Origin of the sequence: Amycolatopsis balhimycina FH 1894, from assembly GCF_000384295.1 — a bacterium.
Lineage (GTDB): Bacteria > Actinomycetota > Actinomycetes > Mycobacteriales > Pseudonocardiaceae > Amycolatopsis > Amycolatopsis balhimycina.
The window spans coordinates 102,762-218,104 of the sequence record NZ_KB913037.1 but is presented as its reverse complement, the minus strand read 5'-3'; the positions used below and the strand labels follow the sequence as shown (position 1 = coordinate 218,104).

The 115,343-nt window shown below is 74.0% G+C and carries 20 protein-coding genes and 3 pseudogenes (1 of these 23 only partly in view); 10 read left to right on the top strand and 13 right to left on the bottom strand.

Going from position 1 to position 115,343, the window contains the following annotated elements; all coding sequences use genetic code 11:
- From A3CE_RS57735 to A3CE_RS0100260, 3 genes and pseudogenes are all read right to left on the bottom strand, one after another.
- Nucleotides 1–18,024: pseudogene (locus A3CE_RS57735) on the bottom strand (SDR family NAD(P)-dependent oxidoreductase) (its annotated part extends 8,349 nt beyond the left edge of the window); the annotation flags it as partial.
- Between the two features lie 76 nt (nt 18,025–18,100).
- Nucleotides 18,101–19,279: a cytochrome P450 gene (locus A3CE_RS0100265; protein WP_020638051.1), complete on the bottom strand. Its 1,179-nt coding sequence runs from the start codon at nt 19,277–19,279 to the stop codon at nt 18,101–18,103.
- A gap of 25 nt (nt 19,280–19,304) precedes the next feature.
- A complete protein-coding gene (locus tag A3CE_RS0100260) occupies nt 19,305–20,771 on the bottom strand; it encodes an ArnT family glycosyltransferase (protein WP_020638050.1) in 1,467 nt (488 codons plus the stop codon).
- A gap of 412 nt (nt 20,772–21,183) precedes the next feature.
- On the opposite strand from A3CE_RS0100260, the gene A3CE_RS0100255 reads away from it, so the two are divergent.
- Nucleotides 21,184–21,945: a DeoR/GlpR family DNA-binding transcription regulator gene (locus tag A3CE_RS0100255; RefSeq protein ID WP_026468012.1), complete on the top strand. Its 762-nt coding sequence runs from the start codon at nt 21,184–21,186 to the stop codon at nt 21,943–21,945.
- A 19-nt stretch (nt 21,946–21,964) separates the two neighbouring features.
- Here the strand turns inward: A3CE_RS0100255 and A3CE_RS0100250 are convergent, their stop codons facing one another.
- A complete protein-coding gene (locus tag A3CE_RS0100250; protein WP_043791565.1) occupies nt 21,965–22,735 on the bottom strand; it encodes a DeoR/GlpR family DNA-binding transcription regulator in 771 nt (256 codons plus the stop codon).
- A gap of 218 nt (nt 22,736–22,953) precedes the next feature.
- Between A3CE_RS0100250 and A3CE_RS0100245 the strand changes: the two genes are divergently transcribed.
- A complete protein-coding gene (locus A3CE_RS0100245; RefSeq protein WP_020638047.1) occupies nt 22,954–24,144 on the top strand; it encodes a macrolide family glycosyltransferase in 1,191 nt (396 codons plus the stop codon).
- Between the two features lie 261 nt (nt 24,145–24,405).
- Here A3CE_RS0100245 and A3CE_RS0100240 read toward each other — a convergent pair whose 3' ends face one another.
- Complete coding sequence (locus A3CE_RS0100240) at nt 24,406–25,212, bottom strand: PIG-L deacetylase family protein (RefSeq protein ID WP_020638046.1); 807 nt, start codon at nt 25,210–25,212, stop codon at nt 24,406–24,408.
- A 32-nt stretch (nt 25,213–25,244) separates the two neighbouring features.
- The gene (locus tag A3CE_RS49650) at nt 25,245–26,441 is read right to left on the bottom strand and encodes a cytochrome P450 (protein ID WP_020638045.1); all 1,197 of its coding nucleotides are present in this window, start codon (nt 26,439–26,441) and stop codon (nt 25,245–25,247) included.
- Nucleotides 26,442–26,589: 148 nt separating this feature from the next.
- On the opposite strand from A3CE_RS49650, the gene A3CE_RS0100230 reads away from it, so the two are divergent.
- Both A3CE_RS0100230 and A3CE_RS0100225 read left to right on the top strand, forming a co-directional pair.
- Nucleotides 26,590–28,395 (top strand): ABC transporter ATP-binding protein, encoded by a 1,806-nt coding sequence (locus tag A3CE_RS0100230; RefSeq protein ID WP_020638044.1) that lies wholly within the window; start codon nt 26,590–26,592, stop codon nt 28,393–28,395.
- A complete protein-coding gene (locus A3CE_RS0100225; RefSeq protein ID WP_020638043.1) occupies nt 28,392–30,275 on the top strand; it encodes an ABC transporter ATP-binding protein in 1,884 nt (627 codons plus the stop codon). The genes A3CE_RS0100230 and A3CE_RS0100225 overlap by 4 nt, the downstream gene beginning before the upstream one ends.
- 202 nt (nt 30,276–30,477) lie before the next feature.
- Here A3CE_RS0100225 and A3CE_RS57730 read toward each other — a convergent pair whose 3' ends face one another.
- From A3CE_RS57730 to A3CE_RS55875, 5 genes and pseudogenes are all read right to left on the bottom strand, one after another.
- On the bottom strand, nt 30,478–46,041 hold the full coding sequence (locus tag A3CE_RS57730; protein WP_020638042.1) for a type I polyketide synthase: 15,564 nt from the start codon (nt 46,039–46,041) through the stop codon (nt 30,478–30,480).
- 121 nt (nt 46,042–46,162) lie between these two features.
- Nucleotides 46,163–51,598: pseudogene (locus A3CE_RS0100215) on the bottom strand (SDR family NAD(P)-dependent oxidoreductase); the annotation flags it as partial.
- Between the two features lie 53 nt (nt 51,599–51,651).
- Complete coding sequence (locus tag A3CE_RS58245; protein WP_020638040.1) at nt 51,652–78,447, bottom strand: type I polyketide synthase; 26,796 nt, start codon at nt 78,445–78,447, stop codon at nt 51,652–51,654.
- Between the two features lie 31 nt (nt 78,448–78,478).
- Nucleotides 78,479–96,148, bottom strand: a complete 17,670-nt coding sequence (locus A3CE_RS55880; protein ID WP_020638039.1) for a type I polyketide synthase — start codon at nt 96,146–96,148, stop codon at nt 78,479–78,481.
- A complete protein-coding gene (locus A3CE_RS55875) occupies nt 96,061–101,397 on the bottom strand; it encodes a type I polyketide synthase (RefSeq protein ID WP_026468008.1) in 5,337 nt (1,778 codons plus the stop codon). Before A3CE_RS55875 ends, A3CE_RS55880 begins: the two co-directional genes overlap by 88 nt.
- A gap of 257 nt (nt 101,398–101,654) precedes the next feature.
- Between A3CE_RS55875 and A3CE_RS0100195 the strand changes: the two genes are divergently transcribed.
- Genes A3CE_RS0100195 through A3CE_RS0100170 form a run of 6 tightly spaced genes read left to right on the top strand, consistent with a single transcriptional unit; the run spans nt 101,655 to nt 106,994 of the window.
- Nucleotides 101,655–103,034, top strand: a complete 1,380-nt coding sequence (locus tag A3CE_RS0100195; RefSeq protein WP_020638038.1) for a glycosyltransferase — start codon at nt 101,655–101,657, stop codon at nt 103,032–103,034.
- Nucleotides 103,035–103,048: 14 nt separating this feature from the next.
- Entirely contained in the window at nt 103,049–104,104 is a 1,056-nt protein-coding gene (locus tag A3CE_RS0100190; RefSeq protein ID WP_020638037.1) for a DegT/DnrJ/EryC1/StrS family aminotransferase, read from the top strand.
- A gap of 35 nt (nt 104,105–104,139) precedes the next feature.
- Nucleotides 104,140–105,354 (top strand): cytochrome P450, encoded by a 1,215-nt coding sequence (locus A3CE_RS0100185; RefSeq protein WP_020638036.1) that lies wholly within the window; start codon nt 104,140–104,142, stop codon nt 105,352–105,354.
- Complete coding sequence (locus A3CE_RS0100180; protein WP_020638035.1) at nt 105,351–105,569, top strand: hypothetical protein; 219 nt, start codon at nt 105,351–105,353, stop codon at nt 105,567–105,569. Before A3CE_RS0100185 ends, A3CE_RS0100180 begins: the two co-directional genes overlap by 4 nt.
- Before the next feature lie 32 nt (nt 105,570–105,601).
- Nucleotides 105,602–105,790: a ferredoxin gene (locus A3CE_RS0100175; RefSeq protein ID WP_020638034.1), complete on the top strand. Its 189-nt coding sequence runs from the start codon at nt 105,602–105,604 to the stop codon at nt 105,788–105,790.
- A gap of 22 nt (nt 105,791–105,812) precedes the next feature.
- Entirely contained in the window at nt 105,813–106,994 is a 1,182-nt protein-coding gene (locus A3CE_RS0100170) for a cytochrome P450 (protein ID WP_020638033.1), read from the top strand.
- Nucleotides 106,995–107,237: 243 nt separating this feature from the next.
- On the opposite strand, the pseudogene A3CE_RS53155 reads toward A3CE_RS0100170, so the two are convergent.
- Nucleotides 107,238–113,639, bottom strand: a pseudogene (locus A3CE_RS53155) (type I polyketide synthase); the annotation flags it as partial.
- Nucleotides 113,640–113,670: 31 nt separating this feature from the next.
- A partial coding sequence (locus A3CE_RS57195; RefSeq protein ID WP_043790576.1) for an SDR family NAD(P)-dependent oxidoreductase occupies nt 113,671–115,343 on the bottom strand: 1,673 nt, incomplete at its 5' end.

The following is a 115,343-nucleotide window of genomic DNA, read 5'->3' as shown; positions in this document are numbered from 1 at the left end:
ATCGAATCCGGCGTCGCGGAAAGCCCGCCCGCCGGCCACCGCGGCCCCGCCGCCCAGCACGACGGCGGCCTCGGCGGTGACCAGCTCGGTCAGCGCGGTCACCCGGGCCTGATCGTCCAACCGGGACAGCCGGGCGGTCCACGTCCCGGCGCGGGCAGCGGTCCGGGCGGTGCGGCGGCCCCGGCCCGCCAGCTCGCGCAGGAGGGGCGGCACGATCTCGGTGCGGGCTCGTTCGCGCAGGGACGCGTGGTCGAAGACCATCGGCACGGCCGTGACCCGGGGCCCGGCCAGCGCCTCGTCGAACAGCCGCAGCCCCTGCTCCGCGGTCAGCGCGCCAACACCGGCGCGCGCCATCCGGCTCGTGTCGGCGGCGCCGAGGTGGGCGGTCAGTTCGCTCTCGTCGGCCCACCGTCCCCAGGCCAGCGAGACGGCGGGCAGGCCTTCGGCGCGGCGGCGCGCGGCGAGGCCGTCGAGGAACGCGTTGGCGGCCGAGTAGCCGGCCTGCCCGGCCCCGCCGAGCACGCCGGCCGCGGACGAAAAGAGCACGAACGCGGCGAGGTCGTGCGCACGGGTGAGTTCGTCGAGGACGACCGCGGCGTCCGCCTTGGGCCGGAAGACCGTGACCAGCCGTTCCGCGTCCTGCGCGGCGAGGACGCCGTCGGCGAGCGCGCCGGCCGCATGCACGACGGCGGTGAGGCGGACCCCGTCGAGCAGGTCCCGCACCCGGTCGCGGTCGGCGACGTCGCAGGCCACGACCCGGACCTGCGCGCCGGCCGCCGTCAGCTCGGCGACGAGGTCCGCGGCGCCGTCGGCGGCCGGGCCGCGGCGGGAGGCCAGCAGCAGGTCGCGGACGCCGTGGCGGGTGACGAGGTGGCGGGCCACCAGCGCGCCCAGCCGGCCCGTGCCGCCGGTGACGAGGACGGTCCCCGCGGGGTCGAGCGGACGCGGGGTGGTGAGGACGTTCTTGCCGGTGTGCCGCCCCCGCGCCATGAACCGGAAGGCGGCCGGCGCGTGGCGGACGTCCCACGCGGTGACCGGGAGCGGCTCCAGCACGCCGGTCCCGAACAGCGTCAGGACTTCCCGCAGCAGCTCGCCGATCCGTTCCGGGCCGGCGTCGTGCAGGTCGTAGGCGCGGTAGCCGTCGAGCCCGGTGCGCACGTCGGTCTTGCCCAGTTCGAGGAACCGGCCGCCTTCGGCGAGCAGCCCGAGGGACGCGTCGACGAACTCCCCGGTGAGGGAGTTGAGGACGACGTCGACCGGCCCGAACTTCGCGGCGAAGCCGAGCGTCCGGGAGTTCGCGAGGTGGTCGTCGTCGATCCCCAGTTCGCGCAGGAGGTGCTGCTTGCCGGGACTGGCGGTCGCGAAGACCTCGGCCCCGAAGTGGCGGGCCAGCTGGACCGCGGCCAGGCCGACGCCGCCCGCGGCCGCGTGGATCAGGACCCGTTCGCCGGGCCGGAGACCGGCGAGGTCGGCCAGGCCGTAGTAGGCGGTGGTGAACACGATCGGCACCGACGCGGCGGTTTCGAACGACCAGCCGGCCGGCATCGGCACGAGGGTGCGCACGTCGGCCACGGCGAGCTGCTCGAACGCGCGGGTGACCAGGCCGAGCACGCGGTCCCCGACCGCGAAGCCCTCGACGTCGGGACCGGCCTCGACGACCACGCCGGCACCTTCGCCGGCGACGCTCTTGAGGTCCAGCGCGACGCCGAGCCCGGCGAGCACGTCGCGGAAGTTGATCCCGGCCGCGCGGACCGCGACCCGGACCTGACCGGGCCGCAAGGCGTCCGTTGTGGACGGTTCGAGCGCGAGATCGTCGAAGGTACGGCCGGTCCGCAGGATCCACGGTCCGTCCGGGAGGTCCAGTCCGTCGCGCGTGGACCGGACCAGCCGCGGCACCAGGACCCGCCCGTCGCGGACCGCGCACTGGTCCTCGCCGAGGGCGGTGAGCCGGCCGTCCGGCAGGTCGCCGTCGACGAGGACGAGCCGATCCGGGTGTTCGGCCTGGGCGGAGCGCACGAGACCCCACACGGCCGCCGCGGCGGGGTCGGGGTGCGCGGTGGCGACGGCGTCGCGGGTCTGGACCACCAGGCGGGTCCCGGGCCCGGCGACGAACTCCTGGATCCGGCACAGGACGTCGGCGAGCGGGATCCCTTCCACCGGCAGGACTTCGGCGTCGAGGCCGGTCGCTTCGCCCGGGGGCAGCTCGATCCAGTCGACCGCGAACAGGGCCGCCGCGTCGCGCTCGCGGACCGGGAGCCGGTTCACCGGGCGGGTGACCAGACCGGCGACGGACAGCAGCGGCGCGCCGGTTCCGTCGGCGAGCTCGACCGCGGCGCCGGTCCCGGCGGGCCGGATCCGGACGCGGGCGGCGGTGGCACCGGTCGCGTGCAAGGTCACCCCGGTCCAGGCGAACGGCAGCTCGACCGCGTCCCCCGCCACCGGGATCAGCGGGTGCAGCGCGGCGTCGAGGAGGGCCGGGTGGATTCCGAAGCCCCGCGAGTCGGCGCCCACGGGGAGCTCGACCTCGGCGAAGACGTCGTCGTCCCGCCGCCAGGCCCGGGTGACGCCCTGGAACTGCGGGCCGTATTCGTAGCCGCGGTCGGCCAGGCCGGCGTAGAAGCCGCTCAGGTCGGTCTCGACGGCTCCCGGCGGCGGCCAGGCCGACAGGTCCACAGTGGACGTCGCGGTCGACGGGGTGAGAACCCCAGCGGCGTGGCGGACCCAGCCGCCGTCGTCGTGGGAGTGGATGCTGACGGCTCGCTCGTCGTCGTCCGGCGCGCCGAGCACGACCTGGATCGGCACGGTCCCGGTTTCCGGCAGCACCAACGGGGTTTCCACGACCAGCTCGCGCACCACCGGCATGCCCGCGTGGTCACCGGCACGCACGGCCAGCTCGACCAGCGCCGCACCGGGCAGGAGCACGGTCCCGGTCACGGCGTGCGCGGACAGCCACGGCTGGGTTTCCCGGGAGAGCCGGCCGGTGAACACGATTCCGCCGGATGCGGCGTCTTCCACCGCGGCGCCGAGCACGGGGTGGCCGAGGGTGTCCTGGCCGCCGCCCGGGGCGGGGCGCAGCCAGTAGTGCTCGCCGAGGAAGGCGGTGGTCGGCAGGGCGACCGGGACCGCTTCGGGCAGGAACGGCGTCCAGTCGAGGGCGACGCCGCGGGTGAACAGGTCCGCGGCGGCCCGCAGCAGCCGGTCACCCTCCGGCTCGTCGCGGCGCAAGGTGCCGCACACCAGCGCGTCGGCCACGGTTTCCTGGATGGCGGCGGTCACCACCGGGTGCGAGCTCACCTCGAGGAACACCCGGTGCCCGGCGCCGGCCAGCGTCGTGACGGCGTCGGCGAACCGGACCGGCTCGCGCAGGTTGCGGTACCAGTAGCCCGGCGGGACCGCCGCGCTGATCCATTCGTCACCGACGGTGGAGAACCACGGCGTTTCCGGGGCGCTGCTGTCCACATCGGACAAAGCGGCGAGCAGTTCGGCTTCGGCGCGTTCCACGTGGGCCGTGTGCGAGGCGTAGTCGACGGGGATCCGGCGCACCCGCACGTCCCGGGCGCGGTAGGACGCTTCCAGTGCGTCGAGCGCCGCCGGGTCACCGGCCAGCACCACCGACGACGGGGCGTTGACCGCCGCGAGTTCGACCCCGTCCGGCAGGCGGAGCGCGGCCTCGTCCACGGCGACCGAGAGCATGCCGCCGTGGCCCGCGAGCCGGTGCGCGATGATCCGGCTGCGCACGGCGACGATCCGCGCGGCGTCCTGCAGCGACAACGCGCCCGCGACGCACGCGGCCGCGATCTCGCCCTGGGAGTGGCCGAGGACGGCGTCCGGGCGCAACCCGAGCGATTCCCACACCGCGGCCAGGGAGACCATCACCGCGAACGACACGGGCTGCACGACGTCCACCGCGTCCAGCGGCCGGGCTTCCCGGACGACCTCGGACAGCGCCCACCCGACGTGCGGAGCGAGGGCCGCTTCGCATTCGGTCATCCGCGCCGCGAACACCGGGTTCGACGCCCACAGCTCGCGCCCCATCCCGGCCCACTGCGCGCCCTGGCCCGGGAACACCCAGGTCAGACGGCCGGGGGTGGCGGTGCCGGTAACGGCGCCGGTGAGGACGTCCGGCGCGGAAACGCCGTCGGCCAGCGCGGTGAGACCGGCGAGCGCCGCCTCCCGGTCCGCCGCCGTGACGACGGCGCGGTGCTCCCACACCGCCCGGGTGCCGACCAGCGCGACCGCGGTCCCGGCGAGGTCGTCGCCGAGCGCGCCGGCCAGCCGGGCCGCCTGCGCCCGGAGCGCTTCCGGCGTACGCGCGGTCACCACCAGCGGCACCGGCGTGGTCACCGGGACGGCCTCGACCGGAGCCGGCGGCGGGCCCTGTTCGAGGACGAGGTGCGCGTTGGTTCCGCTGACCCCGAACGACGAGACGGCGGCCCGCCGCGGCCGGTTCCCGGTGTCCCACGGCCGGTTCTCGGTGAGCAGTTCGACCGCGCCGGCCGACCAGTCCACCCGCGACGACGGCGGCTCGGCGTGCACGGTGCGCGGGAGGACACCGTGTCGCATGGCCATGATCATCTTGACCACCCCGGCAACCCCGGCCGCGGCCTGGGCGTGGCCGATGTTGGACTTCAGCGATCCCAGCCACAGCGGCGTTTCGCGACCGGCGCCGTAGGTGGCCAGGAGCGCCTGGGCCTCGATCGGATCACCCAGGACCGTGCCGGTGCCGTGCGCCTCGACCGCGTCCACTTCGGACGGTTCGAGGCCGGCGGCGGCCAGTGCCTGCCGGATGACGGCCTGCTGGGCGGGACCGTTCGGGGCGGTCAGGCCGTTGGAGGCGCCGTCGGAGTTCACGGCGCTGCCCCGGATGACGGCGAGCACCTCCCGACTTTCGCGGATGGCGTCGGAAAGCCGTTGCAGCACCAGCACTCCGACGCCTTCGGCCCAGCCCGTTCCGTCGGCTTCATCCGAAAAGGACTTGCAACGCCCGTCGGCGGAGAGCCCCCGCTGCCGGGAGAACTCGACGAACACCTCCGGCGTCGAGAGCACGGTCGCGCCGCCGGCCAGCGCCATCGAGCACTCCCCCGCGCGCAGCGCCTGCGCGGCCAGGTGCAGGGCCACCAGCGACGACGAGCACGCCGTGTCCACCACGACGGCCGGGCCCTGCACGCCGAGCACGTAGGACACCCGGCCCGCCGCGACGCTGCCCGCCGATCCCGTCCCGCGCAGTCCTTCCAGCTCGGGGTCGGCGGGCGCACCGGTGCCGTAGTCGTGGTACATGAGGCCGGTGAAGACCCCGACGCGCTGCCCGCGCAGCGACGTCGGCGCGATGCCCGCCCGTTCGAGGGCCTCCCACGACGTCTGCAGCAGGAGCCGCTGCTGCGGGTCCATGGCCAGCGCCTCGCGCGGCGAGATACCGAAGAACCCGGCGTCGAACACCCCCGCGTCGGGCAGGAATCCGCCGGAGCGCGTGTAGCTGTGGCCGGTGGCCGCCGGATCAGGGTCGTAGAGGGCGGTGAGGTCCCAGCCGCGGTCCTCCGGGAACCCGCCGATGGCGTCGACGCCCTCGCGGACCAGCTCCCAGAGCGCTTCGGGGGTGTCGGCGCCGCCGGGCAGCCGCAGTCCCATGCCGACGACGGCGATCGGCTCGGCGACCGGGGCCGTCGCTTCGGCGGTCGTGGCCGGGGCCCGGCCGGTGAGGACGCCGTGCAGGTGGGCGGCCAGCGCGGCCGGGTCCGGGTGGTCGAAGACGAGCGTGGCGGGCAGCGTCAGCCCGGTCGCGATGGCGAGCCGGTTGCGCAGGTCCACGGCGGTGAGCGAGTCGAAACCGGCGTCGCGGAAGGCGCGTGCCGGGGCGATCTCGACGCCGCCGAGCACGGCCGAGGCTTCGGTGCGCACCAGGTTTTCGACGTCCTCGCGCCGGGCGAAACCGGCGGCGCGGGCTTCCCGCCGGACCGGCCGGACCAGGCCGCGCAGCAGCGGCGGCACCGTGGACCGGCGGCGCAGCGCGGGCAGGTCCAGGCGGACGGGGACGAGCAGGGGCCGGTCGGCGGCGAGGGCGCGGTCGAACAGCTCGAGGCCCTGACCGGTGGTGAGCGCCCCGACGCCGTCCCGGCCCGCGTGCGCCCGGTCGATGCCGGCGGTCAGCCCGCTCTCGTCGGCCCAGAGCCCCCAGGCGAGGGAAACGGCCGGCTCGCCCCGGGCCCGCCGCCGGGCGGCGAGACCGTCGAGGAAGCCGTTGGCAGCGGCGTAGTTCGCCTGGCCGGCGTGGCCGAGCACGCCCGCGGCGGAGGAGAACAGGACGAACATCGTCAGATCGCGGGTGAGCTCGTCGAGGTGGACGGCACCGTCGACCTTGGCGCGGAACACGCTGTCCAGGCGGCTCTCGTCGAGCGCGGTCAGGACGCCGTCGTCGAGGACCCCGGCGGCGTGGACCACGCCGGTGAGGCCGGGGATGCCGTCGAGGAGGGCGCGGACTTCGTCGCGGTCCCCGACGTCACACGCGACGACGCGGACTTCGGCGCCGAGTGCGCGGAGTTCGTCGGCCCGGTCGACGCCCTGGCGCGAGGCGAGGACGAGGCTGCGTACCCCGTGTCCGGTGACGAGCCGGCGGGCGACGAGTGAGCCGAGCAGGCCGGTGCCGCCGGTGATGAGGACGGTCCCGTGTTCTTCGGCGCGGCTTTCGGCCGGGGCGACGCGCCGGAGCCGGGGAACGAGGACCCGGCCGTCGCGCAGGGCGCATTGGGTTTCGCCCTGCGCGGCGAGGCCATCGAGGAGCGCCGGGGTGGGTTCACCGTCGACCAGCAGGAAGCGGCCGGGGTGTTCGAGCTGCGCGGCGCGGACGAGCCCCCACACGGCGGCGCCGGCGGGGTCGTCGTTCAGCGGTCCGGCGGCGCCCTCGGTGACGACGGCGAGCCGGGCGCCGGTGTCCAGGACGGCTTGCAGGACCCGCAGGACCCGGTCGACCGCCGAGCGGGCGGGATGGCCTGGGTGAGGGGGCAGGACGAGCCAGCCGGGAGGCTCGGGCAGCCGCAGCCGCAGCCGCAGCCACGGCTCGTCGCCGTCGAGGCGCACCAGTTCGCCGCCGGCCTGGCCCGGGACCGTGATCTCCGTCCACTCCACGGCGAACAGGGCGTCGCTCGCCGAGGTGGTGAGCCGGCCCGGCGACACCGGGCGGGTCGTCAGCGCCGCCACGGAGGCCAACGGGGCGCCCGTCGGGTCGGTCAGCTCGGCCGAGATCCCGCCCGGCACCGGCCGCAGGACCACGCGGGCCGCCGTCGCGCCGGTCGCGTGGATCGCCACCCCGGACCACGAGAACGGCAGCCGGACCTCGGTGGTCCCGAACATCGCCGCGTGCAGGGCCGTGTCCAGCAGGGCGGGGTGCAGGGTGAAGCCGGCCACGTCCGTACCCGCCCGGAGGGCGACCTCCGCGAAGACTTCCGCACCTCGCCGCCACACCGCGGTCAGGCCCCGGAACGACGGGCCGTACCCGTAGCCGTGGCCGGCCAGGTCGTCGTAGAAGGTGCCGATGTCGACCGCGGCGGCGCCCGCGGGCGGCCATTCCGGCGCCCGCTCGGGGACCGCGGCCGCTTCGGCGAGGACGCCGGTGGCGTGGCGGGTCCAGGGCGCATCGGGGGTGCGGGAATGGATCGTCACCGGGCGGGAACCGTCGGCGGCGGGGGCGCCGGCCGTGACCCGCAGCTCGCGAGCCGTCGGCTCGGACAGCACCAGCGGGGTCTCCCCGACCAGTTCGCGCACCACCGGCAGGCCGAGCCGGTCGCCGGCCTGGACGGCCAGCTCCACGAACACCGTCCCCGGTACCACCACGATCCCGTCGACCGCGTGGTCGGCCAGCCACGGGTGGGTCCGCGGGCCGACGCGCCCGAGCAGCGTGACCCCGCCGGTTTCCGGGTCGTCGAGGGCGCCCGTCAGCAGCGGGTGGCCGACCCGGCCGAGGGCCGGGCCGCGGTCGGGGACGAGCCAGAACCGCTGCGCCTGAAAGGCCGTCGTCGGGACGTCCGCGCCGGGGCCGGGCGGCAGCAGCGCGGCCGGGTCGATCGCCACGCCATGCGCGAACAGCTCCGCGGCCGACCGCAGCAGCCGCTCCCCTTCCGGTTCGTTGCGGCGCAGGGTCCCGCACACCACGGCGTCGGCGACGGTCTCCTGCACGCTCGTGGTCAGCACGGGGTGCGAACTCGTCTCGACGAACACCCGGTGCCCGGCCGCGGCCAGTGCGGTCACGGCGTCGGCGAACCGGACAGTCTCGCGCAGGTTCCGGTACCAGTAGTCTTCCGACAGCATCGAGACCCAGCTGCTGTCCACAGTGGAATACCAGGGCACCGTCGGCGCTTTGTCGTCCACATCGGACAAGGCGGCCACCAGTCCGGCTTCGGCGCGCGCGACGTGTGCGGTGTGGGACGCGTAGTCGACCGGCACCCGCCGCACGCGCACGGCCCGCGCACGGTAGGACTCGGCCAGGGCGTCCAGCGCCGCCGGGTCACCGCCCAGCACCACCGACGACGGCGAGTTCACCGCCGCGATTTCGACACCTTCGGGCAGTTCCAGTTCGTGCTCCGCCACTGCGACGGACAGCATCCCGCCGTGCCCGGCCAGTTCGCGGGCGATGATCCGGCTGCGCACCGCCACCACCCGCGCGGCGTCCTCCAGCGACAACGCACCCGCGACGCACGCGGCCGCGATCTCGCCCTGCGAATGTCCCACCACCGCGTCGGGCCGCAAACCGAAAGACTCCCAGACCGCGGCGAGCGACACCATCACCGCGAACGACACCGGCTGCACCACGTCCACCGCGTCCAGCGAGCCACCACCACGCACCACTTCGGACAGTGACCACGCCACGTGCGGCGACAAAGCCGCTTCACACTCGGCCATCCGCGCGGCGAACACCGGATTCGCCGCCCACAGCTCCCGGCCCATGCCGGCCCACTGCGCGCCTTGCCCCGGGAACACCCAGACCACCCGTCCCGGACCGGCCGGGTCGGCGGTTCCCCGCACCACACCGGCGGCGACCGAGCCCGCGGCCAGGGCCTGCAGGTCCGCCACCGCGCGTTCGCGGTCTCCGGCCAGGACGACCGCCCGGTGCTCCCACCGGGCCCGGGCGTACAGCAGCGTCCGTCCGGCGGCGCTCAGGTCGGCCTCACCGGCGAGGAAGCCGGCGAGCCGGCCGGCCTGCGCCGCCAGCCCGGCGGTGGACCGGCCACTCACGACGAGCGGAACGAGAGCGGGCGGTTCCGGCGAAGAGACCACCGGTGCCGGGCCTTGCTCCAGCACCACGTGAGCGTTCGTCCCGGACACCCCGAACGACGACACGCCGGCCCGCCGCGGCCGGTCGCCGGTGTCCCACGTCCGGGCCTCGGTCAGCAGCTCGACCGCACCCGCCGTCCAGTCCACTTCGGACGAGGGCGCGGTCACGTGCAGCGTCCGCGGCAGCACGCCGTGGCGCATCGCGAGCACCATCTTCAGCACGCCCGCGACCCCGGCCGCCGCCTGCGTGTGCCCGATGTTCGACTTGACCGAACCCAGCCACAACGGCGTCTCCCGGTCCGCGCCGTACGTGGCCAGCAGGGCCTGCGCCTCGATCGGGTCACCGAGGACCGTGCCGGTGCCGTGCGCCTCGACCGCGTCCACTTCGGACGGCGCCAGCCCGGCGTCGGCCAGTGCCTGCCGGATGACCGCCTGCTGCGAAGGTCCGCTCGGCGCGGTCAGGCCGTTGGACGCGCCGTCCTGGTTGACCGCCGTCCCCCGGACCACCGCCAGGACCTCGCGTCCGTCGCGCACCGCGTCGGAAAGCCGTTGCAGCACGAGGACGCCGACGCCTTCGGCCCAGCCCGTGCCGTCCGCGTCGGCCGAGAAGGACTTGCAGCGGCCGTCCGCGGACAGGCCGCGCAGCCGGGAGAACTCGACGAAGAGGTCCGGCGTCGCGAGGATCGTCGCCCCACCCGCCAGCGCGATCGAGCATTCGCCGGACCGCAGCGACCGGGCGGCCAGGTGCAGCGCGACCAGCGACGACGAGCACGCCGTGTCGATCGTGACGGCGGGGCCGCGCGCGCCGAGCACGTAGGCGACCCGCCCGGACAGCACGCTCGCCGACGCCCCGGTCATGACGTAGCCCTCGGTCTCCGCGCCGGCGTCGCGCGCGGTGACCCCGTACGCCTGCGCCGAGGCGCCGAAGAACACGCCGGTGTCCGTGCCCCGCAACGACGTCGGGGCGATACCCGCGCGCTCGAGGGCTTCCCACGACGTCTGCAGCAGCAGGCGTTGCTGCGGGTCCATGGCCAGCGCCTCGCGGGGCGCGATGCCGAAGAAGGCCGGATCGAACAGGCCCGCGTCGTGCACGAACCCGCCCGTGCGGGCGTAGGACCGGCCGGGCGCGTCCGGGTCGGGGTCGTAGAGCGCGTCGACGTCCCAGCCGCGGTCGGCCGGGAACTCCGAGATCGCGTCCACCTCGCCGGCGACGAGGTCCCACAGGGCTTCCGGGGTCGTGACGCCACCGGGCAGGCGCAGGCCCGTGCCCACGATCACGATCGGGTCGTCGTCGTCGGCCGGGCGGGTGGCGACCGGCGCCGCGGGGCGGGCGTGACCGGTCAGGTCGCCGTGCAGGCGCTCGGCGAGCTCGACCGGGCTCGGGTGGTCGAACACCACTGACGCCGGCAGTGCGAGGCCGGTGCGGGCGGCGAGGCGGTTGCGCAGTTCCACGCCCATCAGGGAGTCGAACCCGGCGTCGCGGAACGCCTGCAGCGGACCGACTCCGGCCCCGCCACCGAGGACCACGGCCGCCTCGGCCCGGACCAATTCGGTCAGCTGGGCTTCGTCCGGATCCGCGAGCGCGGAGTCGTCCGAAGGACCGGCGAGGTCGCGCAGCACCGCGGGCACCGGCCCGGAAAGCTCACCGAGCCGCAGCGCGACGGGTACGACGACCGGGTGCGCACTCCCGAGCGCGGCGTCGAGCAGGGCCAAGCCGAGTGCCGGGTCGAGCGGACGGAGCCCGGAGCGGGCCAGCCGCGCCGTGTCCGCCGGGCCGAGCCGGGCCGCCATGCCGGCGCCGTCCCACGGTCCCCAGGCCAGGGACACCGCGGGCAGGCCGGCCGCACGACGGCGGACGGCGAGCGCGTCGAGGTAGGCGTTGGCCGCGGCGTAGTTCGCCTGACCGGCGCCGCCGAGCACGCCCGACACCGACGAAAACAGCACGAAGGCGGTGAGGTCGTGGTCGCGGGTCAGCTCGTCGAGGTGCGCGGCGGCGTCGGCCTTGGGGCCGAACACCTCGGCCAGGCTCTCGTCGTCCTGGGCCGCGATAACCCCGTCGGCCAGTACCCCGGCGGTGTGCACGACGGCGGTGAGCGGCCTGTCCACCAGCGCCCGCACCTGTTCGCGGTCGCTCACGTCGCAGGCCACGACCTCGACGCGGGCGCCCGCCGCCGCCAGTTCGGCCACGAGGTCCGGGGCCTGCCCGCGCCGCGAGGCGAGCACCAGGCTGCGCACCCCGTTCGCGACGAGGTGCCGGGCGATCAGCGCCCCGAGCACCCCGGTACCGCCGGTGACCAGCACGGTGCCCGCGGGATCCCACGGCCGCGGCGCGGGCGGCGGGACGCGGACCAGGCGCGGGACGCGGACCCGTCCGTCGGTCACCTCGGCTTCGGGCTCGCCGATGGCCTCGGCGATCGACGGCAGCTCCGCCGCGTCGAGTCCACTGTGGACGAGAACGATCCGGCCCGGGTGTTCGGCCTGCGCGGCCCGCACCAGCCCGGCGACGGCGGCCGCGGCGGGCTCGCCGGAGTCCCTGGTCCGGACGAGCAGCCGGGCGTCCGCCGGCTCGGCCAGGAACGCCTTCAGCACCGCCAAGACCTCCGGCACCGCGGCGCTCGCCGGGTCGACCGGCAGCACGAACCACGCCGGGCGATGCCCGCCGGCGAGGTCGCCGGGCTTCCGGACCACGCGGCACGACGTCGGGACCGGTTCGGCGGTGACCTCCCGCCATTCGACGATGTGGAAGCAGCTCGCAACGGTGAGCGGCAGCTCCACCGGTCCCGAGGTGACCGAAACGGCCGTCAGCACCAGAACGCCGTCTTCGTCGGTGGCGAGCAGGCCGCCGTCCGGCGACAGTTCGATCCGGGCGGTGCCGGACGCCTCCGCGTGCCGCACCACCTCGGTCCAGTCGAGCGGCGCTTCGGGGCCGAAGGCCGTTTCGAGCGCGCCGAAGAAGTCCGCCGATCCGGCGGGGCCGGGAGCCGCGCCACCACCCAGGGTGCCGCGTGCGAGCCGGACCCATGAGCCGTCCTGCTCCGCGTGGATCGTCACCGTTCGCTCGCCGCCGTCGAGCGCGCCGAGCACCACCCGCACCGGAACGCTCTCGGACTCGACGACCAGCGGCCGTTCCGCCGACAACCGGCGCACCACCGGCACCCCGGCCCGTGAACCGGCCTCCAGCGCGAGGTCGAGCAGCGTCGACAGGGGCGCGATCGCCGTCCCGGCGAGCTCACGGATCGGGTGCGCCGTGGTGTACCTGCCGGTCAGCACCACCCGGCCGGTCTCCGGATCGGTCACTTCCGCGCCCAGCACCGCGTGCTCCAGCGGCGTCTGTCCGACGGCCGCGACGTCGGCGGCGGCGGGCGGGGACGGCTGCCAGTACCGGACGCGCCGGAACGCGGTCGTCGGCAGCGGCACCAGCGGCGCGCGCCCGGGCAGCACCGGCGCCCAGTCGACGTCGACGCCGTGGACGAACAGGCGGGCGAGAGCGCGGAGGAACGTCTCCGGCTCCGGGCGGTCCCGCCGCAGCGGCGCGACCGCGACCGGTTCGTCGAGGGCAGCCTGCGCCAACGCGGTCAGCACGCCGTCCGGCCCGGCCTCGACCACCGCCGCCACCCGGCGTGAACCCAGTTCGGCGAGGACGCCGGCAAACCGGACCGGCCGCCGGATCTGCTCGACCCAGTGCTCGGGGGCCGTCGGGTCCCCGTCGGTCACCAAGGTCAGCACCGGCGGGTGATACTCGATTTCCCTTGCCACGGCGGCGAAGTCGTCGAGCACCGGGTCCATCAGTCCACTGTGGAACGCGTGGCTGACGGTCAGCGCGGTGACCTTGTGCCCGCGCTTCCGCAGCGCCGCGGCGGCCGCGGCCACCGGCTCTCCGGCGCCGGAGAGCACCACCGAAGCGGGCCCGTTGACCGCCGCCAGCCAGACACCGTCGCCGAGCACGTCGGCGACGTCCGCTTCGGAGGCGTCGACCGCGACCATGGCGCCGCCGGCGGGGAGCGCTTGCATGAGCCGGCCGCGGGCGGCGACCAGCTTCGCCGCGTCCGCGAGGGAGAAGACCCCGGCGAGGTGCGCGGCAGTCAGCTCGCCGACGGAGTGCCCGGCGAAGACGGCCGGCCGCACCCCGAACGACTCAAGCAGCCGGACGAGGGCGACTTCGAGCGCGAACAACCCGGCCTGGGCGTACCTCGTCCGGTGCAGTTCGTCCGAGCCGAACACGACGTCGGCGACCGGAGCGCCCGGCAGGTGCCGGTCCAGTTCCGCGCAGGCTTCGTCGAACGCGGCCGCGTAGACCGGGAACGCGGCGTACAGCTCACGTCCCATGCCGACGCGCTGGGAGCCCTGGCCGGTGCACACGACGGCGATCTCGCCCGGCGCACCGGCGACGCCCGTGATCGCGGGACCGTCGAAGCCGAAGAGCACGGCCCGGTGTTCCCAGGTCGCCCGCGTCCGGAGCAGCGCAGCGGCCAGCGCACCCGGATCAGAGGAGTCCACACTGGACTGGAGCCGGGCGAGCTGGTCGTCCAGCGCTTCCGCCGAGCGGGCCGACACCACGAGCGGCACCGGCAGCGCCGTCGGCTCGGGCGCGGGGACGACCTCGGCCGGCGGCGGTTCTTCGAGGACGACGTGCGCGTTGGTGCCGGAAATGCCGAACGCCGAGACGGCGGCCCGCCGCGGCCGGTCCTCCCCCGGCCACGGCACCTCCTCGGTGAGCAGCCGCACCGCCCCGGACGTCCAGTCCACCCGCGTCGACGGCGTCGCGGCGTGCAGTGTCCGCGGCAGCACGCGGTGCCGCATGGCCAGGACCATCTTGATCACCCCGGCCACGCCGGCGGCCGCCTGGGTGTGCCCGAGGTTGGACTTCAGCGACCCCAGCCACAGCGGGGCGCGGCCGGCGCGGTCCCGGCCGTAGGTGGCCAACAGGGCATCGGCTTCGATCGGGTCGCCCAGCGGCGTGCCGGTGCCGTGCGCCTCCACCACGTCGACGTCCGCCGGGGTGAGCCCGGCGGCGACGAGCGCCTGCCGGATCACCGCGCGCTGGGCGGCGCCGCTCGGCGCGGTCAAGCCGTTGGACGCGCCGTCCGAGTTGACGGCGCTGCCGCGCAGCACGGCGAGTACCGGACGACCTTCGCGCTGGGCGTCGGAAAGCCGTTGCAGCACCAGGACTCCGGCGCCTTCGGCCCAGCCGGTGCCGTCGGCTTCGTCCGAAAAGGACCTGCAGCGGCCGGCTGGGGAGAGACCGCCGTGCCGCGCGAACTCGGCGAACACGCCCGGATTGGCCATCACGGTCGCGCCGCCGGCGACGGCCAGCGTGCACTCGCCGCCGCGCAGGGCCTGCGCGGCCAGGTGCAGTGCGACCAGGGACGACGAGCACGCGGTGTCGACGGTGAGCGCCGGGCCGCGGGTGCCGAGCAGGTAGGCGATCCGGCCGGACAGCACGCTCGTGGCCGTTCCGGTGAGCGCGTACCCCTCGCCACGGCCGGTGTTCTCGTGCAGCCGGACGCCGTAGTCCTGGGCCATCGCGCCGAGGAACACGCCGGTGGCGGTCTCGCGCAGCGACGTCGGGTCGATCGCCGCGCGCTCCAGCGCCTCCCAGGTGGTCTCCAGCAGCAGCCGCTGCTGGGGTTCCATCGCGAGGGCTTCCCGCGGGGAAATCCGGAAGAAGGCGGCGTCGAAGTCGCCGGCGTCGTGCAGGAACCCGCCGCCGCGGCCGGTGGCGAGCACGTCGGCGCTCCAGCCGCGGTCGGCCGGCATCGGCGTGATCGCGTCGACGCCGTCGGCCACCACGGACCAGAACGTCTCGGGCGAGTCGATCCCGCCGGGGAACCGGCAGCCGATGCCGACGACGGCGATCGGGTCGTCGCCGGGCTCGACCGGCCGGACCCCGACGGGCTCCGCTTCGACCGAGGAAGTGAGGAACTCGGCCAGGCGCGCGGGAGTCGGGTGGTCGAACACGGTTCCCACCCCGACGGCGGCCGAAGTCGCCGCGCCGAGCCGTCCGGCCAGCTCCACGATCATCGCCGAGTCGAACCCCAGCTCGCTGAACGACGCCGACGGCTCCACCCGCGCTACGTCGTGCGCCCCGAGCACCACCGCGGTTTCCTGGCGCACCAAGGCGTACAGGTCGGCGGGCTTCGCCGCGGCGGCCGCTGGTCCGCCCTCGCCGAGCCAGTACCGCTCCCGCTGGAAAGCGTAGGTCGGCAGCGGCACCCGCCGCGCGCCGGGGAACTGCCGGGGCCAGTCGACCGGCACGCCGCGGACGTGCAGTTCGGCCAGCGACGTCAGGGCCTGGGTCAGCGACCCGGCACCGCGGCGCAAGGTCCCGGTCGCGACCGCGCCGCCGCCCGCCGCCGCGATCGCGTCGCGGACGCTGCCCAGGAGCATCGGGTGCGGGCTGACCTCGACGAACGCGGTGAACCCGGCGGCCAGCAGGGCGCCGGCGGCGCCGTGGAAGTCGACGGTCTCACGCAGGTTCCGGTACCAGTAGCCGCCGTCGAGATCGGCGCCGTCGACCGGCCCGGCGGTCACGGTGGAGTAGAACGGCACGGCCGACGGGCCAGGGCGCAAGCCCGCGAGGCCGGCCTTGAGCCCGGCCTCCATCGGTGCCACCCACGGCGAGTGCGACGCGTAGTCGGCCGCGATCCGCCGGACGCGGGCGTGCTCTTCCCACTCCGCCAGCAGTTCCCCCAGCGCCTCGTCGTCCCCGGCCACGAGCACCCATTCGGGACCGTTGACCACCGACACCGAGAGCCGACCCGCCCAGCGGCCCAGCCGTTCGCGGACGACGTCGGCGGGCAGCCGCACCGACACCATGCCGGTGCCCGCGGGTACCTCGCGGGCGGCGACCTGGGCCCGCACCGCGATGACGCGAGCGCCCTCCTCGAGCGACAGCGCCCCGGAGACGCACGCGGCCGCGATCTCGCCCTGCGAGTGCCCGACCACGGCGGCGGGTTCGACACCCAGGGAGCGCCACAGCGCGGCCAGCGAGACCATGACCGCCCACAGGACGGGCTGGTTGACCTCGGTCCGCGCCATGCTCGGCGAATCTTCGCCCTCGCCGAGTACTTCCAGCAGCGACCAGTCGACGTGCGGGGCGAGCGCGTCCGCACAGGCGTGCATCGCTTCGGCGAACGCCGGTGCGGTGGCCAGGAGTTCGCCGGCCATCCCGGCCCACTGCGAGCCCTGGCCGGGGAAGACGAACACGGCCCCGGACCGGGCGCCTTCGGTGATCTCGGGCGTCGCGGTCCCGCGGACCAGGCCGGGCGCGACGCCGCCGGCCGCCAGGGCCCGGGCGGCGGTGTCGAGGTCCCCGGCGGACGAGCCGACCAGCACCGCGCGAGTAGGCAGGCCCGCGCGGGTCGTGGCGAGCGACCAGCCGACGTCCCGCAGGCCGCCGGGGTGCCCGGCGAGGTTCGCCGCCTGTGCGGCCAGCGCGCCCTCGCCCTGGCCGGAGAGGACCCACGCGACCGGCCCCTCCTGGGGCGCCGGCTCGGGTTCGGGCCCGGCGGGCACTTCGGCGAGCACGACGTGGCAGTTGGTGCCACCCATGCCGAACGACGACACGGCGGCCCGCGCCCGCTCGCCCGCCGGCCACGGCTGTGGCTCGGCCGCGACGCGCAGCCGCCATTCGTCGAACCGGATGCCGGGGTTGGGGCGGCTGAAGTTGAGGCTGGGCGGCACACTCCGGTGCGTCAGGGCCAGGATCGCCTTGAGCAGCCCGGCGATGCCGGCGGCGGCTTCGAGGTGCCCGAGGTTCGTCTTCGCCGAGCCGACCAGCAGCGGTTCGGCGCGGCCCGGGCCGTAGACGGCGCCGAGCGCGGCGGCCTCGACCGGGTCGCCCACCGCGGTGCCGGTGCCGTGCAGCTCGACGTACTGGACGTCGGCCGGGTCGACCGCCGCGCGCCGGCACGCCGAGCGCAGCACTCGCTCCTGCGCGTCGGCGCTGGGGACGGTCAGGCCCGGGCTCGGGCCGTCGTTGTTGACCGCGCTGCCTTCCAGTACGCAGTACACGCGGTCGCCGTCTTCCCGCGCCCGGGACAGCGTCTTGAGCACGAGGACCCCGCCGCCTTCGCCGCGCACGATGCCGTTCGCACGTTCGTCGAAGGTGAAGCAGGTGCGGTCCGGGGACAGCGCGCCCAGTTCGGCCAGCGCGGCCGTGCTCTCTTCGGCCAGGTTCAGCTGCACGCCGCCGGCCAGCGCGAGGTCCGCTTCCCCGGACCGCAGCGCGGCGCACGCGAGGTGCACGGCCACCAGGCTCGAGGACTGCCCGGTGTCGACGGCCATGCTCGGCCCGGACAGTCCCAGCACGTAGGAGACGCGGTTGGCGAGGATCGCCCGGTTCACGCCGGTCATCGTGTGGTGCCCGATCCGGGCGCCCGAGCGCCGGGCGAGCAGCGCGTAGTCGTCGGCGGTCACCCCGACGAAGACGCCGGTTTCGCCGCCGCGCAGGGAGTCGGGCGCGATCCGGGCGTCTTCGAACGCGGCCCAGGCCAGTTCGAGAACCAGCCGCTGCTGCGGGTCCATCTCGCGGGCTTCCCGCGGCGAGATGCCGAACAACGCGGCGTCGAAGCGGTCCGCGTCCGGCAGGTACCCGGCCGGGCCGGCGTCGGGACGCCCGGCGGGCGCGGGCCCGATCGTGGAGACGCCGTCCCGCAGCAGGTCCCAGTAGGCGGCGGGATCGGCGGCCCCGGGCAGGCGGCACGCCATCCCCACCACCGCGACGGGTTCGGGCCGGATGGCAGAGCGGTGCGTGGGCGTCATGCTGCTCCCGGCGACGAGTACGGCGGTCCCGACTCCGCGAGCTAACTCCCGGCACCGCCGGGATTTCCTTAGAGAATCACCAACCCACCGTGTACTGGCTCACACCGCGGACGCTGACCTGCGGCTTCCAGGTGACCTCGCCGGCCACCTCGAGCCCGGGCAACCGCTCCAGCAGCGCGCGCAACGCTTCCTGCAGCTCGACGCGGGCGAGCGCGGCGCCGAAGCAGTGGTGTGCGCCGTGGCTGTAGCCGAGGTGCACGTTGTTCTCCCGGGCGAGGTCGAGCCGGTCCGGTTCGGCGAACCGCCCGGGGTCGCGGTCGGCCGAACCGAGTGACACCAGCACTCCTTCACCGGCGCGGACGAGCGTCCCGCCGACCTCGACGTCCTCGGCGGCGTAGCGCGGGAAAACCGAGCCCGACATCAGCGGTACGAACCGGGTCAGCTCTTCGACGGCGGACGGCACGAGGTCCGGGTCGGCCAGCAGCCGCGACCAGCCCCGCGCGTCGTGCAGGAGGACGTCGACGAAGTTGGTGACCTGCGACGCGGTGGTTTCGTGCCCGGCCAGGAGCAGCGAGTTGGCCAGGTCGACGAGCTCGTCGGAGCTGATCGTGTCTTCGTCGTCCTGGGCGCGGATCAGCGCGGAGAGCAGGTCGTCACGCGGTGCTTCCCGGCGGGCGTCGACGAGGGCGGCCATGTACCCGCGGAAGGCCGCGTGGTTGGCCATGAACTCTTCGGGGCTGATCGGCACGGTCGAAAAGACCCAGTCCGTCCACCCGCGGAACTTCGGGCGGTCCTCCGGAGGCACGCCGAGCAGCTCGCAGATCACCTGCACCGAGAACGGCAGGGCGAACTGCTCCGCGAGGTCCGCGGTGTCGCCTTCGGCCGTCATGTCGGTGATGAGGCGGTGCGCGAGGTCGCGCACCCATGGCCGCAGCCCTTCGATCCGCGCGGCGGTGAACGCCTTCGCCACGAGCCGCCGCAGCCTCGGGTGGTCGGGCGCGTCGAGGCCGAGGATGCCCATTTCGGCGCGCATCGGGATGACGCGGGCCCAGTCGTGCTCGGTGGCGAGCTGGGTGGAGAACCGCCGGTCGCCCAGCACCTGGCGGGCGTCGGCGTAGCGGGTGACCAGCCACGCGGGCTCCCCGAAGGGCATCCGCACCCGGGTCAGGCCGGGCCGCTCGCGTGCTTCGGCGTAGGCGTCGTCCAGCGCCAGTCCGGCGCCGTGGTTGAACGGGTAGGACTCGGTGCCGTCCACTCGGTTCCCTTCGTTTCGTTGGTGTTCAGACGTGGAAGTCCCGCAGCTTCGGCCAAAGCGTCGCCCAGCTTTCGGCCCGGCCGGTGGCCAGCCACAGTGGCAGGCCCTGGCTGGTGTTCGGGATCCCGAGTCCGGAGTCGACGGTGCCGACGCGCTTCACGTCGGCGAAGTGGCCTTGGAGCGGCTGCGGGCCCGGACCGGCGTAGAGGACGTTCACCGCGGAGTCCGGCGGTGTCACCAGGGAGTGGTAGCCGCGGTTCGGGCTGGCCGGCTCGGGCAGGCCGAACGCCGGGCCGTAGTGGTCGACCGCGGCGGCCTGCCAGTACATCCGCGTCACGATCGCGGTGTGCGCCGGGTCCGGCAGCGCGTGGAAGGTCTTCGCGATGGAGCCTGCCACCTCCGGCCAGCCGATCTCTTCGGCGGAGAACACGGCTTTGGGCAGGCCCGGGTGGTCGCGCAGCCACGACTGCGGCCAGACCGGCAACGCGGTCGGCAGCATGACCAGCGCGGTCAGGACGTACACCGGCCAGGAGGCGGCCCACCGCCACCACCGCGCCGGCTGCCCTCGTTCGAACTCGACCGCGGCGGCGGCCCAGCACACGCCGTAGAGCCCGGCGACGTAGTACTGACGCCCGGCGATGACGACGAAGAGCACGGTGAGTCCGGCAGTGGTCCAGCCGAGGAAGCGGTACTCGCGCAACGCCGGGGAGCGCATCAGCCGCCAGCCGCCGTAGCCGAGCAGCAGGGCCGCGACGGGGAGTCCGGCGAGGAAGAGCATGACCGGCACGATCATGGCCCGTCCGCCGGGCATCGCGGCGACCTCCTGCGAGATGGCGGCGCTCATCGCGAGCTGCGGCCAGCCGTGCGTGGCCTGCCAGCCGAGCGTCGGCGCGACCATGGCCAGCGCGATCAGCCCGCCGAGCCACAGCGCCGGCCGCCGCAGCAGCTCCCGGGGTCCGCAGGCGAGTACCGCGAGCACGGCGACGCCCCAGAACGCGCCGACGAGGAACTTCGTGTTCAAGGCGAGGCCGGTGACCACCCCCGCCCACACGAGCAGGTCGTCGGCACGGGTGCGGACCCACCGCACCAGCAGCCAGCCCAGCAACGTCCAGAAGAAGGGGTCGAAGGTCGACGTCGCGAGGTAGTGGCCGCTCGCCACGAACTGCGTCGACACGGCGAAGGTCGCGGCGGCCATGACCTGCGCCCGCCGTCCCCCACCGAGTTCACGGGCGATCAGCGCGCTGACCACGACGGCGACGACCATCACGGCCATGGCGGGCAACCGCAGCACGAAGACGTTGCCCGGCGCGAGGGATTCGAGAATCCGGGCGAGCACGGGAACGAGCGGAGGCTGGTCGGCGTACCCCCAAGCGAGGTGCCGCCCGGCGGCGAGGAAGTACAGCTCGTCCCCGAAGTAGCCGTACCGACCGGCTACGGCGAGCAACACCACCCCGAAGAGCCCCGCGACGACGAAGACCGGAGTCCGCGCCAAAGGAGCGAGTGACCTGATCTCATGCGGTGCTTCGACGCAGGTGGCCAAGACACTCCGATCACGCGGAACCGGTCGGCGAACACCGGCAGGTTACGCAGCCGAGATCCGGGAATTCCCGAGACTCCGCCCACCGGGTGTCTTCGCCGCAGCCCTGCTTCGTCGACCAATGGGCCGCTGATTCGGCGGAGTTTCCCCCTGTTGTACCGCTTCCGGCACTGGGGAGAACCTTAACAATCCGGAGTGGACTGTCCGTTGCGCCGAAGAGGACATTGCACCCGTTGAACGTCCGGACCATGCCCGATGATCACCGGGTCGATGATTTCCCGCGTATCCCGCAAACCAGGAACTTGCGCCGTCAAGTCCACCTAGACTGCCACTTCGTCACGCTCGCGAGGGGATCGGGGAAACGGCGTTGTACGCGGAAGAACGGCAGAGGATCATCGCGGAACGATTACGGGCGCACGGCCGGGTGGACGTCGTTCCGCTGGCGGCGGAATTCGCTGTGACCGCCGAAACCATCCGCCGCGACTTGACCGTCCTGGAGCGGACGGGGCTGGCTCGCCGCGTCCACGGCGGCGCCATCCCCGCCGGACGCCTCGGGTTCGAACCCGCCCTCGCCACCCGCAACACCCTCATGGCCACCGAAAAAGACCGCATCGCCAAAGCCGCCATCACCGAAATCCCCGAAGAAGGCGCCATCCTCCTCGACGCCGGCAGCACCACCGCCCGCCTCGCCGAACACCTCCCCGCCGACCGCGAACTCACCGTCGTCACCAACTCCATCACCATCGCCACGACCCTCTCCACCCGCCCCAACATCACCCTCATGCTCGTCGGCGGACGACTCCGCGGCCGCACCCTCGCCCTCGTCGACTCCTGGGCCCTCCAAGCCCTCCGAGACACCTTCGTCGAAGTCGCCTTCATCGCCACCAACGGACTATCCCTCGAACGCGGCCTCACCACCCCCGACACCGCCGAAGCCATGGTCAAACAAGCCTCCATCAACTGCGCCCGCCGCACCGTCCTCCTCGCCGACCACACCAAAGTCGGCAACGACCACTTCGCCCGCTTCGCCGAACTATCCGACATCGACACCTTCATCACCGACGACGGCATCGACAAACACGTAGCCCGAGACCTCGCCGGAGCCGGACCCCGGATCGTCACGGCTTGAGCGCGGCTCCCGGGGCGGCTCAGACCACGACCACGCGCGGCCCGGCCGCGGTGATCGCGCCGACGCGCTCGGGGTCGGCCCCGTCGTCGGTGATCAGGATGTCGACCTCGGCCAGCGAGCCGAAACTGGCCAGGCGATCCTGGTCGAGCTTGGTGTGGTCGGCCAGCAGCACGGTCCGCTGCGCGGCCACCATCGCCGCACGCTTCACCATCGCCGCCGCCCCGTCCCGGACGGTCATCCCGTGCCGCACGGACACGCCGTCGGCGCCGAGGAAAGCGACGTCGACGCGGGTGCCGGCCAGCGTGCGCAGCGCCCAGCTGTCCACCAGGGCCAGCGAGCAGCCGCGGACACGGCCGCCGATCAGCATCAGGTCGAGGTCCGGCCGGTCGCTCAGCGCCACGGCCACGGCCAGCGACTGCGTGACGATGGTCAGGTCGCGACCGGCCGGCAGCAGTCCGGCCAGCTGCGCCACGGTGCTCCCGGCGTCGAGCAGGATCGAGCCGCCGTCGGGCACCTCGCCGACCGCGGCCCTGGCGATCCGCTCCTTCTCCGCGTGCATCCGGCACCTCCCGGGGGCCGTGGACGGGGCCCTCGCGGCCGGCTGCACCGGCACGACGGGGACGGCGCCGTCCGGCACCCGCCGCAGGGTGCCCTGGTGCTCCAGCGCGGCCAGGTCGGACCGGACGGCCTCGGGGCTGACGCCGTGCTGCTCGGCGAACTCGAGGACGGTGAGCCCACCGTGCTCGCGCACCCAATGGGCGATCGTCCGACGACGTTGTTCTCCGTCCACGCTCACCACCCCGTTGTTGCTGAGACCTGCGTGATCGTAAGTCAAAAATTCACGCTGGCAACCTGCTCGGGCGCATTCGGCGGCACACGTGCACTCGCGTACCGATCCGGTGGGCCCGATGGGCCATCGCGATCCGGACTGGGAGAAGACCTACACCTTCCCGGCGCATAATCCCGGTACGGCTCGACGCGACCACGAACAGAGGGGAACCACTTGACATGCATGTTCTGTTCGTCACCGTGCCCGCGCAGGGACACCTCCGCCCGACCCTGCCGCTAGCCCGCGAACTGCGCGACCGCGGCCACCGGGTCACCTACGCCGCCCACGACAAGTTCCGCGCGGACGTCGAGGCGGCCGGCGCCGCGCTGCTGCCGATCCCGGTGGCGCTGCCGCCGCGCTCGGCCACGCCCAGCGCCCGCCACACGGTGGCGACCGCGGAGGCGCTGCTGGCGATGACCAAGGTCAGCGGACGGCTGCTGAACGAACTCTTCGAGAACGACCGCCCGGACGTGCTGTGCTACGACTCGCAGGCGGCGTCGGCGACCATGGTGGCCGAACGGTTCCACGTGCCCTGCGTCGCGCTGAACCCGACGTACGCCAGCAACAGCCACTTCTCGCTTGACGAACTGCTGGCCGGGGGCACGGACATGTCCGACCCCCGTGCCGTCGAAATCTTCACCGAGATCTTCCAGCGCCAGCTGCGCACAGCGGCCGAGTTCGGCCTGACTCCCCCGCACCAGCGGGAGAACTGCGCTCCGCTCAACCTGGTCTTCCTGCCGCGCTCGTTCCAGCCCGCCGCGGACACCTTCGACGAGCGGTTCCAGTTCGTCGGCCCGGCACTGGGTGGCTGGGCGGACGACACCGCCTGGCGGAAAACCGGCGACCGGCCGCTGCTGTTCATCTCGATGGGCAGCTTCCTGGCCGACACGACCGCCTTCTTCCGGCAGTGCTTCGAGGCCTTCGGCGGCACCGGCTGGCAGGTCGCGGTGGCCATCGGCGAGCACGTCGACCCGGCGGCCCTCGGCCCGGCGCCGGCCAACACCGAGGTGCGGCCGTACTTCCCGCAGCTGTCCGTGCTGCGGCACGCCGAAGCCTTCGTCTCCCACGCCGGGATGAACTCGGTGCTGGAATCACTGACCGCCGGCGTGCCGCTGGTGACCGTGCCGCAGCAGCGCGAGGAACTGCTCACCGCGCGCACGGTGGCCGACCAGGGTCTCGGCCTCCTGCTGGAGCCGGAAACGCTGACCGCCCAACGGCTGCGGGACGCGGTGGACACGGTGCACACGAGCGAGCGGATCCAGGCGAACGTGGCCGCCGTGCGGGAGGAGCTCCGGCTCGGAGTGCCGGCCGCGACGCGGTCGGCCGATCTGATCGAGCACCACCTGGCCACCCTCACCCAGCCGGCGTGACAACGGCTCTGTTCGGCGTTTTCGGGCGCGGCCGGCGTTCCGGCCGCGCCCGAAACTGGACCGCTTGATCGATTCGACCGATTTCTCCCTACGGGGAACCGATCCCGCCACCCCGGGCGACGCCGTCGAGCAGACGGGAGAACTCTTCGGCATCGATGCGGTGGGAGGCGCTCGACCTTGCCGTTGAGCCGCGGTGTGGCACGTGCTCAGCCTCGGGCCGCCTTGATCAGGAGCACAGACTGTCGACAACCTCTGTCGGTTTCAGAGCTGGGCGGCGGGCAGCTTCCAGTAGCGTTCGGCCGGCTCGCCGCCCGCGAGTGACTCCGCGTACATCGTGAGGTACTTCGGCAGTTCGGTGTTCCCGCCGAGGAGGATGGGCGCTTGGGAGGCGTAGCAGCCGATGCCCCGCAGTTTGCGGTCCCACTGCCCCCCGGTCAACCGGAAGATCCGCGGTGCGGTGCGGGACTCGTCGAAGGGCTCGAGGAGCGCTCTCGGGAAGATCACGTACGGCGCGTCCTCGTACCACCAGACCGTGTCGGGGTCGCGGTCGAGCAGCCGCGCCGCGGCACGGGTGATCCGGTGGTCGATGTGGTTGCCGATGGCCAAGGGGGCCAGGAGCAGCTCGGCGTCGCGCACGGCGGGCTCGGCGGCCATGACGGCCGCCAGCTCGCCGATCAGCTCGGCCTCGGACTCCAGGGCGGCCCGGGAGATCTCCGTGTCCCGCGGGTACCGGGGGTTGCCCGCGGCGTCCTTGCGGTACAACGCATCCGGCACCCCCAGCCGGACGGGCGTGGCGCCGACCACGTCCATCGCCCGGTCGTCCTCCGCCTCCCGGCGGGCGATGGCGTCGGCGTCGGCGAGGCCGCACGCCCGGTGGAACTTCCGGGCCTCGGCCGACAGCGGGGGTTCGGGCGCACCGGAGAAGACGGTGACGACCGTGCCCGGCGTACCCGCCTCGGCGCCGGCCGCGAGCAGGCCGCCGCACGACAGCACGCCGTCGTCGTAGTGCGCCGACAGCACGGTGGGCGTTCGCCCGGCCAGCGCTTCGGCACCCTGGTGTTCACCCATGGCCACCACCTCTCGTCCGGGCCGCCCGGGGTTCACCAGGCGACGGGAAGCGCGCTGATGGACGCCGCGAGCCGGTCGGTGCCGTCGTCGCCGTCCGCACGGTTGAGCCTCTCCAGCGTGGTGGTCAGGGTCAGGCCGGGGAACTTCTCCAGCAGCGCGGTGAACACCGCGTTGAGTTCCAGCCGGGCCAGCGGCGCCCCGACGCAGTGCCAGGCACCGTGGGCGAAGGTGAGGTGCTGATTGGGTTTGCGGCCGAAGTCGATCCGGTCCGGGTCGGCGAACGACCGCTCGTCGAAGTTGGCGATGGCGAAGTCCGGCAGCACCAGGTCCCCGGCCCGGATGGTGACACCACAGATCTCGATGTCCTCGTGCGCGTAGTGCGGCTGTGCCCCGCCACCGAAGTTGGCGGTGCGCAGCAGTTCCTCCACCGCACCGGCCATCGCCGACGGGTCGGCGCGTACCTCGGTCAGCAAGTCGGGCCGGGTCAGCAGCCGGGCGACGCCGTTGCCGATGTGCGTGGCCACGCTTTCGTGCCCGGCGAACAGCAGCATGCAGACGATGTTGGTGACGTCGGAGTCCTTCAGGCCGGCCTGGCAGATCCCGGAAATCACGTCGTCGGCGGGGTTCTCCCGCTTGCGCGCGGCCAGTCCCATCAGATACCGGATGAACTCGGCCTGGCCGGCGCTGGCGTGTTCGCCGATCTCGTGCACGTGGTCGAGCAGCTCGCCCAGCAGGTCGCGCTCGTCCTCGGGTACGCCCATCAGCTCGCACAGCACCTTCAGCGAAACCGGGAGCGAGAACGCGGTCTGGAGGTCGACGGGCGGGGTGAGCGCGGCCAGCTCGTCCACCATGCCGCGCACGATGCCCTCGACCCTCGGTTTGAGCGACTGCATCTTCTTGTGGGAGAAGTGCGGGATCAGCAGGGCGCGGAACGCGGCGTGCAGCTCGTGCTCGTCCCGGCCGGCCGCGACGCCGGCGATCATCGAGAAGATCGGGTTGTCGGCCAGCTGCGCGGCCTCGGCCGGGTTCGGGTGCGTGCGGCCGATCCGCTTGTCCAGCATCAGCTCCTTGATCTCCGGGTAGCCGACCACCAGCCAGCCTTCGTCGCCCGTGTCGGTGCGCACCCGCCAGATCGGCCGCTCCGCCTGCAACTTGCGCAGGTACGGATTGTCGCCCAGGACGGGCGAGCGCAGCGAAGCGAGCGTCGGCAGCTCTTCGGATGTCGTCATGGCCGGTTCCTCCCGGAGGTTCGTGCGGGGCGCACCCGGTGCCGAGTGTCATCAGCGTCCCGCCGGTAAATCCCTAGACCTCCCGGCGCCGCGGGGAAATCGTTCCTCTAGGACCTTCCCTACCGGCCGCTCCGTAGGGTCCGTCGGTATGGCGCGCACCGCGGAACCGACCGGCCGGCACGAAGCCGGGCGCTGGAAGTCGTCACCGGTGCTGCTGGCGTTGCTCCGCGACCGGCTGCGCCCCTACCGCGGGCGCATCCTGGTCCAGGCGGTCCTCCAGTTCGCGCAGACCGTGGGCATGCTGCTGCTGCCGACGCTGAACGCGGCCATCGTGGACCAGGGCATCCTCGCCGGCGACACGGCGGCGATCCTGCGGCTGGGCGGCATCATGATCGCGGTGTCGGTGGCCCAGCTGGCCACCGCGGTCGTCGCGGAGCTGATGGCCGCGCACACCGCCGCCAACGTCGGCCGGGATCTGCGTTCCCTCATCTTCCGCAAGGTGCAGGGGTTCTCCCTCTACCAGGTGGCGAGGTTCGGCACGCCCTCGCTGACCAACCGCACGGTCAACGACGTGCAGCAGCTGCAGACGCTGGTGATCTCCACGCTCACCTCGCTGCTGACCGCGCCCATCATCTGCGTCACCAGCCTCGTCATGGCGGTGCGGCAGGATCCGCCGCTGTCCGTGCTGACCGTGCTGACGATCCCGGTCACCGCGCTGGTGGTGCTGGTGCTGCTGGCCAGGCTCAGTCCGCTGTACGAGCGCATCCAGGCCTCGCTCGACAAGCTCAACCGGATCCTGCGCGAGCAGATCGCCGGGGTGCGGGTGATCCGCGCTTTCGTGCGCGACGATCACGAGAAGCAGCGCTTCGCCCGGGCCAACCGGGGAATGTTCACCGCGTCGGTGCGCGCCGGGCGGCTCGGTGCCACCCTGTTCCCGGTCGTGGTGCTGATCAGCAACGTCTTCTCCGTCGCGCTGGTGTGGTTCGGTGGCCGGCGGATCGCCGACGGCGGGATGCCCGTCGGCGCGCTCAGCGCGTTCCTCGGCTACCAGGTGCAGATGCTGACGGCGCTGGTCATCGCGTTGTACGTCTGCCTGACCGTGCCGCGGGCGCGGGTGTCGGCGCGGCGCGTCCACGAGGTGCTGACCACCGAGCCCGAGCTGACCGCGCCCGCGCGGCCGGCCACGCCCACCAGCCGCCGCGGCCACCTGGAGCTGCGCGGGGCCGAGTACCGCTACCCCGGCGCCCCGGAGGCGTTCCTGTCCGGCGTCAGCCTTTCGGCATCGCCCGGCCACACCACGGCACTGGTCGGCAGCACCGGCAGCGGCAAGACCACGCTGCTGAACCTGGTGCTGCGGCTGACCGACGTGACCGCCGGCTCGGTGACGATCGACGGGGTGGACGTCCGGCAGTTCGCCCCCGCCCGGCTGGCCGAGACGGTCGGCCTGGTGCCGCAGACTCCGTACCTGTTCACCGGCACGGTGGCCGGAAACCTGCGCTACGGCAACCCGGACGCGACCGACGCGCAGCTGTGGCACGCGCTGGAGACCGCGCAGGCCGCCGATTTCGTGCGGAAGATGCCGGGCCGGCTGGCCGCGCCGATCGGGCAGGGCGGCAGCACCGTCTCCGGTGGCCAGCGGCAGCGGCTGGCGATCGCCCGCGCGTTGCTGCGGCGCCCGGCGATCTACCTGTTCGACGACTGCTTCTCCGCGCTGGACTACGCCACCCGGGCCCGGCTGCGCGAGGCCCTCGCGGTCGAGACGGCCGGCTCGACCGTGCTGACCGTGGCTCAGGAGGTGAGCCTGGTCGAAGACGCGGACACTGTCGTGGTGCTGGACCAAGGCCGGGTGGCCGGCTGCGGCACGCACGCGCAGCTGTTGCGGGACAACGACATCTACCGGGAGATCGCCGGCTCCCAGCAGCGCGGCGAGCAGCTGAAGCAGGAGGCGGTGTGAGCGACGCCGAAGCACCGCGCACCACGGGGACGACCCGCCGGTTGTTCGGGCTGCTGAAGCCCTATCGCGGCCAGGCGGCCCTGGTGCTCACCGCCGGGACCGTGTCGATCCTGATGAACGTGTTCGGGCCGTTGCTGCTGGGCAAAGCGACCAACCTGATTTTCGGCGGCCTGATCAGCGCCCAGCAGCCGGCCGGGCTGAGCCGGGACGAGGCGGTGGCCCGGCTGCACGCCGAAGGCAAGGACGCGCTGGCCACCGGGCTCGGTTCGGCCGACGTCGTGCCGGGCCTCGGGATCGACTTCCGGAAGGTCGGGCTGCTGCTGGCGGCGGTGGCGGTGCTCTACCTCGCGGGCACGGTGTTCTCCCTGGCGCAGGAACGGCTGGCCGTCGCCGTGGTGCAGAAAGTGGTGCTGCGGCTGCGCGAGGACGTCATGGCCAAGCTGTCCCGGCTGCCCCTGCGCTACTTCGACGACCGCGCACGCGGCGAGCTGCTCAGCCGGGTCACCAACGACATCGACAACATCCAGAACACCTTGCAGCGCACGCTGAGCAAGCTGGTCACCGCCACCATGTCCGCGCTCGGCTCGCTCATCCTGATGTTCGTCATCTCGCCGCTGCTGGCCTGCGTGCTGCTGGTGGTGCTGCCGATGGCCGGTGTCGTCGCGGCCCGGATCGGCAAGAAGGCCCAGCCCCAGTTCGTCGAGCAGTGGACCGCCACCGGCGCGCTCAACGCGCACATCGAGGAGATGTACAGCGGGCACGCCCTGATCACCGTGTTCGGCAGGCAGGAGCAGGCCGCCCGCACCTTCGACGAGCACAACGAGGCCGTCTGCAAGGCCACCGGCAAGGCCAACGCCCTTTCCGGCGTCATCGAGCCGAGCACCAACCTGGTCACCGACATGGTGTACATCCTGGTGGCGGTGGTCGGTGCGGTGCGGGTCGCCGCCGGGGCGCTGTCCCTCGGTGACGTGCAGGCTTTCATCCAGTACACGGCCTACTTCGGCGGGCAGGCCGCGCAGATCGGCAGCATCACCGGCGACCTGCAGTCCGGCGTCGCCTCGGCGAAGCGGGTGTTCGAGCTGCTGGACGCCGAAGAGCTGATCGTCGCGGACAGCCCGGTGCGCCCGCCGGCGCGGGTGCGCGGCCGGATCGACTTCGAGAACGTGAGCTTCCGGTACCAGCGGGAGACACCGCTGATCGACGACCTGTCGTTCAGCGTCCTGCCCGGACAGACGGTGGCGATCGTCGGGCCGACCGGGGCGGGCAAGACGACCCTGGCCAACCTGCTGATGCGGTTCTACGAGCCCGACAGCGGCCGGATCCTGCTGGACGGGGTGGACATCACCACGATGGCCCGCGAGGACGTGCGCCGGCAGACCGGGCTGGTGCTGCAGGACACATGGCTGTTCGACGGGACCATCGCGGAGAACATCACGTACGGCAAGCCGGGCGCGACCCCGGGGGACGTCCGCCGGGCGGCCGAGGCCACCCGCGTCGACCACCTGGTGAGCACCCTGCCGGACGGCTACGAGACGGTGCTCGGCGAGACCGGCGGGATCAGCGCGGGCGAACGCCAGCTGATCGCGATCACCCGGGCGTTCCTGGCCGACCCGCCGATCCTGATCCTCGACGAGGCGACCAGCTCCGTGGACACCCGCAGCGAAGTGCTGATCCAGCGGGCGATGCAGTCGCTGCGCGAGAACCGGACGAGTTTCGTGATCGCCCACCGCCTGTCCACCATCCGCGAGGCGGACCTGATCCTGGTGCTGGAGGCCGGCCGCATCGTCGAGCGCGGCACCCACCGGCAGCTGATGACCCGCGAGGGCGCGTACGCCCGGCTCCACGCCGCCCAGTTCGCCGGCCTGGTCGCTTCTTCCTGACGTTCCGTCCCCCGGGGCCTCGGTGGCACGGCTGCTCCGGTGACGCGATTCGCCACCACCGCGATCTGCGGCAGCCTGCTCCCCTCCCTAACCCTCCGCCAAAAGCCCTGAATGGCGCATCGAGGAACTCCCCAGTTCCTCGATGCGCCATTCACGGACTCGAGAGCGGCAGCCGAAGTCACCGGCCCGGGCACCCGGGTGGTCACCGGCCGAGTTGCTGGTCCAGCAGGGAGAACAGCTCATCGTCGGACGCCGTGTCGTAGTCGAGGGCTTCGGCTTCGTCCGGCTGCCGGCCGGACCAGCGGGACTTGAGCACGTCCAGCCGGCCGGCGACCTTCTGGTGCAGGACCTCGTCGGCGGTCAGACCGGCCAGCAGCTCCTGCAGCCGGTCCAGTTCGGCCAGCACCGCTTCCGCACTGCCCTCTTCGGCCGGGGCCAGCAGGCCGAGCAGGTAACCGGCCAGCTCGGCCGGGGTGGGCCGGTCGAACACCAGCGACGCCGGCAGCTTCAGGTCGGCCGCGGCGCTCAGCCGGTTGCGGAACTCGACCGCGGTCAGCGAGTCGAAGCCGAGGTCGCGGAACTGCCGGTCCGGCTCGATGCCGTCCGGGTCGGGGTGACTGAGCACGAGCGCGGCCTGGCCGCGGACCAGCTCGAGCACGATCTCGTGCCGTTGCTCGGCGGTCTTGCCCGCCAGCGCGTCCCGCAACCCGACGGCCGGTTCCAGGGCCGCCGTGGCGGCCCGCCGCACCGGCGCGCCGGCCAGTCCGCGCAACAGCGGCGGGACCACGCCCTTGGCACGGATCCCCGGCAGGTCGAGCGACACCGGCAGCAGCACCGGCTCGGGCCGGCCCAGTGCCGCGTCGAACAACGCGACGCCCTGCTCGGCCGTCAGGGGGATGGCGCCGGAGCGGCGGATCCGGTCCAGGCCGGCCGCGTCCAGGGTGCCCGTCATGCCGCCCGCCGGCTCCCACGGGCCCCACGCCAGCGCGGTGGCCGGCAGCCCGGCCGCGTGCCGGTGCGCGGCCAGCGCGTCGACGTAGGCGTTCGCCGCGGCGTAGTTGCCCTGGCCGGCGCCACCGAACACCCCGGCGACCGAGGAGAACAGCACGAACGCCGTCAGCTCCCGGTCCCGGGTGAGTTCGTGCAGGTGCCGGGCGGCGTCCGCTTTGACGCGCAGCACGGTGTCCAGGCGCTCGGGGGTGAGCGTGTCGATGGTGCCGTCGTCCAGCACGCCGGCGGCGTGCAGCACCGCCGTGACCGGGTGCTCGGCCAGCACCGCGGCCAGCGCTTCGCGGTCGGCGACGTCACAGGCCAGCACGGTCGGCTCGGCGCCGGCCTCGGCGAGTCCGGCCACCAGGCCGGCCGCGCCCTCGGCGTCCGGGCCGCGGCGGCTGAGCAGCAGCAGCTTGCGGACGCCGTGTTCGGTGACCAGGTGCCGGGCCAGGATGCCGCCGAGGCCGCCGGTGCCGCCGGTGATCAGGACGGTGCCGGCCGGGTCCCACGGGGAACCGGCGGCCGCGGGGGTGTCCGCGCGGGCCAGCCGGGCAGCCCTGAGCTCCCCGTCGCGCAGGGCCAGCTGCGGCTCGTCGGTCGCGAGGGCGTCGGCCAGGGTGGCCGGTGCCGGGCCGTCCAGGTCGAGCAGGCGCAACCGGCCGGGGTGCTCGGACTGGGCGGTGCGGACCAGCCCCCAGGACCCGGCCGCGGCCGGGTCGCCCCCGGTGCCGGCGTGCCGGGTGACCAGGACGAGGCGGGCCCCGTCGAGCCGGTCCAGCGCCAGCCAGTCCTGCACCAGGGCGAGGGTGGCCGCGGTCCGCTCGTGCACGGCGGCCGGGTCATCGGTGACGGCGGTGGCCAGGACCAGGTCCGGGAGTGCCGTCTCGTCGGTGGCCAGCGCAGCCAGATCGGGGTGGGTGGTGACCGGAACCCCTTGGCCGGTCAGCGTTTCCGCCAGGCCGAGGGGGTCGGCACCGAGCACGGCGACCGATCCGGGCGCGGCGGTGCCGGCGGGCACGGGCGGCCAGTCGAGCCGGAACAGGGCGTCACGCGAGGTGGTGCCGGAGCCGGCCAGTGCCTCGGCGGCCAGCGCCCGGACCCGCAGGGCGCGGATGTCGGCGACCGGACCGCCGGCCGGGTCGGCCAGTGCGAGGGACATCGTCCCGTCCTGCTCGTCACGGGTGAGGCGGACACGGAGAGCGCCGGCCCCGGCGGCGTGCAGCCGCACTCCCTCCCAGGAAAACGGCAGCCGGGCGACCTCGTCCGCGCCGGTGAGCATCGAGGCGTGCAGGGCGGCGTCCAGCAGAGCCGGGTGCAGGCCGTAGTCCGCGGCCCGCAGATCGGCACCGGTCTCGTGCGGCGCGACCTCGGCGAACACCTCGCCGTCGCGCCGCCAGACGCGGCGCAGGTTCCGGAAGGCGGGTCCGTAGCCGAAACCGGCCTCGGCGAAGGCCGGGTAGCAATCCTCGGCCGGCACCTCCACCGCTCCCGGCGGCGGCCACTCCCCGGCGGCGAAACCGGGGCCGGGCCACGGTTGGCCGGGCACCAGGGTGCCGGTCGCGTGCTCGGTCCAGGGAGCGTCGCCGGTGTCCGGGCGGGCGTGCACGGTGACGGTGCGGCGGCCGGCCTCGCCGGCCGGGCCGGCCCGCAGCTGCAGCTGGACCGCCCCGGGCTCGGGCAGCACCAGCGGCGCGCCCAGGACCAGCTCCTCCACCTCGGCGCAGCCGCAGTCCTGCCCGGCGCGCAGCGCCAGCTCGACGAACGCGGTGCCGGGCACCAGGATCCGGCCGAACACGGCGTGGTCGGCGAGCCACGGGTGGGTGCGGACGGACAGCCTGCCGGTGAACAGCACCCCGTCGTCCTCGGCGAAGCGAGCGGCCGCGCCCAGCAACGGATGCCCGGCGGTGCCGAGACCGGCGGCGGTGACGTCGCCGCGGCGGCCGGCCACCGGCGGCCAGTAGTGCTCGCGCTGGAAGGCATAGGTGGGCAGCTCGGCCGGACGGGCGCCGGCGAACAACGCCGGCCAGTCCACGGTGGCCCCGGCCTGGTGCAGACCGGCAAGCGCGGTGAGCGCGGCGGTGACCTCGCCCTGACCGGCGCGCTGCACCGGCAGCACCAGGGCGGCCCGCCCGTCGAGGCACTCGGTGGCCGGCGCGGCGAGCACGGCGTCCGGGCCGATCTCCAGGAAGATCCCGGCCCCGGCCTCGCGCAGCGCGGCGACCGAGCCGGCGAACCGCACGGGCTTGCGCACGTGGTCGACCCAGTAGCCGGGCTCGCGCATCCGGGCCGTGTCGGTCAGTGCGCCGGTTTCGTTGCAGACCACGGGAACGCTCGGTTCGGCGATGGCGATCCCGGCGATCTCGGCGGCGAAGGCGGCCAGCATCGGCTCCATCAGCGCGGAGTGAAAGGCGTGCGACACCGCCAGCCGCTTGGTCTTGCGGCCCCGCTCGGCCAGCCGGCCGGCGACGGCCAGCACGGCCTCTTCGGACCCGGCCAGCACGACGGTGCCGGGCGCGTTGTACGCGGCGATGTCGACCCGCCCGGACAGCAGCGGGGTGACCTCGTCCTCGGTCGCCCGGACCGAGACCATCGCTCCCCCGGCGGGCAGCGCCTGCATCAGCCGCGCCCGGGCGGCCACCAGCCGGCAGGCGTCGGGCAGGGTGAACATCCCGGCCACGTGCGCGGCGGCGATCTCGCCGATGGAGTGCCCGGCCAGGTAGTGCGGGGTGATCCCCCAGGACACGACCAGCCGGTAGAGCGCGACTTCCACCGCGAACAGCGCGGGCTGGGTCCAGCCGGTCCGGTCGAGCAGGTCCGCGTCCCCGCCCCAGACGACCTCGGTGAGCCGGCCGTCGAGGTGCCGGTCGAGTTCGGCCACGACCTCGTCGAAGGCCGCGGCGAAGACCGGGAAGCGGGTGTGCAGCTCGCGGCCCATGCCCAGGCGCTGCGCGCCCTGGCCGGAGAACAGGAACGCCGTGCGGCCGTCCGCGGTCCCGGAGCGCACCACGGCGGCGTCGGGTTCGCCCGCGGCCAGCGCGCCCAGTGCGCGGACGGCTTCGGCCCGGTCGGCGGCCAGCACGGTGGCGCGGTGCCGGAACACCGAACGGGTGGTGGCCAGCGCCAGGCCGACCCCGGCCAGTCCGGGTTCGGCGGTGCGCAGGTGTGCGCGCAGGCGGGCGGCCTGCGCACGCACGGCGGTCTCGGACTTGGCCGAGAGCACCAGCGGCACGAGCCCGGGCTCCGCCGATCCCGGCCGGTCGGCGACGGGAGCGGGCGCTTCCAGGATGACGTGCGCGTTGGTGCCGCTGATCCCGAAAGCGGAGACCGCCGCCCGGCGCGGCCGGCCGGTCCCGGGCCAGGGAACCGGTTCCCGCACGAGGTCGACCGCGCCGCCGGCCCAGTCGACCTGGCTGGAGGGCTCGGCGACGTGCAGGGTGCGGGGGACCACGCCGTGCTGCATCGCGGACACCACCTTGATCACCCCGGCGACCCCCGCGGCCGCCTGGGCGTGCCCGATGTTGGACTTGATCGACCCCAGCAGCAGTGGGGTCTCCCGGTCCTCGCCGTAGGTCGCCAGCAGGGCCTGCGCCTCGATCGGATCCCCCAGCGTCGTGCCGGTGCCGTGCCCCTCGACGACGTCGACGTCCGATGTGGACAGACCGGCCGAAGCCAGCGCCTGGCGGATCACCCGCTGCTGCGAAGGACCGTTCGGTGCGGTGAGCCCGTTGGACGCCCCGTCGGAGTTGACCGCGGAGCCGCGCAGCACGGCCAGCACCGGGTGCCCGTTGCGCTCGGCGTCGGAGCGGCGCTCCAGCACCAGCATGCCGACGCCTTCGGCCCAGCCGACGCCGTCCGCGCCCTCGGCGAAGGACTTGCAGCGGCCGTCCGGGGCGAGGCCGCCCTGGCGGGAGAACTCGACGAACGTGCTCGGCCGGGACATCACCGTCGCCCCGCCGGCCAGCGCCAGCGAACACTCACCGGCGCGCAGGGCCTGCGCGGCCCAGTGCAGGGCCACCAGCGAGGAGGAACAGGCGGTGTCCACGGTGACCGCCGGGCCCTCCAGGCCGAAGACGTAGGCCACGCGGCCGGAGGCGACGCTGGCCGCGCTGCCGTTGCCGCGGAAGCCCTCGAACTCGGTCCCGTCCAGCAGACCGGCGTAGTCGCTGTACATGATGCCGGTGAACACACCGGTCCGGCTGCCGCGCAGCCCGGCCGGGTCCACGCCGGCCCGTTCCAGCGCCTCCCAGGACACCTCCAGCAGCAGCCGCTGCTGGGCGTCGGTGGCGAGTGCCTCGCGGCGGCTCATGCCGAAGAACTCCGCGTCGAACTCCGCGGCCTGGTGCAGGAAGCCGCCGGAGCGGGTGTAGGACGTGCCGGCGTGGTCGCGGTCGGGGTGGTAGAGCGCGTCGAGGTCCCAGCCGCGGTCGGTCGGGAAGCCGGTGATCGCGTCGGTCTCCTCGGCCACCAGCCGCCACAGGTCCTCGGGCGAGCCGACCCCGCCGGGGTAGCGGCAGCCCATGCCGACGATCACGATCGGGTCGTCGGCGTCGGTGCCGCGCACGGATTCCACGCCCACGGCGGCCGCGCGGCCGCCGACGAGTCCGGCCAGCAGGTGGCCGGCCAGTGCGGCCGCGGACGGGTAGTCGAAGACCAGCGTGGCCGGCAGCCGCAGCCCGGTGGCCGCGCCGAGCTGGTTGCGCAGCTCGACCGCGGTGAGCGAGTCGAAGCCGAGGTCGCCGAACGAGCGGTCCGGGTCGACGGCGTCCGGGGTGTCGTGGCCCAGCACGGCGGCAACGGCCCGCCGGACCAGCGCGCCGACTTCCTCGGCCGCGTCGTCGGCGGGCAGTCCGGCCAGCCGGCGGGCCAGGCCGTCCTCGGCCGCCGCGACGGCCAGGGCCCGGCGCCGCGGGGCGCGGATCAGGCCGCGCAGCAACGGCGGGATGTCCCCCCTGGCCCGGATCACCGGCAGGTCCAGCCGGACCGGCAGCACGGCGGCGGCGTCCACGGCCAGCGCGGCGTCGAACAGGGCGGTGCCCTGCTCGGCGGTGAGCAGGGGCAGGCCGAGCCGGGCCAGCCGCTCCCGGTCGGCGTCGGTGAGAGCGGCGGTCATCCCGCTTTGCGGCGCCCAGCCGCCCCAGCCCAGCGAGCGGGCGGGCAGGCCCCGGGCGCGGCGGTGCTCGGCCAAGGCGTCCAGGAAGGCGTTGCCGGCGGCGTAGGCGCCCTGCCCGGCTGAGCCGAACACGCCCGCGGCCGAAGAGAACAGCACGAACGCGGCCAGGTCCAGGTCCCGGGTGGCCTCGTGCAGGTGCCAGGCGGCGTCGGCCTTGGGCCGCAGCACCGTGGCCAGCCGGTCCGGCGTGAGCGCGGCCAGCACGCCGTCGTCGAGGACGCCGGCGGCGTGCACGACGGCGGTGAGCGGGTGTTCCGGGTCGGCGGCCAGCTCGCCCACCAGTGCGTGCACGGCGGGCCCTTCGGTGAGGTCGCAGGCGACGACCCGGGCGTCCGCGCCGAGCGCGCCGAGCGCGGCCACCAGCTCGGTGGCTCCCTCGGCGGCCGGGCCGCGACGGCCGGCCAGCACCAGGCGCCGGACGCCGTGCCGCTCGGCCAGGTGCCGGGCCAGCACGGTGCCGAGGCCGCCGGTGCCGCCGGTGATCAGCACCGTGCCCGCCGGGTCCCAGCCGGGTGCGGCCTCGCCGGGGGTGCGGCGGCCGAGCCGGGCGGCCAGCACGCGGCCGCCGGCCAGCCGCAGCCGGGGCTCGGTGCTGCGCAGGGCCTGGGGCAGCAGCCCGGTGAGGTCGGCGTCGCCGGGCACCTCGATCAGGCCGATGGTTCCGGGGTGCTCGGACTGGGCCGAGCGGATCAGGCCGCTCGCGGTGGCCCCCGCCAGGTCGTCCCCGGCCAGGAAGACCAGCCGGGCCGGCGGCGGTTCGGCGAGCCAATCCTGCAGCAGGGCCAGGGTTTCGGCGGCGCGTGCGTGCGCCGCCGCCGGGGTGTCGCCGGGAGCGAGGGGCGCCAGCACCACCCCGGTGACGCCGTGTTCGCGCACTGCGGCCAGGCCGGCGTGGGCGGGGACGTCGAGGCCGGGCAGCGGGCCACCCAGCGCGGCGACGGAGTCCACCGCCGGCCCGTCCGGGGTGACCGGTGTCCAGTCCACGCCGAACAGGCTGTCCGCCGGGCCGGTCTCGGCCGGCTGGTCGGCGGAGACGGCACGGACCCGCAGCACGGCGACCGAGGCGACCGGGGTGCCGGCCGGGTCGGCCAGTGCCAGCGCCATCGCGTCGGCGCCGTCCGGACGCAGCCGGACCCGCAGCGCGGTCGCACCGGCGGCGGAGAGCCGGACGTCCTCCCACGAGTACGGCACCCGGCTCTCCCCCGGCCCGGCCAGCGCGAGACCGTGCAGGGCGGCGTCGAACAGGGCCGGGTGCAGGCCGAAGCCCGCGACCGCCTGGTCGCCTTCGGCGGTTTCCGGCAGGACCACCTCGGCGAAGAGGTCGCCACCGCGGCGCCAGCCCGCCCGCAGGCCGCGGAACAGCGGCCCGTAGCCGAGGCCTTGGCCGGCGAAGGCCCGGTACAGCTCGGTGACGGCGACCGGCTCCGCGCCGCGGGGCGGCCAGTCGGTGGCGTCGAAACCCGTGTCGGCCGGTCCGGCGTCCGGGGCCAGCGTGCCGGTGGCGTGGCGGGCCCAGGGTGCGTCCGGATCCCCGGCCGGGCGGGAGAACACGCCGACCGTGCGGCGGCCGTCCTCGTCCGGAGCGCCCAGCGCGACCTGAATCCGCACCGGCTCGTCCTCGGCCAGCACCAGCGGCGCGGCCAGGGTGAGTTCCTCGATCCGGCCGCAACCGGCCTCGTCCCCGGCCCGGATGGCCAGCTCGACGAACCCGGTTCCGGGGAACAGGGTCCGGCCGAAGATCACGTGCTCGGCCAGCCAGGGCTGGGTGGCGGTGCCGACGCGGCCGGTGAACAGCAGTTCGCCGCCGCCCCCGGCCACCTCGACCACGCCGGTGAGCAGCGGGTGCTCGACCGCGGCCAGGCCGCTGTCGGTGCGGGCGGCGCTCGGCGCCGGCCAGTAGGTGCGGTGTTCGAAGGCGTAGGTGGGCAGGTCGATCCGGCGGCCGCCGGGGTACCACGGGGTCCAGTCCACGGCGGCGCCGTGCACGTAGGCCTCGGCCAGGGCGCGGGCCAGCCGGTCCGGACCACCCTCGCCGCGGCGCAGGGTGCCGATCGCCGCGGCCGCCGCGCCCGCCGTCTCGCGGATGCCCGCCACCAGCACCGGGTGCGGGCTGACCTCGACGAACAGCTCGTGCCCGGCGTCGGCCAGCGTCCGGACGGCGTCGGCCATCCGCACGGTCTCGCGCATGTTGTCGTACCAGTACTGCGGGCCCATCGTGGCGGTGTCGCACCAGTCGCCGGTCACGGTGGACAGGAACGGCACCTCGGCGGCGCGCGGTGCCAGGCCGGCCAGGCCGGCCAGCATCCGCTCCCGGACCCGCTCGACCTGCGCCGAGTGGGAGGGGAAGTCGCCGGCCACCTTCTTCGCCTGAACCCCGTCGGCGGCCAAGGTTCCGGTCAGCTCGTCCAGGGCCGCGTACTCACCGGAGACGACCACCGAGCCGGGCGCGTTCACCGCGGCCACGGACAGCCGGCCGTCCCAGCGGGCCAGCCGCTCGAGCACGTCCCCGGGCGGCAGCGGCACCGAGACCATGCCGCCGCGGCGGTACAGCTCCTCGGCGATCAGCTTGCTGCGCAAGGTGACCACCCGGGCACCGTCCTCGATGGACAGCGCACCGGCGACGCAGGCCGCGGCCACCTCGCCCTGGGAGTGACCGAAGACCGCGGCCGGGCGGACGCCGTGGGCGCGCCAGACCTCGGCCAGCGAAATCATCACGGCCCACAGCGCGGGCTGGGCCACGTCCAGCCGGTCGAGGCTTTCCGCCTCGCGCAGCACCGCGGTCAGCGACCAGTCCACGTGCGGAGCCAGCGCCTCGGCGCAGCGCTGCACGCTCGCGGCGAACACCGGCGAGGTGTCCAGGAGCTCGGCCGCCATCCCGGCCCAGTAGGCGCCCTGACCGGGGAAGGCGAACACGGTGCTGCCGCCGCCGGCGGTGCCGGTGACGGTGCGGGCGGCCGGCTCCCCCGCGGCGAGGGCGCGCAGCCCGGCGGTGAGTTCGGCGGCCCCGGTGCCGAGCACGACCGCCCGGTGTTCCAGCGCGGCCCGGGAGGTGATCAGGGAGTGGCCGACGTCGAGCGGGCCGGCCTCGGCCACCTCGGCCAGCCGGGCAGCCTGGCCGCGCAACGCGGCCGCGGAACGGGCCGAGAGCACCCACGGCACCGGACCCGTGGGCGCGGCCGGCTCGGCCGCCGAGGCGGCGGGCTCGGGCGGCGCCTGCTCGAGGATCGTGTGCACGTTGGTGCCGCTGACGCCGAAGCTGGACACGCCGGCCCGGCGCGGGCGGCCGGTCTCCGGCCACGCGGCGGGCTCGGTGAGCAGCCGGACCGCTCCGGCCGACCAGTCCACATGGGACGATGGCTGCCCGGCGTGCAGGGTGCGCGGCAGCCGGCCGTGCTGCATCGCCTGCACCATCTTGATGATCCCGGCGACCCCGGCGGCGGCCTGCGTGTGGCCGATGTTGGACTTGATCGACCCCAGCAGCAGCGGGGTCTCCCGGTTCCGGCCGTAGGTGGCCAGCAGGGCCTGGGCCTCGATCGGGTCGCCCAACGTGGTCCCGGTCCCGTGCCCCTCGACCGCGTCGACGTCCGATGTGGACAGTCCGGCGGACGCCAGCGCGTCGGTGATCACCCGCTGCTGGGAGGGACCGTTGGGGGCGGTGAGGCCGTTGGACGCGCCGTCGGAGTTGACCGCGCTGCCGCGGACGAGCGCGAGCACCGGGTGACCGTGGCGGCGGGCGTCGGACAGCCGCTCCACCACGAGCATGCCGGCACCCTCGGCCCAGCCGACCCCGTCCGCGCCGTCGCCGTAGGCCTTGCAGCGGCCGTCCGGGGCCATGCCGCGCTGCCGGGAGAACTCGACGAACACGTGCGGGGTGGACAGCACGGTGACACCGCCGGCCAGCGCCAGCGAGCATTCGCCGGTGCGCAGCGCCTGCACGGCCAGGTGCAGGGCGACGAGCGAGGACGAGCACGCCGTGTCGACGGTCAGGGCCGGGCCCTCCAGGCCGAAGGTGTAGGCGACCCGGCCGGAGGCGATGCTCGGCGAGCTGCCGTTCCCGCGGAAGCCCTCGAAGCCGCGGCCGTCCAGCAGGCTGGAGTAGTCGTTGTACATGACGCCGGCGAACACGCCGGTGCGGCTGCCGTGCAGTGAGGTCGGGTCGATGCCGGCCCGCTCGAACGCCTCCCAGGACGCCTCCAGCAGCAGCCGCTGCTGGGCGTCGGTCGCGAGGGCCTCGCGGGGGCTCATCCGGAACAGGGCCGCGTCGAATTCCCCGGCGTCGTGCAGGAAGCCGCCGGAGCGGGTGTAGCTGGTGCCGGGGTGGGCCGGGTCCGGGTGGTAGAGCGCGGCGGTGTCCCAGCCCCGGTCGGCCGGGAAGTCGGAGATCGCGTCCACGCCCTCGCTGACCAGCCGCCACAGGTCTTCCGGGGAGGCCACCCCGCCGGGGTAGCGGCAGCTCATGCCGACGATGGCGATCGGCTCGTCGGCCCCGGCCGTGGTCCGCGCCGGGACGGTGGTGACCGGACCCGAGTCCAGCAGTTCGGAGATCAGGTAACCGGTCAAGGCGTGCCCGGTCGGGTGGTCGAAGACCAGGGTGGCGGGGAGCCGGACCCCGGTCGCGGCACCCAGCCGGTTGCGCAGGTCGACCGCGGTCAGCGAGTCGAAGCCGAGGTCGCTGAAGGTGCGGGCGGGGTCGACGGCGGCGGCTCCGGCGTAACCGAGCACGGTCGCGACCGCGCCGCGGACCAGCCGCAGCACGTGCTCGGCGCGCTCGCCGGCGGACATCCCGGCCAGCCGCCGGGCCAGCTCACCGCCGGCGGCTGCCCGGCCCGCGGCGCGGCGGCCGGGGCGCACCAGGCCGCGCAGCAGCCGCGGCACGGCTCCGGCCGCCCGGATCGCGGCCAGGTCCAGCCGGGCCGGCAGCACCACCGGCGCGCCGGTGCCCAGTGCGGCGTCGAACAGCGCCAGGCCCTGCTCCGCGGTCATCGGCGGCAGCCCCTGCCGGGTCAGCCGCTCCCGGTCGGCCTCGGTGAGGGTGGCCGTCATCCCGGCCGTGGGCACCCAGGCGCCCCAGGCCAGCGCGACGCCGGGCCGGCCGAGGGCGTGCCGCTGCCGGGCGAGGGCGTCGAGGTAGGCGTTCCCCGCGGCGTAGTTGCCCTGGCCCGCGCCGCCGAAGACCCCGGCGACGGAGGAGAACAGCACCAGCGGGGTGGTCTCGGGCAGGGTCTCGTGCAGGTGCCAGGCGGCGTCCACCTTGACCCGCAGCACCCGGTCCAGCTGCTCGGCGGTCAGCGTGGTCAGCACGCCGTCGTCCAGCACTCCGGCGGCGTGCACGACGGTGGCCGGAGCGTGCTCGGCCAGCAAGGCCCGCACGGCCTCGCGGTCGGTGACGTCGCAGGCCACCGCGGTGACCGTGACCGGCTCGGGGGAATCGGTGGCTTCCAGTTCGGCGATCAGCCCGGCCACGCCCGGGGTGTCCGGGCCGCGGCGGCCGGCCAGCACCACCCGCCGGACGCGGTGCCCGGTGACCAGATGGCGGGCCAGTTCCGCGCCGAGCCCGGTGGTGCCCCCGGTGATCAGCACCGGGCCCTCGACCGGCACGGTCCGCGGCGGCGGGGGCATCCGGTCGAGGCGGGCCGCGCACGACCGGCCGTCCCGCACGGCCAGTTGCGGTTCGTCGCCGGCGGCGGCCCGGGCGGTCAGCTCGGCGGGATCGCCCGCCTCGTCGCCGGGATCCAGGTCGAGCAGGACGAAGCGGCCGGGGTGTTCGGTCTGGGCGGTGCGGATCAGGCCCCAGACCGCGGCGGCGGCCAGGTCGCGGCCGTCCACGGCGCCGCGGGTGCGGAACACCAGCGGTCCTTCGGGCTCTTCGGCGGCCAGCCATTCCTGCGCGGCGCTCAGCGCCCGCGCGACCAAGGCCCGCACCGCCTCGGGGCCGTCCGCACCGGTCAGCTCGACGACGGCAGGGTCGGGACCGGCCGCCGGCAGGTCCACCGGGGTCCAGGTCAGGTCGAACAGGGAGTTGCGGCCGGCCACCGGGGCTTCGCCGGGAATTTCCCGCAGCACGAGCGAATCCACCGAGACCACCGGCGCGCCGGCCGGGTCGGCGGCCAGGATCGCCATCGTGCGCGGCTCGGGCCGGGTGACGCGCACCCGCAGCTCCGACGCGCCTGCCGCGTGCAGGGTGACGCCGCTCCAGGAGAACGGCATGCTGGCCGCCATCCCGCCACCACGCTGCGCCACCCCGGGGGCCTGCACGGCCCCGTCCAGCAGGGCCGGGTGCAGGCCGAAGCCGTCCGGCTCGAGGTCTTCGGGCAACGCGATTTCCGCGTACACCGTGTCGTCGTCCCGCCAAGCGGCCCGCACGCCCCGGAACACCGGGCCGTAGTGGAAACCGTGGTCGGCGAACCAGTCGTAGAAGCCCTCGAGTTCGCAGGGCTGCGCGCCCGGCGGCGGCCAGGTGGCCGCGAAGCCGGTGTCCACTTCGGACGCATCCGAGGTCAGCACGCCGGTGGCGTGCGGGGTCCAGGGGGCGTCCGGTTCGCCGGCGGGGCGGGAGTGCACGGTCAGGGTGTGGCTCTCGCCGTCCTCGGCCGCGGCCACCACGACCTGCAGCTGCACCGCGTCGTGCTCGGGCAGCACCAGCGGTGCGGCCAGGGTCAGCTCGGCCACCCGGTTCCGGCCCACCTCGTCGGCGGCGCGCACGGCAAGCTCGACGAAACCCGTGCCGGGGAACACGATCCGGTCCCCCGCCACGTGGTCGGCCAGCCAGGGGTGGGTGCGCACGGACAGCCGTCCGGTGAAGATCGCGCCGGAGTCGTCGGCCAGCACCACGGCCGCGCCGAGCAGCGGGTGCCCGGCCCGGTCCAGCCCGGCCGCGCCCAGGTCGCCGACGCCACCCGCCGGTTTCTCCGGCCAGAAGCGCTGGTGCTGGAAGGCGTAGGTGGGCAGCGGGACCGGGCGCGCGCCGGACCCGGCGAACCACGCCCGCCAGTCCACCGGCACGCCTCGCACGTGCAGGGCGGCCAGCGCGGCGCCGACGGCCTCCGGTTCCGGACGGTCCTTGCGCAGCAGCGGAACCGCCGTGTGGCCGTCGTCCGGCAGGCAGTCCGCGACCGCGGCGGCCAGCACACCGGCCGGCCCGAGCTCGACGAAGCGGGTCACGCCGGCCTCGTGCAGGGCGCGGACCGCGTCGGCGAATCGGACGGCCTCCCGGACGTGCCGCACCCAGTAGCCGGCGCTGCGCAGGTCGGCCGCGGCCGCCGGCGCCCCGGTCAGGGTGGACACCAGGGGCAGGGTGGGCTCGCCGAACCGCAGCCCCGCGACGGCTTCGGCGAAGCTCGCCAGCATGGGCGCCATCAGCGGCGAGTGGAAGGCGTGGCTCACGCTGAGCCGCTTCACGCGGATTCCTTGCGCGACCAGGGTCTTCGCGGCTTCGGCCACCGCGTCCCCGGCGCCGGAGAGCACCACCGACCCGGGGCCGTTGACCGCGGCCACCGACATCCGGTCGGACAGCAGCGGGGCGACGGCCTCCTCGGTCGCGCGGACCGCGAGCATCGCTCCCCCGGCCGGCAACGCGGCCATCAGCCGGGCCCGGGCCGACACGAGGGTGGCGGCGTCGGCCAGGTCGAGCACGCCGGCCACGTGGGCGGCGGCGATTTCGCCGATGGAGTGGCCGGCCAGGAAGTCCGGCCGCAGGCCCCAGGACCCGGCCAGCCGGTAGAGCGCGACCTCCAGGGCGAACAGGGCGGGCTGGGCCCCGCCGGTGTCCTCCAGCGCGGCCGCGTCCTCGCCCCAGACGATCTCGCGCAGCGGGCGGGCGGCGTGCCGGTCGAGTTCCGCGGCCACCTCGTCGAAGGCTTCGGCGAACACGGGGAACCGCGCGTGCAGCTCCCGGCCCATGCCCAGCCGCTGCGATCCCTGGCCGGAGAACAGGAACGCCGTCCGGCCGGCCAGGGCGGTCCCGCTCAGCACGGCCGGATCGGGTTCGCCGCCGGCCAGGACGCGCAGGGCGGCGGCGCGGTCCGGGCCGAGCACCGCGACCCGGTGTTCGAACGCGGTCCGGGTGGTGGCCAGGGCGAAAGCCGAGTCCAAGTCGTTGCCGCCGGCGGTTTCGGCCAGCCGGGCGGCCTGGGCGCGCAACGCTTCCGGGCTGCGGGCGGACAGCAGCCACGGGACGACCGGCGGCGCGATCCGCCCGGGCTCCGGGACGTCCTCGGGTTCCGGAGCCTGTTCCAGGATGATGTGCGCGTTGGTGCCGCTGATGCCGAAGGAGGACACCCCGGCGCGGCGCCGGTGGTCGGACTCCGGCCACGGGGCCGCTTCGGACAGCACCTGCACCGTGCCGGCGGACCAGTCCACCTGGGTGGAGGGCCGGTCCACGTGCAGGGTGCGCGGCACCCGGCCGTGCCGCATGGCCAGCAGCATCTTGATCACGCCCGCCACGCCGGCGGCGGCCTGGGTGTGGCCGATGTTCGACTTGACCGAGCCGAGCAGCAGCGGCCGCCCGGCCGGGCGCTGCCGTCCGTAGGTGGCGAGCAGGGCCTGCGCCTCGATGGGGTCGCCGAGGGTGGTGCCGGTCCCGTGGCCCTCGACCGCGTCCACGGTGTCCGGGGCGACCCGGGCGTTCTCCAGCGCGGCCTGGATGACCCGCTGCTGGGAGGGACCGTTGGGGGCGGTGAGGCCGCTGGACGCGCCGTCGGAGTTGACCGCGGAGCCGCGGACCAGCCCGAGCACCTGGTGGCCGTGGCGGACGGCGTCGGAGAGCCGCTCGACCAGCAGCACCCCGACCCCCTCGCCCCACACCATGCCGTCGGCGGCGTCGGCGAACGCCTTGCACCGGGCGTCCGGGGACATGCCGCGCTGCCGGGAGAACTCGACGAACACGGCCGGGTTGGGCATGACGGTGACCCCGGCGGCCAGCGCCAGCGAACACTCGCCACCGCGCAGGGCCTGGGCGGCCAGGTGCAGGGCCACCAGCGACGACGAGCACGCGGTGTCGACCGTGACGGCGGGGCCCTGCAGGCCGAGCAGGTAGGCCACCCGGCCGGAGATCACGCTCGAAGTGGTCCCGGTCAGCCGGTGGCCCTCGGCCTCCGGCGGCAGCGGGATCCCGGTGCCGTAGTTGAGGTGCACAGCGCCGACGAACGTGCCGGTGTCGGTGCCGTGCAGGCCGGCCGGGTCGATCCCGGCTCGTTCGATCGCCTCCCAGGCGACCTCGAGCAGCAGCCGCTGCTGCGGATCCATGGCCAGCGCCTCGCGCGGCGAGATGCCGAAGAAGCCCGCGTCGAAACCGGCGGCCTCGCGCAGGAAGCCACCCTCGCGCACGTAGGTGGTACCGGGGTGGTCGGGGTCCGGGTGGTACAGGGCCGCCACGTCCCAGCCGCGATCGACGGGAAACGGCCCGATGGCGTCCTCGCCGTCGTCGAGGGCTCGCCACAGGTCCTCCGGCGAGTCGATGCCCCCCGCATACCGGCAGGCCATGCCGACCACGGCGATGGGCTCGTGGTCCCGGGCCTCGGCGGCCTTCAGCCGTTGCCGGGCCTGCCGCAGGTCGTTGGTGACCAGCTTGAGGTAGTCACGGAGCTTGTCCTCGTTGCTCGCCATGGGTCCAGAGTTGCCTGCCGGCAACCAGGAAGCTGCTAATTCTCACCGCCCCCGGGGCTCGGTGAACGCGAAACCGCCCGCGGCCTGACGCCACGGGCGGTCTCCGGTCGTGCCGCGGTGCTCAGTCCAGGCCGAGCTCGGAGTTGATCAGCGCGAACATCTCGGCGTCGGTCGCCGCGTCGAGCGAGCCGGCGTCGTCCGGGTCCGCTTCCGGGACGTCGGTGAAGCCGTCCTCGAGCCGCCACTGCAGGGCGGCCAGCCGCTTGAGCAGGCGAGCCCGGGTCTCCCGGTCGAACTCCGAGGTGAACAGGGTCGCTTCCAGGTGGTCCAGATCGGCCAGGATGGCCGGGCCCTCCCCGTCGAGGCCCAGTTCCGCGCGCAGGTGCGCGGCCAGCACGGCGGGCGTGGTGAAGTCGAAGATCATCGACGTCGGCAGCCGCAGGCCGGTCTCGGTGGTGAGCCGGTTGCGCAGCTCCACCCCGGTCAGCGACGTCATGCCGAGTTCGAGGAAGCCGCGATTGCGGTCGATCTTCTCGTCCGCGCCGTGGCCCAGCACGGCCGCGGTGCCCCGGCACACCAGGTCCACCAGCAGGTTGTCCTGCTCCCCCGCGCTGAGCCCGGCCAGCCGCCTGGCCAAGCCCGGGCCGTCGCTCGCACCCACGGCGTTGCCGGCGGCGCGGCGGCCGGCCGGGACCAGGTCGCGCAGCAATGGCGGCACCGCGCGGCCGGCCATCGTGCGCAGGTTCAGCGGCGCAGGCACCAGCAGCGGCCCGGCCAGCCCGGCCGCGGCGTCCAGCAGGTCCATCCCGGTCTCGGTGCCGATCGGCACGATGCCCTCGCGGCGCAGCCGGGCGAGGTCGGCCTCGTCCAGCGCTCCGGTCATGCCGCTGCGCTGCTCCCACAGGCTCCAAGCCAGCGCCGTGCCGGGCAGGCCGAGCGCGCGCCGGTGCTGGGCCAGTGCGTCCAGGAAGGTGTTGGCCGCGGCGTAGGCGGCCTGCCCACCGTTGCCGAGGATGCCGGCGAAGCCGGAGAACAGCAGGAAGGCGTCCAGCTCCACGTCCCGGGTCAGCTCGTGCAGGTTGACCGCGGCGGCCACCTTGGGCCGCAGCACGGCGGCGAGCCGGTCCTCGGTGAGGCCGGTGAGCACGCCGTCGTCCAGCACACCGGCCAGGTGCACCACCCCGCGCAGCGGGTGCTCCGCCGGGATGGCGGCCAGCAGGGCGGCCAGCTGGTCGCGGTCGGCGGCGTCGCACGCGGCCACGGTGACTTCGGCACCCAGCCCGGCCAGCTCCACACGGGTCTGCTCGGCGCCGGGGGCGTCCGGGCCGCGGCGGCTCGTCAGCAGCAGGTGCCGCACCCCGTGCTCGGTGACCAGGTGCCGGGCCAGCGCGCCGCCCAGGGTGCCGGTGCCGCCGGTGATCAGCACGGTGCCGGTGCCGCTCCAGGTCCAGCCGGGCCGCCCGGCCGCTTCGGGCCTCGCCAGCCGCGGCACCCGTACGACGCCCTCGCGCACCGCGAGCTGCGGTTCGCCCGACCGCAGGGCGGCGGCCAGCACACCCGGGCCGGGTTCGCCGTCGGTGTCGATCAGGGTGAACTGGCCGGGGTTTTCGGTCTGGGCCGAGCGCAACAGGCCCCAGATCCCGGCGCCGGCCAGGCCGTCGAGCGGTTCGCCGGGCCGGGTGCCGATGGCCCCGCGGGTGAGCAGCACCAGCCGGGAGCCGTCCGGGTACCCGGCGGCCAGCCAGGCGCGGACCTCGCGCAGCGCCCGGGAAACGGCGTGGCGCGCCGACGCCGCCAGCCCGCCGTCCGTGGTCTCGCAGCCGATCGGCAGCAGCACCACCGCGGGCGGCTGCTCCCGGTCCAGGCCGGCCACCCCGCCGGCGCGGGCCGGGATGCCACCGAGCGGCTCGTCCCCGAGCACGACCCAGCCCTCGGTGTCCGGCGCACCGCCGGGCAACGCCGGTTCGACCCAGTCGACGGTGAACAGCGCGTCCCGGTGCCCGTGCCCGGCCGGGGCGAACCACTCGGCCGGGAACGCCTGCCACGACACGGAATCCACGCTGGCCACCGGAGCGCCGGTGGCGTCCAGGGCGAGCAGCGAGACGGCGTCCGGGCCCGCCGGGGTGACGTGCAACCGCAGCGCGGTCGCGCCCTCGGCGTACACCGACACCCCCTGCCAGCGGGCCGGCAGCACCGGGCCGTCGGCGGGGGCGAGCCCGGCCAGTCCCAGTGCGGCGGCGGCCTGGGTCAGCGCCGGGTGCAGGGCGTAGCCGGTGACCTTCGCGGACTCGGCGGGCAGGGTGAGTTCCGCGCACAGCCCGGTGCCGGTGCGCCAGGCCGCGGTGAGCGCGGCGAAGCCGGGGCCGTGCTGCAGCCCGCTCCGGTCCAGTGCCTGGTAGAGCTCCTCGACGTCGAGTTCGGTGGCCTGGGCGGGCGGCCACTCGGCCGGTGCCCCGGGCAGCGGGCGGTGAGCGGCCAGGGTGCCGGTGGCGTGCTCCCGCCAGTCTTCGCCGTCGCCGGGGCGGCTGTGCACGGTGACCGGGCGCGTCCCGTCCTCGCCGGGTGCGCCCAGGGTGACCTGGACCTGGACCGCCTCGTCCTCGGCCAGGACCAGCGGCCGGGTGACGGTGAGGTGGGTGACGGTGCCGCAGCCGGCCCGGTCGCCGGCCTGCCCGGCCCACTCCAGGAACACGGCGTCGGGCACGGTGATCGTGCCGAGCACGCGGTGCTCGGCCAGCCAGGGCCGCGTGGCCGCGGACAGCCGCCCGGTGAGCACCGTGCCGCCGGAGCCGGCCAGCTCGAGGCCGGCCCCCAGCAACGGGTGCGCGGCCGGGCTCAGCCCGAGGTCGGCGGCGTCGGCGATGCGGTCGCCGGGTTCGATCCAGTAGCGCTGCCGCTGGAAGGCGTAGGTGGGCAGGTCGATGCGGCGGCCGGTCGCGCAGCACGCGGCCCAGTCCACCGGCACGCCGCGGACGTGGGCCTCGGCCAGTGAGGTGAGCAGCCGGGTGCGGCCGCCGTCGTCCCGGCGCAGGGTGCCGAGCACGCCGGCGTCGGCGCCGGCGGCCTCGATGGTGTCCTGGATGCTCATGGCCAGCACGGGGTGCGGGCTGACCTCGACGAACACGTCGTTGCCGTGCGTCAGCAGCTCGCGCACGGCCGGTTCCAGCCGGACCGGGTGACGCAGGTTGCCGTACCAGTAGGCGGCGTCCAGCGTGCCGGGCTCCACCCACCGGCCGGTCAGCGTGGACAGGAACGGGATCTCCGGTGTGCGCGGGGAGACCACGGCCAACGTGGACAGCAGCTCCTGGTGGATCTTTTCGACGTGGACGGAGTGGGAGGCGTAGTCCACCGGCACGGTCTTGGCCCGCAGGCCGTCCTCGGCGCAGGCGGCCACGAACTCCTCCAGCGCGTCCACGTCGCCGGAGACCACGACGCTGCCGGGCCCGTTGACGGCGGCCACGGACACCCGGCCGGACCAGCGGTCCAGGCGGGCCTCGACGTCGGCCTCGGACGCGGTGACCGAGACCATGCCGCCGTACCCGGCCAGGTGCTCGGCGATCGCCTTGCTGCGCAACGCGACGACCCGGGCACCGTCCTCGAGGGACAGGGCGCCGGCGACGCAGGCGGCGGCGATCTCGCCCTGCGAGTGACCGACCACGGCGGCCGGCTGCACGCCGTGCGCGCGCCAGACCTCGGCGAGCGAAACCAGCACGGCCCACAGCACCGGCTGGACCACCTCGACCCGGTCCAAGGCCGCCGGGCCGCCCCGCAGGACTTCGGTGACGGAGAACTCGGTGAACGGCCGCAGGGCCGCCTCGCACTCGGCGATCCGGCGGGCGAAGACCGGTGATTGCGTCAGCAGTTCCGCGCCCATGCCCGCCCACTGCGAGCCCTGGCCGGGGAACACGAACACCACGCCGCGCCCGCCGCCGCTGCCGGGCCGGCCGAGCACCACGCCCGCGGCCGCCGTGCCCTCGCGCACCGAGCGCACGCCGGCCAGCAGCTCGTCCGGGGTGGTGCCGACGACGACCGCCCGGCAGTCCAGGGTGGTGCGGGTGGTGGCCAGCGAGAACGCCACGTCGGCCGGATCGGCCTCGCGGGTGGCCGACGCGTGCTCGAGCGCGGCGGCCTGGTCACGCAGGGCGGCATCCGTGCGGCCGGACAGCAGCCAGGGCACGGCGACCGGCTCACCGGCCGCGGCCGGCTCCGGCTCGGCCGGTGCGGGCGGGGCTTCCTCGACGATCAGGTGGGCGTTGGTGCCGCTCATCCCGAACGAGGACACCCCGGCCCGGCGTGGCTTCCCGGTGCGCGGCCACGGCGTGGCCTCGGTGAGCAGCGCGACCGATCCCGTGCTCCAGTCCACGTGGGACGACGGCTGCTCGGCGTGCAGGCTGCGCGGCAGCAGGTTCTCCCGCATCGCCAGCACGACCTTGATCACGCCGGCCACCCCGGCGGCGGCCTGCGTGTGACCGAAGTTCGACTTGACCGAGCCCAGCCACAGCGGGGTCTCCCGGTCCTGGCCGTAGGTGGCGAGCACCGCCTGGGCTTCGATCGGGTCGCCCAGCGTGGTCCCGGTGCCGTGCCCCTCGACGACATCGACGTCCGATGTGGACAGTCCGGACGCGGCCAGCGCCTGGCGGATGACCCGTTGCTGGGCCGGTCCGTTGGGGGCGGTGAGCCCGTTGGACGCGCCGTCGGAGTTGATCGCGCTGCCGCGCAGCAGGGCCAGCACCGGGTGGCCGTGGCGGCGGGCGTCGGACAGCCGCTCCAGCACCAGCACGCCGGCGCCTTCCGACCAGCCGGTGCCGTCCGCGGTCTCGGCGTAGGCCTTGCAGCGGCCGTCCGCCGACAGCCCGCCCTGCTGGGTGAACTCGATGAACGGGTTGGGCGTGCAGAGCGCGGTGACGCCGCCGGCCAGGGCCAGCGAGCATTCGTCGTTGCGCAGCGCGGTGGCGGCCAGGTGCAGCGCGACCAGCGAGGAGGAGCAGGCGGTGTCCACGGTCAGCGCGGGGCCGGCCAGGCCGAGCGCGTAGGACAGCCGGCCGGAGAGCACGCTGGCGGCGGTGCCGGTGCTGGCCAGCACGCGCTGGTCGGCGCGTCCGGCGATGACCAGGTTGGCGTAGTCCTGGCCGGTGGTGCCGACGAACACGCCGGTCCGGCTGTCCTTGAGCGTGGCGGGGTCCAGCCCGGCGCGTTCGATCGCCTCCCAGGTGGTCTCCAGCAGCACCCGCTGCTGCGGGTCCATGGTGACCGCTTCGCGCGGCGAAATCCGGAAGAAGCCGGCGTCGAACTCGCCGAGGCCGTCGAGGAAACCGCCGCCGTCGGTGGCGCTGGCGCCCGCGCCGAGCGCGGCCAGGTCCCAGCCGCGGTCGGCCGGGAACCCGGCGATCACGTCCCGGCCCTCGGCCAGCACTGACCAGAACTCTTCGGGTGTGCCGACCCCGCCGGGGTAGCGGCAGCCGATGCCGACCACCGCGATCGGCTCGTCGGCGGAGGCCGCGAGCAGCTCTTCGTTCTGCCGGCGCAGCCTCTCGTTTTCCTTCAGCGAGGACCGCAGCGCCTCGATGTACTGGCTCTCCGAGTTGGTCATCGTCTCGCTCCCGATCGCGGTCAGTTGATCTGGGCGCTGTCGCGCACCAGCCGCAGCAGGCTTTCGCCGTCCATCTCGTCCAGCGAGCTGCCGCCATCCGGGCGGGCGTCGCCGTTTTCGTCGGTCCCCTCGCCGTCCTCGGCCAGCCGGGTCAGCATGTCCAGCAGGCCGGAACGGCGGAGCCGGGCCGGCGGGATCGCCGCCAGCAGCTCCTGGTACCGCGCCGTCTCGGCGCCGCCGTCCCCGGCCGGACCGCCCGCGGGGAACAGTTCTGCCAGCAGGAACCGGGCCAGGACCGCCGGGCTGGGCCGGTCGAAGACCAGGGAGGCCGGCAGGGCCAGGCCGGTCGCGCCGACCAGTCCCTTGCGCAGCTCGACCGCGGTGAGCGAGTCGAAGCCCAGTTCGGAGAACGGCCGGTCGGGCGGGATGGCCGCCGGTCCGGCGTGGCCGAGGACGCGGGCCGCCGCGGCGCGGACCAGCTTGACCAGTTCGCGCTCGCGCTCGGCGGCGGGCGCACCGGCCAGGCGTCCGCGCAGTTCGGCGACGCGGTCCGCGGCGGGTTCGGCCGCGCCCGCGGTGGCCAGCGCGGTCCGCACCTCGGGCAGGTCGCCCAGCAGCGGGCTGGGCCGCTGCACGGTGAACCGGGGCGCGAAGGTGGCCCAGTCCACGTCGGCCACGGTCAGCAGTGTCTCGTCGTCGTCCAGGGCCTGCTGCAGCGCGGCCACGGCGTACGCGGGGCGCATCGGGGTGACACCCATGCTTCGGAGGACGTCCAGGTCGGCCGAACCGGCCAGCATCCCCGCTTCGGCCCAGGCGCCCCAGGACACCGAGGTGGCCGGGAGGCCGTCGGCGCGGCGGGACTGGGCCAGCGCGTCCAGGTAGGTGTTGGCGGCGCAGTAGCCGGGCTGGCTGTGGCTGCCCCAGACCGCGGCGATCGAGGAGAACAGCACGAAGGCGTCCAGCTCGGCGTCGCGGGTCAGCTCGGCCAGGTGCCGGGCCGAGGTGACCTTGGCCCGCAGCGTGGTGTCGAGGCTGTCTGTGCCGAGTTCGGCGATGGGCTGGTGGTCGGCCACGCCGGTGGCGTGGAACACCGCCCGCAGCGGGTGCGGGCCGCCGATTTCGGCCAGCAGCGCGGCCAGCTGCTCCTTGTCGGCGACGTCGCAGGCGGCCACGGTGACCTGGGCGCCGTGCGCGGCCAGTTCCTCGCGCAGGTCGGCCGCGCCCGGGGCGGCCGGGCCCCGGCGGCTGGCCAGGACCAGGTGTTCGGCGCCGTTCTTCGCGGCCCAGCGGGCGATGGTGGCCCCGAGGCCGCCGGTGCCGCCGGTGATCAGCACGGTGCCGCGCGGCCGCCACTGGCGACGGGCGCTACCCGGGGTGCGGCGGGCGCGGACCATCCGGCGGGCGTAGCTGCCGGACTCGCGGATCGCGACCTGGTCTTCGCCGCCGGCCCCGGACAGGGTCGCGGCCAGCCTGCGGGCGGCCCGCTCGTCCAGCTCGGCCGGCAGGTCGACGAGGCCGCCCCACTGCCGCGGGTACTCGAGCGCGGCGCCGCGCCCGAGGCCCCAGATCGTCGCCTGGAGGGGGTGGGGCACCGGCTCGCCGTCCTCGACGCCGACCGCGCCCGAGGTGGCGCACCACACCGGCGCGGTGATCCCCCGACCGGCCAGTGCCTTGAGCAGCTCGGCCGTGCCGGCCAGCCCGGAGGGCACCGAGCCGAATCCGGCGCAGGCGTGTTCGGCGATGCCGAGCAGGGACAGCACCCCGGCGATCGGCTCGTCCACCGGCATCCGGTCCACTGTGGACCTCAGGACGATCAGGCCCTGACCGGTCAGGGCGTTCTCGACGTGGTCGGCCCACTCCTGGTGCGTCCGGTCGCCGGGCTCGACGAGCAGCCAGGTACCCGGCCGCACCTCGTCCGGCTCGGGCAGCGGGGCCCAGGTGATCCGGTAGCGCCAGGGGTCGACCACGCTTTGTTCGCGCGAGCGGGTACGCCACGAGGCGAGGGCCGGCAGGACGGTGTCCAGCGAGGCGCCGTCGAGGCCCAGTTCGCCGGCCAGGGTCCGGCTGTCCTCGCGTTCCACCGCGGCCCAGAACTCGGCGTCCACCGGATCGGCCTGGGCGGCCGCCGCCTTCGGGATCGGCCAGTAGGTCTGGTGCTGGAAGGGGTAGGTGGGCAGCGTCGCCCGGCGCGGCCCGAGCGGGGCGAAGAAGGCGTCCCAGTCGACGCCGACACCTTGGACGTAGAGCCCGGCGAGGGCGCGGAGCAGGGTTTCGTTTTCGGGTTTGTCCTTGCGCAGGGCCGGAATCCCGGTCACCTCGTCCAGCTCCGCCACGTGGGTGGTGAGGGTGGCGTCGGGACCCAGCTCCAGGAACGTCCGGACGCCTTCCCCGTGCAGGGTGTTCACCCCATCGGCGAAGCGAACCGTGTCCCGGACGTGCCGGACCCAGTACTCGATAGTCCCCTGATCGCTGAACCCGCCGGTCACGTTGGACACGACGGGGATCGCGGGCTCGTGGAACGTGATCCCGTCCAGGGCCCGAGCGAACTCCGCCAGCATCGGTTCCATCAGGCTGGAATGGAACGCGTGCGACACCGGCAGCCGCTTCGCGCGGTCCGCCCTGATCCCGTCGATCGCCTCCTCGCTGCCCGACAACACCACCGCATTCGGCCCATTAACCGCCGCAATCGACACCTCAGTCCACAGCCGCGCCTCTTCCTCGGTCGCCCGGACCGCCAGCATCGCCCCACCCGCGGGCAGTGCCTGCATCAACCGGCCACGAGCCACCACCAGGGAACACGCATCCGCCAACGACAACACACCCGCCACATACGCCGCGGTGATCTCCCCGACACTGTGCCCAGCAACGAAGTCCGGCTTGACACCCCACGACTCCACCAGCCGGAACAACGCCACCTCCACCGCGAACAACGCCGGCTGCGTGTATTCCGTCCGATCCAGGCCGTCCCCGGACCACATCACTTCACGCAGATTCTCGATCCCCAGCTCGGCCAGCACCTCGTCCAGCGCCTCCGCGAACACCGGATACCGGACGTACAACTCACGGCCCATCCCCGCCCGCTGCGCACCCTGACCCGAGAACAAAACCGCCAGCTTGCCCCGGACCCGCGCACCGCTGATCACGTTGGCGTGCACGCCTTCGGCCGCCCAGGACCGCAAGCTGTCCACGGCGTGGGCCTCGGCCAGCACCACAGCCCGGTGCTCGAAAGCGGCCCGGCTGGTGGCCAGGGACCCGCCGATATCCACGCTGTCCTGGTCGCCGATCCCTTCCGCCAACGTCCGGGCCTGGTCACGCAGGGCTTCCGGCGTGCGAGCGGAGAGGACCCACGGCACCAGCACGTCGTCCCGGACGACCACCGGCGCGGCCGGAGCAGGCTCGGGAGCCTCGATGACGGTGTGCGCGTTCGTCCCGCTGATGCCGAACGACGAGACGGCGGCGCGGCGGGGGCGGTGCGCCTCGGGCCAGCCCCGGCTTTCGCTGAGGAGCGAGACCGCCCCCGATTCCCAGTCGACGTGCGAGGACGGGTCACCCGAGTGCAGGGACCGCGGCAGCACGCCGTGCCGCATGGCCATGACCATCTTGATGATGCCCGCGACCCCGGCCGCCGCCTGGGTGTGCCCGATGTTCGACTTCAGCGAGCCCAGCCACAACGGAGTCTCCCGGTCCTGGCCGTAGGTCGCCAGCAGCGCCTGGGCTTCGATCGGGTCGCCCAACGTGGTCCCGGTGCCGTGTCCCTCGACCACATCGATGTCCCATGTGGACAAACCGGCCGACGCCAGCGCCTGCCGGATCACCCGCTGCTGCGAAGGACCATTCGGCGCCGTCAAACCGTTCGACGCACCATCCTGATTCACCGCGGAACCGCGAATGATCGCCAAGACCTCGTGACCGTTGCGGCGCGCGTCGGAGAGGCGCTCCAAGACCAGCATCCCGGCACCCTCGGACCAGCCGACACCATCAGCGCCGTCACCGTAAGACTTGCACCGACCATCCTCCGACAGACCCCGCTGCCGCGAAAACTGGATGAACGTGTTCGGCGTCGCCATCACCGTCACCCCACCAGCCAAAGCCAGCGAGCACTCCCCCGCCCGCAGCGCCTGGACGGCCCAGTGCAGGGCGACCAGCGACGACGAACACGCGGTGTCGACGCTCACCGCCGGGCCTTCCAGACCCAACGTGTAGGAGACGCGGCCGGACAGCACGCTCGGAGCACTGCCCATCCCCTGATAGGCCTCGAACTCACTGCCCTGCAACAACTTGCCGTAGTCGCTGTACATCACCCCGGCGAACACACCGGTATCACTGCCCCGCAGCGAAACCGGGTTGATACCGGCCCGCTCCAACGCCTCCCACGAGGTTTCCAGCAGCTGGCGCTGCTGCGCATCCGTCGCCATCGCCTCACGCGGGGACATTCCGAAGAACTCGGCGTCGAACTCCCCCGCCTCATGCAGGAAACCACCACGCCTGGTGTACGAAGTGCCCGCGTGCTCCGGGTCCGGGTCGTAAAGCGAGTCCAAGTCCCAACCACGACCGGACGGGAACTCCGTGATCGCGTCCACCCCATCGGCCACCAACCGCCACAGATCTTCCGGCGAACTGACCCCGCCGGGATAGCGGCACCCCATGCCGACGATCACGATCGGATCGTCGCTCACCGGCCGCGTCACGGCGGTCACCTGCCCGGACTGCCCGGCACCGGAACCCAGGCGTTCGAGCAGATAGCCGGTCAACGCGCCGATGGTCGGATAGTCGAAGACCAGAGTGGTCGGCAGGCGCAAGTCCGTAGCCGCGTCCAGGCCGTTGCGCAACTCCACCGCGGTCAGCGAATCGAAACCCAGCTCCTGGAACGTCTTGTCCGCATCGAACACCGTCCCGGTGGCGTGGCCGAGCACGGCCGCGATCCGGCCGCCGATCACCTCGGCCACGGCCTCGGCCTGCTCGGCCGGGGTCAGCGCGGCCAAGCGCCGGGTCAGGTCGGCCGCGGCGGGCGCGTCGGCGCGGGAGACCCGGCGACGGACGCTGCCGGCGACGTCCCGCAGGACGCCGGGCAGCACCGCCCGCTCGCGCAGCGCGGCCACGTCCAGTCCGGTCGCCACGATCCGGCCGTCGACGGTCAGGGCCGCGTCCAGCAGGGCCAGCGCCCGGTCGGCGGGCAGCGGTGGCACACCGGCGCGGGCCATCCGGTCCCGATCGGCCTCGGACAGCTCACCCACCAGGCCGTCGGCCAGCGCCCAGGGCCCCCACGCCACCGACAACGTCGGACGCCCCTCCGCCGTCCGGACCTCCGCCAACGCGTCCAGGAACGAGTTCGCGGCAGCGTAATTGCCCTGTCCGGCGGTGCCGAGCACGCCGGCCACCGAGGAGAACAGCACCAACCGGACGTCCGGGTGCTGCTCGAGAGCGCGGTGCAGGTGCCAGGCGGCGTCGACCTTCGGAGCGAGCACGGTATCGAGCGACTCCGGCGTCAGCGAACCCACCACACCGTCCGCCAGCACACCGGCCGCGTGGATCACCAAGTCCAGGCCGTACTCGGCGGCTACCGCGTCGACCAGCGCCGACACCGACCCGGCATCGCTGACGTCACAGGTACGCACCTCGACCGGACCATCCACTTCGGACAGCCACGCCGCGGTGCCCCGGCGGCTGGCCAGCACCACACGCTCGGCCCCCGAATCCAGGAGATGCTTGGTCAGCACCCGGCCGACCCCACCGGTGCCACCGGTGATCAGCACGGTCCCGGAGCAGGTCCCGGAGCCGGCCGCGGTGGCCCGGTGCAGCCGGGGAGCCAGCACGGCGTCGCCGGTCACGCGAACCTCGGGCTCGCCGCAGGTCAGGGCTTCGATCAGGAGGGCCGCGTCCGGTGTGCCGGCCAGGTCGAGCAGGGCGAACCGGCCGGGGTTTTCGGCGAGTGCACTGCGGACCAGGCCGCGGGCAGGAGCGGTCCGCACGCCGGCATGGCGGGTCAGCAGCACGAGCCGTGAGCCGGCGAAGGCCTCCTCGGCCAGCCAGCGCTGGACCAGGTCCAGCACCTCGGCGGTGAGGGTGTGCACGCCGGACGGCACGTCACCCGCCGGCGGCGCGACCTCGGCCAGGACGACGCGGGGCACGTCCGTGGCGGCCAGCGCGGCCAGGTCGGACGCGGTCTGCACGGGCAGCCCGGCGCCGAGCAGGAGGCCGGCGAGGTCCTCGGCGCCGACGACCGCGATGCGGGACAGGCCGGTCCGGGAGGTGGCGGTGGCCGGGGTCCAGTCGACGTCGAACAGGCCCTCGCGGCGCACGGCGACCGGCGCGGTGCCGGCCGAGCGCAGGGTCAGCGAGCCCACGGTCACCACCGGCACGCCGTCGTGATCGGTGGCGGCGAGGGCGATGGTGTCCTCGCCCGAGCGGGTCAGCCGGACCCGCAGCCGGGTGGCTCCGGTGGCGTGCAGCTCGACGTCGTGCCAGGCGAACGGCACGACCGCGCCGCCGGGCTCCCCGGAACGCAGGTAGCGGATGCCGTGCAGGGCGGCGTCCAGCAAGGCCGGGTGCACCCCGAAGCCGTCGGTCTCCGCGTCCAGGGCGACCTCGGCGAACCACTCGTTCCCGGCGCCCTTCCAGACCGACTCGACACCGCGGAACCGGGGTCCGTAGGCCAGGCCGAGCGCTTCGAGTTCGGCGTAGAAGGTCTCGATGTCGACCGGGGTCGCCGCCGGGGGCCAGGTTTCCAGGCCGGTGCTCCCGGTCGCGGCGGCGCCGGGCCGGAGGGTGCCGGTGGCGTGCTGGATCCAGTCGTGGCCGGAGCCGGACCGGGAGTAGATCATGAGGCCGCGGGTGCCGTCGGCCTGTTCGGCCGCCACCCGCACCTGGATCTGGACCGGCTCGCGGGCCGGCAGGGCCAGCGGCGCGAGCAGGGTCAAGTCGGCCAGCCGGGCGCAGCCGGCCTCGTCGCCGGCCCGGATGGCCAGCTCGACGAACCCGGTGCCCGGGAACAGCACCTGCCCGTTGACGACGTGCTCGGCCAGCCACGGGTGCGTGCGCAGGGACAGGGAGCCGGTGAGCACCACCCCGGAGGCGTCGGCCATGGCGACCGCGGCACTCAGCAGCGGGTGCCCGGTCGCGGCCAGGCCGAACCCGGTCGCGTCCCCGGCGTTGGCCCGCGGCTTCGGCCAGAACACCTGGTGCTGGAAGGGGTAGGTGGGCAGGTCGACCCGCCGCGGCTTGAGCGGCGCGAAGAAGGCGTCCCAATCGATGGCGGCACCCTGGATGTACAGCAGCGACAACGCCCGGACGACGCACTCGCCCTCGGGCTTGTCCTTGCGCAACGCCGGAATCCCGGTGACCCCGGCCAGCTCGGCCACGTGGGTGGTCAGGGTGGCGTCGGGACCCAGCTCCAGGAACGTCCGGACGCCTTCCCCGTGCAGGGTGTTCAGGCCATCGGCGAAGCGGACGGTGTCGCGGACGTGCCGGACCCAGTACTCGATACTGCCCTGGTCCCTGAACCCGCCGGTCACGTTGGACACGACGGGAAGTGTGGGTTCGTGGAACGTGATCCCGTCGAGAGCCCGGGCGAACTCGGCCAGCATCGGCTCCATCAGGCTGGAGTGGAACGCGTGGCTGACCGGCAACCGCTTCGCGCGGTCCGCCCTGATCCCGTCGATCGCCTCCTCGCTGCCCGACAACACGACCGCGTTCGGGCTGTTGACCGCCGCAATCGACACCTCAGTCCATTGCCGCGCCTGCTCCTCGGTCGCCCGGACCGCCAGCATCGCCCCACCCGCGGGCAGTGCCTGCATCAACCGGCCACGAGCCGCCACCAGGGAACACGCATCCGCCAACGACAACACACCCGCCACATACGCCGCGGTGATCTCCCCGACACTGTGTCCGGCTACGAAGTCCGGCTTGACACCCCACGACTCCACCAGCCGGAACAACGCCACCTCCACCGCGAACAACGCCGGCTGCGTGTACTCGGTCCGATCCAGGCCGTCCCCGAACCACATCACTTCACGCAGATTCTCGATCTCCAGCTCGGCCAGCACCTCGTCCAGCGCCTCCGCGAACACCGGATACCGGACGTACAACTCACGGCCCATCCCCGCCCGCTGCGCACCCTGACCCGAGAACAAAACCGCCAGCTTGCCCCGCACCCGAGTGCCCGACAGAACCTCCCCGTTCCGCAGGGAAGTCAGCGCGGTCTCGGTGTCGGCGGCCAGCACCACCGCACGGTGCTCGAAGGCGGAGCGTGTCCTGGCCAGCGACCAGGCCACGTCCACCGCCGCCTCGCCGACGGCCCGCTCAGGCAAGGCCGCGGCCTGCGCCGTCAGGGCGTCCGGGGACTTGGCCGACAGCACCCACGGCACCAGCACATCTTCCGTACTGGCTTCGACGACCGGAGCAGGCTCGGCCGGCTGCTCGAGGATGGTGTGGGCGTTGGTACCGCTGATCCCGAACGACGACACCGCCGCGCGACGCGGGCGGTCCAGTCCCGGCCAATCCCGGGTCTCGGTCAGCAGGCTGACCGCACCCGACTCCCAGTCCACATGCGACGACCGCTCATCCACATGCAACGTCCGCGGCAGCACACCATGCCGCATCGCCATGACCATCTTGATGATCCCCGCAACACCCGCCGCCGCCTGCGTATGCCCGATGTTCGACTTCACCGAACCCAACCACAACGGCGTCTCCCGCTCCTGACCATACGTCGCCAACAGCGCCTGAGCCTCGATCGGATCACCCAGCCTCGTACCCGTCCCGTGCCCCTCCACCACATCGACGTCCGAAGTGGACAAACCAGCCGACGCCAGAGCCTGCCGGATCACCCGCTGCTGCGAAGGACCGTTCGGCGCCGTCAGACCATTCGAGGCACCATCCTGGTTCACCGCGGAACCGCGGACGACCGCCAGCACCTCGTGGCCGTTGCGGCGCGCGTCGGAAAGCCGTTCCACGACCAGCATGCCGACGCCCTCGGCCCAGCCGGTACCGTCGGCCCCGTCGGCGTACGCCTTGCACCGGCCGTCGACGGCCAGACCGCCCTGCCGGGAGAACTCCACGAACAACGAGGGGCTGGACAGGATGGTGGCACCGCCGGTGAGCGCGAGCGAGCACTCGCCGCTGCGCAGTGCCTGGGCCGCCCAGTGCAGCGCGACCAGCGACGACGAGCACGCCGTGTCCACCGTGACCGCCGGACCCTCCAGGCCCAGCGTGTAGGCCAGCCGGCCGGACATCACACTCGGCGTGTTGCCGGTCAGAGTCAGGCCTTCAGCCTCGGCTGAACCGGCCGACAACGCGGAGTACCCGCTGGAGGACGCGCCGATGAAGACGCCGGCGGGGCTGCCGCGCAGCGTGGCCGGGTCGATCCCGGACCGTTCCAGTGCCTCCCAGGCGGTCTCCAGCAACTGGCGCTGCTGGGGATCCATGGCCAGCGCCTCGCGCGGGGCGATGCCGAAGAACTCGGCGTCGAACCCGGCCACTTCGGTGAGAAAACCGCCGCGGTGCGTGTCGCTGTGGCCGGGGCCGTCGCCGGTCAGCGTGGCCAGGTCCCAGCCGCGATCCTCGGGGAACTCGGCGATGGCGTCGCCGCCGGAGGCGACCAGCTGCCAGAGGTCTTCGGGCGAGCGGACGCCGTGGGGGAAGCGGCAGGCCATGCCGACGATGACGATCGGGTCGTCGTCGTGCACGATCGTGCCCGGCACCGCCGCGGTCGCCTCGACCTGCGGGTCGAGCTGCTCCAGCAGGTGTGTGGCGAGTTGCTCGGGGGTCGGGTGGTCGAACACCAACGTCGAGGACAGCCGCAGGCCAGTGGCCTGGCTGAGCCGGTTGCGCAACTCCACCGCGGTCAGCGAGTCGAAGCCCAGTTCGCGGAACTCCCGTTCGGAACCGACCTCCGACGCCTCGGCGTGGCCCAGCACCAACGCGGCCTGCGCACCGACCAACGCCAGTACCCGCTCCCGCTGCTGCACCGGCGTCAAAACCGCCAGTTCCGCTGCGAAGCCATTCTCGCCCGCGCCGGGCGCAGTGGCAGCCGACCGGCGGACCGTCCGTGCCGGACCGGCCAACGTCCGCAGCATGGCGGGCACCTCGGCCCGGGCCCGCAGCGCGGCGGCGTCGAAGCCGGTGGCCACGACGTGCGCGGCGTCCGTGGCGATGGCGGCGTCGAACAGGGCCAGGCCATCGGCGTGGCTCAGGGGCGGGAACCCGGTGCGCCGCATCCGGGCGACGTCCTGTTCGGACAGTGAAGCGGTCATGCCACCGGTGGGCTCCCAGCCTCCCCAGGCGATCGACAGCCCGGGCCGGCCTTCGGTCCGGCGTTGCTCCATCAGCGCGTCCAGGAAGGTGTTGCCGGCGGCGTAGTTGGATTGGCCCGCCGTGCCGAGCACCCCGGCGATGGAGGAGAACACCACCAGCGGGACGTCCGGCACGGCCCGGTGCAGGTTCCAGGCGGCGTCGACCTTGGCCGCCAGGACCCGGTCCAGCCGTTCGGGGGTCATCGACTCCACGAGGCCGTCGTCCAGCACGCCGGCCGAGTGCACGACCGCGGACAGCGGTGCCAGGTCGTCGATGAGCGCCGCCGTCGCGGTGGCGTCGGTGAGGTCGCAGGCCCGGACCTCGACCCGCGCCCCGCCCGACTCCAGGTCGGCCACCAGCTCGCTGATGCCCTCGGCCGCCGGGCCCCGCCGGCTGGTCAGCACCAGATGCCGGAAACCTCGCTCGATCAGATGCCGGGCCACCAGCCGGCCCAGACCACCCGTCCCGCCGGTGATCACGACCGGCCGGGCGTGGTCCCACGTCCGGGGGATGGTGAAGACGATCTTGCCGACGTGCTTGGCCTGGCTCATCCACCGCATCGCCTCCGGCGCCCGCCGCACGTCGAAGGTGCGGGCGGGCAAGGCCTGCACGATCCCGTCGTCGACGAGGGTCAGGAGCCGGCGCAGCAGTTCCTGCGTGCGGTCGGGCCCGGCGTCGATGATGTCGAAGGCGCGGTAGCCGGGCACATCGGTGCGGATGTCGGTCTTGCCCATCTCGGCGAACCGGCCGCCGTCGGCGAGCAGCCGCAGCGACGCGTCGGTGAACTCCCCGGCCAGTGAGTTCAGCACCACGTCCATGCCGTGACCACCGCTGACCGCCCGGAACCGCTCCTCGAAGTCGAGGGTCCGCGACGACGCGATGTGGTCGTCGGCGACCCCGAACTCCCGCAGCACCGGCCACTTCAGCTCACTGGCGGTCGCGAACACCTCCGCACCCAGCCACCGCGCGACCTGGATCGCCGCCATCCCGACACCACCGGCACCGGCGTGGATCAGCACGCGCTCGCCGGCGCGGAGGCCGGCGATGTCCTGAAGGCCGTACAGCGCGGTCAGGTAGGCCACCGGAGCCCCGGCGGCGTCCACATCGGACCAGCGGGCCGGCACCGGGGCGAGGAACCGCTCGTCGACGACGGCGAACGGGCCGAAGCCGCCGCCGATGCGGCCCATCACGCGGTCACCGACCCGTAGGTCGCCCGCCTCGGGCCCGATCTCGGTGACCACGCCCATCGCCTCGGCTCCGAGCAGGCCGGCGTCGCCCGGGTACATGCCCAAAGCGTTGAGCACGTCCCGGAAGTTGAGCCCGGCCGCGCGCACCGCGACCCGGACTTGACGGCCCGTCAGCTCCGCTTCCGCCGCGTCGCAGGGTTCCAGCGCGAGGCCGTCGAGGCTGCCCTGCGCGACCATGCCGAGCCGCCAGCCCGCGCTGTCCGCCGGCACCGGCAGGCCCGGCCGCACGGCGGTCAGGCCGCCGGTCAGCACGGCGCCGTCGCGCAGCCGCAGTTCGCTCTCGCCGCCGGCCAGCGCATCGACCAGCAACGCACCGTCCACCTCGGCCGCCGGATCGAGATCCAGCAACCCGAACCGGCCCGGATGCTCCGAACGCGCACTGCGCACCAAACCCAGCACCGGCGCCGACACCACATCCGCACCACGAGTCACCACGACCAGCCGCGAACCGGCGAACGCCTCCTCGGCCAGCCACCGCCGCACCAAGCCCAGCACCCCACGACTCACCGCGTGCGCACCGGCGACCACGTCCGCGCCTTCGGGCGCCCGGGCCAGCACGATCCGCGGGACTTCCCGTTCCGCCAGCGAAGCCAAGTTGTCCGCTGTGACGACGTCCAGGCCGGCGTTGCGCAAGGCCGCGGCGACGTCCTCGGCACCGAGCACGGCCACCCGGGACAACCCCGTCCGCGCCGTCCCGGCCGACGGGCTCCACCGCACCTCGAACAGACCGTCCATCGCGGCCACCGACGTCTCGGCGGCCCGTAGCGTCAGACCGCCGACACTGAGCACCGGCGCACCCGCCAGGTCGACCGCCGACAACGTCACGCTGTCATCGGCCTTACGCAGCAAACGCACCCGCAGCGCGGTGGCACCGCTGGCGTGCAAACTCACGTCCTGCCAAGCGAACGGCAGCACCGGACCCCGACCATCGCCCCCGACACCGGTGAAACCGATCGCGTGCAACGCCGAATCCAGCAACGCCGGGTGCAGACCGAAACCGGTGGCCTCGTCGTCCAGGGCGACCTCGGCGAACCACTCGTCGTCGCCGCCCTGCCAGACGCCGGTGAGGCCCTGGAACCGCGGGCCGTAGTGCAGGCCGAGCCGGGCCAGACCGGCGTAGAAGTCCTCGGTGCCGGCCCGCTGCGCGCCCGGCGGTGGCCAGGTGGTCAGGCCGGTGGTGTCGGGCTCGGCCGTGTCGCCGCTGACCGAGCCGGTGGCGTGCTGGGTCCAGTCGCCGCCCTCGGCGCGGGAGTGCACGCCGAGCGCGCGGCGGCCCTGGGCGTCCGGCTCGCCGACTCGGACCTGCACCTGGACCGCGCCCCGGGCGGGGAGGACCAGGGGGGCCAGCAGGGTCAGCTCGTCGACGCGGCCGCAGCCCACCTCGTCCCCGGCCCGCACCGCCAGCTCCACGAACCCGGTGCCCGGGAACAGCACCCGGTCGCCGACCACGTGGTCGGACAGCCACGGGTGGGAGTGCAGGGACAGGCGTCCGGTGAGGAGCACGTCTTCGGAGCCGGCCACGGTGAGGATCGCGCCGAGCAGCGGGTGTCCGGTGACGTCCTGGCCGAGGCCGGCCGCGTTCCCGGCCACCGCCCGGGTGGCGGGCCAGTAGGTGCGGTGCTGGAAGGGGTAGGTGGGCAGCGTCGCCCGGCGTGGCCCGAGCGGGGCGAAGAAGGCGTCCCAGTCGACGCCGACACCTTGGACGTAGAGCCCGGCGAGGGCGCGAAGCAGGGTTTCGTTTTCGGGTTTGTCCTTGCGCAGGGCCGGAATCCCGGTCACCTCGTCCAGGCTTGCCGTGTGGGTGGTGAGGGTGGCGTCCGGGCCGAGCTCCAGGAACGTCCGGACGCCCTCCCCGTGCAGCGTGTTCAGGCCATCGGCGAACCGCACAGTGTCGCGGACGTGCCGGACCCAGTACTCGATGCTCCCCTGGTCACTGAACTCGCCGGTCACGTTGGACACGACGGGAAGTGTGGGTTCGTGGAACGTGATGCCGTCCAGGGCCCGGGCGAATTCCGCCAGCATCGGTTCCATCAGGCTCGAGTGGAAAGCGTGACTGACCGGCAACCGCTTCGCCCGGTCCGCCTTGATGCCGTCGATCGCCTCCTCGGTGCCGGACAGCACCACCGCGTTCGGTCCGTTGACCGCCGCGATGGATACGTCGGTCCACTGCCGCGCTTGTTCCTCGGTGGCCTTGACCGCCAGCATCGTGCCGCCTGCCGGCAGTGCCTGCATCAACCGGCCACGAGCCACCACCAGAGAGCACGCATCCGCCAGCGACAACACACCCGCCACATACGCCGCGGTGATCTCCCCGACACTGTGTCCGGCTACGAAGTCCGGCTTGACACCCCACGACTCCACCAGCCGGAACAACGCCACCTCCACCGCGAACAACGCCGGCTGCGTGTACTCGGTCCGGTCCAAACCGGCACCGGACCACATCACCTCGCGCAGATTCTCGATCCCCAGCTCGGCCAGCACCTCGTCCAGCGCCTCCGCGAACACCGGATACCGGGCATGAAGCTCCCGGCCCATCCCCGCACGCTGCGCGCCCTGCCCGGAGAACAAAACCGCCAGCTTGCCCCGGGCCCGAATGCCCGACAGGACATCCCCATTCCGCAGGGAAGTCGACGCCGCCTCGGTATCGGAAGCCAGCAGCACCGCCCGGTGCTCGAAGTCCGTCCGCGTGGTGGCCAGCGACCAGCCGACGTCCACGGTGTCCTGGTCGCCGATCCCCTCGGCCAACGTCCGGGCCTGGGCGTCCAGGGCTTCCGGCGTGCGGCCGGACAGCACCCACGGCACCAGCACGTCATCCCGGACCGCCACCGGCGCAGCCGGAGCAGGCTCGGGAGCCTCGATGATGGTGTGCGCGTTCGTTCCACTGATCCCGAACGACGAGATGCCCGCCCGGCGCGGATGTCCGGCTTCGGGCCAGTCACGCTCCTCGGTCAGGAGGTTCACCGCACCGGCGGCCCAGTCCACGTGTGAGGACGGTGAGTCCGCGTGCAGGGACCGCGGGAGCACGCCGTGCCGCATGGCCATGACCATCTTGATTACGCCCGCGACCCCGGCCGCCGCCTGGGTGTGCCCGATGTTGGACTTCAGCGAGCCCAGCCACAACGGAGTCTCCCGGTCCTGGCCGTAGGTCGCCAGCAGCGCCTGGGCTTCGATCGGGTCGCCCAACGTGGTCCCGGTGCCGTGTCCCTCGACCACATCGATGTCCCATGTGGACAAACCGGCCGACGCCAGCGCCTGCCGGATCACCCGCTGCTGCGAAGGACCATTCGGCGCCGTCAAACCGTTCGACGCACCATCCTGATTCACCGCGGAACCGCGAATGATCGCCAAGACCTCGTGACCGTTGCGGCGGGCATCGGACAACCGCTCCAAGACCAGCATCCCGGCACCCTCGGACCAGCCGACACCATCAGCGCCCTCACCGTAAGACTTGCACCGACCATCCTCCGACAGACCCCGCTGCCGCGAAAACTGGATGAACGTGTTCGGCGTCGCCATCACCGTCACCCCACCAGCCAAAGCCAGCGAGCATTCACCGGCCCGCAGCGCCTGCACCGCCCAGTGCAACGCCACCAGGGACGACGAACACGCCGTGTCGACACTCACCGCGGGCCCTTCCAGACCCAACGTGTAAGACACCCGGCCGGACAGCACGCTCGGAGCACTGCCCATCCCCTGATAGGCCTCGAACTCACTGCCCTGCAACAACTTACCGTAATCGCTGTACATCACCCCGGCAAACACACCGGTATCACTGCCCCGCAACGAAACCGGGTCGATACCAGCCCGCTCCAACGCCTCCCACGACGTCTCCAGCAACTGACGCTGCTGCGCATCCGTCGCCATCGCCTCACGCGGAGACATCCCGAAGAACTCCGCGTCGAACTCCCCCGCCTCATGCAGGAAACCACCACGCCTGGTGTACGAAGTGCCCGCGTGCTCCGGGTCCGGGTCGTAAAGCGAGTCCAAGTCCCAACCACGACCGGACGGGAACTCCGTGATCGCGTCCACCCCATCGGCCACCAACCGCCACAAATCCTCCGGCGAACCCACCCCACCGGGATAACGACACCCCATCCCGACGATCACGACCGGATCCTCACCCACCGGCCGCGTCACAGCGGTCACCGGCGCGGGCAGCCCGGCACCAGTGCCCAGCCGTTCGAGCAGATACCCCGTCAACGCGCCGATGGTCGGATAATCGAAAACCAACGTCGTCGGCAACCGCAAATCTGTGACCGCGTCCAGACCGTTGCGCAACTCCACCGCAGTCAGCGAATCGAAACCCAGCTCCTGAAACGTCTTGTCCGCGTCGAACACCGTCCCGGTGGCGTGGCCGAGCACGGCGGCCACCCGGCCCCGGACGACCTCGGTGACCAGGTCGGCCTGCTCGGCGGGTGGGCGTCCGGCGAGGCGGGACGCCAGAGCACCGGAACCGGAGACCGAGGCGCGGGCGGAGACCCGGCGGCGCGGGCCGCCGGCCAGGTCACGCAGCACACCGGGAACGGCCGGCCGTTCGCGCAGCGCGGGCAGATCGAGTCCGGTGGCGATCACCCGGCCGGTCGAGCCCATGGCCGCGTCGAACAGGCTCAGGCCCTGTGCCTCGGTCAGCGGTGGCACACCGGCGCGGGCCATCCGGTCCCGATCGGCCTCGGACAGCTCACCCACCAGCCCATCGGCCAGCGCCCACGGACCCCACGCCACCGACAACGTCGGACGCCCCTCCGCCGTCCGCACCTCCGCCAACGCATCCAGGAACGAATTCGCCGCAGCGTAATTGCCCTGTCCGGCGGTGCCGAGCACGCCGGCCACCGAGGAGAACAGCACCAACCGGACGTCCGGATGCCCCTCCAAGGCACGGTGCAGGTGCCAAGCAGCATCGACCTTCGGAGCGAACACAGTATCGAGCGACTCCGGCGTCAACGAACCCACCACACCGTCCGCCAGCACACCAGCCGCATGGATCACCAAGTCCAGGCCGTACTCGGCGGCTACCGCGTCGACCAGCGCCGACACCGACCCGGCATCGCTGACGTCACAAACCCGCACCTCGACCGGACCATCCACTTCGGACAGCCAGACCGCGATACCCCGGCGGCTGGCCAGCACCACACGCTCAGCCCCCGAATCCAGGAGATGCTCGGTCAGCACCCGGCCCAGGCCACCGGTGCCACCGGTGATCAGCACGGTTCCCGAGCAGGCCCCGGAGCCGTCGCCGGTGGTCCGGCGCAGCCGCGGCGTTTCGACGGTCCCGGCAGTCAGCCGGGTCTCCGCCTCACCGCAGGTGAGTGCCTCGAGCAGCGACGGGCCATCCGGTTCGCCGGCGAGCTCCAGCAGGGCGAACCGGTCCGGGTTCTCGGTGCGGGCGCTGCGGATCAGCCCCCGGACCGCGCCTTCGGCCGGCCCGTTGTCGCGGGTGACGAACACCAGCCGGGAACCGGTGCAGGCCTCCTCGGCGAGCCACGCCTGCACGAGGGCAAGCACGTCCCCCGTGGCCCGGCGAGCGGCGGCGGCCGGGTCATCGGTGCCGGCAGCCGGAACGGTGACCAGCACCACCCGCGGCACATCGGCCGGCCCGGTGGCGGGGGCCAGATCGACCGGCTCGGCGGCGGTCCCCACCTCCAAACCGGTACCGCGGAGCAGATCGGCCAGGCCGAACGGGTCCGCGCGCAGCACCACGATCCGCGACAGGCCCGTGCGGCTGGTGGCCGAGACCGGCGTCCACTCGAGGCGGAGCAGCTCCGCTCCGGCCCGGGCCGCCTGCGGCCCGGCGCCGATGGCCCGCAACGAAAGCGCACCCACCGTCACCACCGGCGCGCCGTCCTGGTCGACGGCCGTGAGCGCCACCGTGTCCTCGCCCTCGCGGGTCAGGCGGACTCGCAGCCGGGTGGCGCCCTCGGCGTGCAGGGACACGTCCCGCCAGGCGAACGGCACCCGGGCGCCGCCGCCGTCACCGGCATAGCGGAGGCCGTGCAGGGCCGCGTCCAGCAGGGCCGGGTGCAGACCGAAACCGGTGGCCTCGTCGTCCAGGGCGACCTCGGCGAACCACTCGTCCGGGCCGCCCCGCCAAACGGCTTCGAGGCCCCGGAACAGCGGCCCGTAGGTCAGGCCCAGCTCGGCCAGCTCGGCGTAGCAGGTGGTGATGTCGACCGGTGTTCCCGGCGGCGGCCACGTCTCCAGGCCGGCGCGATCCGGCTCGGCGGGGGTGGCGCCGAGGACGCCGGTGGCGTGCTGGGTCCAGCCGGCCTGCTCGGTGCGGGAATGCACGGCGAGCGTACGGCGCCCCTGCGCGTCGGCCTCGGTCACCCAGACCTGCAGCTGCACGGTGGCGCGCTCGGGGATCGCCAGCGGGGCGAGCAGGGTCAGCTCGTCCAGCGTGCCGCAGCCGACCTCGTCGCCGGCCCGGACGGCCAGCTCCACGAACCCGGTGCCCGGGAACAGCACCTGCCCGTTGACCACGTGCTCGGCCAGCCACGGGTGGGTGCGCAGCGAGAGGCTGCCGGTCAGCACCGCGTCGAGGTCGGCTCCGTCGGCACGCACCGCGGAGGCGGCCAGCAGCGGGTGGTGGGTGGCCGTCAGGCCCAGGCCGGCCGCGTCCGCGCGGGCCGGGCGCGGCGTCGGCCAGAACGCCCGGTGCTGGAAGGGGTAGGTGGGCAGGTCGACCCGCCGCGGCTTGAGCGGCGCGAAGAAGGCGTCCCAATCGATGGCGGCACCCTGGATGTACAGCAGCGACAACGCCCGGACGACGCACTCGTCCTCGGGCCTGTCCTTGCGCAACGCCGGAATCCCGGTGACGCCGTCCAGGGTGGCGGTGTGGGTGGTCAGCGTGGTGTCCGGACCCAGCTCCAGGAACGTCCGGACACCCTCGCCGTGCAGGGTGTTCACCCCATCGGCGAAGCGAACCGTGTCCCGGACGTGCCGGACCCAGTACTCGATACTCCCCTGATCACTGAACCCGCCGGTCACGTTCGACACGACGGGGATCGTGGGTTCGTTGAACGTGATCCCGTCCAGGGCCCGAGCGAACTCCGCCAGCATCGGCTCCATCAAGCTCGAATGGAACGCGTGCGACACCGGCAGCCGCTTCGCGCGCTCGATTTGGAGGGCGTCGATCGACTCCGCGGGCCCGGCCAGCACCACGGCTTCGGGGCCGTTGACCGCCGCGATGGACAGGTCCGTGCCGTCGATCCACGCGAGGGCCTCGGCCTCGGTGGCCGGGACCGCCAGCATCGCCCCGCCGGCGGGCAACGCCTGCATCAACCGGCCGCGAGCGGCCACCAGCGAGCAGGCGTCCGCCAGGGAGAACACGCCCGCCACGTGGGCCGCCGTGATTTCCCCGATGCTGTGCCCGGCCAGGTAATCAGGTTTGACCCCCCAGGACTCGAGCAACCGGTACAACGCCACCTCGACCGCGAACAACGCCGGCTGGGTGTACTCGGTCCGGTCCAGGCCCTCCCCGGACCACATGACCTCGCGCAGGTTTTCGATGGCCAGCTCGGCCAGCACCTCGTCCAAGGCCGCCGCGAACACCGGGTACCGGGCGGACAGCGCACGCCCCATCCCCGCGCGCTGCGAGCCCTGGCCGGAAAACAGGACGGCCAGCTTGCCGCGACCGCGGGTCCCGGACAGGACATCCCCGTCCCGCAGGGAAGACAACGCGGTTTCGGTGTCGGGAGCCAAAACCACCGCACGGTGCTCGAAGGCCGTCCGGGTGGCCGCCAGCGACCAGCCGACGTCCACATTGTCCTGATCACCGGCTCGCTGCAGCAAAGCCGCGGCCTGGGCCTGCAGGGCGTCCGGCGACTTGGCCGAGAGCAGCCAGGGAACGAGCGTGGTTTCGCGTTCGGGCTCGGCCGGCGTCACGGCGGGAACGCTTTCGAGGATGGTGTGGGCGTTGGTACCGCTGATCCCGAACGATGACACCGCCGCGCGACGCGGGCGGTCCAGTCCCGGCCAATCCCGGGTTTCGGTCAGCAGGCTGACCGCACCCGACTCCCAGTCCACATGCGACGACCGCTCATCCACATGCAACGTCCGCGGCAGCACACCATGCCGCATCGCCATGACCATCTTGATGATCCCCGCAACACCCGCCGCCGCCTGCGTATGCCCGATGTTCGACTTCACCGAACCCAACCACAACGGCGTCTCCCGCTCCTGACCATACGTCGCCAACAGCGCCTGAGCCTCGATCGGATCACCCAGCCTCGTACCCGTCCCGTGCCCCTCCACCACATCGACGTCCGAAGTGGACAAACCAGCCGACGCCAGAGCCTGCCGGATCACCCGCTGCTGCGAAGGACCGTTCGGCGCCGTCAAACCATTCGACGCACCATCCTGGTTCACCGCGGAACCGCGGACGACCGCCAGCACCTCGTGGCCGTTGCGGCGCGCGTCGGAAAGCCGTTCCACGACCAGCATGCCGACGCCCTCGGCCCAGCCGGTACCGTCGGCCCCGTCGGCGTACGCCTTGCACCGGCCGTCAACGGCCAGACCGCCCTGCCGGGAGAACTCCACGAACAACGACGGCCCGGAGAGGATGGTGGCACCGCCGACCACGGCCAGCGAGCACTCGCCCTGCCGCAGCGACTGCGCGGCCAGGTGCAGGGCGACCAGCGACGACGAACACGCCGTGTCCACCGTGACCGCCGGACCCTCCAGGCCCAGCGTGTAGGCCAGCCGGCCGGACATCACACTCGGCGTGTTGCCGGTCAGAGTCAGCCCCTCGGCTTCGGCCGAGCCGGCCGACAACGCGGAATAGCCGCTGGCCGAGGAGCCGATGAAGACGCCGGCGGGGCTGCCGCGCAGCGCGGCCGGGTCGATCCCGGACCGCTCGAGCGCCTCCCAGGTCGTCTCCAGCAGGTGCCGCTGCTGGGGATCCATGGCCAGCGCCTCGCGCGGGGCGATGCCGAAGAACTCGGCGTCGAACCCGGCCACGTCGGTGAGAAAGCCGCCGGAGCCGGTGGCGCTGCTGCCGTTGCCCCCACCGAGCAGCGTTTCCAGATCCCAGCCGCGATCCTCGGGGAAGGCCGTGGTGGTCTCGCGGCCCTCGGCCACGACGTCCCAAAGCTGTTCGGGGGTGGTGATGCCGTGGGGGAAGCGGCAGGCCATGCCGACGATGACGATCGGGTCGTCGTCCGCCGCCACGGTCCCGGTGACGACCGGGGTCGCGGCGGCCTGCGGGTCGAGCTGCTCCAGCAGGTGCGTGGCGAGTTGCTCGGGGGTCGGGTGGTCGAACACCAACGTCGAGGACAGCCGCAGGCCGGTGGCCTGGCTGAGCCGGTTGCGCAACTCCACCGCCGTCAAGGAGTCGAAGCCCAGCTCCCGGAACTCCCGCTCCGAACTCACTTCCGACGCATCGGCGTGCCCCAGCACCAACGCCGCCTGCGCACCGACCAACGCCAAGACCCGCTCCCGCTGCTGCACCGGCGCCAGCCCGGCCAGCTCCACAGCGAAGCCGCCCTCACCCACACCCGGCGCAGTGACAGCCGAACGGCGGACCGGCCGCGCCGGACCGGCCAACGTCCGCAGCATGGCCGGCACCTCGGCCCGGGCCCGCAGCGCGGCGCCGTCGAAGCCGGTCGCGACCACCGCGGGCACGTCCAGAGCCAGCGCCTTGTCGAACAGGGCCAAGCCGTCGGCGTGGCTCAGGGGCGGGAACCCGGTGCGCCGCATCCGGGCGACGTCCTGCTCCGACAGCGACGCCGTCATACCACCGGTCGGCTCCCAGCCACCCCAGGCGATCGACACCCCGGGCAATCCTTCAGCCCGCCGCTGGTCCATCAGCGCGTCCAGGAACGCGTTGCCGGCCGCGTAGTTCGCCTGGCCCGCCGTCCCCAGCACCCCGGCGATGGAGGAAAACACCACCAAGGGCGTGGCGCCGATCGCGCGGTGCAGGTGGAACGCCGCGTCGACCTTGGCCGCCAGGACCCGGTCCAGCCGTTCGGGGGTCATCGACTCCACCAAGCCGTCGTCCAGCACCCCGGCCGAGTGCACCACCCCCGAGAGCGGCCCGAGCTCGTCGACCAGCGCCGCCGTCGCCGCGGCGTCGGTCAAATCGCAGGCCCGGACCTCGACCCGCGCCCCGCCCGACTCCAGGTCGGCCACCAGCTCGCTGATGCCCTCGGCCGCCGGGCCCCGCCGGCTGGTCAGCACCAGATGCCCGAAACCCCGCTCGATCAGATGCCGGGCCACCAGCCGGCCCAGACCACCCGTCCCGCCGGTGATCACCACCGGCCGGACGTGATCCCACACCTGCGGGATGGTCAGCACCAGCTTGCCGACGTGCTTGGCCTGGCTCATCCACCGCATCGCCTCCGGCGCCCGCCGCACGTCGAAGGTGCGGACCGGCAGCGCGGTGGCGGCGCCCTGCTCCACCAGGGCCAGCAGCTGGCGCAGCAACTCCTGCGTGCGCTCCGGCCCGGCTTCCACGATGTCGAAGGCGCGGTAGCCCGGTACCCCGGTGCGGATGTCGGTCTTGCCCATTTCCGCGAACCGGCCACCCTCGGCCAGCAATCGCAACGACGCGTCCGTGAATTCACCCGCCAGCGAGTTCAGCACCACGTCCATGCCGTGATCGCCGCTGACCGCCCGGAACCGCTCCTCGAAGTCGAGGGTCCGCGACGACGCGATGTGGTCGTCGGCGATCCCCAGCTCCCGCAGCACCGGCCACTTCGCCTCACTGGCCGTGGCGAACACCTCCGCGCCCAGCCACTGCGCGACCTGGATCGCCGCCATCCCGACACCACCGGCACCGGCGTGGATCAGCACGCGCTCGCCGGGCCGGACGGCGGCCACGTCGATCAGGCCGTACAGCGCGGTCACGTAGACCACCGGAGCACCCGCGCCCTCGGCGTCCGACCAGGCGGCGGGCACCGGGACCAGGTAGCGCTCGTCGACGACGGCGAAGGGGCCGACACCTCCGGCGAACCGGCCCATCACGCGATCGCCCACGGTCACGCCGGTCACCTCGGTGCCGACCTCCGCGACCACGCCCATCGCCTCGGCGCCCAGCGGGCCGGCGTCACCCGGGTACATGCCCAGGACGGTCAGCACGTCCCGGAAGTTCAGCCCGGCCGCGCGCACGGCCACCCGGACCTCGCGCGGTCCCAGCTCGGCCTGGTCGGCATCGCACGGCTCCAGCGAAACGCCGTCGACGGAACCCTGGTGCAGCATGGTCAGCCGCCACGCGGGCGTGCCCGGCAGCGACAGCCCGGCGTCCACACTGTGCAACCCGCCGGTCAGCACGACGCCGTCGCGCAGCCGCAGTTCGCTCTCGCCGCCGGCCAGCGCATCAACCAGCAACGCACCGTCCACCTCGGCCGCCGGATCGAGATCCAGCAACCCGAACCGGCCCGGATGCTCCGAACGCGCACTGCGCACCAAACCCAGCACCGGCGCCGACACCACATCCGCACCACGAGTCACCACGACCAGCCGCGAACCGGCGAACGCCTCCTCGGCCAGCCACCGCCGCACCAAGCCCAGCACCCCACGACTCACCGCGTGCGCACCGGCGACCACGTCCGCGCCTTCGGGCGCCCGGGCCAGCACGATCCGCGGGACTTCCCGTTCCGCCAGCGAAGCCAAGTTGTCCGCTGTGACGACGTCCAGGCCGGCGTTGCGCAAGGCCGCGGCGACGTCCTCGGCACCGAGCACGGCCACCCGGGACAACCCCGTCCGCGCCGTCCCGGCCGACGGGCTCCACCGCACCTCGAACAGACCGTCCATCGCGGCCACCGACGTCTCGGCGGCCCGTAGCGTCAGACCGCCGACACTGAGCACCGGCGCACCCGCCAGGTCGACCGCCGACAACGTCACGCTGTCATCGGCCTTACGCAGCAAACGCACCCGCAGCGCGGTGGCACCGCTGGCGTGCAAACTCACGTCCTGCCAAGCGAACGGCAGCACCGGACCCCGACCATCGCCCCCGACACCGGTGAAACCGATCGCGTGCAACGCCGAATCCAGCAACGCCGGGTGCACGCCGAAGCCGTCCGTGCCGGTCTCCGCCGGCAGGGTGACCTCGGCGAACCACTCGCCCGCACTCCCCTGCCAGACCGCCTGCACGCCTTGGAAAACCGGGCCGTAGCGCAGGCCGCGGCCGGCCAGCCCGGCGTAGAAGTCCGTCACCTCGGCCGGGCGCGCCCCGGTCGGCGGCCAGACCGCGAACGGGCCGGGCTCCGGCTCGGCAGCATCCGCCGCCAGCGTGCCGGCGGCGTGCTGCGTCCACTCGCCGCCCTCCACCCGGGAGTACACAGTGATCGTGCGGCGGCCGTCGTCGGCGGCCGCGTCCACCCGGACCTGCAGCTGCACGCCGTCCTGGGCGGGCAGCACCAGCGGGGCCAGCAGGGTCAGTTCCTCGACCCGGCCGCAGCCCACCTCGTCACCGGCCCGCACCGCCAGCTCCACGAACCCCGTACCCGGGAACAGGATCCGGTCGCCGACCACGTGGTCGGACAACCACGGGTGCGAATGCCGGGACAGCCGCCCGGTCAGCACGACGCCGGAGGCGTCGGCCATCGGGACGGCCGCCGCCAGCAGCGGGTGCCCGGTGACCTCCTGCCCGAGTCCCGACGCGTCGCCGACCACCGCCCGGGTGGCCGGCCAGTAGGTGCGGTGCTGGAAGGCATAGGTAGGCAGGTCGGTCCGACCGGGCTCGAGCGGGGCGAACAACGCCGCCCAGTCCACCGCCACACCGTGCAGGTGCAGCTGGGCAGCGGCCCGGACGAAGGAGTCGTCCTCGGGTGAGTCCTTGCGCAGTGCGGGAATCGCGACGACGCCGTCGAGCACGGCCGTGTGCGTGGTGAGCGTGGCGTCCGGACCCAGCTCCAGGAAGGTGCGGGTGTCGTGGTCGTAGAGGCAGCGCAGGGTGTCGGCGAAGCGGACGGCCCCACGCACGTGCCGCACCCAGTACCCGGCGTCGAACCGGGTCTCGAACCGGCCGCTCAGGTTGGAGACCACGGGGATCTCCGGGGCGCGGAACTCCATCCCGTCCAGGACCCTGGCGAACTCGGCCAGCATCGGGTCCATCAAACCGGAGTGGAACGCGTGCGACACCGGCAGCCGCTTGGCCCGGCGGCCCTCGGCCAGGGCCAGCACCGCTTCTTCCGGGCCGGCCAGCACGACCGCGGCGGGCCCGTTGATCGCGGCGATGGACACCCGGGTGCCCTTGATCCAGTCCGCGGCCTCGGCTTCGGTGGCCTGCACGGCCAGCATCGCGCCACCGGCGGGCAAGGCCTGCATCAACCGGCCCCGCGCCGCCACCAGCCGGCACGCGTCGGCCAGCAACAGCACCCCGGCCACATGCGCGGCCGAGATCTCGCCGATGCTGTGCCCGGCCACGAAATCCGGCCGCACGCCCCACGACTCGGCCAGCCGGAACAACGCCACCTCGACCGCGAACAGAGCCGGCTGCGTGTATTCGGTTCGGTCCAGGCCGTCGCCGGACCACATCGCTTCGCGCAGGCCGTCGATGTCCAGAGTGGACAGAATCTCGTCCAGGGCCGCCGCGAACACCGGGAACCGCTCGGCCAGCCGACGGCCCATGCCGGCCCGCTGGGCACCCTGACCCGAGAACAGCACCGCGACCTTGCCGCGGCTGAGCACCCCGGCGCCGACGTCCGGGTGCGCGCCCTCGGCCAGCCAGGTGCGCAGCGCCTCGGCGCCGCTCTCGCGGTCCTCGGCCAGGACCATGGCACGGTGTTCGAAGGCGGAACGGGAGGAGACGAGGGACCAGCCGACGTCCACCGCGTCGGCGTCCGGTGTGGACAGCCGGTCGGCCAGGGCGGCGGCTTGGCCGCGCAACGCCTCGGCGGTGCGGCCCGCCAGCAGCCACGGCACCCGCATCGGCTCGCGCTCGGGTGCGGGCGCCTGCTCCTCGACCGCTTCGGCCTGCTCGATGATGGTGTGGGCGTTGGTGCCGCTGATCCCGAACGACGACACCGCCGCCCGGCGCGGACGATCCACCGCGGGCCAGTCCCGCGTCCCGGTCAGCAGGTTCACCGCGCCGGCGTCCCAGTCCACGTGCGAAGACGGCGCGTCCACGTGCAGCGTCCGCGGCAGCACCCCGTGCCGCATCGCCAGCACCATCTTGATCACGCCGGCCACGCCGGCCGCGGCCTGGGTGTGCCCGATGTTCGACTTCAGCGACCCGAGCCACAGCGGCGTCTCCCGCCCTTGGCCGTAGGTCGCCAGCAACGCCTGGGCCTCGATCGGGTCACCCAGCGTGGTGCCGGTCCCGTGGCCCTCCACCACGTCGATGTCGTGCGTGGACAGGCCGGCCGACGCCAGTGCCTGCCGGATCACCCGCTGCTGCGAGGGGCCGTTCGGCGCGGTCAGGCCGTTGGACGCACCATCCTGGTTGACGGCACTGCCCCGCACCACGGCCAGCACCTGGTGGCCGTTGCGGCGGGCGTCGGACAACCGCTCCAGCACCAGCACGCCGACGCCTTCGGCCCAGCCCACACCGTCGGCGGACTCGGCGTAGGACTTGCAGCGGCCGTCGGCGGACAGGCCCCGCTGCCGGGAGAAGTCGAGGAAGGTACGCGGAGTGGACATCACGGTGACGCCGCCGGCCAGGGCCAGCGCGCACTCGTCGTTGCGCAGTGCCTGCGCCGCGAGGTGCAACGCGACCAGCGAAGACGAGCAGGCCGTGTCCACGCTGACCGAGGGCCCCTCCAGGCCCAGGGTGTAGGACACCCGGCCGGAGAGCACGCTGGGTGCGCTGCCGGTGCCTTGGTAGCCCTCGTACTCGCTGCCGCCGATCAGGCGGTTGTAGTCGTTGTACATGACGCCGGCGAACACGCCGGTGCGGCTGCCGCGCAGGGAGACCGGGTCGATGCCGGCCCGCTCCAGCGCTTCCCACGACGTCTCCAGCAGCTGACGTTGCTGGGAGTCCGTGGCCAGTGCCTCGCGCGGGGACATGCCGAAGAAGCCGGCGTCGAACTCGCCGGCCTCGTGCAGGAAGCCGCCGGACCGGGTGTAGGTCTTGCCGGGCTGCTCCGGATCGGGGTCGTACATGCCCTCGACGTCCCAGCCGCGGTTGGCCGGGAAGTCGGAGATGGCGTCCACGCCGTCCGCGACCAGCCGCCACAGGTCTTCGGGCGAACGCACCCCGCCGGGGTAACGGCAGCCCATGCCGACGATCGCGACGGGCTCGCGGTCGCGGTTCTCCAGTTCCCGGACCCGCTGCTGCGCGTGCCGGAGGTCGGCAGTCACGCGCCTCAGGTACTCGACAACCTTGTCCTGCTGCTCCTGCATCTTCCAACCCCAACCGTGCCGGCGAAACCGTTCAGTCCTGTCCGGAACCGAAACCCTGATCGATGATCGAGAACAGCTCGTCCACGGAGACGCTGCTGAGGTCGTCATCGGTCCGGCCTTCATTCTTGGCCGGTTGGGAGTAGGACAATTGCCGGACTCGTGCGGTCAGGCTTTCCAGTCGGTGCAGGATCCGCTCGCCGTCCCGGCCCTTCGCGGTCTTCGGGTCGAGGAGGGCTTCCAGCCGGTCGAGCTCGTCCACCAGGGACCCGCCCGCGGCCCGGCTCACCGGCGCCAGCTTGCCCATCAGGTACTCGGCCAGCAGCGACGTCGTCGGGTAGTCGAAGACCAGGGTGGCCGGCAGCTTGAGCCCGGTGGCCGTGGTGAGGCCGTTGCGCAGCTCGACGGCGGTCAGCGAGTCGAACCCGAGGTCCTTGAAGCTCTGCGTGGCCCCGACGGACCCGGCGTCGCCGTGTCCGAGCACCCGGGCGACCTGGGTGCGCACCGCACCCAGCACCGTGTCCTGCTGCTCACTGGGCGACAGGCCGGCCAGCCGGTCGCCCAGCGCGGCCACCGGCTGGGAGCCCCGGACCGCGGCCCGGCGCTGCGGCACGCGGACGAGCCCGCGCAGCACCTCCGGCAGCTCGTCCCGGGCCCGCAGGGCGGCCGCGTCGAACCCGGTCGCCACCAGCAGGGCGCGATCGACGGCCCGGGCGGCGTCGAAGAGAGCCAGGCCGGTCGCGGCGGGCAGCGGCGGGAAGCCGGACCGGCGCATCCGGTCCAGGTCGTTGGCCGACAACGTGGCCGTCATGCCGCCGGCCGGCTCCCAGGAACCCCAGGCGATGGACTGCCCCGGCAGGCCCTGGGCGCGGCGGTGGGCGGCCAGCGCGTCGAGGAAGGTGTTGCCGGCCGCGTAGTTGCCCTGGCCGCGGCCGCCCAGCACGCCGGCCAGCGACGAGAAGGTGACGAACCCGGCCAGCGGCAGGTGCCGGGTCGCCTCGTGCAGGTGCCAGGCCGCGTCGACCTTGGCCGCCAGCACGGGTCGCAGGCGTTCCGGGGTGAGTGAGGTGACGAGGCCGTCGTCCAGCACGCCGGCCGCGTGCACCACGGCGGTCAGCTCGCCGCAGCGGGCGACCAGGTCGGCGGTGGCCGCGGGATCGGTGAGGTCGCAGGCGAGCACCTGCGCCCGGGTCCCGGCGGCCGCCAGCTCGGCGACGAGCTCACCGATGCCCTCCGCCGCCGGCCCGCGGCGGGAGGTCAGCACCAGGTGCCGGAATCCCCGCCCGGCCAGGTGCCGGGCCAGCAACCGGCCGAGACCGCCCGTCCCGCCGGTGATCAGCACTGGCCGCTCGGGGTCCCAGGCCGCGTCAGCCGGCACTGGGCGCTCGCGGTTCCCGGCCGCCACGTGCCCTGGCCCAGCCACGGTCTCGCCGCCGAACCCATCGACCGGCACCGGCCGCTCGGCTTCCCCGGCCACCGCCGCCTCGGGAACGGCGGTGGTCGCGCGGACGAACCGGCCGGCCAGTACCCGGCCGTCCCGGATCAGGGCTTCGCTGTCCTCGCCGGCCACGGCCCGGGCCAGCGCGGCCGGGTCGAGGTCGCCGGCGTCCAGGTCCACCAGACCGAAACGGCCGGGGTGCTCGGACCGGGCGCTGCGCACCAGGCCCCAGACCGGAGCCGCGGCCGGCTGGTCCGCGTGGGCGCCGCGGGTCAGCAGCACCAGCCGGGACGCGGACCCGGCGTCGGTCACCGCCAGCCACTCCCGGGCCAGCTCGAGCGCCCGGTCGGCGGCCGTGTGCGCGGCCTGCGGCAGCTCTCCCGCAGCGTCCACGCTGACCAGCACCACCGCGGGCGGGGTGCCCAGCGCGGTCAGGCCGGGTGCCGTGCGCACGTCGACGCCGTGGTCGCGCAGCGCGTCCGCGACCTGCCAGGGATCGGTGCCGACCACGGCGACCTCGGTGGTCTCGGTGGTGGACGTGGTGGCGGTGACCGGCGCCCAGTCGATGCCGAACAGGCCGTCCCGGGTGTTCGTCGCGGTCTCGGCCGGGAGGGCGCGCAGAGCCAGCGCGCCGACCGTGATCACCGGCGCTCCGGTGGCGTCGACCGCGGTCAGCCGCACGGACTCGTCCTCGGCCCGGTGCAGCCGGACCCGCAGCGTGCCGGCGCCGTGCGCGTACAGGTCGACGTCGCGCCAAGCGAACGGCAAGGCCGGTCCCTCGTCCTGGGCGCGGTCCTCGGAACGCACGAAGCGGATGGCGTGCAGGGCGGCGTCCAGCAGGGCCGGGTGCAGGCCCAGGCCGCCCTGGTGGGCGTCCTCGGGCAGCTCGACCTCGGCGAACCAGTCGCCGTCGGCGCCCCGCCAGACCGCCCGCACGCCCTGGAACACCGGGCCGTAGTGCAGGCCGAGGACGGCCAGCCCCGGGTAGAACCCGGTGATGTCGGCCGGGGTGGCTCCCGGGGGCGGCCAGGTCGTGAATCCGTCGTCCGGCGGCGTCGCCACCGGAGCCAGCGTTCCGGTGGCGTGCCGGGTCCAGTCGCCGCCGTCCGGGCGGGCGTGGATGTCCAGTGCGCGCAGGCCCGTCGCGTCCGGCTCGGCCACCCAGACCTGGACCTGCACAGCGTCCCGCTCGGGGATGACCAGCGGGGCCAGCAGCGTCAGGTCTTCGATCCGGCCGCAGCCGGCCTCGTCGCCGGCGCGGATCGCCAGTTCGACGAACCCGGTGCCGGGGAACAGGATCCGGTCGCCGACGACGTGATCGGCCAGCCAGGGGTGGGTTCGCACGGACAGCCGTCCGGTCAGGGCCACGTCCGAACCGCCCTCGGTCACGCCCGCGCGGGCGGTCACGGCGGTGAGCAGCGGGTGCCCGGTGGCGTCCGCGCCGGCCACGCCCGGCGTGGGCCAGAAGCGCCGGTGCCGGAAGGCGTAGGTGGGCAGGTCGACCCGCCGCGGTTCGAGGGGGGCGAAGAAGGCGTCCCAATCGACGGCGACGCCCTGCACGTACGCCGCACCCAAGGCCCGGAGCAGGCACTCGCCCTCGGGCTTGTCCTTGCGCAGCGCGGGAATCCCGGTCACGCCCGTCAGCGCGGCCACGTGCGTGGTCAGCGTGGCGTCCGGGCCCAGTTCCAGGAACGTGCGGATTCCGTTGGTGTACAGGGTTTCGAGCGTGTCAGCGAAGCGGACGGTGTCCCGGACGTGCCGGACCCAGTAGCCGCTGCCGAACTCGGTCACCAGGTCGCCGGTCAGGTTCGAGACGACCGGAATCTCGGGCGCTCGGAACGTGATGCCGTCCAGAGCTCGGGCGAATTCGTCCAGCATGGGCTCCATCAGGCTGGAGTGGAACGCGTGCGACACCGGCAGCCGCTTGGCCCGGTCCGCCCTGATCGCGCTGATCGCCTCTTCCGTGCCGGACAGCACGACCGCGTTCGGGCCGTTGACCGCCGCAATCGACACCTCGGTCCACTGCCGCGCTTCTTCCTCGGTGGCCTGCACCGCCAGCATCGCCCCACCCGACGGCAACGCCTGCATCAACCGGCCCCGCGCCTCGACAAGCGCACACGCATCAGCCAGCGACAACACACCAGCCACATGCGCCGCCGTGATCTCACCAACACTGTGCCCAGCCACAAAATCCGGCCGGACACCCCACGACACCACCAACCGGAACAACGCCGTCTCCACCGCGAACAACGCCGGCTGCGTAAACCGCGTCTCGTCCAGACCATCCCCAGACCACATCACCTCCCGCAAACCCTCGATCCCCAGCTGTTCCACCACCTCGTCCAGCGCGCTGGCGAACACCGGATACCGGGCATACAACTCACAACCCATCCCCGCCCGCTGCGCACCCTGGCCCGAGAACAGGATGGCCAGGCGGCCGTCGCCGGTTCCGGCGTCGCTCAGCTCGCGCAAGGCGGCGCGGCCGGATTCCCGGTCCGCGGCGAGCACCACGGCCCGGTGGTCGAACGCCGTCCGGGTGGTGGCCAGCGACCAGCCGATGTCCACGGTGCCGCCGTCCGGGAGACGGTCGGCCAGCTGCGCGGCCTGCGCCGGGAGCGCGTCGGCGGTCTTGGCCGAAAGCACCCACGGCACCAGCACGTCCCGCGGTTCCCGCTCAGCCGGCGTGACCGGGTCCGCTGCCTCGATGATGGTGTGCGCGTTGGTGCCGCTGATCCCGAAGGAGGACACCGCGAACCGGCGCGGCCGATCGGTCTCCGGCCACGGCGTCGCCTCGGTCAACACCCGCACCGCACCAGCGGACCAATCGACCTGCGACGAGGGCGTGTCCACGTGCAAGCTCGGCGGCAACATCCCGTGGCGCATCGCCAACACCATCTTGATGATCCCCGCAACACCAGCCGCCGCCTGCGTATGCCCGATGTTCGACTTCACCGAACCCAACCACAACGGCGTCTCCCGCTCCCGACCATACGTCGCCAGCAACGCATGCGCCTCGATCGGATCACCCAGCCTCGTCCCGGTCCCATGCCCCTCGACCGCGTCGACGTCCGAAGTGGACAAACCAGCCGACGCCAGCGCCTGCCGGATCACCCGCTGCTGCGAAGGACCATTCGGCGCCGTCAGGCCATTCGACGCGCCATCCTGGTTCACCGCCGAACCCCGGACGACCGCCAGCACCTCATGACCGTTGCGCTGGGCGTCGGAAAGCCGTTCCAGCACCAGCACACCGACACCCTCCGACCAGCCCGTGCCATCAGCGCCCTCGGCATACGCCTTGCACCGGCCGTCCGGAGCGAGACCGCCCTGGCGCGTGAACTTCACGAACCCGTTGGCCGAGGCCATCACGGTGACGCCGCCGGCCAGTGCCAGCGAACACTCCCCCGCCCGCAACGCCTGCCCCGCCCAGTGCAACGCCACCAGCGACGACGAACACGCCGTGTCCACACTCACCGCCGGCCCTTCCAGACCCAGCAAGTACGACACCCGGCCGGACAACACACTGGCCGAAACCCCGGTCAAGGAGTGCCCGGCCAGATCTTCCTCGGCCCCGTCGACCACAGCGGCGTAGCTCTGGCCGTTGGTGCCCACGAACACGCCGGTGGCGCTGCCGCGCAAGCCGGCCGGGTCGATCCCGGCCCGCTCCAGCGCCTCCCACGACGTCTCCAGCAGCTGGCGTTGCTGGGGATCCATGGCCAGCGCCTCGCGGGGCGACACCCCGAAGAAGGCATTGTCGAAACCGGCCGCGTCGGCCAGGAACCCGCCGTACTGCGTGTCGCTACGGCCGGGGCCGTCGCCGGCCAGCGCGGCCAGGTCCCAGCCGCGGTCCTCCGGGAAGGGCCGCACGGCGTCCTCGCCGCCGATCACCAGCCGCCACAGGTCCTCCGGGGAGGACACCCCGGCCGGGAACCGGCAGGCCATGCCGACGATCGCGATCGGCTCACCGGACACGTCCCGGGTCTCCACCGCGGGCGCCTCCGGCCGGCTCTCGCCCAGCAGCGTGGTCAGCAGGAATCCGGTCAGCACCTCGGGTGTCGGGTAGTCGTAGACGAGCGACACCGGCAGCGACAGCCCGGTGGTCGTGCCCAGCCGGTTGCGCAGCTCCACCGACATCAGCGAGTCGAAACCCAGCTCGCGGAACTCCCGGCCGGCCGCGACCTCCACGGCCGACGCGTGGCCGAGCACCTCGGCGGCGACCGCGCGGACGTCGGCCAGCACCCGGTCCCGGGCCTGGGCGCGGGTCAGCTCGGCGAGCTCGGCGGCGAAGCCCCCGGCGACCGGCCGGAGCGCGCCGGCGGCGGCACGGCGGGCCGGGACCAGCTCGTGCCAGAGCGGGGCCAGGCCGGTCCGGGCCCTCAGCACGGTGTGGTCCGGACGCAGCGCCAGCAGCAGGGCGTCCGGCGCGGACACCGCCGCGTCGAAGAGGGCCAGGCCGTCCGCCAGGCTGAGCGGCGGCAAGCCGTCGCGGCGCATCCGGGTGAGGTCGGCGGCACGCAGCCGGGAGGCCATGCCGGCCTCGGGCGACCAGGCACCCCAGGCGACGGCGACCGCGGGCAGCCCCTGACCGTGGCGGAGCAGCGCGAGACCGTCGAGGAACGTGTTGGCGGCGGCGTAGTTGCCCTGACCGGCGGAACCCAGCGTGCCGGCCACGGAAGAGAACAGCACGAACCCGGCCAGGTCATGGCCCAGGGTGGCCTGATGCAAGTTCCACGCGGCATCGGCCTTCGCCCGCAGCACATCGTGGATCCGTTGGGGGGTCAACGAACCGATCACACCGTCATCCAGCACCCCGGCCGCATTCACCACCGCCGTCAACGGCGGCTCAACACTGCCGACCAGCTCCCGCACCGCCTCGGCGTCGGCCACATCACAAGCCCGGACCTCCACCCGGCAGCCCAGCCCGGCCAGCTCCGCCACCAGCTCGTCGACGCCGTCTGCGGCCGGACCGGAGCGGCTGACCAGCGTGACGTGCCCGAAACCCTGCCCCGCCAAATGCCGGGCCAGCACCCGGCCCAGCCCACCGGTCCCACCACTGATCAACACCGAGCCGTCCCGATCCCACCCGGACTCCGCCCGCAGCAGACGGACCGGCCGCAAGCGAGCCGCCCGCACCTCACCCGCACCAACCCGCAACTGCGGCTCGGCCGAAGCCAACGCGGCGGTCAGGTCGCCCGGACCCGCGGTGGGGTCCAGATCGATCAGGCGGATGCGGCCGGGGTTCTCCGACTGCGCCGAGCGCACCAGGCCCCACACCGTGGCCGCGGCCAGGTCCGTGCCGGACCAGACGCCCCGGGTCAGCACGACCAGCTCCACCGCACCGCAGCGCGGTTCGGCCAGCCACTCCTGGACCAGCGCCAGCGCGCGGACCGCGGCCCGGTGGGCGGAGCCTTCGCCGGCCAATGCGGCCAGCACCCGCTGTTCGTCCCCGGTCAGGTCCGCGAGGGTTTCGATCGAGCCGAAGCCCTCGGCCGGCCCGAACGGGTCGGTGCCCAGCAGCACGGTCCGGCCGGGGGTGTCCGCGGTGGCCGTGGCGGGCAGCCACTCCACCCGGTACAGGGTCTCGGCAGCCGCGTCGATCCCGGCCGGCTCCCCGAACCGGATCCGCTCGGCGGTCAGCACCGGCTCACCGGCCGTGTCGACCGCGGTGAGCGACGCGGTTTCGCCCGCCACGACCAGCCGGACGCGCAGCACGGTGGCACCGGCCGCCCGCAGCGTCACCCCGGCCCACGAACGCGGTACCCCGGTCACGCCGGCCTCGGCCAGCACCGCCGGCGACAGCACGGCCTCCAGCAGCGCCGGGTGCAGGCCGTACCCGCCGGGCTCGGCGACCTCGGCCGCGAGGAACAGTTCCGCGCCCCGCCGCCAGGCTCCGGTCAGGCCGGGCACGTCCAGCAGTTCGGCTTCGGCCGGCGGCCACGCCACCGCGACGGCGGGGGTGGGCCCGCTCGCCGTCAGGAACCCGGTGGCGTGCTCGGTCCACGGCACGTCCGGCGCGGCGGCCGGACGCGAGTGCACGGTGACGGCGCGTCGACCGCCGTCGTCCTCGCCCACCCGGACCTGCACCGCGAGCGCGTCGCGTCCGGGCAGCACCAGCGGCGCCCCCAGGTCCAGCTCGGCCAGGTGCCCGCAGCCGACCTCGTCCCCGGCCCGGATCACCAGGTCGAGCAGCGCCGCGCCGGGCACCACCCCGTCCGGCGGCCACGGGTGGGTGCGCGCGGACAACCGGCCGGTGAGCAGCACGCCGGACTTCGACGGCAACACCACCGCGGCCGCGACCAGCGGGTGCCCGATCGCCTGCTGGCCCAGGCCGGAGGCATCGCCGGTGCCGGTGACCGGCTCCGGCCAGAACCGCCGGCGCCGGAACGGGTAGGTGGGCAGGTCGACGACCTTCGGCTTCAGCGGCGCGTAGAACGCGGTCCAGTCGACCGGCACGCCCCGCACGTGCAGCGCGGCCAGCGCGTGCACCAGGCACTCCTCCTCGCCGCGATCGCGGCGCAGCGCCGGGATCGCGGCCACGCCGTCGCGCGCGGCCAGGTGTGTGGTGAGCGTGGCGTCCGGCCCCAGTTCGAGGAACGTGCCGACGCCGTCGTCGTGCAGGGCGCCCACGGTGTCGGCGAACCGGACGGTTTCCCGGACGTGCCGCACCCAGTAGCCGATGTCGGCCAGCTCGTCCCCGGCCGGGCGGCCGGCGAGGCCGGCGGCGACCGGGATGCGCAGCGGGTGGAAGGCGATGCCGTCCAGCGCGTGCGCGAACTGGGCGAGCATGGGTTCCATCAGCGGCGAATGGAACGCGTGGGAGACGGCCAGCCGGGTTCGGCGGTGGCCCTCGGCCTGCCGTTCGATCGCGGCGATGGCGTCCTCGGCGCCGGCCAGGACCACCGCGGCGGGGCCGTTGACCGCGGCCAGCGACGCCCGGTCCTCGTGGCCGGCGAGCCACCGGCGGGCCTGCTCCTCGGTGGCCTGCACCGCGAGCATCGCGCCCCCGGCCGGCAACGTCTGCATCAGCCGGCCGCGCGCAGCGACCAGGGCGCAGGCGTCCGGCAGGGAGAACAGCCCGGCCACGAAGGCGGCGGTGATTTCGCCGATGCTGTGCCCGGCCACGAAGTCGGGGTGGACGCCCCACGACTCGACCAGCCGGAACAACGCGACCTCGACGGCGAACAGGGCCGGCTGGGTGTAGCGGGTCTGCTCCAGGTTCGTGCCGGACCACATCACTTCGCGCAGGTCCGTCAGACCCTGCTCGGCCAGCTCGGCCAGCACTTCGTCGAGAGCACGCGCGAACACCGGGAAGCGGGCGTGCAGTTCCCGGCCCATCCCGGCGCGCTGCGCGCCCTGGCCGGAGAACACGACGGCCAGCCGGCCGTCGGGCCGCTCACACTGCACCAGCGGGCGGCCCGCCAGCAGCGACTCGTGGTCGGCGTAGGCGGCCCGGTGGTCGAAGCCGGCCCGGGCGGTCAACAGGGACCAGGTCACGTCCACCGGGTCGGCCCCGGTCGCGAACCCGGCCAGTGCGGCGCCCTGGGCCTGCAGCGCCTCGGGCGACTTGGCCGACAGCACCCAGGGCAGCACGACGCCGGGCCGGGACACCGGCGGCGCGGCCTCGGGTTCCGGCTGCTCGAGGATGACGTGGGCGTTGGTGCCGCTGATCCCGAAGGAGGAGACGCCCGCCCGGCGCGGGCGGCCGCCTTCGGGCCAGCCGACGTTCTCGGTGAGCACGCTGACCGCGCCCGCGGTCCAGTCGACGTGGCCGGAGGGCCGGCCGACGTGCAGCGTCTTCGGCAGGACGCCGTGGCGCATGGCCAGCACCATCTTCATCACCCCGGCCACGCCGGCCGCGGCCTGCGTGTGCCCGATGTTGGACTTGACGGAACCGAGCCACAGCGGGGTTTCCCGGTCCTGGCCGTACGTGGCCAGCAGGGCGTGGGCCTCGATCGGGTCACCCAGCTTCGTGCCGGTGCCGTGCCCTTCCACGGCGTCCACATCGGACGGAGCCAGGCGCGCGGCGGCCAGTGCCTGCCGGATCACCCGCTGCTGGGCGGGACCGCTGGGCGCGGTCAGGCCGTTGGACGCGCCGTCGGAGTTGACCGCGCTGCCGCGCAGCAGGGCCAGGACCTGGTGCCCGTGGCGGCGGGCGTCCGACAACCGCTCCACGACCAGCACGCCGACCCCTTCGGCCCAGCCGGTGCCGTCCGCGCCTTCGGCGTAGGCCTTGCACCGGCCGTCCTCGGCCAGGCCGCCCTGCTTGGAGAACTCCACGAACAGCGTCGGTCCGGCCATGACGGTCGCGCCACCGGCCAACGCCAGCGAACATTCCCCGTTGCGCAGCGCCTGCGCCGCCAGGTGCAGAGCCACCAGCGAGGACGAACAGGCCGTGTCGACCGTGACCGCCGGGCCCTCCACGCCGAGCGTGTAGGCCACGCGGCCGGACAGCACGCTGGGGATGGTGCCGGTCATCCGCAGCCCCCGGGTGTCCGGGTGGCCGGTCAGCATGCCCGGGTAGTCGCTGCTGGACGCGCCGAGGAAGACCCCGGCCCGGCTGCCGCGCAGGCCGGCGGGGTTGATCCCGGAGCGCTCCAGCGCCTCCCAGGAGGTTTCCAGCACCAGCCGCTGCTTCGGGTCCATCGCCAGCGCCTCGCGCGGGGCGATGCCGAAGAACTCGGCGTCGAACCCGCCGGCGTCGCGCAGGAAGCTGCCGAACCGGGTGGCACTGCGGCCGGGGGCGTCCGGGGCGTCGGCGCCCAAGGCGTCCAGGTCCCAGCCTCGGTCCTCGGGGAACGGCGTGATGGTGTCCCGGCCGCCGGCCACGACCTCCCACAGCCGCTCCGGCGTGTCGATCCCGTCCGGGAAGCGGCAGGCCATCCCGACGATCGCGATCGGGTCGTCGTCCGGGGCGGCGGAAACCTCCGCCGCCGGGGCGGCGACGGGGGCCGTGGCCGGCTCGACCCGCTCGAGCAGGTGCCCGGCCAGCTGCTCCGGCGTGGGGTGGTCGAACACGAGGGTGGCGGACAGCCGGAGGCCGGTGGCCTGACCGAGCCGGTTGCGCAGCTCGACCGCGGTCAGCGAATCGAAGCCCAGTTCGCGGAACTCCCGGTCCGGGCGGATGACTCCGGCGTCCGCGTGCCCGAGCACCAGGGCGGCCTGGGCCTGGACCAGGGCCAGGGTGTCCTGCCGGCGCTGGGTGTCGCTCCGGCCGGCCAGTTCGGCGGCCCAGCCGCCCGGCTCGGCCGCGGTGGCGTCGCCCGGGCCGGCCCGGCGCAGCGTCACGCGCTTCGGGCCGGCCAGCCCGCGCAGCAGGTGCGGCAGGGCGTCGCGGGCGGCCAGCTGGCGGGGATCGACGTCGACGGCGACCACGAGCGGTTCGACCGCCCGGACGGCCCGGTCGAACAGGGCGAGGCCGTCTTCGGCCCGCAGCGGCGGCAGGCCCTTGCGGCGCATCCGGCTCATGTCCTGTTCGGACAGTGTGGCGGTCATCCCGCCCGCCGGTTCCCAGGCGCCCCAGGCGATCGACACACCGGGCAGGCCCAGCGAGCGGCGGTAGGCCAGCAGACCGTCCAGGAAGGTGTTGCCGGCGGCGTAGTTGCCCTGCCCGGCGGACCCGAAGATCCCGGCGACGGAGGAGAACGCCACGAACCCGCCGACCCGCCGGTGGCGGGTGGCCTCGTGCAGGTACCAGGCGCTGTCGGCCTTGGCCGCCAGCACCCGGCCGAGCCGGTCGGCGGTGAGCGATTCGACCAGCCCGTCGTCCAGCACCCCGGCCGCGTGCACGATGCCGGCCAGCGCCGGGTACGCGGTGACCAGGCTGGTGGTCGCGACCGGATCGGTCAGGTCGCAGGTCCGCAGGTCCACCCGGGCGCCCGCGGCGGCCAGGTCGGTCACCAGCTCGTCGATGCCCTCGGCACGGGGGCCGCGGCGCGAGCTGAGCACCAGGTGCCGGAAGCCCTGCCCGGCCAGGTGCCGGGCCAGGAGCCGGCCGAGGCCGCCGGTGCCGCCGGTGATCAGCACCGGCAGGTCGCGGTCCCAGGCCCGCGGCAGGGTCAGCACGAGCTTGCCGACGTGCTTGGCCTGGCTCATCATCCGCATCGCGTCGGCGGCCCGGCGCACGTCGAACGCGCGAGCCGGCAGGGCGCGGAGGGTGCCGTCGGCGACCAGCTCGGTGAGCCGGCTCAGCAGTTCGCGGGTCCGGTCCGGCCCGGCTTCCGCGATGTCGAAGGCGCGGTAGCCCGGGATGTCGGTGCGCGGGTCGGTCTTGCCCATTTCGGCGAACCGGCCGCCCTCGGCCAGCAGCCGCACCGAGGCGTTCAGGAACTCGCCCGCGAGCGAGTTCAGCACCACGTCCATGCCGTGGCCGCCGGACACCGCGCGGAAGTTCTCCTCGAAGTCCAGGGCACGGGAGGACGCGATGTGGTCGGCGGCGACGCCGAGCTCGCGCAGCACCGGCCACTTCGGCTCGCCGGCCGTGGCGAACACCTCCGCCCCCAGCCACTGCGCGACCTGGATCGCGGCCATGCCGACGCCGCCGGCGCCGGCGTGGATCAGCACCCGGTCACCGGGCCGGACGGCGGCCACGTCGATCAGGCCGTACAGCGCGGTGAGGAACGCGACCGGCGCGCCGGCGGCCTCCTCGTCCGACCACCGTTCCGGCACGACGGTCAGGAACCGCTCGTCCACGACGGCGGCCGGGCCGAAGCCGCCGGTGACCCGCCCCATCACCCGGTCACCGACCCGCAGGTCGGTGGCTCCGGGCCCGGTCGCGGTGACCACGCCCATCGCCTCGGCGCCGAGCAGCGGCACCTCGCCCGGGTACATGCCCAGCGTGTTGAGCACGTCCCGGAAGTTCAGGCCGGCCGCGTGGACCTCGATCCGCACCTCTCGCCCGCGCGGTTCGGGCAGCTCGCACGGCACCAGGCCCAGGCCGTCCAGGCTGCCCTGCTCGACCAGGCCCAGCCGCCAGGTTCCGGTGCCTTCCGGCACGGCGAGGCCGGTGTCGGCGGCGACGAGGGCGCCGGTCAGCACCCGGCCGTCGCGGACGAGCACCTCGGGCTCGCCGCCGGCCAGCGCTCCGGCCAGCACGGCCCCGTCGGCCTCGGCGGCCGGATCCAGGTCCACCAGCGCGAAGCGGTCCGGGTTTTCGGTGAGCGCGGCCCGCACGAGGCCCCACACCGGGGCGGCGACCACCCCGTTCACCCCGGACGGCGACTGGGCTCCCCGGGTCACGAAGACCAGCCGGGAACGGGTGAACGCGTCGTCGGCCAGCCACTGCTGGATCAGCCCGAGCGCGACGGTGCTGACCGCGTGGGTCGCGGCGGGTACGCCGACGACGTCGTCCGGCACGCTCAGCGGGGCCAGCACCAGGCCGGGCGCGGGGACGGCGGCACCGTCCCGCGTGGTCAGGTCCGGCAGCTCGAAGACCTGCCGGACCGGCACGCCGACGCGGTCGAGGGCGTCCCGCACGCCGAACGAGTCCGCGCCGACCAGGGCGACGTCGGGCAGCGGGGCGTCGGTCGAGCCGGCCGGGGTCCAGCGGATCGTGTGCAGCGCGCCGCGGTGCCGGGCCGGCGGGGCGCTGCCGACCACACGATCGCGCAGGGAGTCGATGGTGATGACCGGGCGGCCCGTGCCGTCCACGGCGGTGATGGCCATGGCGTCGCCACCGAGGTCGGCCAGCCGGACCCGCAGCCGGGTGGCGCCGGCCGCGTGCACGGTCACGCCCTGCCAGGCGAACGGCAGCCGCTGCTCGTCCCCGACCGGGCGAGCCACCAGCAGGGTGTGCAGCACGGCGTCCAGCAGGGCCGGGTGCAAGTCGAACCGGGCCGCGGCGGCCACGGCCTGCTCCGGCAGCTCGACCTCGGTGAAGTACTCACCGCCCCGTCGCCACACCGCGGTCAGGCCCTGGAACACCGGGCCGTAGCCGTAGCCGGAGGCGGCGAAGCCGCGGTAGCAGCCGGTCACGTCGATCGGCTCCGCGCCCGGTGGCGGCCAGGCTTCGAACCCGCCGACCGGCTCGGCGGGGGGCGCGGTGGTGAGCTCGCCGGTGGCGTGCCGGGTCCAGTCGCCGCCCTCGAGGCGGGCGTGGACGGCCAGCGCGCCATCGCCGTTCACCCGGACCTGGATCTGCACGGCCTCCCGCTCGGGGATGACCAGCGGGACCAGCAGGGTCAGCTCTTCGATCCGGCCCAGGCCTGTCTCGACCCCGGCGCGGGTGGCCAGTTCGACGAAGCCGGTGCCGGGGAACAGCACCTGCCCGCCGACGGCGTGGTCGGCCAGCCAGGGGTGGGTGCGCAGCGACAGCCGCCCGGTGAGGACCAGGCCGGTGTCGTCGGCCATCGGCACCAGCGCGCTGATCAGGGGGTGGCCGGTGGCCTCCAAGCCGTGCCCGGCGGCGTCGCCTGTGGCGCGCGGAGTGGGCCAGTACTGCTCGTGCTGGAAGGCGTAGGGGGGCAGGTCGACCCGCCGCGGTTCGAGGGGGGCGAAGAAGGCGTCCCAATCGACAGCGACGCCCTGCACGTACGCCGCACCCAAGGCCCGGAGCAGGCACTCGTCCTCGGGCTTGTCCTTGCGCAGCGCGGGAATCCCGGTCACGCCGGTCAGCGCGGCCACGTGCGTGGTCAGCGTGGCGTCCGGGCCCAGTTCCAGGAACGTCCGGACGCCCTCGCCGTGGAGGGTGTTCAGCCCATCGGCGAAGCGAACCGTGTCCCGGACGTGCCGCACCCAGTAGCCGACGCTGCCCGGGCCGGTGCACCCACCGGTCACATTGGACACCACGGGGATCGTGGGTTCGTTGAACGTGATGCCGTCCAGAGCTCGGGCGAATTCCGCCAGCATCGGCTCCATGAGGCCGGAGTGGAACGCGTGGCTGACCGGCAACCGCTTCGCGCGCCCGGCCTCGATGGCGTCGATCGACTCCGCCGGCCCCGACAACACCACGGCGTCCGGACCGTTGACCGCGGCAATCGACACATCCGTGCCCTCGATCCACGCCAGAGCCTCGGCTTCGGTGGCCTGCACCGCCAGCATCGCCCCACCAGCCGGCAGGCCCTGCATCAACCGGCCCCGCGCCTCGACAAGCGCACACGCATCAGCCAGCGACAACACACCAGCCACATGCGCCGCCGTGACCTCACCAACACTGTGCCCAGCCACAAAATCCGGCCGGACACCCCACGACACCACCAACCGGAACAACGCCGTTTCCACCGCGAACAACGCCGGCTGCGTGAACCGCGTCTCGTCCAGACCATCCCCAGACCACATCACCTCCCGCAAACCCTCGATCCCCAGCTGTTCCACCACCTCGTCCAGCGCGGCGGCGAACACCGGATACCGGGCATACAACTCACGACCCATCCCCGCCCGCTGCGCCCCCTGGCCCGAGAACAACACCGCGAACTTGCCGTGCGTTCGTTCCCCCACTTCGCCCAGCCGGCGCAAGGCGGCGACGCCGGATTCCCGGTCCGCGGCGAGCACCACGGCCCGGTGGTCGAACGCCGTCCGGGTGGTGGCCAGCGACCAGCCGACATCGACTGCGTCGCTTTCGGACAGTTCTCCGGCCAGCCGGCGGGCCTGTGCCCGCACCGCTTCGGGCGACTTCGCCGAGAGCACCCACGGCACCAGCACGTCCCGCTCGGCCACCTCGACCGGTGGGACCGGTTCGGGGGCCTCGATGATGGTGTGCGCATTGGTGCCGCTGATCCCGAACGACGACACCGCGAACCGACGCGGCCGATCAGCCTCCGGCCACGGCGTCGCCTCGGTCAACACCCGCACCGCACCGGCGGACCAATCCACCTGTGTCGACGGGGCATCGACATGCAAACTCGGCGGCAGCACACCGTGGCGCATCGCCACCACCATCTTGATGATCCCCGCAACACCGGCCGCCGCCTGGGTGTGGCCGATGTTCGACTTCACCGAACCCAACCACAACGGCGTCTCCCGCTCCCGACCATACGTCGCCAGCAACGCATGCGCCTCGATCGGATCACCCAGCCTCGTCCCGGTCCCGTGGCCTTCCACCGCGTCGACGTCCGAAGTGGACAGACCAGCCGACGCCAGCGCCTGCCGGATCACCCGCTGCTGCGAAGGGCCATTCGGCGCCGTCAAGCCGTTCGACGCGCCATCCTGGTTCACCGCACTGCCACGCACCACCGCCAGCACGTGGTGGCCGTGGCGCTGCGCATCCGCCAGCCGCTCCAGCACCAGCACACCGACACCCTCCGACCAGCCCGTGCCATCAGCGCCCTCGGCATACGCCCTGCACCGGCCGTCCGCGGCGAGACCGCCCTGGCGGGTGAACTTCACGAACCCGTTCGGCGACGACATCACCGTCACCCCACCGGCCAGTGCCAGCGAACACTCCCCCGCCCGCAACGCCTGCCCCGCCCAGTGCAACGCCACCAGCGACGACGAACACGCCGTGTCCACACTCACCGCCGGCCCTTCCAGACCGAGGGTGTAGGCGACCCGGCCGGACAGCACGCTGGCCGAGACCCCGGTGAGCGTGTGCCCGATCAGGTCTTCCTCGGCACCCTCGACCACCGAGCCGTAACTCTGGCCGTTCGTCCCGACGAACACGCCGGTGGCGCTGCCGCGCAGCCCGGCCGGGTCGATGCCCGCCCGCTCCAGCGCCTCCCACGACACCTCGAGCAGCTGGCGCTGCTGGGGATCCATGGCCAGCGCCTCGCGGGGCGACACCCCGAAGAACGCGTTGTCGAAACCGGCCGCGTCGGCCAGGAACCCGCCGTACTGCGTGTCGCTGCGGCCGGGGCCGTCGCCGGCCAGCGCGGCCAGGTCCCAGCCACGGTCGCCGGGGAAGTCACCGATGGCGTCTCGGCCGGCCGAGACCAGCTCCCACAGCTCCTCCGGGGAGGACACCCCGGCCGGGAACCGGCAGGCCATGCCTACGATCGCGATCGGCTCACCGGAGACGTCCCCGGACTCGGCCACCGCGGTGCCGGCCCGCTCGCCGAGGAGCATCGCCGCCAGGAACCCGGCCAGCACCTCGGGCGTCGGGTAGTCGTAGACGAGCGACACGGGCAGGGACAGCTGCGTCGCCGCGGCCAGCTGGTTGCGCAGCTCCACCGACATCAGCGAGTCGAAACCCAGCTCGCGGAACTCCCGGCCGGCCGCGACCCCCACGGCCGACGCGTGGCCGAGCACCTCGGCGGCGACCGCGCGCACGGTGGTCAGCACCTGCTCGCGCACCTGGGCCCGGCTGAGCCCGTCGAAGGCACCGGCCGGGGCGGCGGTGCCGGTGGCCGCGGTGGCGCGCCGGGCGCCGGCCAGCTCGTGCCAGAGCGGGGTGAGATCGGTCCGGGCCCGGAGTGCGGAATGGCCGAGGCGCAGCGGGACCAGCAGCGGGTCCTCGGCCGCGACCGCGGTGTCGAACAGGGTCAGGCCCAGCTCCACCGACAGCGGTGGGAGGCCCTCGCGGTGCATCCGGGCGATGTCGACGTCGCGCAGCCGCGAAGCCATCCCCACCTCGGGCGACCAGGCGCCCCAGGCCACGGACACCGCAGGCAGCCCGAGACCGCGCCGGTGCAGCGCCAAGCCGTCGAGGAACGTGTTGGCGGCGGCGTAGTTGCCCTGACCGGCCACGCCGAGGCTGCCGGCGATCGAGGAGAACAGCACGAACCCGGCCAGGTCGCGGCCCAGGGTGGCCTGATGCAAGTTCCACGCAGCGTCGGCCTTCGCCCGCAGCACATCGTGGATCCGTTGGGGGGTCAACGAACCGATCACACCGTCATCCAGCACCCCAGCCGCATTCACCACCGCCGTCAACGGCGGCTCAACACTGTCAACCAGCTCCCGCACCGCCTCGGCGTCGGCCACATCACAAGCCCGGACCTCCACCCGGCAGCCCAGCCCGGCCAGCTCCGCCACCAGCTCGTCGACGCCGTCTGCGGCCGGACCGGAGCGGCTGACCAGCGTGACGTGCCCGAAACCCTGCCCCGCCAAATGCCGGGCCAGCACCCGGCCCAGCCCACCGGTCCCACCACTGATCAACACCGAGCCGTCCCGATCCCACCCGGACTCCGCCCGCAGCAGACGGACCGGCCGCAGCCGGGCGGCCCGCACGTCGTCCACACCAACCCGCAACTGCGGCTCCGCAGACCCCAGCGCAGCAGCCAGGTCGGCCGGACCCGCAGTGGGATCCAGATCGATCAGGCGGAACCGGCCGGGGTGCTCCGACTGCGCCGAGCGCACCAGGCCCCACACCGCCGACGCGGCCACGTCCGTGCCGGACCACACACCGCGGGCACCACGGTCAGCGTGGCGCCGCCGAAGCGGGGCTCCGCCAGCCACTCCTGGGCCACGGCCAGCGCGCGGCAGCTCAGGTCGTGCGCGGAGACGCACTCGTCGGCGTCGTCACCGGAGAACGCGACCAGCACCGGCGCCGAGCCGTCCCGGATCTCGGCCAGGCCGGGCACCCGCCGGCCGGCGTCGAGATCGTAGGGGTCGGGGCCGACCAGGATCGGCCGGCTCGCGGACGCCGCGGCCGACGTCGGCAGCCAGTCGATGCGGTAGAGGGTCCGGCGGTCGGCGTCCGGCCGGACCGGCTCGGGGTCCAGGTCCAGCTCGGCGGTGAGGACGGGTGCGCCGTGCGGGTCGACGGCGACGAGGTCGGTGCCGGCCAGCCGGACCCGCAGCACGGTGGCGCCGGTGGCGTGCAGGGTGGTGCGGCGCCAGCGGTGGGCGAAGCCACCGGCGGCCCCGCCCGAAGCCAGCGCGTGCAGCGCGCTGTCCAGCAGCGCGGGATGCAGACCCCAGCCGTCCTCGGCCGGCCCTTCCACCTCCGCGAACACCTCCGAGCCGCGAGTCCGGACGCCGCGGACACCGGGTCCGGCGGCGGTCACGAGCTCGGCGTCGGCGGGCGGCCACTCCATGCCGGTGACGGCCGGGACCGCGGGCCGGCCGAGGTGGCCGGTGGCGTGCTCGGTCCAGTCGTCCGCGCCGGTGCGGGAGCGCAGCACGAACGGGCGGCTCCCGGCCCGCTCCGCGCCCACGTGCACCTGGACCTGCACCGCGTCCTGCTCGGACAGCACCAGGGGCGATCGCACGATCAGCTCGCCGAGCGCGCCGCAGCCCAGCTCGTCGCCGGCGCGGATCACCAATTCCGGGAAAGCGTTGGCCGGGAAGGTGATCCGGCCGTCCGGCCGGTGCTCGGCCAGCCACGGGTGCGTGCGCACCGAAAGGACCCCGGTCAGCACCACGCCGGCGGAGTCCGGGAGGGTGACGGCGGCGCCGAGCACCGGGTGCCCGGTGGTCTGCTGGCCCAGGCCGGACGCGTCCGAGGCGATCGGCTTGGGCGTCGGCCAGTAGCGCTCGTGCTGGAAGGCGTACGTGGGCAACGGGACCGTGCGCGGCCGGTACGGCGCGAAGAAGGCCGCCCAGTCGATCCGGACGCCCCGCACGTGCATCGCCCCCAGCGCCCGCAGGAGACTCTCCTCCTCGGGGTGGCCCTTGCGCAGCACGGCGATCCCGGCCACCTCGGCGAACCCGGCCACGTGCGTGGTCAACGTCGCATCCGGACCGAGCTCGACGAACGTCCGCACCCCCTGGCCCTGCAGCGTGGCCAGCCCGTCGGCGAACCGGACGGTCTCCCGCGCGTGCCGGACCCAATATCCGGCGTCGAACCCGGTGGCCGGCTCACCGGTCAGGGTGGAGACCACCGGGATCTCCGGGGGGTGGAACCCCAGCCCCCGCACGACTTCGGCGAACTCGTCCAGCATCGGGTCCATGAGTCCGGAGTGGAACGCGTGCGACACCGGCAGCCGCTTGGCCCGCCGGCCCTCCGCGAGCGCCAGCACCGCCGCTTCCGGCCCGGCCAGCACCACCGCGTCCGGCCCGTTCACCGCGGCGATCGAGACGTCGGTTCCCTCGATCCACGCCAGCGCCTCGGCCTCGGCAGCCCGCACCGCCAGCATCGCCCCGCCGGCGGGCAACGCCTGCATCAACCGGCCACGGGCAGCCACCAGCGCACCGGCGTCAGCCAGCGACAGCACACCCGAAACGTGGGCCGCGCTGATCTCGCCGACGCTGTGCCCGGCCACGTAATCGGGCTTCACACCCCATGACTCGACCAGCCGGTACAGCGCCACCTCGACCGCGAACAACGCCGGCTGGGTGTATTCGGTCCGGTCCAGGCCGTCCCCGGTCCCCATCGCGGCACGCAGGCCATCGATGTCCAATGTGGACAGTACCTCGTCCAGCGCGGCCGCGAACACCGGATAGCGAGCGGACAGCTCACGGCCCATCCCCGCCCGCTGCGCGCCCTGGCCCGAGAACAGCACCGCGAGCTTGCCGCGGCCGCGGATGCCGGTCGCGGCCGGGCGGCCGGCCCGCAGCGACTCGCGGTCGGTGAACACCGCGGCGTGGTCGAACGCCGCCCGGGAGGCCACCAGGGACCAGGCCACGTCCACCGGGTTCGGCTCGTGCGCGTCGAGGTGCGCGGCCAGCGCGGCGGCCTGGTCCCGCAGCGCGTCCGGCGTCTTGGCCGACAGCACGAACGGAACCGGCGCCTCGGCCGGCTCCGGCTCCGGCTCGACCGGCTCGGGTGCTTCGATGACGACGTGGGCGTTGGTGCCGCTGATCCCGAAGGAGGACACCCCCGCCCGGCGCGGCCGGTCGGTCGCGGGCCAGCCGACCCGCTCGGTCAGCAGGCGGATGGCACCCGCGTTCCAGTCCACCCGGGACGACGGCGTGCCGGCGTACAGGGTCGGCGGCAGCACACCGTGCCGTATCGCCATGACCATCTTGATCACGCCGGCCACCCCGGCCGCGGCTTGGGCGTGCCCGATGTTGGACTTCAACGAGCCCAGCCACAGCGGGGTTTCCCGATCCTGGCCATAGGTCGCGAGCAGCGCCTGGGCTTCGATCGGGTCACCCAGCTTCGTGCCGGTGCCGTGCCCCTCGACCGCGTCGACGTCCGATGGGGACAAGCCGGCCGACGCCAGCGCCTGCCGGATCACCCGCTGCTGCGACGGACCGTTCGGCGCGGTCAAGCCGTTGGACGCACCATCCTGGTTGACCGCGGACCCGCGAACGACCGCCAGCACCTCGTGACCATTGCGCCGGGCGTCCGACAGCCGCTCCACCACCAGCACACCGACGCCTTCGGCCCAGCCGACACCGTCGGCGTCGTCGCCGTAGGACTTGCAGCGGCCGTCCGAGGACAGGCCGCCCTGGCGGGCGAACTCGCCGAACTTGTGCGGGGTGGCCATCACGGTCACGCCGCCGGTCAGCGCCAGGCCGCACTCCCCGTTGCGCAGGGCCTGCGCGGCGAGGTGCAGGGAAACCAGCGACGACGAGCAGGCGGTGTCCACGCTCACCGCGGGCCCCTCCAGCCCCAGGGTGTAGGACACCCGGCCGGACAGCACGCTGGCGGCCAGGCCGGTGCCGGTGTGGCCCTGGAGGTCCTCGGCGGCGTTGCCGGCGACGGCGGCGTAACTCTGGCCGTTGGTGCCCACGAACACGCCCGTGGCGCTGCCGCGCAGCCCGGCCGGATCGATGCCCGCCCGTTCCAGCGCTTCCCACGCCACCTCGAGCAGCTGCCGCTGCTGCGGGTCCATGGCCAGCGCTTCACGCGGCGCGATGCCGAAGAAGCCGGCGTCGAATCCGGTGGCGTCCTCGAGGAACCCGCCGCGGGCGTGCCCGCCGTCGAGCTGCCAGCCGCGGTCCGCCGGGAACTCCGTGGTGGCGTCGATCCCGCCGGCGACCAAGTCCCAGAGGTCCTCGGGGGACCGCACCCCGGCGGGCAGGCGGCAGGCCATGCCGACGATGGCGATGGGGTCGTCGGAGAACCGCCGCGGCGCGGGCGTGGCCCGCTCGTCGCTCCCGGTGCCGAGCAGGGCGCCGGCGAGGAACTCGGCCAGCCCGGTGGGCGTCGGGTGGTCGAAGGCCAGGGACGCGGGCAGGGCGAGCCCGGTGGCGTCGGCCAGCCGGTCTCGCAGCCGTACCACGCGCAGCGAGTCGAAGCCGAGGTCGGCGAAGTCGCGACCCGGGTCCAGGTCACCCTCGGGGCCGGAGCCGTCGGCGGCCAGCAGCGCGGCCGCCTCGCGGGCGACCAGCGCGACCAGGTGCGGCACCCGGTCGGCGGCCGGCAGCCCGGTCAGTTCGCGGGCCAGCGGGCTGTCCACCGCGACCGGGGTCTCGACCGCCGCGGCCGGGGCGGGTGCGCCGACGGGCAGCGGCAGCCGGCGGGCGGGGCGATCGGCGAAGAACGCGGCCCAGTCCGGGCCGGCACCGTGCACGTGCAGCTCGGCCAGCGCGGTCACCAGCGCGCGCTCCTCGTCCTGTCCGGCCCGCAGCGCGGCCACCGCCACGCCGGCGCCGGACAGCGACTCGGCGGCCTGGGCGGAAAGCACCGCGTCCGCGCTCAGCTCGAGCACCGCGGTCACGCCGAGCTCGCGCAGGGTGCCGACGGCGCCGGCGAAGCGGACCGCGCCGCGGGCCTGGCGCACCCAGTACTCCGGGCTGGTCCAGTCGTCGTCGGTCACCTGCGCACCGGTCAGCGTGGACACCGCGGTGAGCCGCACGTCGTGGTAGGTCAAGGATTCGGCGACCTCCCGCAGCCCAGCCAGGGCGGGCTCCACCAGCGGGGAGTGGAAGGCCCGGTTGACCGCCAGCCTCCGGGTGCGGTGGCCCCGCTCACGCAGCTGCCGCTGCGCGGCCAGGACGGCGTCGGTCGCGCCGGAGAGCACCACCGAGCCCGGCGCGTTCACCGCGCCGACGCACAGCTCGTGCTCGTGCCCGGCCAGCACCGGGCGGACCTGCTCCTCGCCGGCCGCCACGGCGACCATGGCCCCGCCGTCCGGCAGTTCTTCCATCAGCCGGCCGCGGTGGGCGGCCAGCCGGGCGGCGTCGGCCAGTGACCAGACCCCGCCGACGTGTGCGGCGGCCAGCTCGCCGATCGAGTGACCGGTCACCACGTCCGGGCGCAGCCCCCAGGACTCCAGCAACCGGAACAACGCGACCTGGAACGCGAACAGCGCGGGCTGGGTGTAGCGGGTGTGATCGAGCAGCTCCGCCTCCGCGGAGCCGGGCGCGGCCCACAGGACGGTCTTCAGTGGACGGTCGAGGTGCCGGTCCAGTTCCGCGCAAGCCGCGTCGAAGGCCGCCGTGAACACCGGGAAACACCGGTGCAGCTCCCGGCCCATGCCGAGCCGTTGCGCGCCCTGGCCGGAGAACACGAAGGCCAAGCCGCCGTGCCCGGCTTCCCCGCGCATGGCGCCGCCGAGGCCGGCCAGCCCGGCCAGCAGTTCCGCCCGGTCCGCGCCCAGCACCGCGGCGCGGTGCCGCAGCCCGCTGCGGCCGGTGGCCGCGGAGAACGCGACGTCCCGCACGGCCGCCCCGGACTCCAGCACGGCCCCCCAGGCCGCGGCCTGCTCGGCCAGCACGCCGGGCTCCGATGCGGACAGCAGCACCGGCAGGAACCCGGCCCGGCCACCACCGGCTGCCGGATCGCCGCCGGCTGCCTGGTCCCCTGCTGCACTGCCCATCACTCGACCACCTCGAACCTCGTAGGTCTTGCCACGGCTCCGATTGGCGACTGTATGAGCGGCCCGACTGTACTTTTTCCCAAAGGCCGCCCGCTGCCGCGCCGAGCAGCCGGTATTCCGGCCAGAGCTGGGGTTTTCCCTGGGCGTACCGGCGCACACTTCGGGCTGACCCGCCACAGCAGCACGAGGTCCGGCCGCGGGGACGTCGGGTGATTCCCCCGCCGGCCGGATGACCGCGACAAGGGAAGGCAGTTCCCATGGACACCGCCCAGCGCCCCATTCTCTTCGTCGGCCTACCGGAGAGCGGGCTGTTGAACCCGCTGCTGGTGCTGGCAGGCGAGCTGGCCGCCCGCGGCACCGAAGACCTCTGGTTCGCCACCGACGAACACCGGCGGGCGGAGGTCACCGCCCTGTCCGCCCGCAGCGAGGTGCGGTTCGCCTCGCTCGGCGACCCGGTACCGGAGCTGTCCGCGGTCACCTGGGACGACGAGGTGTACGCGGCGGTCACCCAGCGCTCCCGGTTCAAGGCCACCAAGGCGCTGATCGAGCACTCCTACGACCCCAGCCTGCAAGTCGGCAAGTACCGCCGGCTCGAGGCCGTGGTGGAGCAGGTGCGGCCCGCGCTGATGGTGGTCGACGTGATGTGCACGTTCGCGATCAACCTGGCCATCACCAAGGGCATCCCGTTCGTGCCGACCGTGCCGTTCCTGCCCAGCAACGTGCTGACCGGGAACATCCCGTTCAGCAAGTCCTACACACCACGCGACTTCCCCGTACCGCGCTCGGGCCTGCCGTACCCGATGAGCGCGGCCCAGCAGCTGGCCAACCGCCTGTTCAAGCTGCGCACCGTCCTCATGTTCGCCAATCCCCGGATGTCCAAAGTGCTCAAGCAGGGCGGCGAAATCCGCAAGCAGCTCGGCATCGCGCCGGAGGCCGCCAAGGCGATGGCCCGGATCGACCACGCCGAGCTGGTGCTGTGCTTCTCCGTGGCCGAACTGGACTACCCCTTCGACTTGCCGGAGAAGGTGAAACTGGTCGGCGCGCTCGTTCCCGACCTGCCGCAGGCACCCGGCGACCGCAGCATCACCGACTGGCTGGACGCCCAGGAATCCGTGGTATACCTGGGTTTCGGCACGATCACCCGGCTGACCCGGGACCAGGTGACCGCGCTGGTCGAGGTGGCCCGGCGGATGAGCGCGCACCAGTTCCTGTGGAAGCTGCCCAGGGAGCAGCAGCACCTGCTGCCGCCGGCCGGTACGCTGCCGGCCAACCTGCGGATCGAAGGCTGGCTGCCGTCCCAGCTCGACGTGCTGGCCCACCCCAAGGTCCGGGTGTTCTTCAACCACGCCGGCGGGAACGCCTACCACGAGGGCCTCTACTTCGGGAAGCCCTTGGTCTCCCGCCCGCTGTGGGTGGACTGCTACGACCAGGCGGTGCGGGCCGAGAGCCTGGGTGCCGGCCTGACGGTGGACCAGCCGCACACGGTGGATCCGGACGACGTCGTGGACAAGCTGACCCGCGTGCTGACCGAGCCGTCGTTCACCGAGCGGGCCGCCCACATGTCCGCGCTGCTGCAGGCCGCGGGCGGGCGGCGCACCGCCGCCGATCTGCTGATGAAGCTGCCCGCGCTGGCCTGAGGAGCGAAAAGACCGTGGCCTACACCTATTCCGTGTCCCGGCCCAGCCTGACCGGCCGGGAACTCGAGTACGTCACCGAGGGGATCAGCGACGGCTGGATCTCCTCGCAGGGACCGCACGTGCGCCGCTTCGAGCGTGCTTTCGCCGACTACAACGGCGTCGCGCACGGCGTCGCCTGTTCCTCCGGCACCACCGCCCTCACCCTGGCGCTGCGGGCGCTCGGCGTCGGCCCGGGCGACGAGGTGATCGTGCCGGAGTTCACCATGATCGCCAGTGCCTGGGCGGTCACCTACACCGGGGCGACGCCGGTGTTCGTCGACTGCGGGGACGACCTGAACCTCGACGTCGCCCGGATCGAGGAGAAGATCACCCCGCGCACCAAGGTGCTCATGCCGGTGCACATCTACGGCCGCCGCTGCGACATGGACCCGATCATGCGGCTGGCCTACGAGTACAACCTGTACGTGGTGGAGGACTCGGCCGAGGCGCACGGGGTCCGCCCGGTCGGCGACATCGCGTGTTTCTCGCTCTACGCCAACAAGATCATCACCGCCGGCGAAGGCGGCATCTGCCTGACCGACGACGCCCGGCTGGCCGGTCAGATCGCGCACCTGCGGGGCATGGCCTTCTCCGACGACCACTCGTTCCTGCACAAGAAGCTGGCCTACAACTTCCGGATGACCGACATGCAGGCCGCGGTGGCGCTGGCCCAGACCGAGCGGCTGGACGAGCTGCTGGCCGCGCGCAAGGAGATCGAACGGCGCTACGACGAGGGCCTGGCCGGGATCGACGGCATCACGCTGATGCCGCCCCGGGACGTCCTGTGGATGTACGACGTGCGGGCCGAGCGCCGCGAGGAGCTGCGGGACCACCTGGCCGCGGAGGGCATCGAGACCCGGCTGTTCTTCAAGCCGATGAGCCGCCAGCCCGGCTACTTCGACCCGTCTTGGCCCGCGCTCAACGCCTCCCGGTTCGCCGCGGACGGCTGCTACCTGCCCACCTACGTCGGGCTGACCGCGAGCGACCAGGAGTTCATCACCGGCAAGGTGCGGCAGTTCTACGCCGCCTGACCCCTCCGATCCCCCTCTGCCTAACGGAAAGTGCGATGACGAGCACCGACACCCCCATGGTCGACTTCCCGGTGCGGCGACCGGGCGAGTCCTTCCCGCCCGCGGCCTACGCCGGTTACCGCGAACGGCCCGGCCTGGTCCGCACCACGCTGGCCACCGGCCAGCCGGTCTGGCTGGTTTCCCGGCACGAGGACGTGCGGGCCGTGCTGACCGACCGCCGGATCAGCGCGAACCCGGAGAACGAGGGCTTCCCCAAGGTCGGCCGGACCGGTGGGGTGCCGACCCAGAACGAGATCCCCGGCTGGTTCGTCGGTCTCGACCCGCCCGAGCACGACCGGTTCCGCAAGGCGCTGATCCCGGAGTTCTCGGTCCGCCGGATCCGGGCCTGGCAGCCGCTGATCCAGCGCACGGTGGACGAGTGCGTGGAGGCGTTGCTGGCCAAGGACGGCCGGGCCGACCTGGTCGAGGACTTCGCGCTGGCGGTGCCCTCACTGGTGATCTCGGCCATGCTGGGCGTACCCGGCGACGACCGGCCCTTCTTCGAGGCCAAGACCAAGATCCTGGTCAACCTGCAGCGGAGCACCGAGGAGGAGCGCGCGGATGCGGTCCGGCAGCTGCTGCGCTACATCACCCGGCTGATCGGCATCAAGCAGAAGTGGCCCGGCGACGACCTGATCACCCGGATCCTCGCCACCGGGGCCATCACGCCCCAGGAGATGTCCGGCGTCGTCATGCTGCTGCTGATCGCCGGGCACGAGACCACGGCCAACAACATCTCGCTGGGCGTGGTGACGCTGCTGGCCAACCCCCGGTGGATCGGGGACGAGCGGGTGGTCGAGGAGCTGGTCCGCTACCACTCCGTGGCCGACCTGGTGGCCATGCGCACCGCCGTCGAGGACGTCGAGATAGGCGGCCGGCTGATCCGCGCGGGCGAGGGCCTGATCCCGCTGATCGCCGCGGCCAACCACGACACGAACGCGTTCGCCTGCCCGCACGAGTTCAAGCCGGACCGCCCGGCCCGCAACCACGTCGCGTTCGGCTTCGGCGTGCACCAGTGCCTGGGCCAGAACCTGGTCCGGGCCGAGATGGCCGCGGTGTACAAGACGCTGTTCGAGCGGGTGCCGACGCTCCGGATCGACGCTCCCCTGGAGGAGCTGCCGTTCAAGTACGACGGCACGCTGTTCGGCCTGCACGCGCTGCCCGTGCGCTGGCAGCCTTCGAGCACGCCCGGACGAGGAGGGCAAGGATGAGCGAGACCGGCGAGCGGCCCCGGGTGGTCCGCTGGTTTTCGGCATTGGGATCGGCGCTTTCGGGGCACCAGGTCGACCGCTCGCACCCGGAGGCGGTCGAGCTGACCGGACCGTGCTTCCCCGCCTGGTGCGTGGCCTTCGCCAACAGCAGCTGGAACGGCGTCGGTGCTCCCCCGCCCGGCCCGTGCGGCTCGCACTGCGCGCAGCGCCGCTGAACCCCGGCCCCACGACCCGAAGAGGAACGATCGTGCAGATCACCGTCGACCCCGGACGCTGCATCGGCGCGGGTCAGTGCGTGCTGACCGCGCCGGAGGTGTTCGACCAGAACGAAAGCGGCATCGTCACGGTGCTGCGGCCGGCACCGGCCGGCGGTGACGCGGCCGCCGCGCGCGAAGCCGCGCTGGTGTGCCCATCCTCGACGATCACCGTCGAATAGCGCTCGCCGAAAGGGAGGAACGATGACCACGACGGAGGAACGGGTGTTGCTCGCGTCCGACGAGCCCTTCGTGCGACGGCTGTGCCCGCACCTGCGGGAACCGTACGACGGTCCGCCGGTCCGGCGGATCGTCACCCCGGCCGGGGACCACGCGTGGCTGGTGTCCCGGTACGCCGAGATCAAGGGGCTGCTGCGCGACGACCGGCTCGGGCGCTCGCACCCGGATCCGGGCCGCAAGCCGCAGTACGCCGGCAACCCCACCTATGACCTGGCCACCGCCGCCGACCACGGGGCCGGGGACAAGTTCCACCACGACCTGCGCAAGGTGCTGCAGCCGCACTTCGCGGCCCGGCACATGCTGCACCTGCGGCCGAAGGTGGAAGAGCTGACCGCGGGACTGGTCGAGGCGTTCGCCGCCCGGCCGCGACCGGCCGACCTGCACGCCGGTCTGTCGGCCCCGCTGACGCTGCTGGTGATCTGCGAGCTGCTGGGCGTGCCCGTGGGTGAACGCGAGCAGTGTGCGGCCCTGGTGTCCCGGATGGGCGGCGTGGCCGACGAGCAGGGCGACGGCACAGCCGCGTTCTTCGGCTACCTGCGCGACCTGGCCGCGCGCAAGCGGGCGGCACCGGAGGACGACGTCATTTCCCGCCTCGTGACCGGCAACGATGTGACCGACGAGCAGGTCGGCGAGATCGCCATGCTGTTGCTGTTCGCCGGCATCGGCTCGACGGTCAAGCAGATCGACTACGGTTTCCTGTTGCTGGCCAACGACCCGGCGCAGCGCGACGCGGTGGCGGCCGATCCGGACCTGGTGCCCAGGGCCGTCGAGGAGATGCTGCGGGTCTCCGGCAGCCTCAGCCTGCCGCGTTACGCCCGCGAGGACATCGAGATCGGCGGCGTGACCATCGGCGAGGACGAGCTGGTGCTGCTGGACCTGGCCCGGGCCAACATGGACGTCGACGCCTTCGACTGCCCGGCCGAGTTCGACGTCGGCCGGGCTCCCAACCGGCACCTGACCTTCGCGCACGGTGCCTGGGCGTGCATGGGCGCCCCGCTGGCCCGGATCCTGATGCAGGTGCTGTTCACCCGCCTGCTGACCCGCCTGCCCGGCCTGCGCCCCTTGGTCCCCGCGGCCGAGGTGGCCACCACGGACGCCCCGCTGGGCGGCGGCCTCACCGACGAACTGCTCGTCACCTGGTACTAATCCGGCCAAAAGTAGGCCGACCCCCACGCGGCACGTAACCGTTGCTACGAACCCATTCGGCCGTGACTGTGGTCGGATTAGTAACGATCGGCACAGTGAGTCCCCGTCCGCAAGGGCCGTCACCTTCCGGTGGCGGCCCTTTTCACATGGTCACCCGGCTTGTCCCGGAAGCGGGAACCGCCGCGTCACCGGGGAAAGCCGCGCGCCCCGGCCGGCAGCCGGGGCGCGCGGTCCACCACGGCCTCAGGGCGCCGGAGCCAGCGACGGCAGCTCCGCCAGCCACTCGCCGATGATCGCGGCCGTCAGCGGGGCGTCCTCTTGGGACAGGGCGAAGTGGTTGGACTGCACCGTGCGGATCGTGTCGGTGCCGTCCACCAGTGCCCGCTGCTCCGGGGGCGCCTCGCTGCCTTCCTCGCCGCAGCGCACCAGGATCTTCGGCACCGTCGTCCGGTAGTCGGCCATGGCCGGCAGCTTGTTCAGCCAGGACGCCATGCCCGTCAGCCGGGCCGCTTCGATCGTGGTGGTCTCCGACTGGATGGTGGTCATCAGGTCCTCGGCCATGCCCATGTAGTCGGTCGAGTCGTCGCCGCTGTGGCGGAGGCTGAGCGTGTCCAGCATGACGACGCCGGCCGCGCGGATGCCCCACGTGTTCTCCAGCAGGCCGGCCGCGGCGAGGGCGAGGACGCCGCCGGAAGAGTGGCCGACGATCACGAACGGCTCGCCGTCCGCGGCCTCCAGCACGCTCTCCGCGACCACCCGGGCCGCGGCCGCCGCGGAGGCGGGCAACGGCTCGTTCCGGTCGAAGCCGATCAGCGGCAGCGACCGCACGGTCCGGGAACCCTGGAACTGCGCGGCGATCCGGGCGTACTGGTGCACGCCGCCGACCACGACCGGGGAGCTGATGCAGATCAGCCGCGGCCCGTCCGGGCCTTCGGACAGGGTGAGCGGCGAGGGCAGCTCCGCCAGCTCGGCCGGTGCGTCGAAGGTGGGCCGGACGGCGGCGACCGCCTTCAGCATGTCCATGCCGGCCTGCAGTTTCCCGGCCCGCAGGGACTCGAAGAACAGGTGCCCGACCGTGTCGTGCACGGCCGCGCCGCCGAGGCCGGCCCCGCCGCCGGAGCCGGAGAACGCGCCGCCGGCCGTCAGTTCGGCCGCGAGCCAGCCGGCCAGCCGGGCCGGGGTCGGGTTGTCGAAGATCACCGTGGCCGGTAGCCGCAGCCCGGCCGCCTCGGCCAGGCTGTTGCGCAGCTGCACGGCGATGAGCGAGTCGAAGCCGGCCTCCACGAACTGGGTGTCGACGTCGACCGCGGCCGCGTCCGTGTGCCCGAGGGCGCGCGCCGCGTGCTCGACCACCACCGAGCACAGCAGCGCCACCCGGCCGCCCGGCTCGAGCCCGCGCAGCCGGTCGATCAGGCTCGGCCCGGCGGCCGCACCGGCGGCGGCCGCGGACCGGCGCGGCGCCGGCACCAGGGTGCGCAGCACCGAGGGCACCGGGCCTTGAGCCCGGGCGGTACCGGCGGGCAGCGCGACCAGCAGCGGCTCGATGGTGGCGACGGCCGCGTCGAACAGGGTCATGCCCTGCTCGGGGTCGATCATCGAGGCCGCGCCGGCCGCGGCCCGCCGGCGGTCCGTGGCGCTGAGCGTGCTGGTCATGCCGCTGGAGGCCGCCCACGGGCCCCAGGCGATCGAGGTCGCCGGCAGGCCCTGCTGCCGGCGATAGGCGGCCAGGGCGTCCAGGAAGGTGTTGGCGGCCGCGTAGTTGCTTTGCCCGCTGCCACCGAGGATCCCGGCGATCGAGGAGTAGAGGACGAACGCGGCCAGCGGCCGGCCTTCGGTCGCCCGGTGCAGATTCCACGCGGCGTCAGCCTTGGGCGCGAACACGGTGTCCAGCCGCTCGGGGGTCATCGACTCCAGCACCCCGTCATCCAGAACACCCGCGGCATGAACGACAGCCGTCAGCCGGAGATCCGACACCAGCTTGCGCACGGCCTCGAAGTCGCTGACGTCGCATGCGGCGAACGAGACCGCCTCACCCAGCTCAGCCCGCAACTCCGCCGCACCCGCAGCCGCGGCACCACGCCGGCCTGCCAACAGCACATGCCGCTGCCCCTGCGCCACCAAGTGCCGCGCCAGATGCGCGGCCAGCCCACCGGTGCCGCCGGTGACCAGCACGGTCGCCTCCCGGTCCCAAACCGGCGGCAGGGTGAACACGGCGTAGTCGTGCTGGGCGAGGGCCGCCGGTGCCTGCCGGAGGTCGAACAGCGGCGCGCCCACGCGCAGAGCGCCGGCGTCGGTGACGCCCGGCGCCACCGGGGCCAGCGACGAGGCGGCCACCACCAGCGGTGCGGTGCCTACCTCGCCGGACACCGTGGTCGTCACCCGGTCGCCGACGGCCACCCCGGAGACACCGGTCCCGGCTTCGGTCACCACGCCGGCGACCTTGACCGGGCCGGACCGGCCCAGCGCGGCCGCGGTGAGCCGCAGCCGGACTTCCTGCTCGCCCGTCGGCACCTCGGCCGGGCCGGGCACCGCGCGCAGCTCGCCGTCGGTCCGTTCGACCACCCACGGTCCGGCCGGCGGCACCAGCGAAGGCGCCTCGGCGAGCCGGGCCAGGCGGGCCACCCTGGCCACGCCGCCGCGCACCGCCACCTGCGGCTCGTCCGTGAGGAGGCCACCCAGGCCGGGCAGCGCGGCGAGCGACTCGGGACGGTCGTCGATGTCCAGCAGCACGAACCGGTCCGGGTGCTCGGACTGCGCGGTGCGCACCAGCCCCCAGGCCGCCGAGGCGGCCAGGTCGGTGAGCGTCGAGCCGGGCACGGCGACCGCACCGCGGGTGACCACGACAAGCCGGGTTCCGGTCAGCTCCGGCCGCGCCACCCAGTCCTGGATGACGTCGAGCACCTGCGCGGTCACCTCGTGCACCGCGGCCGCCCCGCCGCCGCCGACCTGGAACACCGCCCAGTCGGGCCGGGAGACGGCCAGCAGGGCGGGGGTGTCCGCGGTGGGCGCCCCGAGCGCGGTGGCCAAGCCGAAGACGTCGTGGCGGAGCACCGACCAGCGGTGCCCGGTGGCCGCCGGAACCGGCTGCTCCGGCCAGCCGAGGTGCAGCAGGCCGTCCCGGGCGCCGGTGGCCGCCGGCGCGGTGGCGGACCGCAGCCGGAGCGAGCGCACCGAGAGCACCGGGTTGCCCGCCACATCGGTGGCGGCCAGGGTCACGGCCTCCCCGTCCTGGTGCCAGTGCGCTCGCAGCTGCCGTGCGCCGCTCGCGTGCAGGCTCACGCCGTTCCACGAGAACGGCAGCCGGCCACCGCTGCGTTCCGGCGACACGTTCGCCTGCAGCGCCGCGTCCAGCAGGGCCGGGTGGATCCCGAATCCCCCGTCCGCGGCCGTGTCCCCGGGCAGCTCCACCTCGGCGTAGAGGTCGTCGCCGGCGCGCCAGACCGAGCGCAGGCCCTGGAAGGCCGGGCCGTAGACCAGCCCGGTGGCGGCCATCCGCGCGTAGAAGTCGGTGAAGTCGACCGGTTCGGCACCAGCCGGCGGCCACGGCGTGGACGTCCGGTCGGCGGGCACGGGTTCCGGCGCGAGCACGCCGCTCGCGTGCTCGGTCCACGCCCGGGTCGCGTCACCGGCCGGGCGGGAGTAGATCCGCACGTCCCGATGGCCGGCGGTGTCCGCGCGGCTTACCACGACCTGCAGCGACACCGTGTCGGAGCGGCCGAGCACCAGCGGCACGGACAGCGTCAGCTCCTCGACCCGCGCACAGCCGACCTGGTCGGCGGCCCGGACCGCCAGCTCGAGGAAACCGGTGCCGGGGAACAGGACGGTGCCACCGACCTGGTGGTCGGCCAGCCACGGGTGGGTGACCGTCGAGACGCTGCCGGTCAGCAGCACGCCGTGGTCGTCGGCCAGGCCGACCGACGCGCTCAGCAGCGGGTGCCCGGCGCTGATCAGCCCCCAGTCGGTGGCCTCGCCGGTGCGGGCGGACGGCGTGGGCCAGAACCGCCGGTGCTGGAACGGGTAGGTCGGCACCGGCACGGTGCGGCCGCCGAGGTCGGCGTAGCACCGGTCCAGGCCCACTTCGGCGCCGGCCGCCCAGACCTGGCCCAGCGCGGTGACCGCGGCGGCCTCCTCCGGGGCCTCGCGCAGCGCGGGCACGACGGTGGCCGGGCGACCGGTGTCGGCCAGGGTCTGGCTCATCATCGAGGTCAGGGTGTGGCCGGGGCCGATCTCCAGCAGCGTGCCCACCCCGGCGTCGAGCAGGGCGAGGACGCCGTCGGCGAAGCGCACCGGCTCGCGCACGTGGCGCACCCAGTAGTCGACGTCGGACACCTCGCCGGTCACCGGGCGGCCGGTCAGGGTGGAGACGAGCGGAACGGACGGCTCGCGCAAGTCGATCCCGGCCAGCGCGGACCGGAACGGCGCGAGCATCGGCTCCATCAGGGGCGAGTGGAAGGCGTGGGACACCGGCAGCCGCTTGGTCCGGCGGCCCCACCGCTCGACCTGCCCGGCCACGGCGGCCACGGCGGGCTCGGCCCCGGCGACGACCACCGCGCCCGGTGCGTTCAGCGCCGCGATGGCCACCTGCTCGCCGTGGGGCGCGAGCAGCGGCGCGACCTCGGCCTCGGTGGCCGGCAACGCCACCATCGCACCGCCGGCGGGCAGCGCCTGCATCAGGTGGGCCCGGGCGGCCACCATCCGGGCGGCGTCGGCGAGGGACAGCACCCCGGCCACGTGCGCGGCGGCGATCTCGCCGACGCTGTGCCCGGCCACCGCGGCCGGTTTCAGGCCCCAGGACTCCCACAGCCGGAACAGGGCGACTTCGACGGCGAACAGCGCCGGCTGGGCCCAGCCGGTCTCGTTCAGCGCGGCCTGGTCCCCGCCCCAGAGCACGTCCTTGAGCGACCCGGGCAGCAGCGGGTCGAGCAGGCCGCAGATCTCGGCCAGCGCTTCGGCGAAGACCGGGAAAGCGGCGGCGAGCTCCCGGCCCATACCCGGCCGTTGCGCGCCCTGCCCGGAGAACACCACGCCCACGGCGGGGTTCCCGGCCACGCCGGTGGCGACCTCGGGCCGGTCGGTGGTGCCCGGGCGGGCCAGCAGCACGGCCCGGTGGTCCAGCGCGGAGCGGGCGGTCAGGGAGCGGCCGATGTCCACCGGCGAGCCGGCGCACTCCCGCACCCGCTCGACCTGGGCCCGCAGCGCGGCTTCGGACTTGGCCGACACCGGCCAGGGCAGCGCCGCCGCGGTCCGCAGCGGCGTGGCCGGCGCCTCGGCCGGCTCGGCGGCCTGCTCCAGGATGACGTGGGCGTTGGTGCCGCTGACGCCGAAGGAGGACACCCCGGCCCGGCGCGGCCGCCCGGTGTCCGGCCACTCGACCGCCTCGGTGAGGATCCGGGCCCGCCCGGCGGTCCAGTCCACGTGCGAGGACGGCTTGTCCACGTTCAGGGTCTTGGGCGCGATGCCGTGGCGCATGGCCAGCACCATCTTGAGCACGCCGGCCGCGCCCGCGGCGGCCTGGGTGTGCCCCAGGTTGGACTTGACCGACCCCAGCAGCACCGGCGTTTCGCGGTCCCGGCCGTAGGTGGCCAGCAGAGCCTGGGCCTCGATCGGGTCGCCGAGGGTGGTGCCGGTGCCGTGCGCCTCGACCACGTCGATGTCCGATGTGGACAGTCCGGCGCCGGCCAGCGCCTGCGTGATGACCCGCTGCTGGGACGGTCCGTTGGGGGCCGTGAAGCCGTTGGACGCGCCGTCGGAGTTGACCGCGGAGCCGCGCAGCACGGCCAGGACGTGGTGCCCGTTGTGCCGGGCGTCGGACAGTTTCTCCAACACCAGCAGGCCGATGCCTTCGGACCAGCCGGTGCCGTCGGCGGCGTCGGCGAAGGCCTTGCAGCGGCCGTCGGCGGCCAAGGCGCCCTGCCGGGTGAAGCCGGCGAAGCGCAGCGCGGTGGACATCACGGTGACGCCACCGGCCAAGGCCAGCGTGCACTCACCGGACCGGAGCGCCTGCGCGGCCAGGTGCATCGCCACCAGTGCCGAAGAGCAGGCGGTGTCCACGGTGACAGCCGGCCCTTCCAGGCCCAGGGTGTAGTTGACGCGGCCGGCCAGCGCGCTGGCGGCCAGGCCGGTGCCGGCGTGCCCGTCCACGTCCTCGGCCGAGCGCAGCACGAGGTTGCCGTAGTCCTGGCCGTCGGTCCCGGCGAACACCCCGGTCCGGCTGCCCCGCAGGGCCAGCGGGTCGATCCCGGCTCGCTCGAACGCTTCCCACGACAGCTCCAGCAGCAGCCGCTGCTGCGGGTCCATGGCGACGGCCTCGCGCGGTGAGACACCGAAGAACGCGGCGTCGAACCCACCGACGTCGGGCAGGAACCCGCCCTCCAGCGTGGCGCTCGCGCCGCGGCCCTCGCCGGCCAGGGCGGCCACGTCCCAGCCGCGGTCCTCCGGGAACGGGCCGATCGCGTCCTGCCCGGCCTCGACCAGCCGCCACAGGTCCTCGGGGCTGTCGATGCCGCCGGGGAACCGGCAGGCCAGGCCGACGATGGCGACGGGCTCGTGGCGGCCGGCTTCGGCTTCCTCCAGCCGCCGCCGGGTCTCGTGCAGATCCGCGGTGACCCACTTGAGGTAGTCGACGAGCTTCTTGTCGTCCGGCATCGGGCGTCCTTTCTGCTGCGCGTGCGGTGGGTCAGCGGTTCTTCAGCCGGCCGAGTTCGTTGTCGATGAAGGCGAAGACGTCGTCGGTGCTGGCGGATTCGATGAGTTCGGCCACCCCGCCGCCGGCTCCGGTGCCGCGGTCGCTCGTCCCCCACAGCGCCAGCAGCGCGCGCAGGCGGCCGGTGACGCCGGTGCGGGTCAGCTCGTCCGGTTCGCCGGCCGCCATCGCGGCTTCCAGCCGGTCCAGCTCGGCCAGCACCGACGGCCCGCTGTCGAGGCCGGCGCCGGCGACCAGTTCGGCCAGCAGGTGCGCGGCCAGCGCCCGCGGCGTGGCGTAGTCGAACACCAGCGTCGCGGACATCCGCAGCCCGGTGGCGGCGGTCAGCCGGTTGCGCAGCTCGACCGCGGTCAGGGAGTTGACGCCGAGTTCCTGGAACTCGCGGTCGGCTTTGAGCTCGCCGGGCGTCGGCAGAGCCAGCACCGCGGCGGCCTCGGCGCGCACGAGGTCGAGCAGCAGGGTGAGCCGCTCGTCCTCGGGCAGTGCGGTCAGCTTTTCCACCAGGCCCGCCTGCGAGGCGGCCGCGCCGACGGCCGTCCGCCGGGCCGCGCGGACCAGGTTGCGCAGCAGCGGCGGCACGTCGGCCGGCGCTCCGGCCCCGGCCGGGTTCGCCGCGGTGGCGACGATCAGTGGCTCGTCCGTGCCGATGGCGGCCTCGAACATGGCCGTGCCTTGGCCCGCGTCGATTTCGGCGACGCCGCTTGCCTTGGTGCGGTGGCGGTCGGCCTCGCCGAGCGTGCTGGTCATGCCGCTGGAGGCCGCCCACGGGCCCCAGGCGATCGAGGTCGCCGGCAGGCCCTGCTGCCGGCGATAGGCGGCCAAGGCGTCCAGGAAGGTGTTGGCCGCCGCGTAGTTGCCCTGCCCGCCGGCCCCGAACACGCCGGCCACCGAGGAGTAGAGCACGAACGCGGCCAGCGGCCGGCCTTCGGTCGCCCGGTGCAGATTCCACGCGGCGTCAGCCTTGGGCGCGAACACGGTGTCCAGCCGCTCGGGGGTCATCGACTCCAGCACCCCGTCATCCAGAACACCCGCGGCATGAACGACAGCCGTCAACCGGAGATCCGACACCAGCTTGCGCACGGCCTCGAAGTCCCTGACGTCGCATGCGGCGAACGAGACCGCCTCACCCAGCTCAGCCCGCAACTCCGCCGCACCCGCAGCCGCGGCACCACGCCGGCCTGCCAACAGCACATGCCGCTGCCCCTGGGCCACCAGGTGCCGCGCCAAGTGCGCGGCCAGCCCACCGGTGCCACCGGTGACCAGCACGGTCGCCGCCCGGTCCCAGACCGGCGGCATGGTCAGCACCAGCTTGCCGATGTGCTTGGCCTGCTGCATGTGGCGGAACGCGCTGCGGGCCCGGCGGACGTCCCAGACGCGGACCGGCAACGGCCGGATCGCGTCCTTGGCGAACAGCCGGAGCAGCTCCGCCAGCATTTCGCCCATCCGGTCCGGGCCGGCCTCGGACAGGTCGAACGCCCGGTACCGCACGCCCGGCGGGCTCTCCCGGACGTCGGTCTTGCCCATCTCCAGGAAGTGCCCACCGGGCTTCAGCAGGCGCAACGAAGCATCGATGAACTCACCGGTCAACGAATTCAGCACCACGTCCAAACCCGCACCAGCCAGCGACGCAAACGCCCCCTCGAAGT

Coding starts and splice junctions, on each gene's coding strand:
- A3CE_RS0100245 (WP_020638047.1), top strand. CDS start 22,954: ATGCATGTTCTGTTCGTCACCGTGCCCGCGCAGGGACACCTCCGCCCG.
- A3CE_RS0100240 (WP_020638046.1), bottom strand. CDS start 25,212: ATGGGTGAACACCAGGGTGCCGAAGCGCTGGCCGGGCGAACGCCCACC.
- A3CE_RS49650 (WP_020638045.1), bottom strand. CDS start 26,441: ATGACGACATCCGAAGAGCTGCCGACGCTCGCTTCGCTGCGCTCGCCC.
- A3CE_RS0100230 (WP_020638044.1), top strand. CDS start 26,590: ATGGCGCGCACCGCGGAACCGACCGGCCGGCACGAAGCCGGGCGCTGG.
- A3CE_RS57730 (WP_020638042.1), bottom strand. CDS start 46,041: ATGGCGAGCAACGAGGACAAGCTCCGTGACTACCTCAAGCTGGTCACC.
- A3CE_RS58245 (WP_020638040.1), bottom strand. CDS start 78,447: ATGCAGGAGCAGCAGGACAAGGTTGTCGAGTACCTGAGGCGCGTGACT.
- A3CE_RS55875 (WP_026468008.1), bottom strand. CDS start 101,397: ATGGGCAGTGCAGCAGGGGACCAGGCAGCCGGCGGCGATCCGGCAGCC.
- A3CE_RS0100195 (WP_020638038.1), top strand. CDS start 101,655: ATGGACACCGCCCAGCGCCCCATTCTCTTCGTCGGCCTACCGGAGAGC.
- A3CE_RS0100185 (WP_020638036.1), top strand. CDS start 104,140: ATGACGAGCACCGACACCCCCATGGTCGACTTCCCGGTGCGGCGACCG.
- A3CE_RS0100180 (WP_020638035.1), top strand. CDS start 105,351: ATGAGCGAGACCGGCGAGCGGCCCCGGGTGGTCCGCTGGTTTTCGGCA.
- A3CE_RS0100170 (WP_020638033.1), top strand. CDS start 105,813: ATGACCACGACGGAGGAACGGGTGTTGCTCGCGTCCGACGAGCCCTTC.